This window comes from Neobacillus rhizosphaerae, from assembly GCF_937468385.1.
GTDB lineage: Bacteria > Bacillota > Bacilli > Bacillales > Cytobacillaceae > Neobacillus > Neobacillus rhizosphaerae.
Genome location: NZ_CALBWS010000009.1, coordinates 1 through 115,343 on the forward strand (window position 1 = coordinate 1; position 115,343 = coordinate 115,343).

Annotated in this window: 100 protein-coding genes, 4 tRNA genes, 1 rRNA gene, 3 pseudogenes and 3 riboswitches (1 of these 111 running past the window's edge); of the genes and pseudogenes, 73 read left to right on the forward strand and 35 right to left on the reverse strand. The window is 39.2% G+C overall.

What is annotated here, in order from left to right:
* The 8 genes from M5A78_RS09015 to dnaA all read right to left on the reverse strand — a co-directional run.
* Positions 1-69 (reverse strand): 16S ribosomal RNA (locus M5A78_RS09015); the annotation flags it as partial.
* A gap of 289 nt (positions 70-358) precedes the next feature.
* Entirely contained in the window at positions 359-2,887 is a 2,529-nt protein-coding gene (gene gyrA, locus M5A78_RS09020; protein ID WP_248734950.1) for a DNA gyrase subunit A, read from the reverse strand.
* 126 nt (positions 2,888-3,013) lie between these two features.
* Entirely contained in the window at positions 3,014-4,936 is a 1,923-nt protein-coding gene (gyrB, locus tag M5A78_RS09025; protein ID WP_248735051.1) for a DNA topoisomerase (ATP-hydrolyzing) subunit B, read from the reverse strand.
* 187 nt (positions 4,937-5,123) lie between these two features.
* A complete protein-coding gene (gene remB, locus M5A78_RS09030) occupies positions 5,124-5,351 on the reverse strand; it encodes an extracellular matrix regulator RemB (protein ID WP_248734951.1) in 228 nt (75 codons plus the stop codon).
* Positions 5,352-5,451: 100 nt separating this feature from the next.
* Positions 5,452-6,567, reverse strand: coding sequence for a DNA replication/repair protein RecF (gene recF / locus M5A78_RS09035; protein WP_248734952.1), 1,116 nt, complete (start codon positions 6,565-6,567; stop codon positions 5,452-5,454).
* An 18-nt stretch (positions 6,568-6,585) separates the two neighbouring features.
* Complete coding sequence (gene yaaA / locus M5A78_RS09040) at positions 6,586-6,801, reverse strand: S4 domain-containing protein YaaA (protein ID WP_248734953.1); 216 nt, start codon at positions 6,799-6,801, stop codon at positions 6,586-6,588.
* A 211-nt stretch (positions 6,802-7,012) separates the two neighbouring features.
* Positions 7,013-8,149, reverse strand: coding sequence for a DNA polymerase III subunit beta (dnaN, locus tag M5A78_RS09045; protein ID WP_248734954.1), 1,137 nt, complete (start codon positions 8,147-8,149; stop codon positions 7,013-7,015).
* Between the two features lie 182 nt (positions 8,150-8,331).
* Positions 8,332-9,678: a chromosomal replication initiator protein DnaA gene (dnaA, locus tag M5A78_RS09050; protein ID WP_248734955.1), complete on the reverse strand. Its 1,347-nt coding sequence runs from the start codon at positions 9,676-9,678 to the stop codon at positions 8,332-8,334.
* 880 nt (positions 9,679-10,558) lie between these two features.
* Between dnaA and rpmH the strand changes: the two genes are divergently transcribed.
* The 11 genes from rpmH to M5A78_RS09105 all read left to right on the forward strand — a co-directional run bounded on the left by rpmH (position 10,559) and on the right by M5A78_RS09105 (position 21,224).
* Positions 10,559-10,693: a 50S ribosomal protein L34 gene (gene rpmH, locus M5A78_RS09055; RefSeq protein ID WP_024031040.1), complete on the forward strand. Its 135-nt coding sequence runs from the start codon at positions 10,559-10,561 to the stop codon at positions 10,691-10,693.
* Between the two features lie 188 nt (positions 10,694-10,881).
* Entirely contained in the window at positions 10,882-11,223 is a 342-nt protein-coding gene (gene rnpA / locus M5A78_RS09060) for a ribonuclease P protein component (RefSeq protein WP_248734956.1), read from the forward strand.
* Positions 11,224-11,390: 167 nt separating this feature from the next.
* The gene (gene spoIIIJ / locus M5A78_RS09065) at positions 11,391-12,164 is read left to right on the forward strand and encodes a YidC family membrane integrase SpoIIIJ (RefSeq protein ID WP_248734957.1); all 774 of its coding nucleotides are present in this window, start codon (positions 11,391-11,393) and stop codon (positions 12,162-12,164) included.
* Entirely contained in the window at positions 12,161-12,784 is a 624-nt protein-coding gene (gene jag / locus M5A78_RS09070; RefSeq protein ID WP_248734958.1) for an RNA-binding cell elongation regulator Jag/EloR, read from the forward strand. The genes spoIIIJ and jag overlap by 4 nt, the downstream gene beginning before the upstream one ends.
* Before the next feature lie 271 nt (positions 12,785-13,055).
* Entirely contained in the window at positions 13,056-14,441 is a 1,386-nt protein-coding gene (gene mnmE / locus M5A78_RS09075; protein WP_248734959.1) for a tRNA uridine-5-carboxymethylaminomethyl(34) synthesis GTPase MnmE, read from the forward strand.
* 335 nt (positions 14,442-14,776) lie between these two features.
* The gene (mnmG, locus tag M5A78_RS09080; protein ID WP_248734960.1) at positions 14,777-16,669 is read left to right on the forward strand and encodes a tRNA uridine-5-carboxymethylaminomethyl(34) synthesis enzyme MnmG; all 1,893 of its coding nucleotides are present in this window, start codon (positions 14,777-14,779) and stop codon (positions 16,667-16,669) included.
* A gap of 81 nt (positions 16,670-16,750) precedes the next feature.
* On the forward strand, positions 16,751-17,467 hold the full coding sequence (rsmG, locus tag M5A78_RS09085) for a 16S rRNA (guanine(527)-N(7))-methyltransferase RsmG (protein WP_248734961.1): 717 nt from the start codon (positions 16,751-16,753) through the stop codon (positions 17,465-17,467).
* 143 nt (positions 17,468-17,610) lie between these two features.
* A complete protein-coding gene (noc, locus tag M5A78_RS09090; protein ID WP_248734962.1) occupies positions 17,611-18,474 on the forward strand; it encodes a nucleoid occlusion protein in 864 nt (287 codons plus the stop codon).
* Positions 18,475-18,745: 271 nt separating this feature from the next.
* Entirely contained in the window at positions 18,746-19,507 is a 762-nt protein-coding gene (locus M5A78_RS09095) for a ParA family protein (protein ID WP_248734963.1), read from the forward strand.
* Positions 19,500-20,348, forward strand: coding sequence for a ParB/RepB/Spo0J family partition protein (locus M5A78_RS09100; RefSeq protein ID WP_248734964.1), 849 nt, complete (start codon positions 19,500-19,502; stop codon positions 20,346-20,348). Before M5A78_RS09095 ends, M5A78_RS09100 begins: the two co-directional genes overlap by 8 nt.
* A gap of 159 nt (positions 20,349-20,507) precedes the next feature.
* Positions 20,508-21,224, forward strand: coding sequence for a DUF554 domain-containing protein (locus tag M5A78_RS09105; RefSeq protein ID WP_248734965.1), 717 nt, complete (start codon positions 20,508-20,510; stop codon positions 21,222-21,224).
* Between the two features lie 48 nt (positions 21,225-21,272).
* Here M5A78_RS09105 and yyaC read toward each other — a convergent pair whose 3' ends face one another.
* Complete coding sequence (gene yyaC, locus M5A78_RS09110) at positions 21,273-21,887, reverse strand: spore protease YyaC (RefSeq protein WP_248734966.1); 615 nt, start codon at positions 21,885-21,887, stop codon at positions 21,273-21,275.
* Between the two features lie 153 nt (positions 21,888-22,040).
* On the opposite strand from yyaC, the gene M5A78_RS09115 reads away from it, so the two are divergent.
* The 25 genes from M5A78_RS09115 to rlmH all read left to right on the forward strand — a co-directional run bounded on the left by M5A78_RS09115 (position 22,041) and on the right by rlmH (position 45,433).
* Positions 22,041-22,913 (forward strand): mechanosensitive ion channel family protein, encoded by an 873-nt coding sequence (locus M5A78_RS09115; protein WP_248734967.1) that lies wholly within the window; start codon positions 22,041-22,043, stop codon positions 22,911-22,913.
* Positions 22,914-22,931: 18 nt separating this feature from the next.
* Positions 22,932-23,129, forward strand: coding sequence for a DUF951 domain-containing protein (locus tag M5A78_RS09120; protein ID WP_248734968.1), 198 nt, complete (start codon positions 22,932-22,934; stop codon positions 23,127-23,129).
* 84 nt (positions 23,130-23,213) lie between these two features.
* The gene (locus M5A78_RS09125) at positions 23,214-25,217 is read left to right on the forward strand and encodes a molybdopterin-dependent oxidoreductase (protein ID WP_248734969.1); all 2,004 of its coding nucleotides are present in this window, start codon (positions 23,214-23,216) and stop codon (positions 25,215-25,217) included.
* A gap of 125 nt (positions 25,218-25,342) precedes the next feature.
* Positions 25,343-26,443 (forward strand): redox-regulated ATPase YchF, encoded by a 1,101-nt coding sequence (ychF, locus tag M5A78_RS09130; protein WP_248734970.1) that lies wholly within the window; start codon positions 25,343-25,345, stop codon positions 26,441-26,443.
* Between the two features lie 166 nt (positions 26,444-26,609).
* Positions 26,610-26,897: a 30S ribosomal protein S6 gene (gene rpsF / locus M5A78_RS09135; protein ID WP_248734971.1), complete on the forward strand. Its 288-nt coding sequence runs from the start codon at positions 26,610-26,612 to the stop codon at positions 26,895-26,897.
* 69 nt (positions 26,898-26,966) lie between these two features.
* Positions 26,967-27,491 (forward strand): single-stranded DNA-binding protein, encoded by a 525-nt coding sequence (gene ssb, locus M5A78_RS09140; RefSeq protein ID WP_248734972.1) that lies wholly within the window; start codon positions 26,967-26,969, stop codon positions 27,489-27,491.
* A 47-nt stretch (positions 27,492-27,538) separates the two neighbouring features.
* Positions 27,539-27,778 carry a 30S ribosomal protein S18 gene (rpsR, locus tag M5A78_RS09145; protein ID WP_024030263.1) on the forward strand — a complete coding sequence of 80 codons (240 nt, stop codon included), beginning with the start codon at positions 27,539-27,541 and terminating at the stop codon, positions 27,776-27,778.
* Between the two features lie 120 nt (positions 27,779-27,898).
* The gene (locus tag M5A78_RS09150; protein ID WP_248734973.1) at positions 27,899-28,831 is read left to right on the forward strand and encodes a YybS family protein; all 933 of its coding nucleotides are present in this window, start codon (positions 27,899-27,901) and stop codon (positions 28,829-28,831) included.
* 25 nt (positions 28,832-28,856) lie between these two features.
* On the forward strand, positions 28,857-30,830 hold the full coding sequence (locus M5A78_RS09155; RefSeq protein ID WP_248734974.1) for a DHH family phosphoesterase: 1,974 nt from the start codon (positions 28,857-28,859) through the stop codon (positions 30,828-30,830).
* A complete protein-coding gene (rplI, locus tag M5A78_RS09160) occupies positions 30,827-31,273 on the forward strand; it encodes a 50S ribosomal protein L9 (protein WP_248734975.1) in 447 nt (148 codons plus the stop codon). The genes M5A78_RS09155 and rplI overlap by 4 nt, the downstream gene beginning before the upstream one ends.
* Positions 31,274-31,444: 171 nt before the next feature.
* Positions 31,445-32,800: a replicative DNA helicase gene (gene dnaB, locus M5A78_RS09165; protein ID WP_248734976.1), complete on the forward strand. Its 1,356-nt coding sequence runs from the start codon at positions 31,445-31,447 to the stop codon at positions 32,798-32,800.
* Between the two features lie 545 nt (positions 32,801-33,345).
* Positions 33,346-34,638 carry an adenylosuccinate synthase gene (locus tag M5A78_RS09170; protein WP_248734977.1) on the forward strand — a complete coding sequence of 431 codons (1,293 nt, stop codon included), beginning with the start codon at positions 33,346-33,348 and terminating at the stop codon, positions 34,636-34,638.
* A gap of 414 nt (positions 34,639-35,052) precedes the next feature.
* Positions 35,053-35,128: transfer RNA gene (locus M5A78_RS09175), tRNA-Lys, on the forward strand.
* A gap of 13 nt (positions 35,129-35,141) precedes the next feature.
* Positions 35,142-35,213: transfer RNA gene (locus tag M5A78_RS09180), tRNA-Glu, on the forward strand.
* An 8-nt stretch (positions 35,214-35,221) separates the two neighbouring features.
* Positions 35,222-35,298 (forward strand) — tRNA-Asp (locus M5A78_RS09185).
* 7 nt (positions 35,299-35,305) lie between these two features.
* A tRNA-Phe gene (locus M5A78_RS09190) sits at positions 35,306-35,378 on the forward strand.
* Between the two features lie 412 nt (positions 35,379-35,790).
* Entirely contained in the window at positions 35,791-37,239 is a 1,449-nt protein-coding gene (locus M5A78_RS09195) for a M23 family metallopeptidase (RefSeq protein ID WP_248734978.1), read from the forward strand.
* Positions 37,240-37,515: 276 nt separating this feature from the next.
* Complete coding sequence (yycF, locus tag M5A78_RS09200; RefSeq protein ID WP_248734979.1) at positions 37,516-38,226, forward strand: response regulator YycF; 711 nt, start codon at positions 37,516-37,518, stop codon at positions 38,224-38,226.
* An 8-nt stretch (positions 38,227-38,234) separates the two neighbouring features.
* A complete protein-coding gene (gene walK / locus M5A78_RS09205) occupies positions 38,235-40,061 on the forward strand; it encodes a cell wall metabolism sensor histidine kinase WalK (protein WP_248734980.1) in 1,827 nt (608 codons plus the stop codon).
* Entirely contained in the window at positions 40,058-41,380 is a 1,323-nt protein-coding gene (locus tag M5A78_RS09210) for a YycH family regulatory protein (protein ID WP_248734981.1), read from the forward strand. The genes walK and M5A78_RS09210 overlap by 4 nt, the downstream gene beginning before the upstream one ends.
* Positions 41,367-42,164 (forward strand): two-component system regulatory protein YycI, encoded by a 798-nt coding sequence (locus M5A78_RS09215; protein WP_248734982.1) that lies wholly within the window; start codon positions 41,367-41,369, stop codon positions 42,162-42,164. Before M5A78_RS09210 ends, M5A78_RS09215 begins: the two co-directional genes overlap by 14 nt.
* Before the next feature lie 6 nt (positions 42,165-42,170).
* The gene (locus M5A78_RS09220; RefSeq protein WP_248734983.1) at positions 42,171-42,965 is read left to right on the forward strand and encodes an MBL fold metallo-hydrolase; all 795 of its coding nucleotides are present in this window, start codon (positions 42,171-42,173) and stop codon (positions 42,963-42,965) included.
* Positions 42,966-43,335: 370 nt separating this feature from the next.
* Entirely contained in the window at positions 43,336-44,562 is a 1,227-nt protein-coding gene (locus tag M5A78_RS09225; protein ID WP_248734984.1) for a S1C family serine protease, read from the forward strand.
* Between the two features lie 131 nt (positions 44,563-44,693).
* On the forward strand, positions 44,694-44,852 hold the full coding sequence (locus M5A78_RS09230) for a CxxH/CxxC protein (RefSeq protein WP_248734985.1): 159 nt from the start codon (positions 44,694-44,696) through the stop codon (positions 44,850-44,852).
* Between the two features lie 101 nt (positions 44,853-44,953).
* Entirely contained in the window at positions 44,954-45,433 is a 480-nt protein-coding gene (gene rlmH, locus M5A78_RS09235; RefSeq protein ID WP_248734986.1) for a 23S rRNA (pseudouridine(1915)-N(3))-methyltransferase RlmH, read from the forward strand.
* A 96-nt stretch (positions 45,434-45,529) separates the two neighbouring features.
* Here rlmH and M5A78_RS09240 read toward each other — a convergent pair.
* Positions 45,530-45,613, reverse strand: a pseudogene (locus M5A78_RS09240) (ABC transporter permease); the annotation flags it as partial.
* Between the two features lie 44 nt (positions 45,614-45,657).
* Entirely contained in the window at positions 45,658-46,080 is a 423-nt protein-coding gene (locus M5A78_RS09245; protein WP_248734987.1) for an organic hydroperoxide resistance protein, read from the reverse strand.
* Positions 46,081-46,261: 181 nt separating this feature from the next.
* Here M5A78_RS09245 and M5A78_RS09250 point away from each other — a divergent pair, with 181 nt between their 5' ends.
* Positions 46,262-46,699: a MarR family winged helix-turn-helix transcriptional regulator gene (locus M5A78_RS09250; protein ID WP_248734988.1), complete on the forward strand. Its 438-nt coding sequence runs from the start codon at positions 46,262-46,264 to the stop codon at positions 46,697-46,699.
* Positions 46,700-46,764: 65 nt separating this feature from the next.
* Here the strand turns inward: M5A78_RS09250 and M5A78_RS09255 are convergent, their stop codons facing one another.
* Entirely contained in the window at positions 46,765-47,427 is a 663-nt protein-coding gene (locus M5A78_RS09255; RefSeq protein WP_248734989.1) for a TetR/AcrR family transcriptional regulator, read from the reverse strand.
* A gap of 232 nt (positions 47,428-47,659) precedes the next feature.
* Between M5A78_RS09255 and M5A78_RS09260 the strand changes: the two genes are divergently transcribed.
* Both M5A78_RS09260 and M5A78_RS09265 read left to right on the forward strand, forming a co-directional pair.
* A complete protein-coding gene (locus M5A78_RS09260; RefSeq protein WP_248735052.1) occupies positions 47,660-48,298 on the forward strand; it encodes a nitroreductase family protein in 639 nt (212 codons plus the stop codon).
* Positions 48,299-48,329: 31 nt separating this feature from the next.
* Entirely contained in the window at positions 48,330-48,626 is a 297-nt protein-coding gene (locus M5A78_RS09265) for a putative quinol monooxygenase (protein WP_248734990.1), read from the forward strand.
* A gap of 265 nt (positions 48,627-48,891) precedes the next feature.
* Here M5A78_RS09265 and gnd read toward each other — a convergent pair whose 3' ends face one another.
* From gnd to M5A78_RS09295, 6 genes and pseudogenes are all read right to left on the reverse strand, one after another.
* On the reverse strand, positions 48,892-50,295 hold the full coding sequence (gene gnd / locus M5A78_RS09270; RefSeq protein ID WP_248734991.1) for a decarboxylating NADP(+)-dependent phosphogluconate dehydrogenase: 1,404 nt from the start codon (positions 50,293-50,295) through the stop codon (positions 48,892-48,894).
* Between the two features lie 78 nt (positions 50,296-50,373).
* Entirely contained in the window at positions 50,374-51,720 is a 1,347-nt protein-coding gene (locus M5A78_RS09275) for a GntP family permease (protein WP_248734992.1), read from the reverse strand.
* An 18-nt stretch (positions 51,721-51,738) separates the two neighbouring features.
* Entirely contained in the window at positions 51,739-53,283 is a 1,545-nt protein-coding gene (gene gntK / locus M5A78_RS09280) for a gluconokinase (RefSeq protein ID WP_248734993.1), read from the reverse strand.
* Complete coding sequence (locus M5A78_RS09285) at positions 53,276-54,007, reverse strand: GntR family transcriptional regulator (RefSeq protein WP_248734994.1); 732 nt, start codon at positions 54,005-54,007, stop codon at positions 53,276-53,278. Before M5A78_RS09285 ends, gntK begins: the two co-directional genes overlap by 8 nt.
* A gap of 396 nt (positions 54,008-54,403) precedes the next feature.
* Positions 54,404-54,511 (reverse strand): annotated as a pseudogene (locus M5A78_RS09290) (Lrp/AsnC family transcriptional regulator); the annotation flags it as partial.
* Between the two features lie 174 nt (positions 54,512-54,685).
* Positions 54,686-55,471, reverse strand: coding sequence for a TetR/AcrR family transcriptional regulator (locus M5A78_RS09295; protein WP_248734995.1), 786 nt, complete (start codon positions 55,469-55,471; stop codon positions 54,686-54,688).
* Between the two features lie 166 nt (positions 55,472-55,637).
* Here M5A78_RS09295 and M5A78_RS09300 point away from each other — a divergent pair, with 166 nt between their 5' ends.
* The 4 genes from M5A78_RS09300 to M5A78_RS09315 all read left to right on the forward strand — a co-directional run bounded on the left by M5A78_RS09300 (position 55,638) and on the right by M5A78_RS09315 (position 59,403).
* Positions 55,638-56,516 (forward strand): ATP-binding cassette domain-containing protein, encoded by an 879-nt coding sequence (locus M5A78_RS09300; protein ID WP_248734996.1) that lies wholly within the window; start codon positions 55,638-55,640, stop codon positions 56,514-56,516.
* Positions 56,516-57,304: an ABC transporter permease gene (locus M5A78_RS09305; RefSeq protein ID WP_248734997.1), complete on the forward strand. Its 789-nt coding sequence runs from the start codon at positions 56,516-56,518 to the stop codon at positions 57,302-57,304. The genes M5A78_RS09300 and M5A78_RS09305 overlap by 1 nt, the downstream gene beginning before the upstream one ends.
* 565 nt (positions 57,305-57,869) lie before the next feature.
* The gene (locus M5A78_RS24900; RefSeq protein WP_406603683.1) at positions 57,870-58,772 is read left to right on the forward strand and encodes a lytic transglycosylase domain-containing protein; all 903 of its coding nucleotides are present in this window, start codon (positions 57,870-57,872) and stop codon (positions 58,770-58,772) included.
* Positions 58,773-59,028: 256 nt separating this feature from the next.
* The gene (locus M5A78_RS09315; protein WP_248734998.1) at positions 59,029-59,403 is read left to right on the forward strand and encodes a hypothetical protein; all 375 of its coding nucleotides are present in this window, start codon (positions 59,029-59,031) and stop codon (positions 59,401-59,403) included.
* A gap of 337 nt (positions 59,404-59,740) precedes the next feature.
* Here the strand turns inward: M5A78_RS09315 and M5A78_RS09320 are convergent, their stop codons facing one another.
* From M5A78_RS09320 to M5A78_RS09340, 5 genes are all read right to left on the reverse strand, one after another.
* Positions 59,741-60,514 carry a TatD family hydrolase gene (locus tag M5A78_RS09320; RefSeq protein WP_248735053.1) on the reverse strand — a complete coding sequence of 258 codons (774 nt, stop codon included), beginning with the start codon at positions 60,512-60,514 and terminating at the stop codon, positions 59,741-59,743.
* A 194-nt stretch (positions 60,515-60,708) separates the two neighbouring features.
* Complete coding sequence (locus tag M5A78_RS09325; RefSeq protein WP_248734999.1) at positions 60,709-61,446, reverse strand: ABC transporter ATP-binding protein; 738 nt, start codon at positions 61,444-61,446, stop codon at positions 60,709-60,711.
* Positions 61,443-62,210, reverse strand: a complete 768-nt coding sequence (locus M5A78_RS09330) for an ABC transporter permease (protein ID WP_248735000.1) — start codon at positions 62,208-62,210, stop codon at positions 61,443-61,445. Before M5A78_RS09330 ends, M5A78_RS09325 begins: the two co-directional genes overlap by 4 nt.
* Positions 62,210-62,500: a thiamine-binding protein gene (locus M5A78_RS09335; RefSeq protein ID WP_248735001.1), complete on the reverse strand. Its 291-nt coding sequence runs from the start codon at positions 62,498-62,500 to the stop codon at positions 62,210-62,212. The genes M5A78_RS09330 and M5A78_RS09335 overlap by 1 nt, the downstream gene beginning before the upstream one ends.
* Before the next feature lie 11 nt (positions 62,501-62,511).
* The gene (locus M5A78_RS09340) at positions 62,512-63,507 is read right to left on the reverse strand and encodes an ABC transporter substrate-binding protein (protein WP_248735002.1); all 996 of its coding nucleotides are present in this window, start codon (positions 63,505-63,507) and stop codon (positions 62,512-62,514) included.
* A 340-nt stretch (positions 63,508-63,847) separates the two neighbouring features.
* A riboswitch (TPP riboswitch) is annotated at positions 63,848-63,957 on the reverse strand.
* Positions 63,958-64,513: 556 nt separating this feature from the next.
* Between M5A78_RS09340 and M5A78_RS09345 the strand changes: the two genes are divergently transcribed.
* Genes M5A78_RS09345 through cydC form a run of 4 tightly spaced genes read left to right on the forward strand, consistent with a single transcriptional unit; the run spans position 64,514 to position 70,380 of the window.
* The gene (locus M5A78_RS09345) at positions 64,514-65,920 is read left to right on the forward strand and encodes a cytochrome ubiquinol oxidase subunit I (RefSeq protein ID WP_248735003.1); all 1,407 of its coding nucleotides are present in this window, start codon (positions 64,514-64,516) and stop codon (positions 65,918-65,920) included.
* Between the two features lies 1 nt (position 65,921).
* Positions 65,922-66,935, forward strand: a complete 1,014-nt coding sequence (cydB, locus tag M5A78_RS09350) for a cytochrome d ubiquinol oxidase subunit II (protein ID WP_248735004.1) — start codon at positions 65,922-65,924, stop codon at positions 66,933-66,935.
* Positions 66,935-68,650 (forward strand): thiol reductant ABC exporter subunit CydD, encoded by a 1,716-nt coding sequence (cydD, locus tag M5A78_RS09355; protein WP_248735005.1) that lies wholly within the window; start codon positions 66,935-66,937, stop codon positions 68,648-68,650. Before cydB ends, cydD begins: the two co-directional genes overlap by 1 nt.
* A complete protein-coding gene (gene cydC / locus M5A78_RS09360; RefSeq protein ID WP_248735006.1) occupies positions 68,650-70,380 on the forward strand; it encodes a thiol reductant ABC exporter subunit CydC in 1,731 nt (576 codons plus the stop codon). Before cydD ends, cydC begins: the two co-directional genes overlap by 1 nt.
* Positions 70,381-70,623: 243 nt before the next feature.
* Here the strand turns inward: cydC and M5A78_RS09365 are convergent, their stop codons facing one another.
* Both M5A78_RS09365 and M5A78_RS09370 read right to left on the reverse strand, forming a co-directional pair.
* A complete protein-coding gene (locus tag M5A78_RS09365) occupies positions 70,624-71,511 on the reverse strand; it encodes a pentapeptide repeat-containing protein (protein WP_248735007.1) in 888 nt (295 codons plus the stop codon).
* 147 nt (positions 71,512-71,658) lie between these two features.
* Positions 71,659-72,087 (reverse strand): MarR family winged helix-turn-helix transcriptional regulator, encoded by a 429-nt coding sequence (locus tag M5A78_RS09370; RefSeq protein ID WP_248735008.1) that lies wholly within the window; start codon positions 72,085-72,087, stop codon positions 71,659-71,661.
* Between the two features lie 120 nt (positions 72,088-72,207).
* On the opposite strand from M5A78_RS09370, the gene M5A78_RS09375 reads away from it, so the two are divergent.
* From M5A78_RS09375 to M5A78_RS09435, 13 genes and pseudogenes are all read left to right on the forward strand, one after another.
* Positions 72,208-72,795 carry an NAD(P)H-dependent oxidoreductase gene (locus tag M5A78_RS09375; protein ID WP_248735009.1) on the forward strand — a complete coding sequence of 196 codons (588 nt, stop codon included), beginning with the start codon at positions 72,208-72,210 and terminating at the stop codon, positions 72,793-72,795.
* A gap of 263 nt (positions 72,796-73,058) precedes the next feature.
* The gene (locus M5A78_RS09380; protein WP_248735010.1) at positions 73,059-74,396 is read left to right on the forward strand and encodes an APC family permease; all 1,338 of its coding nucleotides are present in this window, start codon (positions 73,059-73,061) and stop codon (positions 74,394-74,396) included.
* A 260-nt stretch (positions 74,397-74,656) separates the two neighbouring features.
* Complete coding sequence (locus tag M5A78_RS09385; RefSeq protein WP_248735011.1) at positions 74,657-75,241, forward strand: TetR family transcriptional regulator; 585 nt, start codon at positions 74,657-74,659, stop codon at positions 75,239-75,241.
* 98 nt (positions 75,242-75,339) lie between these two features.
* A pseudogene (locus M5A78_RS09390) lies at positions 75,340-75,483 on the forward strand (SMR family transporter); the annotation flags it as partial.
* A 56-nt stretch (positions 75,484-75,539) separates the two neighbouring features.
* Complete coding sequence (locus tag M5A78_RS09395; protein ID WP_248735012.1) at positions 75,540-76,307, forward strand: MurR/RpiR family transcriptional regulator; 768 nt, start codon at positions 75,540-75,542, stop codon at positions 76,305-76,307.
* A gap of 317 nt (positions 76,308-76,624) precedes the next feature.
* On the forward strand, positions 76,625-78,031 hold the full coding sequence (locus M5A78_RS09400; RefSeq protein WP_248735013.1) for an APC family permease: 1,407 nt from the start codon (positions 76,625-76,627) through the stop codon (positions 78,029-78,031).
* Positions 78,015-79,145: an agmatine deiminase gene (aguA, locus tag M5A78_RS09405; protein ID WP_248735014.1), complete on the forward strand. Its 1,131-nt coding sequence runs from the start codon at positions 78,015-78,017 to the stop codon at positions 79,143-79,145. Before M5A78_RS09400 ends, aguA begins: the two co-directional genes overlap by 17 nt.
* Positions 79,146-79,255: 110 nt before the next feature.
* A complete protein-coding gene (gene arcC, locus M5A78_RS09410) occupies positions 79,256-80,218 on the forward strand; it encodes a carbamate kinase (RefSeq protein ID WP_248735015.1) in 963 nt (320 codons plus the stop codon).
* 218 nt (positions 80,219-80,436) lie between these two features.
* On the forward strand, positions 80,437-81,477 hold the full coding sequence (ptcA, locus tag M5A78_RS09415; protein ID WP_248735016.1) for a putrescine carbamoyltransferase: 1,041 nt from the start codon (positions 80,437-80,439) through the stop codon (positions 81,475-81,477).
* 114 nt (positions 81,478-81,591) lie between these two features.
* The gene (speE, locus tag M5A78_RS09420) at positions 81,592-82,452 is read left to right on the forward strand and encodes a polyamine aminopropyltransferase (RefSeq protein ID WP_248735017.1); all 861 of its coding nucleotides are present in this window, start codon (positions 81,592-81,594) and stop codon (positions 82,450-82,452) included.
* A complete protein-coding gene (locus M5A78_RS09425; protein WP_248735018.1) occupies positions 82,433-84,067 on the forward strand; it encodes a M20/M25/M40 family metallo-hydrolase in 1,635 nt (544 codons plus the stop codon). Before speE ends, M5A78_RS09425 begins: the two co-directional genes overlap by 20 nt.
* Before the next feature lie 358 nt (positions 84,068-84,425).
* A riboswitch (PreQ1 riboswitch) is annotated at positions 84,426-84,472 on the forward strand.
* 130 nt (positions 84,473-84,602) lie between these two features.
* On the forward strand, positions 84,603-85,103 hold the full coding sequence (gene queF / locus M5A78_RS09430) for a preQ(1) synthase (RefSeq protein WP_248735019.1): 501 nt from the start codon (positions 84,603-84,605) through the stop codon (positions 85,101-85,103).
* Between the two features lie 16 nt (positions 85,104-85,119).
* A complete protein-coding gene (locus tag M5A78_RS09435) occupies positions 85,120-85,752 on the forward strand; it encodes a queuosine precursor transporter (protein WP_248735020.1) in 633 nt (210 codons plus the stop codon).
* A gap of 308 nt (positions 85,753-86,060) precedes the next feature.
* Here the strand turns inward: M5A78_RS09435 and M5A78_RS09440 are convergent, their stop codons facing one another.
* Positions 86,061-87,029 (reverse strand): GDP-mannose 4,6-dehydratase, encoded by a 969-nt coding sequence (locus tag M5A78_RS09440; RefSeq protein WP_319942270.1) that lies wholly within the window; start codon positions 87,027-87,029, stop codon positions 86,061-86,063.
* A gap of 382 nt (positions 87,030-87,411) precedes the next feature.
* On the opposite strand from M5A78_RS09440, the gene M5A78_RS09445 reads away from it, so the two are divergent.
* The 4 genes from M5A78_RS09445 to M5A78_RS09460 all read left to right on the forward strand — a co-directional run bounded on the left by M5A78_RS09445 (position 87,412) and on the right by M5A78_RS09460 (position 90,724).
* Positions 87,412-88,500 carry a CotS family spore coat protein gene (locus tag M5A78_RS09445; protein WP_248735021.1) on the forward strand — a complete coding sequence of 363 codons (1,089 nt, stop codon included), beginning with the start codon at positions 87,412-87,414 and terminating at the stop codon, positions 88,498-88,500.
* Positions 88,501-88,506: 6 nt separating this feature from the next.
* Positions 88,507-89,898 (forward strand): glycosyltransferase family 4 protein, encoded by a 1,392-nt coding sequence (locus M5A78_RS09450; RefSeq protein WP_248735022.1) that lies wholly within the window; start codon positions 88,507-88,509, stop codon positions 89,896-89,898.
* 256 nt (positions 89,899-90,154) lie between these two features.
* Positions 90,155-90,370 carry a hypothetical protein gene (locus tag M5A78_RS09455; RefSeq protein ID WP_248735023.1) on the forward strand — a complete coding sequence of 72 codons (216 nt, stop codon included), beginning with the start codon at positions 90,155-90,157 and terminating at the stop codon, positions 90,368-90,370.
* Positions 90,371-90,394: 24 nt separating this feature from the next.
* Positions 90,395-90,724, forward strand: coding sequence for a spore coat protein (locus tag M5A78_RS09460; RefSeq protein ID WP_248735024.1), 330 nt, complete (start codon positions 90,395-90,397; stop codon positions 90,722-90,724).
* A gap of 120 nt (positions 90,725-90,844) precedes the next feature.
* On the opposite strand, the gene M5A78_RS09465 is transcribed toward M5A78_RS09460, so the two are convergent.
* Together M5A78_RS09465 and M5A78_RS09470 are read right to left on the reverse strand one after the other, a co-directional pair.
* Complete coding sequence (locus M5A78_RS09465) at positions 90,845-92,050, reverse strand: NAD(P)/FAD-dependent oxidoreductase (RefSeq protein ID WP_248735025.1); 1,206 nt, start codon at positions 92,048-92,050, stop codon at positions 90,845-90,847.
* A 256-nt stretch (positions 92,051-92,306) separates the two neighbouring features.
* Positions 92,307-92,828 (reverse strand): PadR family transcriptional regulator, encoded by a 522-nt coding sequence (locus M5A78_RS09470; RefSeq protein WP_248735026.1) that lies wholly within the window; start codon positions 92,826-92,828, stop codon positions 92,307-92,309.
* A gap of 311 nt (positions 92,829-93,139) precedes the next feature.
* Here M5A78_RS09470 and M5A78_RS09475 point away from each other — a divergent pair, with 311 nt between their 5' ends.
* Positions 93,140-93,985 carry a VOC family protein gene (locus tag M5A78_RS09475; RefSeq protein ID WP_248735027.1) on the forward strand — a complete coding sequence of 282 codons (846 nt, stop codon included), beginning with the start codon at positions 93,140-93,142 and terminating at the stop codon, positions 93,983-93,985.
* 154 nt (positions 93,986-94,139) lie between these two features.
* Here the strand turns inward: M5A78_RS09475 and M5A78_RS09480 are convergent, their stop codons facing one another.
* Both M5A78_RS09480 and rluF read right to left on the reverse strand, forming a co-directional pair.
* A complete protein-coding gene (locus M5A78_RS09480; protein WP_248735028.1) occupies positions 94,140-95,495 on the reverse strand; it encodes an APC family permease in 1,356 nt (451 codons plus the stop codon).
* Positions 95,496-95,986: 491 nt separating this feature from the next.
* A complete protein-coding gene (gene rluF / locus M5A78_RS09485) occupies positions 95,987-96,694 on the reverse strand; it encodes a 23S rRNA pseudouridine(2604) synthase RluF (protein WP_248735029.1) in 708 nt (235 codons plus the stop codon).
* A gap of 222 nt (positions 96,695-96,916) precedes the next feature.
* Here rluF and M5A78_RS09490 point away from each other — a divergent pair, with 222 nt between their 5' ends.
* From M5A78_RS09490 to M5A78_RS09515, 4 genes are all read left to right on the forward strand, one after another.
* On the forward strand, positions 96,917-98,056 hold the full coding sequence (locus M5A78_RS09490) for a 1-propanol dehydrogenase PduQ (protein WP_248735030.1): 1,140 nt from the start codon (positions 96,917-96,919) through the stop codon (positions 98,054-98,056).
* 441 nt (positions 98,057-98,497) lie between these two features.
* Positions 98,498-100,219, forward strand: a complete 1,722-nt coding sequence (locus M5A78_RS24790; protein WP_319942268.1) for a L,D-transpeptidase family protein — start codon at positions 98,498-98,500, stop codon at positions 100,217-100,219.
* Between the two features lie 496 nt (positions 100,220-100,715).
* Positions 100,716-101,870: a ParM/StbA family protein gene (locus M5A78_RS09510; RefSeq protein WP_248735031.1), complete on the forward strand. Its 1,155-nt coding sequence runs from the start codon at positions 100,716-100,718 to the stop codon at positions 101,868-101,870.
* Between the two features lie 14 nt (positions 101,871-101,884).
* Positions 101,885-102,484, forward strand: a complete 600-nt coding sequence (locus M5A78_RS09515; RefSeq protein WP_248735032.1) for a hypothetical protein — start codon at positions 101,885-101,887, stop codon at positions 102,482-102,484.
* A gap of 51 nt (positions 102,485-102,535) precedes the next feature.
* Here M5A78_RS09515 and M5A78_RS09520 read toward each other — a convergent pair whose 3' ends face one another.
* The 3 genes from M5A78_RS09520 to gdhA form a co-directional block, all read right to left on the reverse strand.
* Positions 102,536-106,507, reverse strand: a complete 3,972-nt coding sequence (locus tag M5A78_RS09520) for an Ig-like domain-containing protein (RefSeq protein ID WP_248735033.1) — start codon at positions 106,505-106,507, stop codon at positions 102,536-102,538.
* A 30-nt stretch (positions 106,508-106,537) separates the two neighbouring features.
* Positions 106,538-106,622, reverse strand: a riboswitch (cyclic di-GMP riboswitch).
* 272 nt (positions 106,623-106,894) lie between these two features.
* Complete coding sequence (locus tag M5A78_RS09525) at positions 106,895-107,020, reverse strand: DUF4023 domain-containing protein (RefSeq protein WP_248735034.1); 126 nt, start codon at positions 107,018-107,020, stop codon at positions 106,895-106,897.
* 109 nt (positions 107,021-107,129) lie between these two features.
* Entirely contained in the window at positions 107,130-108,512 is a 1,383-nt protein-coding gene (gene gdhA, locus M5A78_RS09530) for an NADP-specific glutamate dehydrogenase (RefSeq protein ID WP_248735035.1), read from the reverse strand.
* A 239-nt stretch (positions 108,513-108,751) separates the two neighbouring features.
* Between gdhA and M5A78_RS09535 the strand changes: the two genes are divergently transcribed.
* From M5A78_RS09535 to M5A78_RS09545, 3 genes are all read left to right on the forward strand, one after another.
* A complete protein-coding gene (locus M5A78_RS09535; RefSeq protein WP_248735036.1) occupies positions 108,752-109,657 on the forward strand; it encodes a LysR family transcriptional regulator in 906 nt (301 codons plus the stop codon).
* 135 nt (positions 109,658-109,792) lie between these two features.
* Complete coding sequence (locus M5A78_RS09540) at positions 109,793-111,421, forward strand: FMN-binding glutamate synthase family protein (RefSeq protein ID WP_248735037.1); 1,629 nt, start codon at positions 109,793-109,795, stop codon at positions 111,419-111,421.
* A gap of 62 nt (positions 111,422-111,483) precedes the next feature.
* The gene (locus M5A78_RS09545) at positions 111,484-112,425 is read left to right on the forward strand and encodes a phosphotransferase (RefSeq protein ID WP_248735038.1); all 942 of its coding nucleotides are present in this window, start codon (positions 111,484-111,486) and stop codon (positions 112,423-112,425) included.
* Positions 112,426-112,473: 48 nt separating this feature from the next.
* On the opposite strand, the gene pepT is transcribed toward M5A78_RS09545, so the two are convergent.
* Together pepT and M5A78_RS09555 are read right to left on the reverse strand one after the other, a co-directional pair.
* Entirely contained in the window at positions 112,474-113,706 is a 1,233-nt protein-coding gene (gene pepT, locus M5A78_RS09550) for a peptidase T (RefSeq protein WP_248735039.1), read from the reverse strand.
* Positions 113,707-113,993: 287 nt separating this feature from the next.
* The gene (locus M5A78_RS09555) at positions 113,994-114,962 is read right to left on the reverse strand and encodes a nuclease-related domain-containing protein (RefSeq protein WP_248735040.1); all 969 of its coding nucleotides are present in this window, start codon (positions 114,960-114,962) and stop codon (positions 113,994-113,996) included.
* Between the two features lie 212 nt (positions 114,963-115,174).
* Here M5A78_RS09555 and M5A78_RS09560 point away from each other — a divergent pair, with 212 nt between their 5' ends.
* Positions 115,175-115,343: the 5' portion of a TetR/AcrR family transcriptional regulator gene (locus M5A78_RS09560; RefSeq protein ID WP_248735041.1), read on the forward strand. The gene runs 455 nt beyond the window's last position; 169 of the gene's 624 nt are visible here — the first part of the coding sequence; the start codon lies at positions 115,175-115,177; the stop codon falls past the right edge of the window.

Below are 115,343 nucleotides of genomic sequence, written 5' to 3' on the forward strand. Positions count from 1 at the left end.
TCGCTCGACTTGCATGTATTAGGCACGCCGCCAGCGTTCGTCCTGAGCCAGGATCAAACTCTCCAAGAAAGTTGATTAGCTCATAAAAGTTACGTTGGCTTAGTTTCAATTGAAACTAATAGTTATTGTTTGTTTACACGTCTTTGTTTGTTTAGTTTTCAAAGGACAAAATTCTCTATCGCCCGTAAGCGACTTAATAAATATATCATCTACCCTATTGTAAGTCAACAAGTTTTTTTGTTTTTTACGTTAATTATTTTAGAAACGATTTGCTGACTTAGATGATTATAGCAGCCGACCGCATTTATAACAAGAAGTATTGAAAAAGGAGCACAGATTATGTGCTCCTTCCTACTCATTATTCTTCGCTCTTGGGTGTGCTACCATCTTGATTTTCATCAAGAATGGCTTCATCTTCATCAATGCGATTAATTTCTTGATCTTCTTCTTCTTCCTCTTTTTCAACTTTAGCGACTGTTGCTACAAATTGGTTTTCACTTTCCTTTATACTAATGAGTTTGACACCTTGAGTGTTTCGGCCCATTTTAGAAATACTAGCTACATCAATCCGAATGAGGACACCGCCAGTCGTAATAAGCATGAGATCTTCTTCACCTGTGACAGCTCTCATTGAAACCAGGTCTCCATTTTTCTCTGTTACATGGCAGGTCTTAATACCTTTACCACCACGTCCTTGGATCCGGTATTCTGAGGCAGGTGTACGTTTGCCGTATCCATTTTTGGTTACAATAAGTACATCATTGTTTTCTTCTAATACTTCCATCCCAACAACTTCATCATTACTATCAAGCGTTATCCCTTTTACGCCCGTTGCAGTTCGTCCCATTGATCTTACATCCGTTTCAGGGAAACGAATCAACATTCCATTTTTCGTCCCAATAATCATGTGCTTGCTGCCATCGGTTAGTCGGACGGAGATTAATTCATCCCCCTCGCGTAAACTCAAGGCGATTAGACCATTGTTCCTAATATTAGCAAACGATGTTAACGGTGATCGTTTAGAGATACCTTCTTTTGTGGTAAAGAATAAGGACCAATCATCGACAAATTCTTCGACTGGAATGATTGCGTTCACCCATTCTCCCTTTTCAATGCCGAGAAGGTTAATAATTGGAATCCCTTTTGCTGTCCGGCTAAATTCCGGTATTTCATAGCCTTTTGTGCGATATACCTTACCCTTATTAGTGAAAAATAGAATCGTGTCATGTGTCGAAGTTGTAATGAGTTGCTCGACAAAGTCATCTTCATTTGTCCCCATCCCCTGTATACCACGACCACCGCGTCTTTGGGCACGATAGGTGGAAACCGGAAGACGTTTTATATAACCGTTGTGGGTCAAAGAAATAACAATATTTTCGCGTGGAATTAAGTCTTCGTCCTCGATATTTTCAATTCCACCCGCCACAATTTCAGTGCGGCGCTTATCATTAAAGCGTTCTTTAATTTCAAGCAATTCTTCTCGAATGATTTCAAGAACCTTTTCCTCATCTGCTAAAATAGCTTTTAATTCTGCTATTAGATTCACAAGGTTTTGATATTCCTCTTCAATTTTTTCTCTTTCCAAGCCTGTTAAACGCTGCAAACGCATATCAAGAATTGCCTGTGCCTGCTTTTCAGAAAGATTGAATTGGCTCATTAACCCTGCGCGTGCAATATCCGTTGTTTGTGAACTACGGATAAGCGAAATAACTGCATCTAAATGATCAAGCGCAGTTCGTAAGCCTTCTAAAATATGGGCTCTTGCCTCTGCTTTACGTAACTCAAACTCCGTCCGCCTGCGAATAACCACTTTTTGATGATCTAAATAATGGACTAAACATTGCTTCAGGCTTAACACCTTTGGATGTCCATTTACTAAGGCTAATGTATTGATTCCAAAGCTGGTTTGAAGGGCTGTATGTTTATATAGATTATTTAAGAGGACATTTGCATTCGCATCTTTGCGGACTTCGATGACAATCCGCATCCCTTTGCGATCGGATTCATCTCTTAAATCTGTAATACCTTCAATTTTTTTATCACGAGCTAGTTCTGCAATTTTTTCAACCAATCTTGCTTTATTAACTTGATAGGGAAGCTCTTTAACAATGATAACTTCTTTGCCATTCGATTTTTGTTCAATTTCTACCTTAGCACGAACTGTTATTGACCCTCTGCCTGTTTCGTAAGCCTTACGAATACCGCTTCTGCCTAAGATTATCCCACCGGTTGGGAAGTCAGGTCCAGGGATAATTTCCATTAGCTCTTGTGTTGTCATTTCCGGGTCATGACTGATGGCTAACACTCCATCAATAACCTCTCCAAGCTGGTGTGGCGGGATATTGGTCGCCATACCCACGGCAATTCCAGTTGTTCCGTTAACTAATAGGTTAGGAAAACGGGCTGGTAGGACGACAGGCTCTCTTTCCTCGCCATCATAGTTTGGTTGATAATCAATCGTATCTTTATTAATATCTCTTAATAATTCCATCGAGATTTTTGACATTCTCGATTCTGTATATCGCATTGCAGCTGCTGCGTCTCCGTCAACAGACCCGAAGTTCCCGTGTCCATCTACGAGCATGTAACGATAGTTGAAGTCCTGTGCCATACGAACCATTGTTTCGTAAACAGCAGAATCACCGTGAGGGTGATATTTACCAATAACATCACCGACGATACGGGCAGATTTCTTATAAGGTTTGTCCGCATGGATTCCAAGATCATGCATAGCATATAAAATTCGACGATGAACAGGTTTTAATCCATCACGAACATCTGGAAGGGCACGCGAGACGATAACACTCATGGCATAGTCAAGAAAGGATGATTTCATCTCCTGACTGATATTGATCTCTTTTACTTGAGATTTTGGCGTTTCAGACATATTTGGAACCTCCTGTTTTGGGTGCCGAGAGGTAATGATGGCCACCCTGCAATCTAGGTAAACGAAAAAAGGAGGATAGTGGTTACCCCTCTACCCCTTTTTCCTATTTCTAGCTCTAACGCTTTTCTATATATCTAAATTTTTCACGTATTGTGCATTTGCTTCGATGAAGTTCCGGCGTGGTTCTACTTTTTCACCCATTAACATTTCAAATGTTTCATCTGCTTCAATCGCATCTTCAAGACTAACCTGAAGCATGCTTCTTTTAGCAGGATCCATCGTTGTTTCCCATAATTGTTCAGGATTCATCTCACCTAAACCTTTATAACGTTGGACATTAGGCTTCGGAGTACTTGGCAACTCTGCGAATATCTTATCCAGCTCTTTGTCACCATAAGCATATTCCACCCGTTTACCCTGTTGAACTTTATATAATGGTGGCTGTGCAATAAATATATATCCAGCTTCCAAAAGTTTTCTCATATAACGGTAAAAGAACGTTAAGATAAGTGTTCGAATATGAGCACCATCGACGTCTGCATCCGTCATAATGACGATTTTATGATAACGAGCCTTAGCAATATCGAAATCTTCGCCGATGCCTGTTCCAATTGCTGTGATCATTGCCCTAACTTCATTGTTAGAAAGAATTTTATCAAGACGAGCCTTTTCAACATTAAGGATTTTTCCCTTCAATGGTAAAATTGCTTGGAAATGCCGGTCGCGTCCTTGCTTCGCTGATCCGCCCGCAGAGTCACCCTCAACAATATATATTTCACTTTCAGAAGGATCTTTGGAAGAACAGTCAGCTAATTTTCCAGGTAAACTAGAAACCTCCAATGCACTTTTCCGGCGTGTTAGTTCCCTTGCTTTCTTGGCAGCTAATCTTGCTCTTGCCGCCATTAAGCCTTTATCGACAATTTTTCTTGCTACGGTTGGGTTTTCTAACAAGAACTTTTCAAACGTGCTGGCAAAAACAGTGTCTGTTATCGCTCTGACTTCAGAGTTTCCCAGTTTCGTTTTCGTTTGTCCCTCAAATTGCGGATCAGGGTGCTTGATTGAGACAATTGCTGTGATTCCCTCACGAACATCCTCACCAGATAGATTTGTATCGCTTTCTTTAATCAAACCATTTTTTCTAGCGTAATCATTAATTACCCTTGTCAGCGCCGTTTTAAAACCTGATTCATGTGTTCCGCCTTCATAGGTGTGGATATTGTTCGCAAATGAGTAAATGCTATCTGTATAACCCTCGTTATATTGGAGGGCTACTTCAACACTAATACCATCGCGTTCTCCTTCAAAGTAAATAGGCTCATCATGAATGACTTCCTTCGTGCGGTTTAAATGTTCAACGTATGACTTTATCCCGCCTTCATAGTGATATTCATTCCTTTTATTTTCAACACGCTTATCTTCAATGGTGATCTTTATTCCTCGATTAAGGAAGGCAAGTTCACGAAGACGAGTTGCGAGAATATCATATTCATAAACTAATGTTTCAGTAAAAATTTCACCATCTGGTTTAAAGTGGGTAATCGTCCCCGTCTGGTCGGTAGTTCCAATTGCCTCTAATTCTGAAACGACCACTCCACGTTCAAATTTGATTAAGTAAATTTGACCATCACGGTGAACATAAACCTCAAGCTCGGTGGAGAGGGCATTAACAACTGAAGCACCTACACCATGGAGACCGCCGGAAACCTTGTAACCGCCACCGCCAAATTTACCGCCCGCATGGAGAACAGTCATGATGACTTCTACTGCTGGTCTGCCCATTTTTTCTTGGATTCCAACTGGGATACCACGGCCGTTATCCTTAACCGTAATGCTATTGTCCTCTTCAATAATGACATTAATTTCGTTACAGAAGCCAGCGAGCGCTTCATCAATACTATTATCCACAATTTCCCAAACAAGATGATGGAGACCCTTACTGCTGGTTGATCCGATATACATACCAGGCCTTTTCCGAACAGCTTCCAGTCCTTCTAACACCTGAATTTGATCCGCACCGTATGCTTCTTGTTCGATTGCTTTTTGTTCCATAGTCATGCTTGTTCACCTGCACCTTCTGACAAAAATACATCTATATTTTCGTACTTAATCAAATAGAAAACTCACCGACTGGCTAGCCCCTAAAGGCGAAGACAGAGAGGTAGTTGCCCTTATGACTGAAAGGAAAGTATAACTTTCCTTTCAGTCAATAGTGATCTTATAATTCCTGTATATTTTTTTAGTTTGAGCGTTTTTTTAAGGTTCCAGAAGCAATCGGGGATAAATAAACTTTGTCATATGTAATAATGACCGACTTAAAAGGGTTTTTGGACAAATTGATTACTCTTTCTTTATGGAAATTTAAGAATTCTTCTACCAAGTCCGACTGGTTGGCACTCTCTTTATCCAATATGGAAATAATGTCCTTCGCCCTTATATTAAGATCTTCCCCGATATGAATATACATGCTCCACCTCAATTAACTTTCTACTATCTAGCTTCACCGCCTAGGGACGATAAGGCGCTTATGCTTTTCTTATTGTCTAGCTCCAGCGCCCAACGGGCACTTACGCTTTTCTTATAACGCCGGACTCAACAATATAGGTTGAGGCTTCTTTTAATGTTTGATGGTCAATTCCTTCGACACTTGTTGTCGTCACAAAGGTTTGGACCTTCCCTTGAATTGTATTAAGTAAATGGGATTGCCGAAAGTCGTCTAATTCCGATAAAACATCGTCCAGGAGTAAAATTGGATACTCACCAATTTCATTATTGATTAATTCAATTTCAGCAAGTTTTAGCGATAGGGCCGTTGTTCGCTGCTGGCCTTGGGAACCGAATGTTTGCACGTCTCTACCATTGACAAAAAATAACAAATCGTCACGATGGGGGCCAAACAGGGTTGTGCCACGTTCTATTTCCCTTCCTCTGACTTTTGCAAACTTTTCCTCAAAGCTTGCTATCATCTTCGACAATTCCTGATCTTCTAATACCTCAACAGAGGGCTTATAGGTAATTTCAAGCGATTCTAAACCCCTTGAAATTCCTTGATGAATCGGTTTCGCCCAATTCTGCAGTAACCGGAGAAATTCAAACCTTTTGGTTACAATCTTCACGGCCACTTGAATAAATTGCTCCGTTAGAATTTCCAACATAGTCTGATCCGATTGCTTTTTTATCTGCATCATTTTTAAATAATGATTGCGCTGCTGAAGTATTTTTTGATATTGACTCATATCATGTAAATAAATGGGGGATACTTGCCCGATTTCCATATCGATAAACCGTCTTCGCACCTGCGGGCTGCCTTTTACAATGTTAAGATCTTCAGGTGCAAACATAACCACGTTCATATTTCCGACATATTGACTTAACCGTTGCTGTTCAATATGGTTACATTTTGCCTTTTTTCCCTTTTTGGAGATAACTAATTGCAGTGGCAAAGAGCTGTGCTGTTTTTGAACTCTACCCTCTATTTTAGCATACTCTTGGTCCCAGCGAATAAGTTCTTTATCATTCGAAGTTCGGTGTGACTTCGCCATCGCTAACACATAAATGGATTCCATGACGTTTGTTTTCCCTTGGGCGTTTTCACCTAGGATGACATTTACTTTATTTTCAAATTCGACGAATAACTCTTCGTAATTCCGATAATTTCTTAACGCTAACTTTTCTATATACATGGGAAACGCATCCTTTAGCTACTCGGTAATCACAAACTCCCCAAAGCCAGCAATTTGGACTTTGTCACCTGTACGAAGTTTTCTTCCTCTTCTTTGGTCCTTCTCACCATTGATAAATATTTCATGTTCACTTAAAAACCATTTTGCCATACCGCCCGTTTGAATTACATCAGCCAATTTTAGAAATTGCCCCAATGTAATATATTCCGTATCTAGCTTTATTTTTTCAGGCACAGTCGTCACCCTCATTTCTAAAATGGTCTCAATACTTTATTTTACTAAAAAAACCAGCAGGATACAAAGGAAAGCCGAAAGAAAAATATTATCGCATATATCAAGAAAAACGCTAGCGCTGGATAATTCTCAGAGTCCATTGTTTTAAATTTTTTATATTAGTAAGAAAGCCGCCAATTAAAAACTGGCGGCATATGTGGGAGTTTAAAATTTAGTAGGTTCTCACCGGTAAAATCAACTGCAAAATTGTTTCATCATGAAGTGGGCGGATCACGAATGGACGCATTGCCCCCGTAAAACTAACCTTGATATCTGTACCTTCAAGTGCTTTTAGGGCATCCATCATGTATTTCGCACTAAAGGAAATCTTTAATTCTTCGCCATCAATGGACTGGCTTTGAATCTCTTCGATTACCTTTCCAACTTCAGGAGTATTCGAGGAAATTTCGATGGTTCGGTCCTCAATGGTTGAAAACTTAACAACATTGTTTCTTCCTTCACGAGCAAGCAGGGATGCACGATCGATAGCTTGCAAGAATTCCTTCGTATTGACAATAACCTCTGTTTTACTTTCAGATGGAATTAATCTGGATGTATCAGGATAATTACCTTCTAACAATCTTGAGAAAAATAATAAATGCTTCGCTTTAAATAAAATTTGATTTTCGGTAATGACAATATCAATTAGTTCATTGGAGTCATCAATGATTTTACTTAATTCATTCAAGCTTTTACCAGGAATGACAACATTATAGTTTGCATTATTTTCTGTTTCGATTTTGGACTTCCTTAGTGCGAGACGATGGCTATCTGTTGCAATACAGTTTAGTTCACCATTTTCAATCTTCCAGTTGACACCTGTCAAGATGGGCCGTGTTTCAGAGGTGGACACAGCAAAATGGGTTTGTCTAATCATTGCTTTTAATAGATCGGTTGCAATATGAAATTTATTATTTTCCTCAATTTGCGGAAGGTGAGGATATTCCTCTGCGTCAAGTCCGTTTAGATTAAATTCGGATTTACCAGAACGGATAACCGTTTGAAGTGACCCTAATACTTCAATTTCTACTGAATCGGTTGGAAGTTTTTTTACTATCTCACTAAAGAACTTTGCTTGGAGTACGATGGCACCAGATTGTTTGATTTCAACAATTTCATCTCCTCCTTCTTCTTTAGGAATAAAGGATTCAATCGAGATATCAGAATCACTTCCAGTTAAGGTAACTCCCTCTGCAGTTGCTGTAATTTTAATTCCCGTTAAGATTGGAATCGTTGTTCTTGACGTGACAGCCTTCATAACATCTTGAACACTCTGTACCAAGCGGTCGCGTTGGATTATAAATTTCATTTTTTATCCTCCGTTAAGCATATTTTTAAAAGCAGTTAATATAATATTATTTATTAAAAAAAATAGTAGAAGTACTAGTAGGGCCTGTTAGTATGTGGATAACTGCTATTTTTAATAGAAACACAGCCTATCCACATGTGGACAGACTGTGTGTAAATCATAAGCAGTTATTCACAATATGATTAAATTTTCAACAGTTCGTTTAGTTCCTTCATTTGCTTTTGCAGCTGCGAATCGGTTTGCAGCAGCTTTGAAATTTTTTCATGGGCATGAATCACCGTCGTATGATCCCGTCCACCAAACTCTTCTCCTATTTTAGGTAAAGAGTAATCTGTTAATTCACGTGATAAATACATTGCTATCTGCCTTGGAAAGGCGACAGATTTTGTCCGCTTTTTTGCCTTGAAATCCTCAAGTTTAATACTATAGTGTTCGCCCACAGTCCGTTGAATTTCAAGAATCGTAATCACCTTTGGCTTGGAGCTTGGAATAATATCCTTTAATGCCTCTGCAGCTAAATCGGCATTGATGTCTTTATTGATTAATGAAGAATAGGCGACAACACGGATGAGCGCTCCTTCAAGTTCACGAATATTTGAATCAATTTGGTTGGCAATATAAAGCATTACTTCATTAGGAATATCTAAGCCTTCTGCCCTTGCCTTTTTTCGCAGAATGGCAATTCTTGTTTCCAAATCTGGAGGCGTAATATCGGTAATTAATCCCCATTCAAACCGTGAGCGCAGGCGGTCTTCCAATGTTGGAATTTCTCTTGGCGGCCGGTCGCTAGAAATAATAATTTGTTTGCTTTCCTCATGTAAAGCATTAAATGTATGGAAAAATTCCTCTTGTGTTGATTCTTTTCCAGCTAAAAACTGAATATCATCAATTAGCAGGATATCCACGTTTCGATATTTATTGCGGAAATTCTCCGCTTTGTTGTCACGAATCGAGTTAATGAACTCATTGGTGAATTTTTCCGACGATAAATAAACCACTTTTGCAGCAGGATTATGGTCTAAGACATAATGACCAATCGCATGCATTAAGTGTGTCTTTCCTAATCCTACTCCACCGTAAATAAAGAGGGGATTGTATGCTTTTGCTGGCGCTTCTGCTACCGCAAGTGAGGCTGCATGGGCAAATCGGTTGCCAGAGCCAATAACAAACGTATCAAATGTATACTTTGGATTTAATATGTTTGGCGGAAAATCAGCATGATCATCATCTTTTTTTGCCTTTCTTGGGGGCGTTGGTAGGTCAAGATTTTCCTCTTTTTGATTTTGCGGAATGATAAATTTTACTGAAAGTTCTTCTCCGGTTATTTCGTAGAGAATTCCAGAGATTAACTGAGAATAACGCTCTTCCAGCCAATCACGTGCAAATTCATTTGGCGCCGTGATGACAAGCAGATCGCCTTGAAGGGAATGAGCTTTTGTCGACTTGAGCCAAGTATCAAAACTAGGCTTGCTTATCTTTTTTTCAATATTAGCCAACGCTGCATTCCAAAGATCCGCAATATTTTCCAACTAATGTCCCTCCTTCTTTCATAATTAGTTTTGTCGATAGGAGAAAGGATAACTTTCCTATCTGACATAAGCGCAACTACGCCTCATGAACCGCCAAACGGTTTGCCCGGCGAGTTTTCTTTATTTAAATGGCATTTTGTAGTATTTACTGTCTAACTCCAAAAGTTTTTAATCATTTACGGAGTATTCTCTTCGCAACCGGGTAACCATTGTAACTAAAGTTCCGTGAAAATGGCTGTCAAACAACAGAATCCAGCCTATTACTTTATTAATATACGAAACAGTGGTTGTGGAAAACATATATAAGGAAATAATGTGGAGTTTCGACAATATCCACCCCTTGTGGACAAGTTTTTACAGAGTAACAGGATAACATGTCCACATGTTATCCACAATTTGTGGATAACATTTATTCGGGATAAAGTTATTAAGAGTGAAAACACAAATATAATATCAAATAATAACAAGACGCGCAATGATTTTTCGAAGTTTATCCACAACTGTAACATTGTGTGCATGAAAATTGTCCACAAGCTTTTCTTTTGTGAAAAACCTGTCAATATCCTGTGTGGATAATGCAAAACATGTCGATTTTTTATCCACAGGATAAAAAAGTGGAAATTTCCTTTGTACGAAGTCACTAGAAGCTGGCGCTCGAATAGGACATTTTTCAAAGTCCAAAGAAAAAATAATTTCCGTCTGTAGATCCGATTTTTTATTTAGGTTTAGATTGTCTAAAAATGAGCTAATACATGTTCAAAAAAAATTGGAAATGTAAAACAATATTTTGTGAGTGGTTGACAATATTATGCTCTCATCTTTATAATAGTTAAGACTGTCATTTACATTCGATAGCTATTCCTCAGGGAGGTGTCATATAATGAAAAGAACATATCAACCAAATAGTCGTAAACATAGTAAGGTTCACGGTTTCCGCAGTCGTATGAGTTCAGCAAATGGACGTAAGGTTCTTGCTCGTCGTCGTCAAAAGGGAAGAAAAGTATTATCAGCTTAGACCACTGAAACGTCTCAGTGGTCTTTTTTCTAATCATAGGGGGTAACTAAGCAGTTAACCCTCTTTTTTAGGAAAGTGAAGTCCTTTTCGGCCATGAAATTTTTACAACTTAAGATAATGAATACAACTAACGGTTATAGTAGAAATGGAATCATTACATGGAGCCAACCAGGACTGAAGGTGTTTATATGAAGAAAGAGTTCCGAATAAAAAGAAATAAAGACTTTCAAGCAGCCTTTCAGAAGGGCTATTCGTTTGCCAATCGGCAATTTGTTGTTTATTCATTAAAAAAAGAGGGGCAGGACTTTTTTCGTATCGGACTGTCTGTCAGTAAGAAGATTGGAAATGCTGTAACAAGGAATAGAATCAAAAGGTATGTTAGACAAGCTATTTTTGAGTTGAACGATCAATTAGCTTCTGGGAATGATTATGTGATTATTGCGAGGAAGCCCACTGCTGAAATGGACTTTTTTGAGGTGAAAAAGAGTTTAACTCATGTCTTAAAGGTCGGAAAGGTCTTAAAAAAATAGCAGTAAGCGTAAATGTTTACGATTTAATCAAAATATAGCTGTGGAATGAAGACAATTCATTTAGAAAAATGATAAAATACCAATGAAATATTTGGAAAGAAAATCTTTACATAATGAGTGTGATTCATGAAATTTCCAATATATAGACTATAAGGAGGAAAAGTTGGTTGAAAAGACGAATATTACTTTTGTTCGGGATGCTTTCTGTATTCCTATTTTTAACAGGATGCAGTGAGATTAAGCAGCCGATTAATGCACAAAGTACGGGTTTTTGGAATGAATACATTGTTTATCCATTGTCCTGGTTAATTAAAGAGGTTGCTCATTTGCTTGGCGGAAGCTTTGGATTATCGATTATCGTTGTTACGGTTTTAATCCGATTAGTTCTTTTGCCGCTAATGATCAAGCAGACAAAAAGCTCCAAGGCAATGCAGGCTCTGCAGCCGGAAATGAAAGCACTTAAAGAAAAATACAGCTCAAAAGATCAAAAGACACAACAAAAGCTGCAGCAGGAAACGATGGCACTCTTTTCAAAGCATGGTGTCAATCCAATGGCTGGCTGTTTCCCATTAATCGTTCAAATGCCTATTTTAATTGGTTTTTATCATGCAATCTCACGGACAAGGGAAATCGCACAAGATAGCTTCTTATGGTTCGATTTAGGGACAAAAGATCCATTGTATATTTTGCCGATTATTGCAGGTATTACTACCTTTATCCAGCAAAAAATGATGATGGCCGGACAGGAACAAAATCCGCAAATGGCGATGATGGTATGGATGATGCCGATAATGATTTGTTTTTTTGCATTTAACTTCCCAGCAGCCCTTTCATTGTACTGGGTTGTGGGAAATATTTTCATGATTTTGCAAACCTATTTTATAAAAGGACCGGATCTTAGGGCGCAAGCTACCGGTAATGTGGGAGGAGCAAAGAAGTGAAACAGGTAACTGCTACAGGACAAACTGTCGAAGAAGCAGTAGAATCAGCTTTAGCTCAATTACAGACAACGAAAGACCGCACAGATGTAGATATAATTGATGAAGGAAAAAAAGGCATTTTTGGTATTTTTGGTTCACGTCCAGCTGTTGTAAAGGTAACAGTCATTCTTGATCCGCTTGAGGAAGCAAAGAAGTTTCTAACTCAAGTAAGTGAACAAATGGGGGCACCAGCGGATATAGAAATTAAACGCGATGGTAAACAGGTGTACTTTGTGATGACTGGGGAAAAGATTGCTCTTTTAATTGGCAAACGAGGTCAAACACTTAATTCGCTGCAGTATTTGACCCAATTAGTCATTAATCGCTTTTCGAATCAATATTTAACTGTTATCCTGGACGCTGAGGATTACCGAAATAGAAGAAGTGAAACGCTTATTCAATTAGCACATCGCCTGGCCCAAAAGGCTGTTAAGTCAGGAAAAGATGTCACCCTAGAACCGATGCCTTCCTATGAGCGTAAAGTAATTCATACCGCTTTATCCGAAGATAAGCGTATAAAGACATTTTCAGATGGATCAGAACCACATCGGTTTATTGTGATTGCACCAGTGAAAAGGTAAATTGAATAACAAAGACATCCTTCCTTTTGGGAGGGTGTTTTTGTTTACCCAGTTACCAAATTTGCTTTCAAAATATTTACCTGTTTATAACTTTGTTCGGTTTTCTTGTTTTATTGTTATTCACATGTGGATAAGTTAAAATAATACATGGATATTATTAAGTTGTGGATAATTTGCTTGGTTGAAACAGAAAAAGATGTGGTATTCTAGTATTTTGGTGAAACAGTCATTTTTAATATATAGATGGATTTTTTTATGTGAGGTGAATTAGATGGAGTTTGATACAATTGCGGCGATATCGACGCCAATGGGGGAGGGTGCCATTGCTATTGTTCGTTTAAGTGGAGAGGATGCTATTCCAATAGCAGACAAGCTCTTTAAAAGCATTGGCGGTAAAAAGCTCACGAAAATGGCGTCGCATACGATTCATTATGGGCATCTAATTGATACAAAAACCGGCCAAGTGGTCGAAGAGGTAATGGTTTCTATCATGAAGGGACCGAAAACCTTTACGAAAGAGGATGTAGTCGAAATTAATTGTCACGGTGGAATCGTGTCAGTGAATAGAGTACTGCAACATGTCTTAAAAAATGGTGCTAGATTGGCTGAACCCGGTGAATTTACGAAACGGGCTTTTTTAAATGGACGAATTGATTTATCTCAGGCAGAAGCGGTAATGGACTTAATTAGAGCAAAAACGGACAGGGCCATGAATATGGCACTTGGGCAAATGGAAGGAAGATTATCGAAGCTAATCCGCAGATTACGCCAAGAAATCTTGGAGATCCTTGCCCATGTCGAAGTAAATATCGATTATCCGGAATATGATGATGTCGAGGAAATGACCCATAAAATGCTCAATGAAAAAGCCCATTTCGTCCGAGATGAAATAAATAAGCTTTTGCAAACATCACAGCAGGGGAAAATACTACGAGAAGGTTTGTCTACCGTAATTGTTGGGCGCCCAAATGTCGGGAAATCGTCGTTATTAAATAGCCTTGTACAGGAAAATAAGGCTATTGTTACTGATATTCCAGGGACAACCCGTGATGTCATTGAAGAGTATGTGAATGTCCGCGGTGTGCCGCTTAGACTTTTGGATACGGCCGGAATCAGGGAAACAGAGGATATCGTCGAACGGATTGGCGTCGAGCGTTCTCGTCAGGTCTTAAAAGAAGCTGATTTAATTTTGCTTGTATTGAATTACTCAGACATGCTGACCGTCGAAGATGAAAATTTATTTGAGGTTGTTCGAGGAATGGATACAATCGTAATTGTTAATAAAACAGACCTGCCGCGGCAAATTGATATGGAGCGGGTAAAGCTATTGGCAAAGGATCATAAAATTGTCACAACTTCATTATTAGAAGATCAAGGTGTGGATGAACTGGAGGAAGCAATTGCTGCATTATTTTTTGCCGGTTCGCTTGAAGCGGGCGATATGACCTACGTATCCAACAGCCGCCATATTGCTTTGCTACATCAAAGCTTGCAGGTCATCGAGGAAGCAATTGAAGGGGTCGAAATAGGTACTCCAATTGATATTGTGCAAATTGATTTAACGAGAACATGGGAATTGCTTGGCGAAATCATTGGTGACAGCGTTCATGAAAGTCTCATTGACCAGCTATTTTCACAGTTTTGTTTGGGGAAATAAGAAAAGCGCAAGCGCCCTGTTCAGCGACGTAAGGGCTGGACTGAACCGACTGAGATAAAGGAAACACGGTGAACGGAAGTGAACCGATGTTGACTTATCGTAGGGAGGTGAAGGAAGCACTCTAGTCGCTAGGGCGCTTGCGCTGGACAATAAGAAAAGCGCAAGCGCCCTGTTCAGCGACGTAAGGGCTGGACAAATCTCAAATTCAAATTTTTATTCTTTCTTATCTTTTAAAAAAAACTCATGAGCGTTTGGTTTATAAACGCCATGACGGATAGTAAATATTTATATTGAGGAAGCAGCGTTTCTGTTTTTTACAGAAAAGGAGGATCAACATGCAACAATACGAAGCAGGGAGCTATGACGTCATTGTCATCGGTGCCGGCCATGCAGGCTGTGAGGCGGGCCTTGCGGCGGCACGGCTCGGCGCAAAAACATTAATGATCACGATAAATCTAGATATGGTTGCCTTTATGCCATGTAACCCCTCTGTCGGCGGACCGGCGAAAGGCATCGTTGTTCGTGAAATTGATGCCCTTGGCGGTGAGATGGCGAAAAATATTGATAAAACCTATATCCAAATGCGGATGCTGAACACTGGTAAAGGTCCGGCAGTCAGGGCATTACGGGCACAGGCCGATAAATTTGCTTATCAGCATGAAATGAAAAAAACATTGGAAGAAGAAGCTAATTTAACCCTAATCCAAGGCATGGCTGAGCAATTGATTGTCGAGGATGGGATTTGTCGGGGGGTTATAACCAAGACAGGTGCTGCTTACCGTTCAAAAACAGTCATTATCACCACCGGTACCTTTTTACGTGGAGAAATCATCCTTGGTGAATTGAAATATTCAAGCGGTCCTAACAATCAGCAGCCATCCATTAAGCTTTCAGAGCATTTAGAAGAACTTGGTTTTGAATTGGTGCGATTTAAAACAGGAACCCCACCACGGGTCAATGGGAATACGATTGATTACAGCAAAACGGAAATTCAGCCAGGCGATGAAGTTCCAAGAGCTTTTTCTTATGAAACGACTAAGTATATTACCGACCAGCTTCCGTGCTGGTTAACCTATACAAATGAACGGACACATCAGTTAATTGATTTGAATCTGCACCGATCACCTATGTATTCCGGCATGATCAAAGGAACAGGACCACGATATTGTCCATCCATTGAAGATAAAGTCGTGCGCTTTAATGACAAGCCGCGTCATCAGATTTTCCTCGAACCTGAAGGAAGAAATACAAAAGAAGTATATGTGCAGGGATTATCAACGAGCTTACCTGAGGATGTCCAGCAGCAATTAATCAAAACGGTCCCTGGGCTCGAAAATGCCCAAATGATGCGAGCTGGTTATGCAATCGAGTATGACGCAGTGGTTCCAACTCAACTATGGCCGACTCTTGAAACAAAGGTGGTAAAAAACCTATATACAGCAGGGCAAATTAATGGTACTTCCGGATATGAAGAGGCAGCAGGTCAGGGATTAATGGCCGGAATAAATGGTGGTTTAAATGCCTTAGGACGTGAGCAATTAGTGTTAAGCCGCTCTGATGCCTATATTGGCGTTTTAATAGATGATTTGATTACAAAAGGGACAAATGAGCCCTATCGATTATTAACTTCAAGAGCAGAATATCGACTTTTATTGCGTCATGATAATGCCGATCTCCGGTTAACAGAAGTAGGACATGAAATTGGCCTAATCCGTGATGACCGTTACGAGGCATTTTTAGCGAAAAAGTCAGCAATTGAAGCAGAAAGACAAAGATTATCTTCTGTGATTTTAAAACCTTCTCCAGATGTTCAAGAACTGATTCGCAGCATTGGCGGCAGTGAACTTAAGGATGGAATCCGTGCCTCCGATTTGTTAAAAAGGCCGGAGATGACCTATGAATTGCTTGAAACTCTTACGAAGTCTGAGACTCTTTTGGACGATGAAATAAAGGAACAAATAGAAATACAAATTAAATATCAGGGCTATATTGAAAAATCGCTGCAGCAGGTCGAGCGCTTAAAGAAGATGGAAGATAAGAAAATCCCTGAGAATATCGATTATGATGCCATTTCAGGAATAGCAACGGAAGCTAAGCAAAAGTTAAAACAAATCAAACCGTTATCGCTTGCCCAAGCATCGAGAATCTCTGGGGTAAACCCAGCGGACATTTCCATTCTACTTGTCTACTTGGAACATGGACGGGTGGCGAGAATTTCAAATGAATAATAAGAAAAGCGGAAGTACCCGTTTTGCGGTATTACTCTAGCCGCTGGGCGCTGTAGCTTGACAATAAGCGAGGATTAATGAATGAATATCGAACAATTTCAATCCAGTCTACAAGAAAAGGGAATTATCCTGACTGAAAAGCAGCTTGACCAGTTTGAACAGTATTATGTGACATTGGTTGAGTGGAATGAAAAAATGAATTTAACAGCCATAACTGAAAAAGCAGATGTATATTTAAAGCATTTTTATGATTCGATTACAGCAGCATTTTATTATGATTTTACCAAGCCCTTTCATCTATGTGATGTCGGGGCTGGTGCCGGGTTCCCGAGCATTCCTTTAAAAATTGTCTTTCCACAGCTTGAAGTGACGATTGTGGATTCACTTAATAAGCGGATTTCGTTTTTAAACCATCTTGCTGACGTATTAAAATTAGAAAATGTCCATTTTGTTCATGACCGGGCTGAAACCTTCGGGGTGAACCAACATTATCGGGAGAGCTTTGATGTCGTAACGGCACGAGCCGTGGCAAGAATGTCGGTGTTAACGGAACTTTGCCTACCGCTTTCAAAAGTGGGCGGACATTTTATTGCCATGAAAGCAGCTCATGCCAAGGATGAATTAGAGATGGGTCAAAAGGCAATTTCTACTCTTGGCGGCAAAGTGGAAGAAGTGTTCACCTTTACATTGCCGCTAGAAGGCAGTGAACGAACAATCTTACTTATAAAAAAGGAAAAACAAACGCCTAAGAAATACCCTAGGAAGCCAGGGACACCTGGAAAGGCACCAATCGAATAGGCTAAACATTAATGCACGTTATTGAGAATTAACTCATTTTGTAAAACTAACAATTTTAATATAAAAATGGTATCCTTAGCAGGAAGATTATCATTGCATAGAGAATATGTAATAGGGAGTTTCGTAAAGGTGGTGTTGGGGGATTGAAGAGTTCGTTTACACGCTTTTTTGGCCTCGGCGAAAAGGGAGAACAAGAGGTTGAGCTTGAGAAAGAGCTGGAGATAGAACGAAACGAGGAAATAAAAAAAATACCTATTAACCAAATTATTCCGAACCGTTTCCAGCCGCGGACGGTATTTGATGAAGACAAAATTGAAGAATTATCACGGACAATCCACATACATGGCATCATCCAACCGATTGTTGTCAGGGAATTTGCGGTCGATAAATATGAAATCATCGCGGGGGAGCGTCGTTGGCGTGCGATGAAAAAACTTGGCTGGGCCGAAGCTCCAGCCATTATTAAAAATTTATCCGATACCGAAACCGCATCTGTTGCCCTTATTGAGAATTTACAACGGGAAGAGCTATCTCCGATTGAAGAAGCTCACGCATATGGAAAACTGCTGGAACTGCACAATTTGACTCAGGAGGCTTTAGCGCAGCGACTAGGTAAAGGGCAGTCAACCGTCGCCAATAAGCTGAGGCTACTTAAATTACCGCAGCAGATTCAAGAGGCATTATTAAATAAAATTATTACCGAGCGCCATGCCCGGGCACTAATTCCGCTAAAAAATCCGGAAAAACAAGTGACGCTTTTAGCAGAAGTCATCGAAAGAAATTTGAATGTCAAGCAGACAGAAGAACGGGTCGTCAGGCTGCTTGAACAAAAAAATGAAAAACCAAAGCCGAAAAGAAAGGCGTTTAGTAAAGATATGAGAATCGCGGTAAATACCATTCGTCAATCGTTAACAATGGTCACGGACAGCGGGATTAATCTTGACGCTGAAGAACAAGAATTTGACGAATTTTACCAATTTACTATTCGGATTCCAAAGAAAAAATAAAATATATATACAAATATAGCCATGGGATCAAACAACTTTTTGTTTGGTCCCTATTTTTTTATCTCCTCCCATCCATCCCTTTGGAAAAAAGCGGCCAAATGAATCAAGGGAATATTTTTAGAAAAAAAACAACAACCATTTCATTTCATGATAAAATAAGGGAATGGAATTTTACTTTCCGCAATTTTTGGTGGATAATTGATATTATTAACGCCACTTTTGATAGAATTTGAGAATAATATTTTTAAAGAATTAAAGGGTAGGTGACAACGTGGGCAAAATCATTGCAATTGCGAATCAAAAAGGCGGAGTCGGCAAAACAACTACCTCTGTCAACCTAGGCGCTTGCTTAGCATATATAGGGAACCGGGTCTTGTTAGTAGATACAGATCCACAGGGCAATGCAACAAGCGGGATTGGCATTGAAAAAGCAGAAGTAGATCAGTGCATATATGATGTTTTAGTAGACGATGTGGAAGCCAAGAATGTAATTAAACCAACCTCTGTTGAGAATTTATATGCCATTCCGGCCACTATTCAGTTAGCAGGAGCTGAAATTGAATTGGTTCCCACTATTTCAAGAGAGGTTCGCCTAAAACGTGCTCTTGAAGAAGTCAAAGATCAATTTGATTATATTATTATTGACTGTCCGCCATCACTGGGGTTATTGACCATTAATGCATTGACGGCTTCTGATGCGGTGTTAATTCCTGTTCAATGTGAATATTATGCGCTTGAAGGCTTAAGTCAATTATTAAATACGGTTAGGCTGGTACAAAAGCATTTAAATCAGGACTTGAAAATTGAAGGCGTTTTATTAACCATGCTTGATGCGAGAACAAATCTTGGCATCCAAGTTATTGAGGAAGTAAAGAAATACTTCCAAGATAAAGTTTATAAAACCATTATTCCAAGAAATGTGCGTCTAAGTGAAGCTCCAAGCCATGGGGAACCAATCATTTCTTATGATTCCAAATCCCGCGGGGCTGAGGTGTATTTAGATTTAGCAAAGGAAGTGGTCGCCAATGGCTAAAGGTTTAGGAAAGGGCCTTAATGCATTTTTTACAGATGTAGGGAAGGAAGAAACTGTCCAAGAAATCAAGCTTAAGGATCTGCGACCTAACCCCTATCAGCCTCGAAAAACCTTTCAACAGGAAGCCATCGACGAACTAAAGGATTCAATTTTAGAACATGGAATCTTACAGCCTCTTGTTGTTAGAAAAAGTATAAAAGGCTATGAGATTGTTGTTGGAGAACGACGATTTCGTGCTGCCAAGGAGGCCAAGCTTGAAAAGGTACCGGCGGTAGTCCGTGAGCTTACCGAGCAGCAAATGATGGAATTAGCCGTCCTTGAAAACCTGCAAAGGGAAGATTTAAATCCGATTGAAGAGGGACTAGCTTATCAAACGTTAATGGAGAAGTTGAAGCTCACACAGGAAGAGGTAGCGAAGCGTCTAGGCAAAAGCCGGCCACATGTAGCCAACCACATCAGGCTGCTTTCCCTCTCTCCAAAAATCCAGGAATTGATTTCAACGGGAAAAATATCGATGGGCCATGGCCGTGCTTTATTGGGTCTTAGGCAAAAGGCAAAGCTGCCAGCTTTAGTAGAAAAGATTGTTAATGAAACGCTAAATGTCCGGCAGTTAGAGAAACTGATTCAGCAACTGAATGAAAATGTTTCACGTGAAACAAAAAAACCGGAAAAGAAAAAGGATGTATTTTTGCAGGAGCGGGAGCACTCCCTCCGTGAACGGTTTGGTACAACAGTGAATATTAAACAAAACAAAAACAAAGGGAAAATTGAAATTGAATTTTTCTCACAGGATGATCTAGAGCGAATACTAGAAATACTTGATCATGAGGATTCTTTATAAAGTGAAACTTAAATTAGTGGGAGTCTTACTGCCTGTTAATACGGGATAAACCATCGTGGGGATGGTTTATTTTTTTTAGATATTTCTTTTCAATAAAAATGAAACATGATAGTTTAATACTATTACTATTTCGAGAGGCGAAAAACAGGTGAAATCACGATGTTTTTATTAGGAACACTTGTAAATGGACTGTTAATTATTGTCGGCACATTGATTGGGAAAATGCTAAACCGCATCCCTGAAGGTATGAAAGTGACGGTCATGTATGCGATTGGCTTGTCCGTGATGGTATTGGGGCTGCAGATGGGCTTAAAAAGCGAAAATTTCTTGATTGTGATCATTAGCCTCGTAGTCGGAGCGGTTGCTGGGGAATTATTAAAATTAGAGGATAAGTTAAATGACTTGGGCCAATGGCTGGAGAATAAGGTTGGTTCAAATGGAAATGGAAGCATCTCGGAAGGGTTTGTGACCGCTACGTTAATCTTTGTAATCGGTGCAATGGCCATAATCGGTGCCCTTGACAGCGGCATCCGCGGCGATCATGACGTGTTGTACACAAAATCATTAATCGACGGCTTTACAGCGTTAATCTTAACCACTACTCTTGGAATCGGGGTCATTTTTTCCGCCATTCCTGTCGTTCTTTATGAGGGGTTAATCGCCTTATTCGCCACCCAAATTGATCAGTTTGTTCCTCAAGCTTTAATGGATCAGTTTATGGTTGAGATGACGGCAACTGGGGGGATTATGATTTTGGCAATAGGCTTAAATCTATCTGGAATAGCAAAAATTAAGGTAGCAAACCTCCTTCCAAGTATAGTTGTAACGGGAATTATTGTAACAATTATCTATTGGTATCCAATTATATTCCAATAAATGGAAACAAAAAGAGCAAGTGGCATTATCAACAACCCTTGCTCTTTTTTAGTTTGTCTTCTCTTCTTCTAACCATTTTAAGTCGTTCCAGCGTTGCTTTGGATAGAGCAGGCTTGCTTTGTAAATTCCGCCTGCTATCGTCTTCGCCATTTTCATGACAAGGTTTAAGCGGGTGTTTTGCAAAACGAAAAACTCCATAAATCCGCTAACATTGACGATGCCAGTGATATGTATATCTCCTACCGCAGGAAGCTCCTTATTTACTCCTGCTCCTGGCTTGACGGGGCCATTCCCCACTTGGATGATACCGATATTTTTAATTCGCCCTAAGCAGGCATCAATGCCAACAATATAGGGATTAACATGTTTTGTATTGATTTCTGCGACTTTTTCTGCAAGATTAACAGCATGTATCGGTTCATCTAAAGTCCCATACACATAAAATGATTTCATGTCTTTCTCTTCTAAAAGGGTCCCAACAAGTGGTCCTAATGAATCCCCTGTAGAGCGGTCTGTCCCAATACAAACAAACACAATTGGCCGACTTGTCACTTTGGGGATATTTGAAAGCAGTTCTACTGCAAGGTCTTCAGCTGCTTGCTCATCATCATGAATGATGCGAGTCCCCTCCCACCTGTCAAAAAAATGCGTTTTTAGATTCATCAAGTCCACTCCTCAAATCTATGTTTTACTAGTATACGGAAAATTAAGGAAATCTATACATAAAGTGTTTGGAAAATGAAAAATTCATAATGCTTCAATGAAGACGAAAAAATTGCTAAAATAGATTTGTTGTTAAAAGAGGAAGGTGTTAATATGATTCTCACATCAAGTGGAATTCAAAAAGAATTTGATAAACTTCAAAACGAAGATACATGGCTGAACCTTGGTGAAGGCGTGCTAAAAATTGTTGCCATTTTAGTTATTGCAAATATAATCGTCCGCATTGGTAAAGTGGCAATCCACAACATTTTCAAGATTAGAAATATGTCACCCCTTAATACTACAGAACGCCGGGAAGATACACTCTCAAAGCTGCTGGATAGTGTTCTTAGCTATGTAGTTTATTTTATTGCGCTTATGATGGTTCTTTCTGTCTTAGGGATCGATGTGAAGGCATTGATTGCCGGTGCTGGAGTTGTCGGATTAGCAGTAGGATTTGGTGCACAGAGCCTTGTCAAAGATATTATTTCCGGTTTCTTTATTATTTTTGAAGATCAATTTTCCGTCGGTGACCATATTCGCATAGGACTATTTGAAGGAAACGTCGAAACTATAGGGTTAAGAACGACAAAAATTAAAAGCTGGACAGGAGAAGTTCATATTTTACCGAATGGCAGCATCACCCAGGTAACCAATTTTTCGTTAAATAATAGTATTGCGATTGTTGACATTGCCATCTCCTATGGAGAGGATATTGAAAAGGCAGAAAAGGTGATTGAAGAAGCACTTAAAACAATGCCAAGTCACTATGAAGAGTTAACGAAAGCCCCTGAACTGTTAGGGATTCAAACGATGGGGCCAACCGAGATTGTTTTACGGGTTATTGCTGAAACATTACCAATGAAGCAGTCGGGGGTTTCCCGAGCGATTCGGAAGGATATCAAGCTGTTATTAGATGAGAATGGAATTAAAGCTCCAAATCCAAGACTTGTTATGTACCCAAGCGGATCTGAACAATCAAAATAGAAATGAGGGTGGTAAGCTATGGAGGAAAAAGAATTTGCCCTAAATGATGTCGTGGAAATGAAGAAACAGCATCCTTGTGGGACGAATCGTTGGAAAGTCATCCGCATGGGGATGGACGTTCGGATTAAATGCGAAGGCTGCGGACATAGCGTTCTGATTCCAAGGAAAGAGTTTTCCCGAAAGATGAAGAAAATTTTAGTGAAGCACGAGGGATAATCTTCTGCTTCTTTTTTTTTTGATACTATATTATTCTTATAAGAAAAGTAGATATAGAACTATTGTGTAAAGAGGGTGGAGATTTTGGCTGAAGTACGAAAGGCGGCTTGTCCGTTAAATTGCTGGGATAGCTGCGGCTTTAATGTAACAGTAGAAAATAACAAGGTTACGAAGGTTGAAGGGGATCCCACTCATCCAATCACCCAAGGGAAAATTTGCGGACGAGGCCGGATGCTTGAGACAAGGACTAACTCCTCAGAACGGCTTTTGTCCCCCTTAAAAAAGATAAACGGCAGCTTCGAACCAATATCTTGGGAGCAGGCACTTGCTGAAATTGCAGCTAAATTATCGGAAATTAAACAACAGTACGGTACCACGGCTGTATTACACAGTCATGATTATGCTAATAACGGGATATTGAAAAATCTAGACCAGCGCTTTTTTAATTGCTTCGGCGGTGTAACAGAGCTTTATGGCTCTCTGTGCTGGGGGGCGGGAATTGAAGCACAAAAATGGGATTTTGGTAATGCTTGCAGCCATGAACCTGATGACATCTACAACAGTAAGAACATCATTATTTGGGGACGAAATGTGGCCCGGACAAACATGCATTTTTATGAAAAGCTATTGGAAGCAAAAAAGCGTGGGGCAAAACTATTTGTCATTGATCCGATATTTAATGCAACGGCCAAAATTGCCGATCAATATATTTCGATTAAACCTGGCATGGACGGTCTTTTGGCTGCTGGGATCATTAAGGAAATGCTTCGGCTTGGTCTGGAGGATCGTGGGTTTATTGAACAATATACACATGGATTTAATGATTTAGGACAACTACTGGATAGTATTTCAAGTGAAAAAATTAGTGAAATGACCGAAGTACCCTGTGATGTAATAACAAAATTAGCCTCTGTTTACGCTGATAAACCAACTGCGACCTATATGGGCTTAGGCTTACAGCGTTATAAAAATGGCGGTAATACGATTCGGTTTATTGATGCCCTTGTAGCGATTAGCGGGAATATCGGCATTGCCGGAGGAGGCGCAAATTATGCCAATCTGCAGGTTGGTCAAAGTTTTGCCCTCGAGGAGTTAACGCTTCCGGGTCGCAGGAACAATCATCGACAATTCTCGATGATGAAACAAGCGGAAGAGATTCTAAATGCTACCAGCCCGGGAATACAGATGATTATCGTGACTTGCGGCAATCCGCTGACACAAGTTCCTGATTCAAAGATGGTTGAAAAGGCATTCTCGTCAGTTTCAACCCTGGTAGTTATCGAACAGTACATGACGGACACGGCACAACTTGCCGATTATATTTTGCCAACAACAACAGCTTTTGAGGAAGAGGATCTTTATTATTCCTCGATGTACCATCATTATGTCAATTTTGGTCCTAAACTGGTCTCTCCTCCCGGTGAGGCGAAACCGGATTTATGGATTTGGACACAGCTAGCGCAAAGGCTTGGTTTTGGTGCTGATTTTCATTTTTCAAGAGCTGAATGGCTTAAGATGACGCTTAAATCATTGGAAGAAAAGGGCTTGACGCTTGAAAAATTAAAAGAAAAACATACCTTGGAATTACCCGTTGACAAAATTCCCTGGCAGGATCGTCAGTTCCAAACATTATCGGGTAAATTTGAATTTACTTCATTCCTAGGTCAGCAAAAGGGTGATAACGGCTTGTTAACATTAGCAGTCCCTGATGAATCCAAATGGAAAAATCCTGAGCTGGCGGAAAAATATCCATATAGTCTGCTAACGATTCACCCGTTACGTTCTAATCACTCGCAGAATTATCATCTGTTAGCCAATGAACCACGCCTTAAAGTGGAGGTCGCGCAAAATATTGCTGATAAGCTCAACTTGCAAAAGGACGATTATGTCAGGGTATGGAATGATCGTGGTGAAGTAAAGGGCTATCTCTCCATTTTACCGGCTGCCCATCCAAATACAATTAATATTGATGAGGGAATATGGCGCCGGTTTGGCGGGTCGGTAAATAACCTGACGTCGAGCCGGGAATCTGATAATGGCCTAGGAAGTACGTTATATGATTGTCTTGTAAATCTTGAAAAGTTCTAATAACTGTCGCCTTAGGGCGGCAGTTGTCTTTTTTCTAACAAATGCCTATAATTGTGAAAGGCTTGTCTATTTATTTTGGAGATAATTTTAAAAATAGATATATTTTTATCGAGGAGTGAACGTAAATGGCTTTAACAGCTGGTATTGTAGGTTTGCCGAACGTTGGTAAATCTACGTTATTTAATGCAATAACCCAAGCAGGGGCTGAATCAGCAAATTATCCTTTCTGTACCATTGATCCGAATGTAGGGATAGTCGAGGTACCGGATTACCGCCTACAAAAATTAACCGAGCTCGTGCAGCCGAAGAAAACAGTTCCAACGGCATTTGAATTTACCGATATTGCCGGGATTGTTAAAGGGGCAAGTAAAGGTGAAGGGTTGGGAAACAAGTTCCTTTCTCATATCCGCCAAGTCGATGCCATTTGCCAAGTAGTCCGTTGCTTTGCAGATGAAAACATTACCCATGTATCCGGGAAAGTGGACCCAATCGATGATATTGAAACCATCAACCTAGAATTAATCCTTGCTGATATGGAATCGGTTGAAAAGCGAATTGGACGTGTTGAAAAATTAGCAAAGCAAAAGGATAAGGATGCTGCAGCTGAATTTGAAATTCTTGCGATGCTGCGTGATGCTTTTGAAGCAGAAAAACCTGCTCGTACAGTTGATTTTACCGAAGAGCAAATGAAATTGGTAAAAGGACTCCACCTTTTAACGATCAAACCTGTCCTATATGTGGCAAACGTTAGTGAAGAAGATGTTGCCAATCCATCAGATAATGAGTATGTTCAAAAAGTTCGTGAATTTGCCAAGGCAGATAATGCGGAAGTAATCGTGATTTGTGCAAAAATTGAAGAAGAAATTGCCGAGCTTGAAGGCGAAGAAAAGCAAATGTTCCTTGAGGAACTTGGTATTGAGGAGTCTGGACTTGATCAACTAATTCGGGCAGCCTACAACCTACTTGGCCTAGCGACCTACTTCACTGCTGGTGTGCAGGAAGTTCGTGCGTGGACATTCAGAAATGGAATGAAGGCTCCTCAATGTGCTGGTATCATTCACTCAGACTTTGAACGCGGCTTTATTCGCGCTGAAACGGTTTCTTTTGCTGATTTACTTGCGGCTGGTAGTCATAATGCGGCGAAAGAAGCAGGGAAAGTTCGTTTAGAAGGTAAAGAATATGAAGTAAAAGACGGAGATGTCATCCATTTCCGATTTAACGTGTAATTTGTTGGAGGCTGACATCTAGTGTCGGCCTCTTTCTCTTTGTTAAAAAGCATTACAGGGAAGACGTTGCTTTTCCGCGTATCCTATGATATAATTTCAACTTGTGAGTAATGAATAATTGCTCCTTGCCCATTCGGGCCGTTTAGACCAAAAGGAGGTGACTGTGATGAATAAGTACGAAATCATGTACATCATCCGCCCAAATATTGAAGATGAAGCGAAAAAGGCTCTTGTAGAGCGTTTTAACACAATTCTTCTTGATAATGGTGCGGAAACTGCTGAAACAAAAGATTGGGGTAAGCGCCGTCTTGCATACGAAATCAACGATTTCCGTGACGGATACTACCAAATCGCTAAAACAACATCTTCAGCTGATGCAGTACAAGAGTTTTCTCGTCTTGCAAAAATCAGCGAAGATATCATTCGCCATATCGTAATTAAAGAAGAAGAATAAGATAGATGTATTTTTGGTAATAAATGTTTCACGTGAAACATTTTGCCAAAAGAAGAGGAGTTGATTCTGATGATGAATCGTGTCGTGCTTGTCGGTCGTTTAACAAAAGACCCTGAACTGCGTTATACGCCAAATGGGGTTCCTGTTGCTACTTTTACGTTAGCAGTTAACCGCACATTTTCAAATCAGCAAGGTGAACGTGAAGCAGATTTTATTAACTGCGTTATTTGGCGTAAACCTGCTGAGAATGTTGCAAACTTCTTGAAAAAAGGCAGCTTAGCAGGTGTTGACGGTCGGATTCAAACCCGCAACTATGAAGGACAAGATGGTAAACGTGTATACGTTACAGAGGTTCAGGCAGAAAGTGTTCAATTTCTAGAACCAAAATCATCTGGTGGTGGCGGAAGAAGCAACGATTCTTACGGAACTCCTCCAGGGGAACCACAAGGTGGTGGGAACCCATATGGAGGCGGTAATCAGAATCAACGCCAAAATCAGAATCAAAACCAAAACAAAGGGTTTACCCGAATGGATGAAGATCCATTTGCCGGAAATGGTCAAATTGACATCTCTGATGACGATCTACCATTTTAAAAGAACCTTATTGAACGGATAATAACTTGATAAAGGAGGGAATTTTCATGGCAGGAGGACGTAAAGGCGGTCGCGCAAAGCGCCGTAAAGTATGTTATTTCACAGCAAATGGCATCTCTCGCATTGATTATAAAGATGTAGATTTACTTAAAAAATTCATCTCTGAGCGTGGAAAGATTTTACCACGTCGTGTAACTGGTACAAGCGCAAAATATCAACGTAAACTAACAGTTGCAATCAAACGTGCACGTCAAATGGCATTATTACCATTCGTGGCTGGAGAATAATAAAGCGATAAGGCAGTAGGGGCACCCGCCCTTGCTGCCTTTTTTCTTTTAAATAAGTTGAATCGAGGCCCATATCTAGCTAAAATAGGGAGATAGGTGTAGAAAAATAGAGGTGAAAATGTGAAGAATGTACGCAAACTAACAGAGGGCGCTATCCTATTGGCGGCATTTACTGTTCTGTTATTAATCACCATTTACATACCGATTATCGGTTCCTTTTTAAATATGCTCTTACCGCTGCCGTTCATGTTGTTTTCGGCAAAAAACAGCGTGAAAAATATTGCGGCTTTTTTCTTAGCTGCAATCATTCTTTCGTTCATAGCAGGTTCGTTTTTAGGGCTCGGATTCATGTTGCTTTACGGGGTAATCGGAGTTGTCATTGGGTTTATGCTGCAAAAAAATAAGAGTCGGACAACGATATTAATTTCAAGCTCACTTATCTTTATGGCGGGTCTGGTCATCTATTATGTCGTTTCTGTTGCCTTTTTGCAGGTGAATATCATTCAGGAGCTTAAGGTAGCGTTAAATGAGGGGGTCATAAATTCCCAGGATATGCTAAAATCGATGGGGAAAGAAGACCAAATTGAACTTTTGAACAAGAAGATAAAAATGATTGAAACGCTTGCACCGTACTTTTTGATTATGTTATCAATTATGGGTACTTTTATTATCCAATGGGTCAATTTTCCGATTCTAAAGCGATTTGGTGTAAAGGTTGAGCCATGGGGAAGTTTTCGGAATCTTTCACTGCCAAGAAGCCTTTTATGGTACTATTTAATTGCTATTGGAGTGGATATTTTGGTGCATCCAGAGCAAGGAACCTATTTATATACAGTTGTCATCAATGCAAGGTATATTTTGGAGATGTTTTTACTGTTTCAAGGCTTTGCCTTTATCTTTTACATTTTTCATCAAAGGTCTATTGCCAAGGGTTTTACCTTCCTTCTGGTAATTCTTGCTTTCATGATACCAATTATTCATTATATAATATTGTTATTAGGGATTATGGATTTAGGATTTGATTATCGAAAGCGTTTTGAAAAGAAAGAGTAAGACTTGTGACTAGGAGCTGAAAACTTTGCCTGCATTTTTAGAAAAGCGGTCAATACGTTATCCCTTTTACGGGTTAATAGGCGTTACAGTGGTACTGCTCATTGTCCTGTCCTTATATAATTGGATATTAAGTGTAGCCGGGTTGTTATTAATGTTTTTCCCCATCTACTATATGTTTGTCATCGACCAGCGCCAAAGGGAGGAAATGGAGGAGTATATTTCGACTCTTTCTTACCGGGTAAAAAGAGTTGGCGAAGAAGCACTCTTGGGGATGCCCATCGGGATTATGCTTATTAATGATGAGTATTATATTGAATGGACAAATCCGTTTCTATCCTCTTGTTTTGATGAGGACACGATTGTCGGAAGATCACTTTATGATTTAGCGGACACTTTGATTCCGTTAATTAAGCAGGAGGTAGAGACGGAAATCATTACCCTGCATGACCGAAAATTCCGCGTTATCCATAAACGCGAGGAGCGGCTTTTATACTTTTTTGATGTAACGGAACAACAAGAAATTGAGAAAATGTATCATGATGAACGGACGGTTATTGCTACTATCTTTTTAGACAATTATGATGACTTAACACAGGGAATGGACGACCAAATGCGTGGTAGCATCAATAATTTAGTAACGTCCATTCTGAATAAGTGGGCAACTGATAATGGCATTTTCTTGAAACGGGTTTCCTCGGAACGATTTATTGCTGTTTTTAGCGAAGGAATTCTCCATATGCTTGAAAGAGGGAAATTTACCATCCTCGATGAGATTAGAGAAATGACCACTAAGGAGAATGTCTCGTTTACCTTAAGTATTGGGGTTGGGACAGGCGTCTCCTCCTTACCTGAATTAGGTATCCTAGCACAATCAAGTCTCGATTTGGCCCTAGGTAGGGGCGGAGATCAAGTAGCGATTAAGCTGCCAAATGGAAAAGTGAAGTTCTTTGGTGGCAAAACAAATCCAATTGAAAAACGGACAAGAGTTAGAGCAAGGGTCATCTCCCATGCCTTGAGGGATTTAATTACCGCAAGTGATAAAGTTATTATAATGGGCCATAAAAACCCTGACATGGATTCGATTGGCTCAAGCATCGGTATTAATAAGGTAGCACAAATGAACCAAAAGGAAGCCTATATCGTTGTGAACATGCAGGAAATGGACAACGGTGTAAGGCGGCTTATGGAAGAAATTCGTCATCAGGAGCACTTATTTTCTCACTTTATCAGCCCAGAAGAAGCACTTGAGATTGTATCTGATAAGACACTGCTAGTTGTCGTTGACACCCATAAACCGTCTATGGTTATGGAAGAGCGACTGCTAAATAAAATTGATCATGTTGTGGTTATTGACCATCATCGTCGCGGTGAAGACTTTATTTCCAATCCATTGCTCGTTTATATGGAGCCATATGCCTCCTCTACCTCGGAGTTAGTAACAGAGTTTTTGGAATATCAGCCGAAACGAGGTAAAATTGAGATGATCGAAGCGACTGCACTTTTAGCAGGAATCATCGTCGATACAAAAAGCTTTTCATTACGAACCGGCTCAAGAACCTTTGATGCAGCCTCTTACCTCAGGGCACACGGTGCCGATACTGTTCTCGTTCAAAAGTTTTTGAAAGAGGACGTGGATACATATATAAGAAGATCCAAGCTGATTGAATCAGTCTCCTTTTATCGTGATGGAATTGCGATTGCCAAGGGAACTGAACATCAGCATAATGATCAGGTCATTATTGCTCAAGCAGCTGATACACTATTAACCATGGATGGTGTGCTTGCGTCCTTTGTTATTTCAAAACGGAGTGAAGAGGTTATTGGTATCAGTGCACGTTCCCTCGGGAATATCAATGTCCAGGTGATTATGGAAAGTCTAAAAGGCGGTGGTCACCTGACAAATGCAGCCACACAGCTGACGGGCCTGTCAATTGAAGAAACGGATGCCCAATTAAAGATAGCGATTGATGATTATTTTGAAGGAGTGAAAAAAGAATGAAAGTAATATTTCTTAAGGATGTAAAAGGAAAAGGCAAAAAAGGCGAAGTCAAGAATGTAGCAGATGGTTATGCCCATAACTTCTTAATCAAGCAAGGATTAGCGGTTGAAGCAAATAATGCTAGTATCAGTTCATTAGATGCACAAAAGAAGAAACAGGATCGAGCTGCTGCTGAAGAATTAGCTGAAGCGAAAAAGCTGAAAGAAACATTGGACCAAATTACTGTGGAATTATCTGCGAAGGCAGGCGAAGGTGGTAGATTGTTTGGTTCGATTACAACCAAGCAAATTGCTGAAGAACTGCATAAGAAGCATGGTATTAAAATTGATAAGCGGAAAATGGAATTAGCAGATGGGATTCGTTCACTTGGCCACACAAAGGTCCCGGTAAAGCTGCATCATGAAGTTACAGCAACATTAACCGTCTCAGTGAAAGAAATTTAAAAATCAAGAATAAAATTTGCCAGTGCGAAATTAAGGATAAACATGATAGAATGTTAAAAGTAAGCTATGGAATGTGATCGGTTTAAGGCTGGTCACTTTTTTCTTTTTGGGATATGATATTTTTATACGTTTAAAATAAAGCATCCTTCTAAATAGGAGGTTTTTGATATTATGAGTGATTTATACGCGGATCGTATGCCGCCACAAAATATTGAAGCCGAACAAGCGGTTTTAGGAGCAATATTTTTAGAACCCTCTGCTCTCACTTTGGCTTCTGAAATATTAATTCCTGAGGATTTTTATCGTGCCTCCCATCAAAAAATCTTCAATGTCATGTTGAAGTTAAACGATGACGGGAAAGCGGTCGACTTAATCACGGTAACAGAGGAATTGGCAGCGTCCAAGCTTATTGAAGATACTGGCGGGGTTAGTTATTTAAGCGAGCTGGCAGGATCGGTTCCTACAGCTGCAAATATTGAGTATTATGCTAGAATCGTAGAAGAAAAATCTTTACTGAGAAGGTTAATACGTACCGCAACAGAGATTGCTACTGACGGGTATTCGCGCGAGGATGAAGTCGAAGCCCTTTTAAGTGAAGCAGAAAAAAGTATCTTAGAGGTTGCGCAAAGGAAGAATGCCGGTGCCTTCCACAATATTAAAGATGTACTCGTTCGGACGTATGACAATATTGAATTAATGCATAACCGTGTCGGCGATATTACTGGGATTGCCACTGGCTTTGCTGAGCTTGACCGGATGACAGCCGGATTCCAGCGCAATGATTTAATCATCGTTGGCGCCCGTCCTTCCGTTGGTAAAACAGCCTTTGCCTTGAATATTGCCTCAAACGTTGCGACGAAAACGAGTGAAAATGTAGCGATATTCAGTCTGGAAATGGGTGCGGAGCAGCTAGTGATGCGTATGCTTTGTTCGGAAGGGAATATTGATGCACAAAGACTGCGTACTGGCTCGCTAACTGATGAGGACTGGGGCAAGCTGACGATGGCAATGGGGAGTCTCTCCAATTCAGGGATATTTATTGATGATACACCCGGTGTTCGCATCAGTGATATTCGATCAAAATGTCGGCGCTTAAAACAGGAGCACGGCTTAGGAATGATCTTAATTGATTATTTGCAGCTTATTTTAGGAAGCGGCCGATCCGGTGAAAACCGTCAACAAGAAGTATCAGAAATTTCCCGTTCTCTTAAGCAATTAGCCCGTGAACTGCAAGTGCCTGTCATTGCCCTTTCACAGCTTTCTCGTGGTGTCGAGCAGCGTCAAGATAAACGCCCTATGATGTCCGATATTCGTGAATCAGGAAGTATTGAGCAGGATGCTGATATCGTTGCCTTCTTGTATCGTGATGATTACTACGATAAGGAATCAGAGAATAAAAATATCATCGAGATTATCATTGCCAAGCAGCGTAATGGTCCGACGGGGACGGTCCAGTTGGCTTTTGTGAAGGAATATAATAAATTCGTAAACTTAGAGACACGTTATAATGATCCTCCGGGAGCGTAACGTAGATATTTTGGAGTTAGCCAGATTAAGAGGCTAGCTCTTTTTTAATGGAAAGGGATTATATTTGGTATTATTTGGATAAAAAGCCAAAACTTCAAAAAAATGAGCCAATGAAGTGCAAAAATGAGCCAATGAAGTGAAAAAATAAGCCAATGGCCCCCTAAAATGAGCCAAAACTCCAGAAAAATGAGCCAATAAAAACTAATCATAAAAAATCTTCAAATTAAGACGGCAAAAAGTAATGTTTTTCCGTAAAAAGGAAAGTTACACGGTCGAGAATTTTATTAAAATAAGAATTCCGGTAAAAAAATAGCAATATCCTCCTAAAATCATGTCTACACGGTCAAAAACTTTGTTTTGTATTTGAAATTTCCACTTCTACTAGATAATGCCTCTTCATAAATTTATAGATTACTATTTTTACGAACAAAAAATATATTTTTATATAAATCGTTCGTGTTTTGTTGATTTTTAAAGATGGAATTGATAAACTATCTAGGTGAGATTAAATTTAACTGGAAACAAAAATTTTGGAGGTGCCTTAAATGTCATCAGTAGTGGTTGTTGGTACGCAATGGGGAGACGAAGGAAAGGGAAAGATAACCGATTTTTTGTCTGAAAATGCAGAGGTAATTGCTCGTTATCAAGGTGGAAACAATGCAGGCCACACCATCAAATTTAACGGAGAAACCTACAAATTACACTTAATTCCGTCGGGGATTTTTTATAAAGAAAAGGCATGTGTTATCGGGAATGGAATGGTTGTCGATCCAAAGGCACTTGTCACTGAACTTGCTTATTTACATGAAAAAGGGATTACAACCGATAATCTGCGCATCAGCAACCGTGCCCATGTGATTCTTCCCTACCATTTAAAATTGGATGAGGTGGAAGAAGAAAGTAAGGGTGCTAATAAAATTGGCACAACGAAAAAGGGAATAGGTCCCGCCTATATGGATAAGGCAGCCCGCGTGGGAATTAGAATCGCCGATTTACTCGAACGTGACGTGTTTGAAGAAAAGCTTGAGCGGAACCTTGCTGAGAAAAACCGCTTATTTGAACGCATTTATGAGACCGCTGGCTTCACAAAAGAAGACATTTTAGAGGAGTATTTTGAGTATGGCCAGCAGATTAAGCACTATGTTTGTGATACATCTGTTGTACTGAATGATGCGTTAGATGAAGGAAAGCGCGTTCTCTTTGAAGGTGCTCAGGGTGTAATGTTAGATATCGACCAAGGCACCTATCCGTTTGTCACCTCGTCGAATCCAGTTGCTGGGGGAGTAACAATTGGTTCCGGTGTTGGTCCTTCGAAAATTACCCATGTCGTTGGAGTGTGTAAGGCGTACACTTCCCGCGTTGGTGATGGTCCCTTCCCAACGGAATTAAATGATGAAACAGGTAATCGAATTCGTGAAGTCGGACGTGAATACGGTACAACCACAGGACGTCCTCGCCGTGTTGGCTGGTTTGACAGCGTCGTCGTCCGCCATGCTCGCCGGGTCAGCGGTTTAACAGACCTATCTCTTAATTCGATTGATGTATTAACGGGGATTGAAACATTGCGAATATGTACAGCTTATCGCTATAAAGGTGAATTAATTACAGAATATCCAGCAAGCTTAAAGGTATTAGCGGAGTGTGAACCTGTCTATGAAGAACTACCAGGCTGGACAGAGGATATTACAGGAGTTAAATCACTAGATGAATTGCCTGTCAATGCGCGCCACTATGTTGAACGAGTAACGCAACTTACCGGGGTTCCTTTAACCACCTTCTCAGTTGGACCGGATCGTAATCAAACAAATGTCGTCCGTAGCCCTTGGAGACAAATATAATACATGATTTGAAGCCCTCAATTTGAGGGCTTTCAATTTTATTAAAAAAATTTTAAAAAAGTGTTGCTTAGTTTTGATATTCCATGATATTATAAAAAGCGTCGTCACAATACGACAAATTATTAGGTACGAGCCATTAGCTCAGTTGGTAGAGCACGATCGAGTAAGCTTCCATGAAACAGCATCAGGGCACACGCTGAGCTGCTGCTTGAATAAGCTTACTGAGGTGTGGGCATCCGGCGAAATCAAAGATTAGGGAATCATTTTAGTACGAGCCATTAGCTCAGTTGGTAGAGCACGATCGAATAAGCTTCCATGAAACAGCATCAGGGCACACGCCGAGCTGCTGCTTGAATAAGCTTTCTGAGGCGTGGGCATCCGGCGAAATCAAAGATTAGTGAATCATTTTAGTACGAGCCATTAGCTCAGTTGGTAGAGCATCTGACTTTTAATCAGAGGGTCGAAGGTTCGAGTCCTTCATGGCTCACCATTTATAATAATATGGCCCCTTGGTCAAGCGGTTAAGACACCGCCCTTTCACGGCGGTAACACGGGTTCGAATCCCGTAGGGGTCATTGGTTTTGGTCTGGTAGTTCAGTTGGTTAGAATGCCTGCCTGTCACGCAGGAGGTCGCGGGTTCGAGTCCCGTCCAGACCGCCACTATAGTGGCTCAGTAGCTCAGTCGGTAGAGCAAAGGACTGAAAATCCTTGTGTCGGCGGTTCGATTCCGTCCTGAGCCATTCCAAAAAGAAGTATGCAAACGCATGCTTCTTTTTTTTTTATCTTATTATCAGTTAATGTTGTTACGGAAATGAAATAAAAGAACCATTATTTTACAAATAATCGCGATATTATGTCCTATTTTGTAAAATATGAATCTACTACTCTAGACCTAGCAGAAACCTTGATTTAATAGGGATTATCCACTATTTTTTCAAAAAATAACATAATAAAAATATGAAATTTCTACTAGTATATTTCAAATAAAAGTAGGAAAATGTCAGTAATTATACATTTTTGTTACATTATAGAGACTATTAAACTTTTTAAATAAAATTATGATAAAGTAAAGGAGGTCTAAAATTCTGGGAAATTCTTTAATAGTCAAAAGCTCTAAATTAAGAGGGTTTTACCGTGGTTTAGGAGGAAACAATGTTATTTTCAAATAAAAGGTCAAAGTCAAAAAGATTTTTATTTTTAAAAACTGCCGTTATTACTACCATGGCTGCTTCTGTTATTGCCTTTAGTAACGGTCCAGTTGCACTTGCCACCTCATCAAAGTTAACGACCGTCTATCATGTCTATCTTAATGGTACATACATTGGAAATGTCACTGATAAAGAGGTCATCGATAAACTAGTTACTGAAAAAGTAGATACAGCTAAGAATACCTTCAAGGATGTCAATTTAAAAATTGGTCCGCAGGTTCAATACATACCTGAACAGGTTTTTCGATCTACAGCAAATAATCAAGAAACCGTTCAAAACATTAAGAACTCATTCCAACTCCAAGCCGAGGCATCTGCTATCGTCATCGACGGTACACCAGTGGTTTACTTGGATAATAAAGAAACAGCCGAACAAGTAATTAAGAATTTAAAGTTGCAATATGTGACTGAGCAACAATTAAATGAACTTGAGGCAAGAAAGGCTACAACTGATACAACATTACCACCATTAAAAGAAAATGAAACTCGTATATTAGACGTTCGATTATCGAAAAATGTTTCAATTGAAGAAGAAAATATTACCCCCGACAAAATTATGTCTGCAGCAGATGCCATTACCTTTTTACAAAAAGGTACGTTAGAAGAAAAGAAATATGTAATCCAAGAAGGCGATGTTCTCGAAACGATTGCTCATGATCACGGGCTGAAGATGGCTAATATCTTGGCATTAAACCCAGGTCTTACTGAGGAAACACTCTTAAAAATTGGTCAGGAATTAAATATTACGGTTCCGCAAGCCTTTGTTGAGGTCGCAGTTGACAAAGAAGTGAACCAAAAAGAAACCATTGCATTTGCAAATGAAGTGGTTGAAGAATCATCAATGCCAAAGGGCGAGACAAAAGAAAAACAAAAAGGTCAAAATGGATCTCGCTCCGTGACCTATTCAATGACTGAACAAAATGGTGTAACCGTTAAGAAGGATAAATCAAGTGAACAAATCCTACAGCAGCCTGTCAATCATATTGTTATCAAAGGAACAAAAGCGATCCCTTCCCGTGGTGAAGGAAGCTTCGCCTGGCCAACTGTAGGGGGTTATGTTTCTAGTCAAATGGGCTATCGCTGGAACAAAATGCACAAAGGAATTGATATTGCCAGACCAAGCAATAAGACCATAAAGGCCGCAGATAATGGCATTGTTGTCTCTGCTGGCTGGGATGGCGGCTATGGGAATAAAGTGGTCATTGATCATCAAAATGGCTTCCGCACTTTATATGGCCATATGTCATCGTTAAATGTAAAGGTTGGCCAAACCGTTTCAAAAGGCACAGCTATCGGAATTATGGGTTCTACAGGTGATGCCACAGGCGTCCACTTACACTTCGAAGTGTACAAAAATGGCAGCTTGGTAAACCCGCTATCATATTTAAGATAAAGTGGAACTTCCATCAGTGGAGGGCTCGCTGCCCGTTAATGTGGGATAATATTGAATGGAAAGTCTCTAGTTGTTGTTGCTACTAGAGGCTTTATTTTTTTACTTCGAGAACTGTTCAGCTCCAGGCGCCTTCCGCTTTTCTTATTTCCAATGCTGCCAATTGCTAGTTATAGGTGAATTTAACTGAAAACAGTGGTAAAGTAAAATAGACTAGGTATGAATTTAAACAACTGCTTTTGATTGTATAGATCAATTTTATTAAAAAGGAGAAATGGTATGGAGAAAAAGATTCTTGTCGTCGATGACGAAAAGCCGATTGCAGATATTTTACAGTTTAACTTAAAAAAAGAAGGATACGTTGTCTATTGTGCCTATGATGGGAACGAAGCACTCCAATTGGTTGAAGAAATCCAGCCTGACCTAATCCTCTTAGATATTATGCTTCCACTAAGGGACGGGATGGAAGTTTGCCGAGAAATCCGTAAAAAATACGAGATGCCGATTATTATGCTGACAGCAAAGGATTCTGAAATTGATAAAGTGCTTGGACTAGAACTTGGTGCAGATGATTATGTGACAAAGCCATTCAGTACAAGGGAATTAATTGCCCGAGTAAAAGCGAATTTGCGCCGGCACCAACAAATTCTGACCCAGCCGGAAAACGAGAACGAAACGAATGAAATTGAAATCGGCTCGCTTGTGATTCATCCAGATGCTTATGTCGTTTCAAAGCGCGGTGAGACCATAGAGCTTACGCATCGGGAGTTTGAACTGCTCTACTATTTAGCGAAGCATATTGGACAAGTCATGACCAGAGAGCACCTCTTGCAGACCGTATGGGGTTACGATTATTACGGAGATGTCAGGACAGTCGATGTAACCGTGAGACGGCTGCGTGAAAAAATTGAGGATAGCCCGAGCCATCCCACTTGGATTGTCACCAGGCGCGGGGTTGGATATTACTTGCGCAATCCCGAACAGGAGTAATCTTATAGATGAAAAAGGTTGGTTTCTTTCGCTCAATACATGTAAAGTTTGTCATCATCTATGTCCTGCTAATTTTAGTGGCGATGCAAATAATTGGTGTTTATTTCGTTCGGCAGCTTGAAGAAACCTTAAGGACAAATTTTCAAACATCGTTAAAAGAACGTGTGAATTTGCTTGCCTATAATGTTCGTGAGGAAATGGAAAAGGAAAGAACGCCTGAAGACCCAACGCTCGAAGAGGACATCAAGAAAATTCTACCAGACTTTGATTCAGGAGATATTTCTGAAGTTCAGGTCATTGAGGGCAGGTCCCTCAAAATTCTTGGAACCTCTCAGTCCAACAACCAAGGCGTAGTCGGACAAAGGACAACCCTGCTTAGGGTGAAGCAATCGATGGTGTTGGAAGAGGATCAAAGCGCGATATTAATCGAAAAGCAAACTGGCCACCGGATTTGGGTCCTTTCCACCCCAATCAAGTCGGGGAAAAAGGTTATTGGGGCTATTTACCTTGTCGCAAAAATAGAAAATGTTTTTGGACAAATGAAGACGATCAATGGTATTTTTGCTACTGGAACAGCGATAGCGTTATCAATTACTGCTGTTTTGGGCATTTTGTTAGCTCAGACGATCACAAGGCCAATCGCGGATATGAAAAAGCAAGCCTTAGCGATGGCAAAAGGGAATTATTCCCGGAAGGTTAAAGTATATGGCTATGATGAAATAGGCACACTTGCCATTGCCTTCAATAACTTAACGAAAAAGCTCCAAGAAGCCCAGGCCTTGACGGAGGGCGAAAGACGAAAACTGTCTTCTGTGTTGTCGTATATGACAGACGGAGTCATTGCTACTGACAGAAAGGGCCGGGTAATATTAATCAACGAACCTGCTGCAGAGATGCTGAATGTTTCACGTGAAACAGTCCTAACCCAGCCGATTGTGTCTTTATTGAGCTTAGAGGATACGAATTCCTTTGAGGATCTCCTTGAAGAAAAAGATTCGTTAATCTTAGACTATAGTACCAAAACAGAACGCTATATTCTCCGTGCCAATTTCTCCGTGATTCAAAAAGAAACAGGCTTTGTCAATGGTCTAATTGCTGTCCTTCATGATATTACGGATCAAGAAAAAGTGGATGCGGAAAGAAGAGAGTTTGTCGCCAATGTTTCACATGAATTACGAACTCCGTTAACAACGATGCGAAGTTATTTAGAAGCTCTTGCAGACGGTGCGTGGCAAGACGAGGAACTTGCTCCGAACTTTTTAGAAGTGACACGAACGGAAACGGAAAGAATGATTCGGCTTGTGAATGATCTTCTGCAATTGTCGAAAATGGATAGTACGGATTATCTGTTGAATAAAGAGTGGGTGAACTTTGTCAATTTCTATCATCGTATTATTGACCGCTTTGAAATGGCCAAGGAGCAGAATGTAACCTTCAGCCGCAAGCTTCCTGATTATGCGATATTTGTTGAAATTGATGAAGATAAAATGACGCAGGTATTATACAACATTATTTCCAATGCCCTGAAATACTCCCCAGAAGGCGGACAAGTCACGTTCTCGATAAAAGAAGAAGAAGATAAAATCATCGTCAGCGTATCTGATCAAGGTGTGGGGATTCCAAAAGAGAATATCGGCAAAATTTTTGACCGTTTTTATCGTGTCGATAAAGCGAGAACCCGGAAATTGGGCGGTACAGGCCTAGGGCTGGCGATTGCAAAGGAAATGGTCAATGTTCATGGCGGTGCGATTTGGGTAACAAGTAAAGAAGGAAAAGGAACGAAGATTTCCTTTTCATTGCCATACGAGCGTTCTGAAGAGGATGAATGGTCATGAGATACGAAAAAATCAAATCAGGAATCTTAACGATATTAGTCTTGGGAAGTATTCTGTTAACATGGAATCTTTGGACCTACCAGCCCAACTACGCCACGATGGAAAAAAATAATTATGTAGAAGAGGTCACTGTCAGAGAAAAACAAGAGGTCCAAAAAATTATTAGACCTGATCAAATCCTGTTTCATGTGAAGGGTCGGCATTACGGGACCAATAATACAACTGAGCTTGAAAAGGTAATCAAGGATTTAAGCCGCTGGGCCTTTTTTGATATAAAAAATTATTCGGACAAAGTGGAGAATATTGAGGAATTAACGCATGACAGTGGCAATGCCGAGATTATTTTCCCTGGAGAGGTCCCAATTGAGTTATATCGAAGCGTCTTAACGATTGAAGGAAAGAAGGTACCCTCTTTCAACTTCGATCGAATTATCATTAATGTTGATAGCTCGGAAAAGGAAAATGGAATTGTCTATTTCGTTTCCTCTGAAAATCAACAGGTTTTCATTAGTCATATCTCATCTACTAATTTAAGCGAGTTTAACCATGATTTTTATAAAAATGCAACGCAGTTACCAAGCTATTTTGCTTATAAAGCTTCTGAAAAGCGTACAATTTTCTTGCCAGAAGAAGAAACGGAAATGACCACTTATAAGTATTTGCCTTTGACCCTTAATTCTGAAGAATTTAAAGTGGCACTATTTAATGATCCAAGTTTTGTGCAGAAGAGCATTGTCAAACAAGGTGAAGAGTATACGAATGGTTCTAGTAAAATGAGCGTTAATTACCAAAGCAACATACTTAAATATATTAATCCAACAGCAGAAGACAATTATATGGACAGCTCTTATGATTTAGTCAAACGCAGCATTGATTTTGTTAATGAACATGGGGGTTGGACGGATTCTTACCGCTTTGTTTCTAAAAGTGAATATAATCGCTCGGTTACCTTTCGTTTATACAGCATGGATGGTTTTCCTGTCTTTAACAGAAATGGACTTTCTGAAATTAATGAGGAATGGGGCCGCGATGAAATTAATAAATATGAGCGTCCAAATATTTCTTTAGAGCTGCCATTACCAACTGAAATGCAAAAAGTAAAACGTCCTTCTGGACATGTAGCATTAGAATATTTACAAAAGAAAAAAGACTTTAAGCCAGAGCTTCTCGAGCAAATGACCTTGGGCTTTCGGATGGAAAGGGATTCTGATGCGAATAGGCTAATCCTCTTAGAACCTGCCTGGTTCTATCGCTATGATAAAACATGGGTGCAGATTACAATGGAAGACCTGGGAGGATTACAGCATGGATTGGAGTAAAATAAAAACGATTTTTATTATCACCTTCTTGATTTTAGATGTCTATCTCCTATTTCAATTCATGAAAATTCGCGATGCCAATAAATATGAGGTCATTACCGAGGCTACGTTTGATGAAAAACTGAAAGCGGATGAGATTCAGTATGTTGACCTGCCTAAGACTCCGATTAAAGATCAATATTTAAGTGCAAAGCCGAAGACATTTATTAAAGGGGATTTGGCGAAGCTTAAAGGTCAGACAGGGTATCTTAAAGAACCAGGGACGACCCTTCAAGTGACACTTGAGAAGCCATTTCAGTTAAGTTCAAAGTTTGAACCAGCGGAGCTTTCGACCTTTATTAAGGATAATGTCCTTTACGGAGATCATTATCAATTTTGGGAGAAGGATGACCAAAAAAAGACCATCACCTACTATCAGCAATATGAGAATTTCTCTTTGTATCAAAATATTAATGGGGAGATTACTTTCAATCTTAATGCTAATAATCAAATTATTTCCTATCATCAATCCTATCTTGAGGGGATTGAAAAACTAACGGAAAAAGAGGAAATCCTCTCTCCGTTAAAGGCAATTGAAACCCTGCATCAAAAGGGAGTGCTGAAGCCGAAAAGTAAAATCACTAAGATAGAGCTTGGATATTCGACACGCATCCAACTGGCTGCTTCTCAAGTATTAGCGCCAACTTGGCGCATTGTGGTCGATGATAAGGAAAGTTTATTTGTGAATGCGTTTGAGGGCCAGATTATTGATTTTAACAGCGACGAAAATAGTAAAGTGGAGTGAAAGAGTATGTCGTTAAGATATAGTATCCTTGCAAGCGGGAGTACGGGAAACGCCCTCTATGTAGAATCTGAAGAACATTCCTTCCTTGTTGATGCCGGGTTTAGCGGCAAGCAGATGGAGGCTCTTTTCGGGCAGATTGACCGCGATATTAGTAAGCTTTCCGGGATTTTTGTTACCCATGAGCACAGCGATCATATTAAGGGGATTGGGGTGCTCGCCCGTAAATATCATTTGCCAGTTTTTGCAAATGAAAAAACCTGGCGGGCGATGGAAAGTTCATTAGGAGTAATTCCAACCGAGCAAAAGTTTGTTTTTAATATGGAAACGGTAAAGAGTTTCGGAGCTGTGGATATCGAATCATTCGGGGTATCGCATGATGCAGCGGAACCAATGTTTTACGTTTTCCATCATTCAGGGAAAAAGCTCGTTCTGATTACCGATACAGGCTATGTAAGTGATCGAATGAAGGGTACGATCTCCAATGCTGATGTGTATGTTTTTGAATCAAACCATGACGTGCAAATGCTGCGGATGGGGAGATATCCTTGGAACATCAAACGTAGAATTCTAAGTGATGTCGGCCACGTTTCCAATGAGGATGCGGCGCTGGCTATGAGTGATGTGATTGGAGACCGAACGAAACGGGTCTATCTCGCCCATTTAAGTCTAGATAATAATATGAAGGATTTAGCAAAGATGGCGGTAACACAAACGCTCGAGGGTTGCGGTTTAATTGTAGGCGAACAATTTGGACTTTACGATACAGACCCGAAAATCCCAACGATTTTAACAGCAGTATAGAATTTTTTTAGAATGAAGCTACCTTTTGATGGTACTTCATTTTTTTTGTGGAAATAGGGAGGAGCGGCGCAAAAATAAATTATTTTATCCCATTTGAGAGGAAAGTAACAATTTTGAATAGGTGAAGATCAGCTTTGCTCACACCGCCTTCATTGTGTTGATGTAATACTCCTATTAAATTTGCTTCCAAGCATGGAGTGGGAGTTGAAACTCATGCTAATTATCAAAAAATGGCTAAATTATGAACAAACTCGTAAGATTTCAATAACAAAATGCAATTTTTTAGTAATTTGAGGATGAATGAGTATAATTGTAATTATAAGCCAAAATAGTAGTTAGCAACCTTTTCGAAAGAGAGGAATGGTGTAAAGTGGGTTATTATGATGATCATTCACCAAATCGCAATAGAGAAAGGAAAGGAAATAGGGGCGGATTCTTCCTCGCCAGCTTTGTTGGGGCAATAGTAGGTGCAGGTGCAGTTCTCATTGCCATTCCAACCTTGTCAAATCAGGGAGTTCTTCCTTATAAAATTGAATCTGATCAAACAGGAACGAATACCAATACGAATCCGAAAAATGTGGTTCATAAACAGGTTAGTTATGATGTAAAAACAGATACAACCAATGCCGTTGAAAAAACAGCTGATGCCGTTGTTGGAATCAATAACATCCAGTCATCAAGCTTTTGGTCTGACAGCACTAACTCTGATGAGGCAGCTGGAACAGGCTCAGGCGTCATTTATAAAAAGGTAGGAAACCGCGCTTTTGTCGTTACAAACGATCATGTTGTCGAAGGTGCCAAAAAGCTTGAAGTCAGTCTGACGGATGGAACAAAGATTTCTGCTAAACTCCTTGGCAGCGATATTTGGACGGATTTAGCGGTACTGGAGATTGATGCCAGCAAGGTAAAAAAGGTAGCTGAATTCGGTGATTCAGATAGTTTAAAGATGGGTGAACCGGTCATTGCTATCGGAAATCCACTCGGTGCAACCTTTTCCGGCTCGGTAACACAAGGGATTATTTCAGGATTAAAACGAACAATCCCGATAGATATCAATCAGGATGGTGTCATAGATTGGCAGTCAGAGGTATTGCAAACGGATGCTGCGATTAATCCAGGTAACAGTGGTGGCGCTTTAATTAATATGGCCGGGCAAGTCATTGGGATTAATTCGATGAAAATTGCCCAGCAGGCAGTTGAAGGGATTGGCTTATCGATTCCAATTAATTCAGCAAAGCCAATTATTAATGACCTCGAACAATTTGGCTCGGTCAAACGTCCATATATGGGTGTCGATTTAAAATCGGTATCTGAAATTCCAGCTTACTATCAGGAAGAGGCTTTGAAGCTACCTCGTGATGTGAATTATGGTGTGGCCCTTCGGCAAGTTGTTCCAAATTCGCCAGCATCTCAAGCAGGATTAAAAGAGTTGGATGTTATCGTCGAAATGGATGGGCAAAAAATTAATGACGTCATCGACCTTCGTAAGCATTTGTATCAGAAAAAGAAAATTGGCGATCACATGAAGATTAAGTTTTATCGTGAAGGAAAGATAAAAGAAACCAGCTTAACATTGTCAGGAGAAAAGTTACAATAAACAGTTAATAGAAACGAGAAAGTGAATGGCTCACTTTCTCGTTTTTTATTGTGGTATTATGGATGAGGTCAAAGTATGATTGACGATAATGAAGTTAAAAATAACAATATGGATCGGGAAGGTGAAGATAGATGATTTATTGCTGTGAAGAGCATGTGGAAATTGCGTTAGATACAGTTGTGGATGAATATGAAACATTTCCTGTCTTGACGAAAATAACTGGGGATAACTTATCAACAAGCTGTGAATATTGTCAAAATGAAGCTGTATATATGGTGGCGAACAAGTGATTCCATACAAGATGTGGATAAAAATTGTGGACATGTGGATAACCACTGTGGATAAGTTGTTTGTAAGCTGTTTGTAATCAAGTTGTAAAGGATTGTGGATTGTGCATATCTCAATAGTGACGGTTGGTAAATTAAAAGAGAAATATTTGAGACTTGGAATTGAGGAGTATTTAAAAAGATTGTCTGCTTATGCAAAAGTAGAAGTGTTTGAAGTCGCAGATGAAAAAGCACCGGAAGTGTTAAGCGAGCTAGAAATGGTCCAGGTGAAGCAAAAAGAAGGCGAGAGAATCTTAGCAAAAATTAGCCAAGATACATATGTGATTGCCTTAGCAATCCAAGGAAAATTGCAATCATCCGAGGGACTAGCGGATACATTGGATAAACTAGCGACTTACGGAAAAAGCAAGATAGCCTTTGTGATCGGCGGCTCGTTGGGTTTAAGTGAGGAAGTATTAAAGAGATCAAACGAGCAGCTGTCTTTTTCACGAATGACCTTCCCGCATCAGCTGATGAGACTGATTTTGGTCGAGCAAATTTACCGGGCCTTTCGGATTAATCGGGGGGAACCGTATCATAAATAACGGTAAACTTTTTAAAAATTCCTTTAAAAATAGCTCACTAGAAAATCCAGTGAGCTTATTTTTGTGGGCTAATACTCATTAGTTGAAGGACCGTTAGCCCATGATATAGCCCATGGTAAAAGTATGAACGGTCGAAATAGTATAACGAATTGTAACTGCCAAAAGTGCTCTTGCCGACGGGCAATACGCGCATAGATCTCAAGGACGTTTCTAGATGAGAAATTTTAGATTATACTCGTTATTAATTTAACATCCATATTCCCATTCGTCGCTTTAGAGTAAGGACAAACACCATGAGCTTTATGAACTAATTCCTCAGCCTCTGCTAAAGTTACCCCTTTGATTGACACGTTTAAGACCACAGCTAATTTAAACCCTCCATCCTGATCTTTTCCAAGTGAAACTTCCGCCGTAACTTTAGATTCAATTCGTTTTCTCGCCTGTCGTGCGACCAAATTTAGCGCACTATCAAAGCAGGCTGCATAGCCGGCAGCGAATAATTGCTCTGGATTCGTTGCATTTTCTTTTCCTTGACCGCCTAAAGATTTTGGCATTGAAAGTGCTAAATTTAATGTTCCGTCACTGCTTGTTACTGTCCCTGCTCTGCCACCCTCTGCTGTTGCACTTGCGGTATATAATAATTCCATATAAAATCACCTCGAAATATAATTTTATAAAATTTAATTGTGCACAATTTATTTTATAAAATTATATTAACGATAAAGTATTCAGAAGTCAATAATTAAATTGTGTAAAATTAAATGACGGTTTAAATAATTGTTTATTGTGTATTATAATGGTACTAATGAAAGATGAAAGGACAAGAAAATGGAAAATAATCAATTAAAACTCGAGAACCAAATATGTTTTAAGATTTATTCAGCCGAACGTGAAATCACTAAATTATACAGAAATTTATTAGAAGAGTTGGATGTAACGTATCCTCAATATTTAGTATTATTGGTACTTTGGGAGGAAAAATCGGTGACGGTTAAAGAGCTTGGCCAAAAGTTATTTTTAGATTCGGGAACGTTATCACCTATGCTAAAGCGAATGGAAGGGAATAATCTTATTGACCGCCGAAGATCATTAGAGGATGAAAGAACGGTCATCATTTCATTAACCAAAAAAGGTGAAGACCTAAAAAACAAAGCTCAATGTATTCCTTCAAAATTGTTAGAAAATCTGTCCTTAGACATGAAGGAATTAAAGAGTTTAAATCAAACACTATCAAGCATTTTAAACAGAATTCAACAGAAAATTTAAAACCGGGTTAAAACAAAAAAATACTAAAGACTCTTACCACCGCGTAAGAGTCTTTTTTATAGCCATTAGATGGCTGATAGTTTTTTGACGATACTTTCCACCATTGCATTAATATCTTCATTTTCCGGGTTTTGCAAGTACTCGAGCCTTAGGACCTGGGTTTTCTTCGCCACATAATAATCAAATAGAGCCTGTTTCAATGACAATTCCTCTTCCACTAAAAAGGATGTATTCACCAATTTTCCTAGTACAGTTTCATCCTGAATAATTAAGATTGAGGGGTTCAATTGATTAAAAACTTCTGCATTCATGCCATTTCGATAAAATGCATGAATGACAGATAGTTGTTCTTTTCTTGATTGCATCTTTTTTTCATAAAGATGCCTACAGCTTCTTTTTAAATCAGTCAAATAAATATCTGAAGCATAGACAGCTGAAAAAACAGCTTGTTCAAACACTTTTTGGAAACGAAGCGTGTAAGATAACTCTTCATTGGAAATGGTTTGACCAGCTTCATTTATATAATCAATACAGAGATTAGTCAGCTCCATAATGATGTCTTCCTTCGAAGAAAAGTAGTTATACAAGGAGGCTCGACTTAAGTTCATCGTTTTTGCGATATCTTTAATGGTAAGGGAAAGGAATCCTTGAGTTCGAACGACATGGATTAACTGTTTTACATAGGCTTTTCTCATTATCTGTCTTTCATAAGGTGCAATTTTTCTCAAACTACCACTCCCTTTATCAGGAAATTATATCATAATCCAATGGTGTACATTCAAATTCTGATATTCCAATTCTTTTCAGTTTACAACTAAAAGAAAGTGGAGTAAGGTTATACGTAGTTAACATTTTAGACCCTTTATAATATTTTTGTCTAAAATGTATAAAATATTTAAAGAACTTAAATATTTTAATCAATACCCAGAATGAAAAGAGGAGAATCTAACAATGACTTCTATGACTACAGCACAAATAACGAATGATTTTAATAAAATTGTGACAGAACGCCGTTCCATTAAAAATTATGATAAATCTGTAAAAATCAGCCGAGAAGAAATGACGGAAATTCTTACATTAGCAACACGTGCTCCATCTTCTGTTAATATGCAGCCATGGCGATTCCTTGTGATTGAAAGCACTGAGGCAAAAGCAACACTTGCCCCACTGGCACGTTTTAACCAAACTCAAGTTGAAACCTCATCAGCAGTTATTGCTGTATTTGGTGATTTGAATAATTTTGAGCAATTTGAAGAAATCTACGGCGCAGCTGTAGAGCAGGGATTTATGCCTTTAGAAGTAAAAGAAGGAATTCATGCTTCCTTTTCAGGCTATTTTGAAACGATTTCACGTGAAGCTATGGAAGATGTCGTTTTAGTGGATGGTGGTCTTGTATCCATGCAGTTCATGCTTGCTGCCCGCGCGTATGGATACGATACAAATCCAATTGGCGGATATGAAAAAGACAAAATTGCAGAAGCGTTTGGATTGGATAAAGACCGTTATGTTCCGGTTATGTTAATCTCTATTGGTAAAGCAGCAGATAACGGACATCCATCAGTTCGTCTGCCTATTGATCAAGTCGCGCAATGGAAGTAAAGAAGTTTAAATAAGAAGGGATTGACGTTCGATGATTATTATTCATGCAATATTCCATATAAATCCAGCGAAACAGGATTTGTTTCTAGAGGAAATTCAGCCGTTAATTGTTGCCTCAAGAGAAGAATACGGAAATATTTCATATTGCCTTCAAAAAGATACAGAAAATGAAAATGTATTTACGATGGTGGAAGTTTGGCAGGATATGCAAGCTGTTGCCAGTCATAACTCAAGCGAGCACTTTACCAAGTTCGTAGCAAATGCAAAGGACTTTTTGACTGCACCATTAGAGGTTAAAGCATTTGAGGGTCAGCCATTAAAATTATAGATTTCGGACTCTTAAATAGAATGAAATGGTGAACCCTACCACAAGTAACGGCGGAAATTAGAGAGTGTAGGTTCACTGGTAACGGCAAACGAAAGCCTTAACTTGAGTTAAGGCTTTTCAGGCTGTCGAAAAACCATCGACAGCCTATTATTATATCCACAAACTTTAACGATTCACCTTTTTTTAAGTCAAAAAAGCTCTGAAATTCGAGGTTTAGATTCCCGTATAATAAAAAATTGCCAAGAAAAAATACCCCTTTCTATTTTTACTGCCAAATTGTATGGAAGACTCCTGCTAAATCGCATCGTTCATAGGTGTGAGCGCCGAAGTAATCCCGTTGTGCCTGCAATAAGCTGGCAGCGGAAGTGCCTTTTCGATAACTGTCATAATAAGAAAGGGAAGCACTTAAACAGGGGAACGAGATGCCGGAAACGACGCCTTCACAGACAACTTTCCGCAATCCGATTTGGTATTCTTTCACCTTTTCAGCAAAATATGGGGCGATTAGCAAATTAGCCAAATCTGGCTGCTCTTGATACGTTTGACTGATAACGTTTAAAAATTCTGCACGAATGATACAGCCGCCGCGGAAAATGAGTGCGATATCCTTTAAAGGCAAGTCCAGTCCGTAAAGTTCAGAAGTCATTTTATACTGTGTAAATCCTTGAGCATACGCACAAACTTTACCCATATACAATGCCTGTCTAATGTACTCAATCCACAAATGCTTATCTAAGTTCTGCGGATCCATCTCTGGTCCTGACAGGATATTTTCAGCGTTAATCCTTTCTTCTTTTAAAGAAGATAGATAACGGGCAAATAATGATTCTGTAATAATCGATGTTGGGATTCCGTTATCAATAGCTTGAATACTTGTCCATTTACCAGTGCCTTTTTGTCCTGTTTTATCGAGAATCACATCAATCAATGGCAAGCCTGTTAGTTCATCTTTTTTTCTTAAAATTTCTGCCGTGATTTCGATTAAATAGCTTTTTAGCTCACCTTGATTCCACGTTTCAAAGATCTCAGCAATTTCTTCAACCGATAAATGTAATTTTTCTCTTAAGAATGTGTAGGCTTCAGCAATCAATTGCATATCAGCATACTCAATCCCGTTATGTACTATTTTGACAAAGTGACCTGCACCTTTTGGACCAATATACGTACAGCAAGGGTCACCCTCCACTTGGGCTGCAATTTTCGTAAGAATAGGAGCAGCTTTTTCATAGACGTCTTTATCGCCGCCTGGCATGATAGAAGGACCTGTTAAAGCACCGACTTCTCCGCCAGATATACCAATTCCTAAATAACCGATTCCATTAGACTTCAGGTCATCATATCTTCGTGCTGTATCCTCGTAATGAGAGTTCCCTCCGTCCATAATCACATCGCCTTTTTCAAGAAAAGGTATTAATGAGCCTATCACCGAATCGATTGCTTTGCCCGCAGTAACCATCACAAAAATTTTTCTTGGAGTTTCTAATGACTGGAAAAAATCTTGAATTTGGTAGTAAGGAGTAATTGCTTGTCCATCAAGTTTTTGGACGAGTTGATCGGTTAAATCCCTTGTATAATTATAAACAGCGACATGCTCACCTTTATTCGCCATGTTTAAAGCTATATTACTGCCCATTACCCCTAATCCAATAACACCAATTGTATTTAACATCTAGTTATTCTCCCTATTATAAGATTAATAGGCAGTAAAACCCCTGTGTTTTAAGTAGGGTTTTACTGCCTTGAAGGCTTATACAAATAAGCTTAGTAATAGAATAAATCCTAATCCTGCTACGGAAATAATCGTCTCAAGCAAGGTCCAAGTTGCAAATGTTTCTTTCATGCTTAAACCAAAATACTCTTTGAACATCCAGAAACCAGCATCGTTTACGTGGGAAGCAATCAAGCTACCCGCACCAGTTGCAAGTACCACTAAAGCTAAGTTAACGTCAGATTGTCCTAACATTGGAATAACTAAACCAGCAGTTGTTAAGGACGCAACAGTTGCTGAACCTAAAGAGATACGTAAGATTGCAGCAATAATCCAGGCAAGAAGGATGGGAGATAAGGCTGTTCCTTTGAATAATTCAGCAACGTAGTCACCTACACCGCCATTAATCAATACTTGTTTGAAGGCTCCGCCGCCCCCGATGATTAACAGCAACATCCCAATATTTGAAATTGCAGTTGTACAAGATTCCATAACATTTTTGATAGGAATCTTTCTAGCTAATCCCATAGTATAAACAGCAACTAATAACGAGATCAACATCGAAGTACCAGCATCCCCAATAAAGCGGATTGCTGCTAGGAAACCATTATCTTCAAATCCCATTGTTTTTTGCAGCAAAGTAATAATCGTAGCAATTGACATTAAAATTACAGGAAGTAAAGCGGTAAAAACACTGATTCCAAAACCAGGCGTTTCTTCAAGTTTAAATACTTTCTGTTCTCCTAATGAGGCAATATTACCCGTTTTTGTAAAAGATGCAGGTACTAGCTTTTTAGCAATCTTCGTAAATACAGGTCCCGCTAAAATAACCGTTGGAATCGCAATAATGAAACCGTAAAGTAATACTTCACCAATGTTTGCACCATATTCACCAGCAATAACGGTTGGTCCTGGATGTGGCGGCAGGAATCCGTGTGTGACGGATAAAGCTGCAGCCATCGGAATACCGAGATACAAAATAGAAATCTTTAATTGTCTTGAAATGGCAAATACGATTGGAATTAATAATACAAGTCCTACTTCAAAGAATAAAGCAACACCAATGATGAAAGAGGCAGCAACGACAGCCCATTGGATATTCTTTTCACCAAATTTGTTAACGAGTGTCATGGCAATTCGCTGTGCGCCCCCTGAATCGGCAATCAGCTTACCTAACATCGCCCCAAGTCCAAAGATTAGCGCTAAGTGGCCAAGTGTTCCGCCTAGTCCTGCTTCAATGGTTTTGACAATTTCTTCTAAAGGCATTCCAAGTGCTAAAGCAACACCAAAAGATACGATGATCAAAGAAATAAAGGTGTTTAATTTGAAGCCCATGATTAAAATTAGTAATGCTAAAATTCCAATTGCAACAATAACTAATGGCATTTTATTTCCCCCTAAAATTTATATTGTTGTGTTTAATAAACTTCTTTGATAGTTGGCAATCCGAGTATAATCGTCTGTTAATACTCGGGAAAGATGAATAAAAATCGGCAGTAACCGTCTGTATTCTTTAGCGGCCTCTTCTTTAGGTGTGTGTTTGTAGGTGCTGCCGACCATTTCAGAAATAACATCAAAGGAGTCGATTTTTCCTGTCGCATACAGCCCTAAAATGCAGGCACCGAGACATGAACTTTCGTAGCTTTCTGGTACGACTACTTCAGATTCGAAAATATCGGACATCATTTGCCGCCAAACTTCCGATCTTGCGAAGCCTCCTGTTGCTTGAATCCGGGTTACAGGTCCATCCATACATTCAGTTAAGGCTAGATATACGGTATATAAGTTATATATAACTCCTTCTAATGCTGCACGAATCATGTGTTCTTTCTTATGTGACAAGGTTAATCCAAAAAAGGAGCCGCGGACGTCAGGATTCCATAGTGGTGCACGTTCCCCTGCGAGGTAGGGATGGAACAACAATCCATCTGCACCAGGCCTTACGCGTTCAGCAATCTTGGTTAAAACCTCGTACGGATCAATTCCTAATCTTTTCGCCGTTTCAACTTCTGCTGAAGCAAATTCATCCCTGATCCAGCGTAGAACCATTCCGCCATTGTTTACCGGTCCGCCAATGACCCAATGCTTTTCGGTTAACGCATAGCAGAAGATTCTTCCTTTTTCATCGATTTGCGGTTGATCAATGATGGTGCGAATTGCACCGCTTGTCCCAATCGTGACCGCAATCTCACCTTTTCTAATCGCATTTACACCGAGATTGGAGAGGACCCCATCGCTTGCCCCAATGACAAAAGGTGTTTCTGGATCAATCCCCATCTGTTTCGCTAACACTGGATTACAGTTGTTGAATCGTTTAGTTGTCGGGACGAGTTCCGATAAATGATCCCGTGTAACACCGGCAATTTTTAATGCTTCTTCATCCCAATCCAGTGTTTTCAGATTCATCATCCCCATGCAGGATGCGAGGGAATGATCGACTACATATTGATCAAAGAATTTTTTAAAGATATATTCTTTAATTCCGATATACTTTTGAGCCTTGACAGCGATTTCAGGACAGTCATTTACGATCCATGCTATTTTCGTTAAGGGTGACATAGGATGAATTGGAGTTCCTGTTCGTTTGTAGATTTCATGCCCATTTAATTCATCTTTTATTTTATGGGCCCATGCTTCACTGCGGTTATCAGCCCACGTAATAACAGGCGAGAGCGGCTGGTCATTTTCGTCTATGGCAATGACGCTATGCATCGCACTGCTAAAGGAAATAAACGATAGCTTCTTTTTGGGATGCTTGTTCGTTATGTTCGAAATAGCTTGTAACACAGCCTGGAAAATTTCTTCAGGATCCTGCTCGGCAATTGAAATATTGGGTGTGTAAAGAGGGTAACCGATATTCTCTGTTTGAATGACTTCGCCTTTTTCAGTAAATAATACAGCTTTGGTACTTGTGGTACCGATGTCAGCACCTAACATGTAGCTAGTCATTTTCTTGAACGCCTCCTTTTGAAAGCATTTGTTGTGACCTCCAAAGGTCCTCTACTTTACCTTGTACGTCATCAAAATTTTGGTGCAATGACTTAATCATAAGGTTTCTATCTTTTGTTCTGATGGCTTCAATATAAAGCTCATGATTGTTGATAATCCGAGTGAAGTCATCATATTTGTCTTTGAAACGGCCGCGCATCGATAAAAGAATGAAGCTTTCCATAACCGGCTTTAAATTATTCCAAATCATGAGGATATAGGAATGATTAACGGCCCGAATAATCGTTTCATGGAATAAAACATCCTGGAAGGAAAACTCATCTGCATCACAGTACTTTATCGCAACTTTCATCATTTCAAGGATTTTACTCAGTTCTTTTACTAACTCACTCGTCTCCATTCGTGCAAGCCGTTCAAATACAAACGTTTCTATTAATAACCGGACATCATAGATTTCTTCAATTTCTTTTTCGGATAAACCTATGACAACAGCACCCATTCTTTCCAATCGGATGATGTTTTCGGATGCCAGTATTTTTAATGCTTCCCGGACGGGTGAACGACTTACAGAAAAATCTGCTGCTAATTTATTTTCAGATAAGATGGTACCGCTTTCAATCATGCCGGAAATAATCTGCATTCGAAGTTCGTATGCCACGCGATCTCCAGCTGAGGCTTTTGAAAGCCATTTTTCAGGATATAAAAAATCCCTTGATTCGGACATAAATCCACCTTCTTTTTTATTCAAGTATACTTGTATACAAGTATAATAACAGAAATGTTTTATTTTGCAAGCGCTTTTATTAATCTATTTATAGGGTTTTGTCGAAATTTGTTAGTTAAACACTAGAAAACGGCAGATTTTTCCTATTGGAGCTTGAATGCTGGTCTCATTCGGGCAAGGGAAGGAGAAAAAAGCTTAAGCCTGTCTGAATACGGGTCTCATTCGGACAAGGGAAAAAGAAAAAAGCAAGATCGAGTCTGAATTCGGGTCTTATTCGGACAAGGGAAGGAGAAAAAAGCAAGATCGAGTCTGAATTCGGGTCTTATTCGGACAAGGCAAGGAAAAAAAGCAAGATCCAGTCTGAAAGCAGGTCTCATTCGGACAGGGCAAGACAAAACTAACTCGTTTTGCAATTTCAGAATTGCTTACCTGTAATCCTTTTTGCAGAATATCTAGGATTTGAAAATCCATGTTATCAAGTATTTTACTAACGTTAGATTCCATTGATTTCCACACCCTTATCACAAATTTTCCATTGCATAGAAACCGCCACTTTAATAGGTGTGGTGAACCCTACCACAAATAGCTGCTAAAATTTGAGCCTCTCGTTTAGTATAAAGAGAGGCTCATTTAACTATTATAAGAAATCGTAAATAAAGGATAATCTTCGTTTGAATTTTACCTTTTCTTTTCCTTTGATAAAAGGTAGCGTTCGATTCCATCTATAATCCGTTCAAGTCCAAAATCGAAGTCATCACCTAAAGTGTTCTCTCCTTCGTTTTCCTCGGTATAAGCTCCTGACATTAAAACGGGGTAAAGGTCTGGATAACGTTCCCTTGTAACTAGCTTTTTAAGTGCCGCGCTGTAGTCAAGACCACTAATGGCGCCCGGACTTTTCCCTGCCTGAATTGCAGTGTTCATATCCTTCATGATTATTCCGCACCAACGTGCATAACCGCTTAAAAGAAGAACAATGGACATTTTCTCATAATCATTTAAAGGAAGATTCCTAGTGGTTCGAAGTGCGATATCCACCATTTTAAGTTGATTTGGTGTGAGGGGCACGCTGGTTATGGGGATATCGCCAAACCATGGATGGGTTTGAAAAACGCTGATGCAGATTTTAACATACTGGCGCATTTTTTCACGCCAATCTGCTTCCGATTCTTCCGTTGGGTAATCAATATCTGAAACTTTCTCCTGCATTAGTAAAAGTAAATCATCTTTGCTGGGAATATATCGATAGAGTGACATTGTTGTGAATCCTAGAGACGAAGCAATTCGGCTCATGGATAGCGCAGCAAGTCCTTCTTGATCGGCAATTTCGATAGCAGTTTCTACAATTTGATTAATACTAAGTTCTCGCTTCGGACCCCGCTGTGGTTGTTTATCTAGTCCCCAGCTTATAGCTATCCCAGAAGGCAAGTCCTCCAATTTGTAATCTCTCTTTTCTTTATCCTTCATACGTCATTTCACCTCTGGTTTATAACATTCAATATGGTTTTGAAAAACAGGAAAATATTCTTTATTTTAGGGTTGCGACTTAATTGTATATGTAATATACTGTGTATGCAATAAACTGTTTATGATATATACAGAACTTGTATACAATATAAAGGGAGGAATACAAATGAATGATCTGGCAATTGTAGTGAATGGCCTTCAAAAGAAATTCGGCAAACAAGTTGTATTGGATGGTATTGACTTAGATGTTCAGAAAGGGGAGATTTTTGCACTGCTTGGACCAAATGGTGCGGGGAAAACAACATTTATTAACATTCTATCGACCTTGGTTGCACCTGATGCAGGGGCTGCTCGTGTTAATGGCTTTGATATTATGAGCGATAAGGAAAAAGTAAAAAGTTCCATTAGCCTCACTGGACAGTTTGCAGCTGTTGATGAAATGTTAACAGCGGAGGAAAATTTGCGAATGATGGCAAGACTTTCTGGTCTTTCGCGATTAGAGGCACGCTCGCGGGCAAATGAACTAATTGAACAATTTGATTTAACGACAGTTGCGCAAAAAAGAGTAAAAACATATTCAGGAGGACTGCGCCGCCGTTTGGATCTTGCTGTCAGCTTAGTGGTTCCAAGGTCTATAATTTTTCTGGATGAACCAACAACAGGTCTAGATACACGCAGTAGACGTGCATTGTGGGATATTATTCTCCATTTGGCAACGGAAGGTGTCACGATTTTTTTGACAACACAATATTTAGAAGAGGCAGACAAACTAGCGGATACAATTGCTGTTATATCAAAGGGGCGGATTGTTGGAAAGGGAACTCCAGAGGAAATGAAATCTCGGATTGGCAAGGAAATGGTTGAATTACGTAATGACAATGACGAAATTATCCGTGAGATTCCAACAAGCGGCAGTATTCAGGAGGTCAAACAGATTCTTGAAGAAGTGGCTTCCGGGGCACCCGAAGGAACACGAATAAGTATCCGCCGGCCAAGTTTGGATGATGTGTTTTTATTACTAACTTCAGAAAAGGGGAGACCTTAATGTTAAATGTAAAAACTGAGATTAAAAAACCATCAGCCCTTATTACCTGTTCTGTATTTGTTGGAAGAAGTTTACTCCATGGCTTACGTAATGCAGAGGCATTGATCATGGCTATAGCACTCCCGATCATGCTTATGCTGATGTTTACGTATGTGTTTGGAGGTGCAATAGATCCAAGCGGGGAATATGTAAATTATGTTGTCCCAGGGATCATTTTGTTGTGTGCGGGATTCGGGTCGTCTTCTACAGCAGTTGATGTAGCTACAGATATGACCAATGGTATTATTGACCGGTTTAGAACAATGCCGATTCAAAGCATGAACGTAATCACAGGACATGTAGCGGCAAGTCTGGCCCGTAATTTCCTTGCTACAGGTGTTGTCATTATCATTGCTCTACTTGTTGGTTTTCGACCTGAGGGAAGCATTTTTTCATGGGTTACGGCAATTGGAGTGATAGCCTTATTTATACTGGCATTTACGTGGCTTTTTGCGGCAATTGGTCTTGTGTCAAAAACACCGGCTGCAGCGAGCAGTTATGGATTTGTGTTATTATTTCTGCCCTACCTTTCAAGTGCTTTCGTGCCTATCAGTACAATGCCAAAATGGCTGCAAGGAATAGCTGAAAACCAGCCAATTACACCAGTCATTGAAACGATTCGCTCCCTCCTTATGGGTGGTGCGGCAGGCAGTTATATATGGTGGGCAGTTGGGTGGTGTTTGTTGATCCTTGTAGTGTCGATAATATGGTCCACTTGGACGTTTAAAAGGAAGGCAGGTCGCCGTTAGCTAAAGATTTAAAAACCGCCGCTTAAATATATACGGTGAACCCTACCATAAATGAGGCGGGTGATTATTAATTACTATTATCAGATGACAGATTTGATTTAAAGATCAATTTCATGCTAGTCAAATAAAAGCTCTTGGTTGTAAAAGGAGTATCTGCGTTTTGTTGGGCACGCCTATTTATGATAGAAAAACAAAAAATAAGGTAGAGGGGAAACGCCATGTTTTCCCGTACAGTAGAGTTAACCTCATATTTAACACATGAGTAATCAACCGTACCTGAATAGGTGCGGTTTTATTATTTCTCCTCTATTTGTCAAAAAGAACGGTATAGTATAAGTGGTATAATTACATTAATCTGTAATAATAAATCCTAATTAATAATTCACCCTGAAAAAGGGTGGCTTTTTGATTTAACCCCCAAAAAAATATCGTTTGTTAATGAGTGAAACGAGGAACCCACTTGAAGAAATATCTCGTGCCAATATCCAAAAATTTTAAGCATGTTATGAAGGGCTGGATTTGGCCTTTTTTTCGCAAAGTTTTCATTCTAATAGGAATTTTGGCTGTGTTGATTTATGTAGCTGGAAAAGTCAACTGGGCACCAATGGAGAACTGGGTTATTGACAAATTAGCCCATTATGAACCGATTGGGAATCAGTATACTCTGCCCTTTCAGGAAAAGTTGCAGGTGGATATCCCTGATACAAAAGCCTATAAAAAGGAAAAACTTTTGATTTTTAAGACAAATATCAAAAACTCTTTTAAGTTGTTAGCTTCAAAGGTCGGATTTCAAAGTAGAGTTCCAATTTCTAACTTAACAAGCAACAGTAAAGAATTTTCTACCAGCAAATACAAGGACTTGCTAGTAAACGGCATTCCATTAGAGAATGAGCAGGCATCGGATACAAAGGCTGCCTTATCTGATTGGGAAATCATTAAGACCAACCTCTACGATGGTTTTAGTGCCCTTAAGGACATGTTGACTGTTAGAATCATGACTGAAAATGGTAAACCAATGATTGTAAAAGTTGTAAAGGACCAACCTGTCCTTGTTGAATATGATGAATCTGATAAAGTAATGAGATGGGGAAAGGAAATTCAAGCCGCCTCTTCAAAATACGGAATTGACCCTGCTGTAATAGCTGCTATTATCGAACAAGAATCAGGGGGTAATCCAGATGCAATAAGTTCGGTTGGAGCGATTGGTTTAATGCAGTTAATGCCGAGGACAGCCAAAGGGTTAGGAGTAAATCCCTATGACCCAGCTCAGAACATTGAAGGCGGCACAAAATATCTAGCAATTCAGCTTAACCGTTTTGGAAGCCTTGAATTGGCATTGGCTGCTTATAATGCCGGTCCAGGAAGGGTGTTAAACTCAAAGTATTTGTATCTCTCTGAGACCCAAAACTATATTCGAAATGTACCTGCTCTGGTAAATAAATATGAGCACAATTTTCAGCAGCAGTAAAACATACAAAATAGGTTGAACATCTATTTATATATTTATTCGGGTTGTATTTGAAATCCGCTGCCTTTTTGGCTGTAATTGAGGTCTTTTTGCAAATCTATAAAATGAAAATATTAGTGAATAAAGCATCGATAATTAACAATGTATAAAGTTTTATTTGGACAAGCGCCGTAACATTCGTTAGTACTACTGCATATTCTAGTTTTGAAAATGAATAAAATCATTTTTCAAATAATTGGATAGAAGGTGATGACTAATGGCAAAATTGCCTTTTTTAATACTTGCCACTAATGAATGTAATGGGGAATCTCTTGAATTAAATGGCACGATTAACATTTTAGTAGAGCAAAATAATACTCCCTCTGGAAATTTTCATGTCACAGTTCACTCGAATATTCACGGACAAGGAGTAGGCAGTCAAGGAAACGAGTATGTTTTTAATGAGACAAGTAATGATCATTTTTCTACAAATAACAGACAATTTGAGAATACATTTAATGTGCCAATTCGTGTAATATCAAAGGGAACCGCTCCCAATTTTTTAGTACATGCACTAATCCATTTGACTGTTAATGCCAACGGAGATGTCACGGCAACAATCAGTGTATTTAAAACAGAATGCAGAGGTTAAATTATGAAGCCATACTGGACATTTATTAAGAGTTTTTGACTTCATCTATAGCTATAATTTCTAAGGAGCCCTTTTTAAAAACCTCACTTTGATATGTTACGGTGAACCTTATCACAAGTAACGGTAACCCAATAAATAATAAGTATTAAAATAATCCTATTTCTCTTAATTACCAGAGATATAGGATTATTTTTTTAGAGATCACTCATGTTTGATCCACAATTATTTTTGGTATAGAGAAACAAAAGGAGAAGGGGTAAATCCTTCTCCAGTGTTTTGGTACTCTTTTAATTTTTGATAATGATCATTAAAAAGAGACAGCAGTATTCCTTCTTCATTAAATAGAAAAGAATGATTTAGTATTATAAAAAACGTGATGATAAACCTCATCCATTGAAAGCTTTTTTATTTCGGATATCGTTTTAATCGATTCTTTCATCATGGAGGGATGCGTCATCTTTCCGGTAAAAGGCCCTTCAAAAGGCCATGGACCATCTGTTTCGACCATGATTTGCTGAAGTGGATAGGTTTGAACGAGCTGTTGAATTTCCTCCTCATACAAAACATCGGGCGTGACTGAAATGTAGTACCCGTTTTCTGTCATTCGCAGGATCGTTTTGGAATCACCCTTGAACCAATGGAAATGGGCTTTTGGAACGGAGTATCTTTCCAAAAGGTCACAAACGATGGGGGCATCTTCATAAACAGCATGAAGGACGATAGGTTTTTCTAATTCCTTACTTAGTTTAATAAATGCTTCTAATAGTTCAATGTATTGGCTACGTTGAACAGTAGTTAGTTTTTGTTCTTTTCCTAAATAATAAGGAAGCCCCACTTCACCAACTGCGACCATGTCATTTTGATGGCTCTTTATCCAACTGAAAAGTTCATCCATTTGTTTCTCCGTTGGGGGCGTTTGTTCAGGATGAAAGCCGAAAGCTGGCTTAACCTTTGAGTATATTTTGGCAAGATCCTTATTTTTTTTACTTGATTCTAAATCAAAAGAAACGGATAATAGTGCTTCTAAAGATGAGTCCCTTTCAATGATATCCTTTATTTCTTGATCGTTATAATGATCTAAGTGAATATGTGCATCAATCATTTTTAGCAACTTCATCACTCTCCTGTTCTTGTGGAAAAGGGGCGGAGCGTCGCATAAATGCATCAGCCTATCCCGTCTAAAGTTAGATAAATAAATTTACCACTTTAAATTTGTGAAGTATAGCTCTGCTCACACCGCCTTTATTATGTTGGTGTATAAACTCATATTAGGCTGATTTCCATGCCTAGGTTGCGAGTTGAGACTCATGATCGTTTTTTAAGAGAATAGTAAATTTTCCTTTTCCATTCTAAGAACTCGTCTTCTAGAAATAGACTTTCCTCTCTTGGGCGTGAAAAAGGGACGTGAAATTCAGCTGCCACTTGAGAAGGTTTATTAGATAAAACAATAATCCGGTCTGATAGAAATAATGCTTCTTCAATATTATGAGTCACAAAAAGGATGGTTCTTCGATGTTCTTCCCAAATTGATAAAAGCCATTTTTGCATATCAAGTCGTGTTAATTCATCTAAGGCAGAAAAAGGTTCGTCCAAGCAAATGATGGATTGTGGACTTAATAATGCTCGAATAAAGGAAGCCCTTTGTTTCATACCACCTGATAATTCATGAGGATACGCATTTTCATACCCCGTTAATCCAGCGATAGCGATCATTTCTAATGCTGCTTCTTTCTCTTTTTTTCCTTGAAGCTCTTGCCCTAGCAATACATTTTCAAGAATGGTTCTCCATGGAAGGAGAGAAGGGGTTTGTGGCATATAGCTTATATAACCCCGTTTTCCGTTAATGACTTGATGATCTAAGTGAATGGTACCTTGATCCGGTGAGAGGATTCCTCCGATAAGACTAAAAATAGTACTTTTCCCACTACCTGATGGACCAAGAATGGAGACAAACTCATTCTCTTCAACTGTGAATGCGAGATTCTTGATCACTTCATTCTTGTCAAATTGCTTAGAAATATTTGAAACCGTAAGATGACTCACTTCCATTTCGCCCCTTTCAACTGCCACCGAACGAGCCAGCGTTCAATAAGAACGATGATAGAAAAATATAATAAACTTAATGTCACAATTGCAAATATGGCTACAAAAACTCTATCTGTACGGAAGGATGAGGAGGCAAGGGTCATATAAACACCAATACCTTCCTTCGCTCCAAGCCATTCGGATATAACTGCACCCATGACACTGTAGGTAGCGGATATTTTTAAACCAGAAAATAGTGAAGGAAGGGCATAGGGGAGCTCTAGTTTCCAAAATAATTGCTTATTCGATGCCCCTGCCATAATCATGTAATGCTTTAACTCATTGGAAGTTTGCTTAAATCCATCTAATGCGGCAACGGTAATGGGAAAAAAGCAAACGAGAGTGATGACGATCATTTTTGGTAATAATCCAAAGCCAAACCAAATCACTAAAAGAGGAGCTAGGACGATAATAGGAATGTTTTGTGAAATGATTAGCAACGGATAAATCGATTCCCGAATGAAAGGGAGCAAGTGCAATAGAATAGCCGTAAGTAGGCCGATTAGTAAACCTAATGCAAATCCAAGTAAGGATAGTTGGATGGTTGATAATAAATGGGGGTAAAAGTTAGACCAACCATCGAAACCCTCATAAAATATTTTTGTCGGAGTGGGTAAAAGCCAATCCGGAACTCCAGATTTAATCGCAACCGTTTCCCAGACAATGAATAAAAGGAGGAGAACCAATAACGGTCTCCACCCTTTCGCTATGATTTTCATCATTATCTATATTTCTCCGTAAGCTGATCCATGGAGATGCCTGATGGCTGGTACAATACTTTTATTTGGGAGATAACGTTACTGCTTCCCAGCTCAACCATGCGATCGTTCATTTTCGTGATCACCTGCAGTAATTGCTGTAAATCGCCTTCCATTGTTGTTTCAAGTGGATGTACCTCAAATTTTACCCCTGACTCTTGAATTACTCGGATTGCTTCATCTACATACGGAATAACACTTTCGCCATTTTTTGTTTTTGGTATGATTTGAATACTGATCAGTGAATTTGTCATTTCATCACCCCTTATTGTGGTAAAAATTGATTTGTAAATGCTTTTTTAGCATCAAGCTTTTTCTCAAGAAGTCCATTGTCAAACATCCATGAAGCATAATTTTCCCATACTTTTTGTTTTTGCTCGCCCCATCTTGGTGCATCATCTTGATATTTAGAGGATAGCCATTCTTGACTTTTTTTAACAAGCTTTGGATCCAAGTCAGGCACTGCTTTAATTAAAATGTCGGCAGCATCGGATGGATGTTTAATAGCAAATTCATACCCTTTGGAAACAGCTTTTACAAAAGCTTTAACTGTATCAGGGTTTTCTTTAATCATGTTTTCATTCGTTGAGAGAACCGGCGTGTAATAATCGAGTTTATCAGAGTAGTCTGTTAGGTATACCATATTGAGCTTTTCTCCACGCAGCTCTGCCTCTACACCGGTCCAGCCATAATAAATCCATGCGAAATCGATGTCTCGTTTTACCGCTGTAAAGAAATCAGTATCTCCCATATTTACAATCGAAACTTTGTTCACATCGGCATTTTCTTTTTTCATTAAGGAAGAAAGAACAGATTTTTCAACAGGTGAGCCCCAGCCACCGTATGTTTTACCTACAAAATCCTTTGGTGTAACAATGTTCTTCGCAGCTGGTGAGGCAAAACCTGAAGTATTATGTTGAATGATGGCTGCTATAGAAACGAGAGGAACGCCTTGTATACGTGCCTGTGTGATCGATTCTTGATAGCTTACGCCAAACTCTGATTTACCTGAAGCCACAAGCTGATCTGCTCCAGCATCACCTGGCATAATGATGTTCACATCTAATCCTTCGTCTTTAAAATAGCCTTTTTCTTTTGCTACATATAAACCGGTATGATTCGTGTTTGGTGTCCAATCTAGTACGACAGATACCTTTTTCAGAGAGTGTGTGTTTTTCTTATTCGTTTCTGATGCTGATTTCGGATTGCTACAACCTGCAATCATTAATAATGAACATAAAACGATTAACCACTTTTTCATTCCTACTCCTCCTATGTAGATAATTAGAAAAGCGCAAGCGCCCTGGTCAGCGGCGTATGACCTGGAGCTCTCCAACTGAGATAAAGGAAACACGAAGAGCTGAAGGCGATTCGATGTTGACTTATCATAGGGCGGAGAGCGAAGGGCACTAGCCGCTAGGGCGCTGGAGCTAGACAATAGAAAAGCGCAAGCGCCCTGGTCAGCGGCGTATGACCTCCTCGAAAAAGCTACCGCTTTTTCTTCGTGCGGTGCTTATGCTGCCGAAGCTTTCCTTGTGGAGCTAGACAATTAAAAAGCGCCCTAGGGGAGAACCCAGGGCGCATATAAGCAAACAATTTTATTTGTTCAAGAATATGTTCCCTCCGCTGGTATCAACCAGATCAGGTTTTAAGAGTTAACATCTTAAGGATGTAATCTCAACCGGCAACACCGGTTCCCCTACAATTCTAACTATTAAATTATATTCCAAACACATTATAACAGAATCCTTTATTTTGACTAGTGCAAAATATGGTAATTTGGTAGAAAGGGGGAAAAGTTTCAATTATTCTAGATTTGATAATCAGTATAATAAAGGGAGTCTATTGCCATGGGTCATTTTAGTACTAACGCGTTTCGGGTTTTATTTTCAGCATTTCTGAAAATATTAGCAGTGACTTTTACCATTGATATCTTTGTTGTTTCTTTAAAAGTCGCATAAAAACCAAGATGGAATTGCCATAAAACCTTTCATAATAGGGCCTTATCTGGCACATACTCTCTACGGTTCAAGAAAGTGTCATAAGTTCGTCAAAAAACCGACGAATTAATTCATAAATGTTTGATATTATACTTATGTGAATATTAATTTTAAAACGATAATAATTTTAATTTAATATTTATTTTAACAATCTGGCTTTTTTAGCCATCTTTTAATTAGAATTCGCATAACTACTCTCATCTTTGTGAAGTAATGAACATAATTTAAACAGAAAAATCATGAAAAATGCTTAGGGAGGAAATGAGTATGGATCAAGTCTTTTTAGCGAGACTTCAGTTTGGTGTGACCACAGTTTACCACTTTTTCTTTGTTCCACTTACAATCGGTCTGGTGTTTATGGTCGCTTTAATGGAGACTTTGTATGTTACGAAGAAAAATGAGACCTACAAGAAAATGGCAAAATTTTGGGGTCACCTGTTTTTGATTAACTTTGCCGTCGGGGTTGTAACAGGTATTATTCAAGAATTCCAATTTGGTATGAACTGGTCTGATTATTCGAGATTTGTAGGAGACGTTTTTGGTGCCCCGCTTGCAATTGAAGCACTGCTAGCTTTCTTTATGGAGTCAACCTTTATCGGATTGTGGATTTTCGGCTGGGATCGTCTCTCTAAAAAAATGCATTTAGCATGTATTTGGCTTGTATCGATCGGAACCATTCTTTCAGGATTTTGGATCTTAACTGCCAATGCCTTTATGCAGGTTCCTGTCGGCTATGCAATCAAAAATGGACGGGCAGAGATGAATGACTTTTTTGCACTTATCACAAATGGCCAACTGTGGGTTGAATTTCCTCATGTTTTGGCAGGCGCCTTATGTACAGGAGCTTTCTTCACAGCAGGAATTAGCGCCTATAATTTGTTAAAGAAACGAAATATTGAGTTCTATAAAAAATCAATGAATATTGCTTTAATCATTGGATTGATTGGTAGCATTGGTACGGCATTAACCGGCCACAGCCAAGCTCAATATCTAGTAAAAACACAACCAATGAAAATGGCGGCTGCAGAAGGTATCTGGCAAGATACAGCAGACCCGGCACCATGGTCAGCCCTTGCGATCATTGACTCAGCTAAAAAGGAAAACAAGTTTGAACTTAACATTCCTTACGCCCTTAGCTTTCTATCTTATTCCAAATTTGAGGGCAGCTTAAAAGGAATGGAGACACTTCAAAAAGAGTATGCAGCGAAATATGATGACAAAGTCGGTAAAGGGACAAATTACATTCCTCCGGTAAAAACAACTTATTGGAGCTTCCGGTTAATGATTGGTTTCGGTGTAGGAATGATCTTATTATCTATGATTGGATTATACCTATGGAAGAAAGGAAGACTTGAAAACAGCAAGTTGTTTTTGAAGTTTTTACTTCCGGCGATTTCCTTTCCGTTCCTGGCTAATACGTTTGGCTGGATCATGACGGAAGTAGGCCGCCAGCCTTGGAGTGTTTTTGGCTTGATGACCACTGCCAATGCGGTCTCACCAAATGTTTCCGGGGGCAGCGTTTTATTTTCAATCATCCTGTATGTGTTAATTTTTACAGTTCTAGCTATTGTCATGGTTTATTTAATGATTCGAGAAATCAAAAAGGGTCCTGCAGACCAGCTAGGAATTACCCCAAATAAAACAATTGATCCGTTTGATAAGGTAGGTGCTTAGGATGGAATTAAGTGAATTATGGTTTGTCTTAATCGCCGTTTTATTTATTGGTTTCTTCTTTCTTGAAGGTTTTGATTTTGGTGTCGGTATGTCTACAAGGTTTTTGGCTCGCACTCAGACTGAGCGATCGATCATGATCAATGCCATTGGGCCTGTTTGGGATGCGAATGAAGTTTGGCTCTTAACTGCCGGTGGTGCGATTTTTGCTGCTTTCCCAAATTGGTATGCAACTATGTTCAGCGGATACTATCTTCCATTATTAGTTGTATTACTTGCTTTAATTGCCCGCGGTGTTTCCTTTGAATTCCGCAGCAAGGTTCCCAGCAGTCGCTGGACAAATGTCTGGGATTGGGCGCTATTTTCTGGCAGCTTGTTGCCTCCGTTTTTACTAGGTGTTTTATTTACAAGTATGCTTAAAGGAATGCCAATCCATAAAGACATGAATATGACAGCTGGATTCACTGATTTCATTAATGTATACTCGCTATGGGGAGGTTTAACTGTTACATTGTTATGCCTTTTACATGGATTAAACTTCTTGACGTTGAAAACGGAAGGGGAGCTCCGAGAACGGTCAGCCGCCTTAGCGAAGAAAGTAGTCCTAGCGGTTCTGGGGGCTCTCGTCGTCTTTGTTGGATTATCTTGGTCCATGACTGATATTTTTGAAGTTCGCCTTATACCAGAACTGATCATTGTCGTTTTAATTGTCCTTGCCTATGTGATGTCCTATACCTTTATCTCCAAAAAACGGGAAGGCTTAGCCTTTACGATGTCTGGTCTTGGCTTAGGGTTGACGGTTTCAGCGATTTTCGTGGGGCTTTTCCCAAGGGTGATGATTAGTTCGATAAATAAAGCTTTTGATTTAACGGTTTATAATGCTTCAAGTGGAGCATACTCCTTGAAAATAATGACCATTGTGGCCCTAACAATTTTACCGTTTGTCTTAGGATATACGATCTGGAGTTATTATGTCTTTAGAAAACGAGTTACAGATAAGGAGCATTTAACGTACTAATGGATAAATCATTGTTCTCATACACGGGAATAAAGCAGGTTCTTGGAAGTTTGGCATTATTAACCATCCTTCAAGGTATCATGATTATCACTCAGGCCTATTTTTTGGCAGATTCAATCTCCTCCCTTTTTGGGGGAGATTTGTTTCGTCATGTCATGAAAGAATTGGCCTTTTTCTTTTTTGCTCTCATTATTCGCCAAGTGCTTACATTTTTGAAAAAAAAGATTTCCTATCGTTTTGCAGTCAACACGAGTGTTCATTTAAGGGAATTAGTTTTGGAAAAGATATTTCAACTTGGCCCGCGGTTTGTCTCAGCGGAAGGATCCGGCCAGACCGTAACCTTAATGATGGAAGGTACCATGAAATTTCGGCGCTATTTGGAGCTTTTTTTACTGAAATTAATGAATACCGCCGTTATTCCGGCTATGGTTTGCCTTTTCATCTTTTTTGAAAATATCCGTTCTGCTGTTATTTTAATCATTGCCCTTCCAATCTTGGTTGTTTTCATGATTCTTCTTGGGGTGGCCGCAAGAGAAAAAGCAAATCGTCAGTATGAATCTTATCAAATGCTATCCAACCATTTTGTTGACTCTTTAAGAGGATTAGAGACGCTTAAGTATTTAGGTCTCAGTCGAGAACATATTGAAAAAATACATTTCGTAAGTGAACGATACCGAAAAGCCGTGATGTCTACATTGCGAATTGCTTTTTTGTCCACATTTGCACTCGATTTCTTCACCATGCTTTCTATCGCAACGGTGGCTGTATTTCTGGGAATCGGCTTAATAAATGGGACTATGGATCTGAAACCAGCCTTAACCATCCTCATCTTGGCACCGGAATATTTTTTACCAATTCGGGAAGTTGGAGCTGATTACCATGCGACACTTGATGGAAAAGAAGCGGGTAAAAAGATGCAGGAAATTCTGCAAAAGGAAATGACTGAACTAGGACAAGACCCCATTCCACCATGGCAACCAACTAGTGTTTTCACTGTAAAGGATATGAGTTTACGGTTTGATGATCAAAACGATAATGGGTTAGACCATATTGATTTTTCCATATCAGGAACGAAAAAAGTGGGGATCATTGGGACAAGTGGTGCCGGCAAATCTACATTAATCGATCTATTAAGTGGATTTTTAGTTGCAACGGAAGGTGAATTTCTGATTGATGGTAAAGGATTCAAAAACCTCTTGCAGAAAAACTGGCAAAAGCAGGTGACCTATATCCCGCAGCACCCATATCTTTATTCCGATACCGTTTTTAACAATATTCGTTTTTATCACCCTCATGCAACGGAAGAGGAAGTTAAAGCCGCTGTATCTGCTGCAGGATTGATGGAGGTTATTCAAACATTGCCGGATGGGTTGAATACGATAGTAGGGGAAGGCGGACGAATGTTAAGCGGAGGACAGGAGCAGCGAATGGCTATTGCACGGGCATTTTTAGGAAACCGTTCGATTCTTTTGTTAGATGAACCCACCGCCCATTTGGATATTGAAACAGAATATGAATTAAAAGAAACCATGTTGCAATTGTTTGAAGGGAAATTAGTTTTCTTTGCTACCCATCGTCTACATTGGATGTTGGATATGGACCAAATATTGGTTTTAGATCACGGGAAGTTGGTTGAAACAGGGACACATGAACAATTAATAGAACAACAAGGATTTTATAGTCAGCTGGTCAAGTCGCAATGGGAGGGGTTCTGATGGATAAGGAAAAATGGATTATCCCCTATTTAAAGCAATACCGCGGTTTGTTTATCCTGGCCATTTTTCTCGGAGGACTCACCATTCTTTTTGGTGGTGGCTTAATGTTTACTTCCGGTTACTTAATTTCAAAAGCTTCAACACGGCCGGAATCGATTTTAATGGTTTATGTACCGATTGTTGGCGTTCGCACCTTTGGAATTGGCCGGTCAGTATTAAGCTATATCGAAAGGCTGACAGGCCATCAGTTCGTTTTAAAAATTCTTTCCAACATGCGTGTCCGCCTATATAAAGTGCTCGAGCCTCAAGCTGTGTTACTAAGGTCGCGTTTTTTAACGGGAGATATCCTTGGTGTTCTCGCTGATGATATTGAAAACTTACAGAACTTTTACTTAAAAACCTTGTTCCCATCAATTGTTTCACTCGTTATTTATACAGTAATCATTATTTGTGCCGGTCTTTTCTCCATTCCATTTGCTATTCTGTTAGCTGTCTTAATTGGATTACTAATCTTTGTAGGACCCATCCTTTCCTTTATTTATATGAGGGAGAATAATGAAAAGGTAAAGCAGGGAAGGAACCGCCTTTATCAGCAGTTTACGGATGCAGTGTTTGGCATGAATGATTGGCTCTTTAGCGGGAGATATAAAGATTTTATTCAGCGTTATGAAGACCAGCAGCACCAATTGCAACAGCTTGAAACAAAAATCCATTCATATGTCAATTGGCGGGATCTGCTTAATCAAATTGTGCTTGGCGCAATTGTGGTGGTATCAATCTATTGGGCCAATGGGATGACACTAAACGGGGAAATCCCGGCAACCTTTATTGCAGCAGTTGGTCTTGTCTCGTTGTCGTTATTGGAATCCTTTTTACCGATTGCCACTGCGGTTAGTGAAGTATCAACCTATCAAGATTCGATCAAGCGCCTTGAAAGCTTGGAATCTAAAGATTTACCAAAGTGGAGCGAAGAAGAGAATAATGATGCACCCAATTTTCCAGAAATATCGATTGAATTAAATCATGTTTGCTTCCACTATTCGTCGGGACCTCTATTGATAAACGATTTTAGCTTAAAGGTGGCCCAAGGAGAGAAAATTGCGATTCTTGGACCAAGTGGTGCCGGCAAATCAACCTTATTGAAATTAATCCAAGGGTCCCTTGAACCAACCGGCGGTGAAGTCCTTTTAAATGGAAGAAAGCCCCATGATGTGCTTGCTTCGATACCCAAAATGCTGTCGGTATTGAATCAAAAAGCCTATTTATTCCATACATCTGTTTTGAATAACATCCGTCTTGGAAATCCGCAGGCAACAGATGAAGAGGTATATGAGGTCGGAGAGAAGGTTCAGTTGCATCAAATGATTAACGGACTACCAAACGGTTATGACACAAACATGCACGAAACAGGACAGCGCTTTTCTGGAGGAGAACGGCAAAGGATTGCCCTTGCCCGAATTCTCTTGCAGCAGACACCCGTGGTAATAATGGATGAACCGACTGTCGGCCTTGACCCCATTACAGAAAATAAATTGTTAAGCACAATTTTTGATACGCTAGAAGGGAAAACGATTATTTGGGTAACCCACCATCTGGCAGGGATGGAGAAGATGGATCGAATCCTGTTCATCGACCAAGGAAAAATAACAATGACTGGCAGCCACCAACATTTATTAAAAAACGAAGAAAGATACCGACGTCTCTACGCATTGGACCATCCGGGGGCATAGGGAGAGGCTCTTTATGAAGCAAGTAGAACAAAGAATTCAATAATGATTCGTAGGAAATAAATCAGAAAAAGGAATGGAAGTAGCCATTCCTTTTTAACGTTGTTTTTTAATAGTATTAAAGGTAAATTTATTTTAATATTATCTATACTATTTCCCCGTTACAACCGTTTTGGAGAACCGTATCATATGTAACGGTAAACTTTTTTAAATATATGAGATAAGTTAGAATTAATGTAAGTTTTTTTATTTGTTTTTATGCTCAAAAGCAGACCAGTGTGTTGGGTGAGATAGCCAGTGTGGTAACTTTGTGTGTGCATCGCCCTTCGCCGAGTTAATCTGAACTTGAGTGAGAAAGATACTCCCGGTGAGATCAGCACCTCTAAGGTCGGCGTCTCGAAAATCAACTCCAATTAGGTCAGCCCCTCTCAAGTCAGCGTTTCGGAGGTCAGCAGCAATAAGGTATGCTCCTCTTAAGTTGGCTCCTCTGAGATCAGCACCTCTAAGGTTTGCACCCATAAGATCAGCCCTTTGATGGTCGCTTTTTTTACTTTTTTTTGAATTCTTATACTGGAGAAGTGACTCGGTCCGCACAAGTTCACTGGTCCTTAACAGCAGACTGTTTACATTTGCCCGGTGTAATGGAACATTTAGTTCCATGAGTGAATCGGGACTAAGTTGAGTAAGTCGTTCCTTCTCGTCGAGCATGATGCTAAGCTCTCTATGAATCGGACGAGCCGCTTTCAACGTCAAAGCTTCGGTCAAATACCAGAGCATCTCATGAAGTTGATGCATAATAGGGAACACATCGAACATTTTTTTCGCCGTTTCTTGACCTCCACGCCAGTCGGCTCCTTCGAAAGTGACTTGGGAAACCTTTTGCCCTGCGCCGAAGCAATCGAAAACAGTACACCCTTTAAAGCCCTGTTTTCTGAGGCTTTTGTGAATGCTGCAACGGAAGTCCGCTTGCAGATTGGGGCAAGGCTTGCCAGTGTCTTTATCAATGGCAAAATCTGCCGAAGCTGCGAAGGGTAGCGCAACACAACACAAGCCGAAGCAGTTTTCACAATCAGCATGCAGACTGTTGCCACTAATGTCGCGTTTTGGGTTTGGATAGTTACGATTCTCAACCAATATGGGCACTTCCTTTGCTTCAGTATTACATATGTCTAGTTTAATAGGTTTTTTTTGAATTTCACAGTAGGCAAAAATGATTAATGTAAACTTAATAGAATGGCCCTTTCTTATTGAAAGGGTTCTTTTCCTGTTATTTCATAGCTATTAATAAAATAGTTTTGTCTGAAGAATATCTAAGGCGTGGTCAATATCCGCTAAATCCTCTTTCGAAGCATTTTGTATTCGCTGCAGGAAACGAGATTCTACACAGGCAAAGGATTCGTTCATCATGGTCTCTCCATCTTTAGTGAGACGAATGTACTGTTTCCGTCGATCTTCAGTATCACTTATCTTTTCAATTAGCTTTTTTTCACTTAGTTTTTTCAACTCACGACTCGTATTTGGCATAGACATATGCTGGCAATCACTAATTTCACTGAGAGTAACAGGCTGACTAACCGTTATATACTCAAGCATATTATATTGAACAGGCGTGACGGAGTCTGATTTGGCATTTTTTGTTAATTCGTGTGTTACACGATGAACTGAAGTTGTAAAGGACACACATTTTAAAAATAGAGCTTCTTTGTCCATATCTTTCACCTCTTACTGAGAAGATAACAAAATTGTTATCATATTACAATTATCATTTGACAACTAAAATTACTAGGTGTTATGATTTTGTTATCAAATGATAAGTAAAAGAGGTAGGTTATGAAAATCCTAATTATTTACACGCATCCTAATCACAATAGTTTAAGTTACGCATTTTTACAAAAGGTCATTAAAGGAAGTAATGAAAATCCTAACATAAAGGAATTACATGTGGTAGATTTGTATGAAGAGGGCTTTAATCCACTTCTAGTGTTTAATGAACAGAAACGAAGACGTGATATGTATCGTGATCCTCACCTTGAAAAATATAGAGAGCAGATTACTTGGGCTGACAAGATTGTCTTTGTCTATCCCATTTGGTGGGGAAGACCTCCAGCGATGCTGATGGGATACATTGATCAATTATTTGCAGCAAATTTTGCTTACAAGGATAAGAAGGGACTTCTACCAGAGGGACAATTGAAAGGAAAATCAGTTGTATGTGTGTCGACCATGAAGGGACCTACAAATTATCCACTTCTCTGGTTAAATAATGCGCATAAAATATTGATGAAAAAAGCCTTATTTCATTTTGTAGGCATCAAAAAAGTGAAATTCTTTGAGTTTGGGAATATGGAAAGTCCCAAGGGAAAACAAACAAAAAAGCTAGAAAAGATATATCGATATTTTAAAAAAGTAGATTGTTAAGAAAAATTAATGTTCAATTTAAGTCCAAATGGCTTGGCTACAGGACTCTGGAGGAAAAACTAAAAAAAGTTCACAAAACATCCAGAAATTAAAGGTGGACGAATTGCTATAATATCAAATGAATGTTGTTAGATAAAATGAAACTTTTGAATGACCTCGACCTAGAAGGAGTGTTTCTAAGGACAAATAGAAAAGTAGAAAGCGGATATAAAGAAGCGATAATTCATAAAAATCAGAATTTTTATTATGAAAAGAGTGCTATTATGAATGAAACGAATCAGCTTCAGCGAAGGTTAAAATTAAGGCATGTTGTAGCAATTGGAATTGCGTATATGTCGCCATTTGCAGTGTTTGATACTTTTGGAATTGCCTCAAAGGTATCTTCAGGGCATGTACCTGCTGCCTATATAGTTGTTTTTATTGCTATTCTTTTTACCGCTATGAGCTATGGAAAGCTAGTAAAAAAATATCCTACTGCAGGATCAGTTTACACGTATACAAAAAATATTTTGAATCCATATTTAGGAATTATTGTTGGATGGCTCACTTTCATTGCGTATCTAGCTTTGCCAATGGTTAATGCCTTACTAGCCAAAATATACCTTTCATCTGTATTACCTGAAGTTCCTGGTTGGATATGGATTGTGGGGCTTATAGTTGTGATTAGTATATTAAATATCTTTGGTGTTGAGCTTGCAGCATCATTGAATATGATAGTTGTGTCATTTCAGTTTATTGTTGTGGTACTCTTCATTTACCTTAATGTTCGTTCAATTTTGAAAGGACATGAACATTTTATTAATCTAAATGAGCTATTTCCTTCTGGTATGGAATTTTTTAGTATTTTTCCAGGAGCTGCACTACTCGCGTTATCCTTTATCGGATTTGATGCAATAACTACACTTTCTGAAGAAACGATTGAGCCGAAAAAAACAATTCCTAAGGCTATTATTATAGTTTGCTCAATAGGAGGGATCTTTTTCTTCACGGTTACATACTTCATGCAATCTCTTTTTCCTGATGTATCTGTGTTTCATAATATCGAAGGTGCCTCCCCACAGATTGCGTACACAATTGGAGGTAATTTATTCTTATCTATATTCACTGCGGGAGCCTTATTCTCGGTATTTGCTTCTGGTTTGGCAGCACAAGTAAGTGCCTCCAGAATGTTATATGCTATGGGAAGAGATAATGTACTGCCCAATCGGTTCTTTGGATATCTGCATCCTAAATTTAATTCGCCAGTACCCAATATTCTATTTATTGGGCTACTAGCTCTTTCAGCACTTTTCTTAGATTTAACTTTGGCAACGTCACTTATTGATGTCGGTGCCTTTACTGCCTTTTCCTTTGTGAACATATGTGTAATTACAAATTACTTTCGATCAAAAAAGCCTCGTTCATTTGGATTTACCTTTGGTAATTTGATAGGCCCTCTAATTGGTCTATGCTTTATTATATATCTATGGAGCAACCTTAATTTCGAGTCGATTTTATTTGGGTTTATTTGGGGCTTGCTTGGTGTGTTGTATTTGATAATATCCACAGGCTTTTTTAAAAAAGAACCACCAAAAATCGATTTTGAAGAGCTTGAATTGTAAAGTGACCTAAGTGGTAAAAATGAAAATTAATAAATTCATTTGAAAAGAGAAAGTATTCTTTAGTTGATTAGAATACTTCCTCTTTGTGTATTCTATCTATTCATCTTTACCAAGGACCTTATAATGAATCGGATAACATAAACATACATTTATAGCATTGATTAATTGCGAAAATTAGAAAAAGAGCATTCTTTGACATTTCTTTCAAGCTGCAATAAAATGAATGATAGTCATTCATTTCAGAAAGAGGTGATTATCGTATGGAGAGCAAGCATGACGGGAAATATAATAAAATTTTGAATGCCGCTATTGAAGTTATTTCTGAAAAAGGGCTTGATAAGACCTCGATTTCAGATATCGTAAAAAGGGCTGGAGTTGCACAAGGAACTTTTTATTTATACTTCTCCTCAAAAAAGGCTTTAATACCAGCTATTGCAGATAATCTTCTCACTATTACTCTAGAAGGAATTAAGGAAAAGATTCAGGGGAAAGAAAACTTTTGGAACGTTTTAGAAATTGTGATTGATGAAACCTTTAATATTACAGATGAATACAAAGACGTTATTGTCCTCTGTTATTCCGGCCTTGCTATCGATTACTCATTGGAAAAATGGGAAGCGATCTACCAAACTTATTATTATTGGCTCGAGGAAATAATAACGAATGCCATTAACAGGAAAGAGATAATTAGTGATATTAATGTGAAATGGACGGCTAGAATCATCATAAGTCTTGTTGAAAATGCAGCTGAACGTTATTTCATCAGCTATGAGCAAGATGATGCACAAGAAGTATATAAGACTGAACTATTTAACTTCTTAAAAAGATCGTTATTTAAAACATAAACAAGCTATTGGATAGTATCCAATACTTTTTGTTTACCTTCATAATGACTGACATTCATTCAATTTAAAAGGTATGTAAAATGATAAATAACAAAAAAGCGATCTGGACGGGCATTGGTTCAGCGGGAAGTGTATTAATTGGCATGCTTTTTTTCAAAAAATCAAAAGATAGTAAAAGAATTCTATTTATTAGTGGAATAGTCATCAGTATAATAGGCCTTAAATTTGTTTCAGGATACTAAATAACTCTAACTTCGCTAAGTGAAAACTTTAACGATTGGTTTTGGAAGGTGAAAGAATGGATTTTTTTGAGATAACTTCAAAACATATTAATACGCTGAACAATAGCGAAAAGGAACTTTATAACTATATCATTCGAAATATGGAAGAAGTAAAGCGAAGCACGATACGTGAACTCGCTGCAAAATGTTATGTATCCCCGGCGACGATAATTCGTTTCCTAAGAAAAATTGGCTTTTCCGGCTACAGTGATTTTAATGCCATTATTAAATATACGAATTTAAATATTGAAGAAAATACAAATCCGTTTGTTGTTTCACAGGAAAAATATCGAATTGAGTATTTAAAAAACATATATGAATCTGTTCGTGTGCTTGATGAGGAGAAAGTGGATAAAATTATTGAGCTCTTAAAGGAAAAACCAAGAATCGTCGTTATGGCTCGTGGATTAAACAAAAGTGTCGGCCATTATTTTGAATATATTTTTTCAGGTCTTGGTTTTGAAGTAGTCTTCCCAGAGGATCACTTTTTTCGCAAAATGTTGTTAAATGGAATTCGGAACTCCGACCTTGTTTTCTTTTTAACGTATGGGGGAGAAGATGCAGAATTGATCAGGGATATAGAACAGTTAAACATTAAATCGAAAGCGACTGTTGTATCCATCACATCAGCAAATAATAATCCTGTACAAAACATGAGCCATATTAATCTGTATGTGTTTGCAGATTATATCCAGTTTAACGAAATAGATATGACATCAAGAATCTCGATGATTAGTATTATTGAATTAATTGCCTATAAATATATGGAAAAAATAATAGAATAAGGATTATTCTAAACGTTTACTTCAAAAAGAGGCCTCCAAACTATGAAAAACATAGTTTGGAGGCCTCTTTTTGTTGTGTTGTAAAACATGTTTCATCGTTTGAAACATGTTTTACAAGCACATGAATTATCTGCCTTTTTACAGGGAAATGTTTCATGTTTTGGAACATTTTTTAATAATATCGCCCCGGAATCTAAACGCTTAAAAGCTATTTCCATAGTAAATGTTCAGCATTAGTATAGGGGTGTAAACATTACTGCAGAAATGTTCGCAAAAATCATATTTGTAAAAAATGAAGTTCATATGGAGTGTTTACGATGGAAAGTAAAAAAAAGCTTCGTTTATTTGACTCAGTACTTATGGCTGTAACAGTTGTTCTTGTGGCAGAATCTGTCGCCCCAGCTGCAGCTGTTGGACCATCACAATTTTTCTGGTGGATACTGCTATTGCTTGGCTTCTTCTTGCCATATGGTTTGGTTTCAGCAGAGCTTGGAACGACCTATGACGATGAAGGCGGGATCTATGATTGGGTGAAACGTGCTTTTGGCCCAAGAAATGGCGGTAGGGTCGCTTGGTATTATTGGATCAACTATCCACTATGGATGGGATCCCTTGCAGTACTCATCCCAACTACGATAACACAAATTTCTGGTTTTAAATTCGGGTCAGTTAGTTCCATTGTAATCCCAATAGTTTTTATTTGGCTGGTAACGGGAGTCAGCTTATTCCGAATTAGTGACAGCAAATGGATTCTAAATTTAGCAGCTATTTTTAAAGTGTTTATTATGGTCAGTCTTGGTGCAATTGGTATTTATTTTGCAGTAACAAAAGGTTTAGCAAACACTTTCACCATTAAAACGATGATGCCTTCGCTTGACATTACGAGTCTTTCGTTCCTGTCAGTTATTATCTTTAATTTCCTTGGTTTTGAGGTAGTAGCATCGATGTCAGGTGAAATGAATAATCCACAAAAAGACATACCGAAAGCGCTTATAATGGGCGGAATATTGATTGCTGTGTTTTACTTGCTAGCCGCATTTGGAATTGGTGTAGCCGTTCCATTTGACCAGCTAACGACTGATAGCGGCTTGATCGATAGTTTCTCGATATTAGTGGGCCCTGCTGGAGCATGGTTTGTAACAATTATCGGATTGATGTTCATCTTCACGTTGGCAGCAAATCTGATTTCTTGGGCATACGGAGTAAATTATGTAGCACTCTATGCCAGTGAAAACAACAGTTTACCTAAGATTTTTAAATGGAAAAGTGATAAGACAGACATGCCGATTGGTGCTCCATTACTAAATGGAATGCTAGCCTCCATTCTAGTATTGCTTATTCCAGTTATGAATTATTTCGGTTTAGAGGATATTTTCTGGAGCTTCTTTGCATTAAACTTAGTCACTTTGCTTGCATCTTATATCTTTATGTTCCCAGCTTTCCTAAAACTGCGGAAAATTGATCCTGATCGGGAACGTCCATTCAAGGTAAAGGCGACAGGTTTTTTATTGAAGATTATTACCTATGTACCACTTGTTTTATTAGTTTCTTCCGTCATTTTCACGATAGTACCACTTGATTTTAGTGAAGAAGAAGTGATGTTCAAACTGCCATTACTTATAGGTACGATTATCGCGGTTGTTGCTGGAGAATTACTCATTCATAGAAGTCTGAAGCAAAAAAGAAATGATAAAGGAGATATTCACGATGAAAACATTGCATAGTAATCCTAAAAATGACGGATATCGGATGCCAGGTGAATTTGAGCACCATGATGGATGCTGGATGATTTGGCCGGAACGGACTGATAATTGGCGCTTCGGCGGAAAGCCAGCCCAACATGCATTTGTGGAAGTTGCAAAAGCAATTTCTGACTTTGAACCAGTGACTATGGTTGCCAGCCGGGTACAGTATGATACCGCCCGCAACATGTTGCCTGGAAATATTCGTGTTGTCGAAATGTCTACCGACGATGCTTGGATGCGCGACGTTGGTCCAACATTTGTCGTAAATGATGAAACTTGTGATGTGCGTGGCGTAGACTGGGCATTTAATTCTTGGGGCGGCCTTGTCGATGGACTTTATTTCCCTTGGGATGCTGATGATAGTGTTGCACAAAAGGTTTGCGATCTTGAGGGCAAAGACAGATATCGATTAAAAAACTTTGTACTTGAAGGCGGATCCGTTCATGTTGATGGTGAAGGTACATTGATTGTAACGGAAGAATGCCTGCTCAGTGAGGGGCGTAATCCGAATTTATCCAAACAAGATATCGAGAACATTTTAAAAGATTATTTAAATGTTGAAAAAGTTATTTGGCTAAAGCGCGGGATTTATCTAGATGAAACAAACGGTCACGTTGATAATATTTTAAACTATGTACGGCCAGGTGAAGTGGTTTTAGCTTGGACAGATGATAAAACGGATCCACAATATAAAATTTCCAAAGAATGTTATGACATTTTAACAAGTGAAACAGATGCGAAGGGGCGTAAAATTAAAATTCATAAATTGTTTGTCCCATCACCAGTATTGATTACAAAAGAAGAAAGCGAAGGTGTAGATAGTGTAGACGGAACGCTGCCTCGTGTCGAGGGTGACCGATTAGCTGCTTCTTACGCAAACTACTACACTGCAAACGGAGGCGTAATTATCCCTCTATTTAACGATCCAAATGATGAAAAAGCATTAGAATTGTTCAGAGAATTATATCCAGATCGTAAAGTAGTAGGGGTTTATGCAAGAGAAATCCTGCTTGGCGGCGGAAATATCCATTGTATTACCCAGCAGCAGCCTTCTGGTGTCCCGGCAGGAAAAACGTTAGAGCTGATAGGCTAAAAATTTTGTCGGGTTTCAAGTTCATTTTCATTGCTTGTAAAAACTATTAAATAGAAATCAAAAACTTCCTGACAACAACTATTAAGAATGACAGAAAGAGGTAATCGAATATGTCAAGAATTGTCATTGCTCTCGGAGGAAATGCACTTGGAAATACACCTGCTGAGCAAATACGATGTATTGATGAAGCTGCTCATGCTCTAGTAAGTCTGATTAAAGACGGTCATGAGATTATTATTAGTCATGGAAATGGCCCGCAAGTAGGTATAATTCAGCTGGCATTTGAAAAAGCTTCAAAGATTGAGGGGAAAATTCCACAAATGGATCTTCCAGAATGTTCGGCAATGAGCCAAGGGTATATCGGCTTCCATCTGCAAAATGGAATCAAGAAAGAATTAAGAAAACAAGGTATGCCTTGGCAAGTTGGAACAATTGTAACACAGGTTGTCGTGGATGGAAATGACCCTGCATTTTCAAACCCAACAAAGCCGATAGGCGGTTATTATGATGAAGCAACTGCGAACATCTTAATGGAGAACCACCCTGGTGAAGTTTATGCAGAGGATGCTGGCAGAGGATGGCGCAAAATGGTAGCTTCACCAAAACCGGTTGATATTGTTGAACGTGATTCCATTGTAAGTCTTGTGGATCAAGAGTTTGTTGTCATTGCATGCGGCGGTGGCGGAATACCGGTGGTTGTCGATGATAATGGCGATTATCAAAGTGTAGCAGCTGTTATCGATAAAGATTTTGCTTCTGCTAAATTAGCGGAGCTTGTCAATGCAGATTATTTGTTTATCCTAACTGCAGTTGATAGAGTAGCGGTCAACTGGGGCAAGCCGAATCAGGCTGAGTTAACAGAAATTACAACTAAACAAGCTCTTGATTATTGCAGTGAGGGTCATTTTGCACCTGGAAGTATGCTTCCTAAAGTACAGGCTGCTATTCAATTTGCCCAAAGTGGTAAAGGTAAAAAAGCAGTTATTGCTTCTTTAGAAAAAGCCTCATTAGCAATTAAGGGTGAAACAGGAACCTTGATTACTGACGAATTGCCAACTATATCTGTTAGATAGCCTTTTGTGCGCTGCTCTTAAAGGGGGTGTTGGTAATAGTTAAGGGCTTACTTCTGCAAAGCTGACAATAACTAAATGATTAAAAAACAAAATAATTAACATTTTTATTAACAGGATCAATTAATCAAAAATAAAAATTGAAATCCTGTCAAATAGCCAATCCACCCATTTAATGACAAAGCTATAACTAATTCTCAATACTTAAGGAGGAAATGACAATGACTGTAAGAAACTTTATTGACACAAATGATTTTACTAAGAAAGAACTAATGGATATAGTTAACATATCTCTTTCTATTAAAAAATGTATTAAAGCTGGCAATTATCCACAACTTCTTAAAAACAAAACATTAGGAATGATTTTTCAACAATCTTCAACAAGAACACGTGTATCATTTGAAACAGCTATGGAACAGCTTGGTGGACATGCACAATATTTAGCTCCAGGTCAAATTCAACTTGGTGGACATGAAACAATTGAAGATACAAGCCGTGTTCTTTCAAGATTAGTAGATATTTTGATGGCTCGTGTAGACAGACATAAATCAGTGGTAGATTTAGCTAATAATTCAACAATCCCTGTTATCAATGCCATGTCTGATTACAACCATCCAACTCAAGAAATTGGCGATATTATTACCATGATCGAGCACCTTCCAGCAGGTAAAAAAATGGAGGATTGCAAAGTAGTATTTGTCGGAGATGCTACTCAAGTTTGTGCATCACTTGGATTTATTACTACTAAAATGGGGATGAACTTTGTCCAATTTGGACCAAAAGGTTATCAGTTGAAAGAAAACCATATTAAGATTTTAGAAGAAAACTGCAAAGTTTCAGGCGGTAGCTTCTTCATCACAGATAATGCTGATGAAGCTTTAAAGGATGCAGATTTTATCTACACTGATGTATGGTATGGTCTATACGATGCTGAATTATCTGAAGAAGAAAGATTGGCGATCTTCTATCCAAAATACCAGGTTACGATGGATCTAGCCAAAAAGGCTAAACCTAGTGTTAAATTTATGCACTGCTTACCTGCATCTCGTGGTGAAGAAGTAACTAATGAAGTGATTGATTCCGAATTTTCTCTTGTATTTGATGAAGCAGAAAACAGACTTACAGCCATGCGTGGACTGCTCGTCTATTTCTTAGGCTTAAATAAGCCAGATGCTATTAAAGTTGCAGAAGTTAAAGCTGAATTAGATAAGGTATTAGGTGAAGTTTTCGAATCAGCTAAAGAATTAGTCGGAACTTATTAAACCTCTAAAAAACCTAGATGTTGAATAAATAAGAAAAAGCTGTCCCATAGGGTCTTTACTTTAAGATCTAAAATGGGTCAGCTTTTGAGCTTTTACAAAAAAGGAGTGGTTTAGGTGGAATTATGGTATTCACAACTGCAAACCGATAACATTAAATTTTCAATTAAAGTAAAAGAGCATTTATACACGGGAAAAAGCCCTTACCAGCAAATCGATATTTTTGATAGCGAAGAAATGGGGATATTTCTGATTATTGATGGCATTGTTATGCTAACATCGAAGGACGAATTCATCTATCATGATATGATTGTCCACGTTCCATTGGCAACAAACCCTGCGATTAAAAAAGCACTTGTTATCGGAGGTGGTGATGGCGGAACAGTTCGTGAATTAACACGCTATTCATCAATTGAAAAAATAGATATGGTCGAAATTGATGAGATGGTAGTGGCGGCAGCAAAGAAATTCCTACCTTTAACTGCAGGCAGGTTAGACGACCCAAGGGTTTCTCTATATTTTGAAGATGGTGCCGAATTTTTACGGAATACGAAAGAGAAATATGACTTGATTATTGTTGATTCTACTGACCCGATAGGCCCGGGGGAAGGGTTGTTCACAAATGAATTTTACCAGAACTGTTACAATGCCTTAACAGACGATGGGATTCTAGTGAATCAATGTGAAAGTCCTTTTTATGAAAAAAATGCGAAGGAAATGCGCCGTGCGATATCAAAAATCAACAGGCTGTTTCCAATTTCCGAAGTTTATCAATATCATATGCCTACTTATCCTTCCGGTCATTGGCTGTTTGGATTTGCATCAAAGAAATTCCATCCGCTTCATGACTTCCGACCAGAAAAATGGACGGAATTGGGCATTGAGACAAAATATTATAATACAGATGTTCATCGCGGTGCGTTCATGTTACCAACCTATGTAAGGGAGCAGATTAGTCGTGTCGAGAAGTCTGAATAATTCACCCGAATCAATCTATCAAACATTGTTGAAATTTTGCCAAGTGAAAAGTGTGACCGATTCAGAAGGGGAAAAAGAAGCACCACGATTCTTATATGAAGAGCTAAAGAAACTACCGTATTACCAAGAAAATCCTAGTGATTTATTTATTCAGCCAATCCAAGAGGATCGGCTCGGACGCTCCAATCTTTGTGCATGGGTCAAGGCAAAGAATAAAACGAAGAAAACCATCATCTTAATGGGTCATTTTGATGTCGTGGATACTGATGTGTGCGGGAATTTAAGTGAAGAAGCATTCGATCCGGAAGTATACACAAAGTTGATCGCGGATGAAGTTATTTCGGAGGAGGCAAGACAGGACCTGGAATCTGGAGACTGGATTTTCGGACGGGGAACTGCCGATATGAAATCAGGCTTAATTATCCAGGCGGCCGTACTTGCCGAGTTTTCAAAGAATACCGCAGCCCTGGATGCAAATCTTCTTTATCTGGCTGTGGCGGATGAAGAAAATAATGCCTGCGGAATTCATGAAGCCATCCGTTATTTGGGTGAATTAAAGAAAGACGGCTATGAATTCATTTGCTGTATTGACAGCGAGCCCAGCATCACTCAAGAAAATAAAGATCATGGCTGGATCCATCTCGGTACTGTCGGTATGTATACTCCTTTTACCTTCATTCTTGGTAAGGAGACACATGTCGGGGAATATTTTGAAGGAATTCCAGCGTCGTTAATTGCCTTTAAGCTCGGAGGAATACTTGAGGGAAATGGCCAATTTGCAGATACATTTATGGGTGTGACCTATCCGCCGCTTACGTGCTTGAAGGTCTATGACCTGAAGCCGACATATTCTGTAACCGTTATTGAACGGATTGCCATGTATTACAATTGCTTATTTATTTCCAAGACTCCTGATGAAGTTTTGGAGTTGATGAAGGATGCTGCTAAGAAGGCATTGGATGTAGCATTGGATGACTATAGTAAAAATTGGTCAGAGCAGCATACCCATACCGAAAAGAAAGAGTTTATACCTCAGGTTATTGAATATGTAGAATTGGTAAAAATGGCAGAGCAGTCAACAGGACTCTCGACAGAGGAAATTACGGAGGAGTTTCTTCGTAGTCTGCCGCAGGAACTAGAGCTGCAGGACAGGGGCATGAAGCTAGTTAATCATTTTATTGATGTAACTGGTTTAAAGGGGCCTACAGTAATTGTTGGATTTTTGCCGCCATTCTGTCCATCGGGCTTCAACGAAAGAAAGACAGTCGAAGAGCTTAAGATAATTGAATGTGCAAATCGATTGGTAAAATTAGCTAAAGAACAGTATGACATGTCAGTTTCTATTGGAGAAATTTACGAGGGTATCTCCGACTTAAGTGAATTTGCCTTTAAAGGAACGAAGAAGGATATCGATACCTTGTCTAATAATTTTGCCGGCTGGGGAACTGATTTCGTTTATCCGTTTGAACAGTCTAAGTTTCTCAATATTCCAATTGTCAATATTGGTCCTATCGGGAAGGATGCTCATAAAAAGACCGAGCGTCTTTATTTGCCATATGCACTTGAAGTTTTACCACAACTTTTAAAGGATATGATTCATAGTCTTGTGAAATAGTTTTTTTTCAGCATATTATGATCCTATTAGAATGAAGGAAGAACTCCTTTTATATGATCAAGCCAGTTTCCCGGTATGACTGGGAGATATTGTCCAATAGAGTTCTTCTATAAGACAGTTCCCTGGTATGCCTGGGAGATATTGTCCTATAGAGTTGTTCTATAAGCCAGTTTTCCGGTATGACAGGGAGATATTGTCCTATAGAGCTGTTCTATAAGACAGTTTCCCCATGGGAAATTGACCTGAAAACTCCATTCATGTTTTGGAAAAATAAAATATGCATGTAAATTATATTTATTTCCATTTGACGTTTTGCTAGGTATTCTATATCATATGAGGATGAGATACCCGTACTTGAACGGGAGAGGTTCATAGCTGATACCCTCTATAAAAAACTATGGATACATGACAATATGCCATGTCCATACCGGACGTGGCTTTTTTATGTTTTAATCCTTATAGTTGCAATATAGAATGGTGGAGCAGATCTCTCTTTTAAAAAGTGTTGGGATACATTTTAGAAGGGGGTTTTTTTATGTCTGGAAGAAGCCATGAAGAGGGATTAAAGGATTTAACGTTATTGGGGAATCAACATACACAATATTCTTTCGATTATTCACCTGAGGTATTGGAGGCCGTAGATAATCTTCACTCGAATCGTGATTATTTCGTGAAGTTTAATTGTCCGGAGTTCACTAGTTTATGCCCACTGACGCATCAGCCTGATTTTGCAACGATGTACATCTCGTACGTCCCTAATCAAAAAATTGTCGAGAGCAAATCACTGAAGCTATATCTTTTCAGTTTCAGAAACCATGGAGATTTCCATGAGGATTGTGTCAATATTATCATGAACGATTTAATTAAATTACTCGATCCAAGGTATGTTGAGGTTTGGGGGAAATTTACACCACGTGGAGGAATTTCGATTGATCCATGGTGCAATTATGGGAAACCTGGTACGAAGTATGAAGAGATGGCCCATTTTCGTTTGATGAATCATGACCTCTATCCTGAAAAAGTGGATAATCGATAAAGGAAGGAATAAAGCAATGATATTATATTTAAATGGCATATTTGTTGGACTTTTAATATTAGCAAACATTGTGGCAGTTAAGCTTTTTAGCATTGGAAATGGGATTATACTTCCTGCTGCCGTGGTAATTTATATATTTACTTTTCCCATTATAGATGTAATCGTTGAGGTTTATGGGAAAAAAGAAGCACAGAGAACTGTAAAAGCCGGATTGATTATGCAAATTCTTGCCCTTCTTTTCATCACCATTACGATACACTTGCCTGCAGCACCTATATTTAATGATCAGGAGTCGTTCCAGACCATTTTAAACGGGAGTTTTCGGGTTATTATTGCTAGTTTAATTTCATACGCGATAAGTCAAAATTTGGATGTTTTTGTGTTCAATAAATTAAAAACCATCCATGGGCAAAAAAAGCTATGGCTACGTAATAATGCTTCCACCATGCTGAGCCAATTGATAGACACCACCATTTTCATTACGATTGCTTTCTATGGTACGATGCCAATGGCTGTTCTGGTCAGCTTAATTCTAACTCAATATGTCTTTAAATTTTTTGCATCAATGGCGACTACTCCGATTGTCTATTTACTCGTCAACTTAATAAAAAGACAGGAAACAGTTGTTTCAGAACAAAAAGAGGCTTAAATAAAGTTCATTTGGAAGACGAAACTCCCTAGATTTTAGAAGATTGTTTTTATCAATTTGATGAGGAAAATTTAGCCGGTATCAGGATAAAAGAGAGCAAAAAATCCCTTGAGAATGAACAATATTCTTAAGGGATTTTTTTTATGAATAAGTGAATAAAGAAAATCTATTTGTTGAACAAGAGAATTTGTCGTGAAAAATCATAGGTGTCAAAGTTGCCGCTCCTATAGGTTGCTACAATTGTAAAAATGACAAGTGGCCTTTTAAGCAACAGGTTGTCCCAATCAAAATAAACGAATATAGGATGTTTACGGAAGTTTTTTGTACGCTTTAAACCACTTGGTAAACTTGTTGATTCCCTCTTCAATCGTCGTCGTTGGTGTATAGTTAATATCGTTTGCTAATTCTTCGATATCTGCAAAGGTTTCCAAAACCTCGCCAGGCTGTAATGGTAGTAATTTCAACACCGCTTTTTTATCTAGATGCTTTTCTAGCAATTGGATAAAATTATTTAATTCAACAGGTTGATGATTACCTATGTTATAGATTTTATGAAACGAAACTGCTTCAGAAGGTGGCCCTTTTTTTATTAAACGAAATACGGATTCTATTACATCATCAATATAAGTAAAGTCCCTTTTCATCTTTCCATAGTTATATACCTCAATTGGCTGGTGGTTAATAATGGCATTTGAAAATTTAATCGCGGCCATATCAGGTCTGCCCCAAGGGCCATAAACAGTAAAAAATCTCAATCCGGTTGTGGGTAGTTTATATATATGACTATACGTATAAGCCATTAATTCATTGGCTTTTTTAGTAGCGGCATATAAACTAATCGGCTGATCAACACGGTCAGTAACAGAAGATGGGGCTTTTTTATTATTTCCATAGACTGAACTCGATGAGGCGTAAATGAGGTGTTTGATTGGCTGTTTTTTACAGCATTCTAAAATATTAGCAAAGCCAACAAGATTGGATTGAATATACGATTGGGGATTCTTAAAACTGTATCTTACACCTGGTTGAGCTGCTAAATTAACGACAATGTCGATATCATTTTGTTCAAAGAGACTTTCCAATAACTCAAGGTTTTCTAGAGATCCTCTTACGAAACTAAAATTCTGATGCCTCTTTAAAATACCTAACCTATCTAATTTTAAGCTCGTGTCATAATAATCATTAATATTATCAATGCCTAGCACTTGGATGCCTTCCTCTAATAAACGCTGAGAAAGATGAAATCCAATGAAGCCCGCACAACCGGTTACAAATATACGACCAGCAATGTTATTAATCTTCTATCCCTCCTTACCTTTCCATCGTTGAAATATGATATGTAATAAGAAACAAGAAAGTTCGGACAAACAGTTATAAACGGGCGGTTCTGCAATTCTTAAAAGAAAGTAAAGGGCGCTAAGGAGAGCTTCTACCAAAAAAATAAGCGCTTCTTAAAAATCATAAGGAGAAATTATCCAATACAAGCATGATGCCTGGCTTTATGATTCAGAATCCGCAATTGACCCCTCACCATACTTGGACAAATTCATATTATTTAATGAGGTCTAAAAAATGTGAAATATGTATTTTTAAAAGCATTTCACTCTAATTTAGAAATGTTGAGTTTATGGAGTGCTCAAAATTTGTAGGAGGGATATATTGGATAATTTTGCGATTGTACCATGGGATGTGAATGAACTTACTCATGAATTTTTTATTCCGGATTATATTAATACGCTAGCTGTTGAGGTTTTAAAACATTACAGTTTTCAAGTTAGAAGCATGCAGGTGGTAACAACGAAGCCAGATAAAGGTGGGGCCATATGGAAACTTGAAACGGATTCAGGACCAAAAAGTTTAAAGCTGTTACATCGTAGACCAACCAGAAGTATGTTTAGCCTCAGGGCTCAAAAATACTTAGTCGAAGTTCAGAGAGCAAGAGTACCAGCTATCGTCAAAACGAAGAGTGGAGAGGAGTACATTGAAGCAGGCGGAAAATTATGGTTTGTTGCCGAATGGATTGAACCATTGGCACCGGTAACAAAGGATTTGGCAGGAGCAAAACAGCTATGTTACGCGCTTGGGGAATTTCACGAGTTAAGCAAAGGGTATATACCACCCCGTCAAGCTGAAGTTGCTTCAAGATTGACCAAATGGCCAAAAAGCTACGGGAAAATGGTCAGGAAAATGGATTGGTTCCGAAACATTGCTATAGCTTATAAGGAGATGCCTGCAAGTCAATCTATATTGAGTGTGGTCGATAGATTTCAAGATCAGGCTAGAAAAAGCCTAGTCGATCTTAATCAATCAAGTTATTTATCGTTGGTAGAAAAAGGGAATACGAGTTGGGGGCTGGTACATCAGGACTATGGTTGGTCAAACGGCCAAATGGGACCAAACGGTATGTGGATTATTGACCTAGATGGTGTCGCCTACGACCTTCCAATTCGTGATTTAAGGAAACTAATTTCGGGTACGATGGCCGATTTATATCATTGGGATGTGACATGGGTACGAGAAATGATAAGAGCTTACCATGAGGCAAGTCCACTAACTCCTGAACTCTATGAGCTATTAATGATCGATTTCTCCCTTCCTAATGAATTTTATAAAAATATTAAAGAAGTCGTATATGAGCCGGAACTATTTTTAAATGAAGTGACAACACAATTAATTCAAACGATCGTCGACACCGATCAATCAAAATGGCCTACGTTAAACGAAATTCAAAATGACTGGAGGAAGTAAAAAAATATGAAAATATTAATGGTATGTACAGAAAAACTACCTGTCCCTCCAGTATTAGGTGGAGCTATCCAAACTTATATTTCTGGTACTCTCCCCCACTTAAGTAAATTTCATGATATTACTGTTTTGGGGATTAGTGATCCATCTCTTCCTGATAAAGAAGTAAAAGAGGGCATCAAATATGTTCGAGTAACAGGGAAGGTATTAGAACTATATCGAGAAGAGGTTGTCCGATTTGTTGAAGCCAATCAATTTGATCTTATCCACATTTTTAATCGTCCACGACTTGTTATGCCAATCAGAAGTGTAGCACCACAATCAAAAATTACCTTAAGCATGCACAATGATATGTTCAATATAGAAAAAATTAATCCTGTCGAAGCTAATGCAGCGCTAGAAGAAGTCTCCAATATTGTAACAGTCAGTGATTATGTTGGAAATGTCATTCGAACTCTTTATCCGGAAACATCATCAAAAATCCGCACCATCTACTCTGGTGTAGATACCGAGCGTTTTTTGCCTGGAGACCATCCAAAAATGCGCCACATACGAAATGCCAATCGAAAACAACACGGGCTAGAGAATAAAACGGTCATATTATTTGCCGGAAGGCTTTCGGTAAACAAAGGAGTAGATAGGCTAATTCGAGCATTACCCCAGCTATCAGCTAAATTCAAAGATTTAGCTTTAGTAGTTGTCGGAAGTAAATGGTTTAGTCAAAATGACGTAACGGATTATGTGGCATATACTAGGGCATTAGCAAAAAGACAGCCAATACCAGTTGTGGCAACAGGTTTTGTATCGCCAGCTGAAATTCAGAACTGGTTTGCAACGGCAGATTTATTTGTCTGTACTTCCCTTTGGCAAGAACCTCTAGCACGTGTTCATTATGAAGCGATGGCAGCGGGACTTCCCATCGTTACAACGGCAAGGGGAGGAAATGCGGAAGTTATTAGACAAAGAGAGAACGGACTTGTGGTTGATAACCCGGAAGATCCAAGCTGTTTTGCAGAAAAAATTACAGAAATATTATCGGATAAGTCACTGATGAAAAGAATGGGGGTAAAAGGAAGAGAATTTGCCGTCACGAAATATGAGTGGAAAAGAGTAGCGGATGAGATTTTGGAAGTTTGGAAGCAAGCCATTGAAATCCCCCACACTAATATACCTGAAAAAGAGAAAAATGAAATAGAAACTAAAGTGGAAATGGACAAAAGAGGACCTAGGCTAGAAAATCAGGGCTCAAAAGAAGTAGTTGCAACGAATAAACAGCGTGATAAGGAAAAACAACTTAAAAAGGTAGAAACCTATAAAAAGGTAGAAACCTATAAAAAGGTAGAAATCTATAAAAAGGTAGAAACCCATAAAAAGGAAGAAGACCATAAAAAGGAAACATAGAGTGATTAGGGCTAACACCATGATAAGAATAGAAATCGGTATTATGGTCATAAATAAACTTACTACCTACGACCAAAATGGTGTAGTCTATAGAAATTTGATTAGAAAACCTTACAGAATCCCTTGAGAATGAATGTATTCTCAAGGGATTCTGTCTACAGGCTTAATTAAGAGTATCTCGAACAAATTTCGTAAGAATTCGTGAGTAAATTCACTCAATATGGAAAAAGTAAGGATGATAAAAAGGAGGGATACGATGATGCAGCCAATAACTGCGAAAGAGCTTGAGTACATTACGGATTCAATGTCAAATGAGGATTTATTAATTAAACAGACCGTTGTTGCCTTGTCCCATACGCAAAACCCTGCTATCCAACAATTGTTTCAACAATTCACACCACAGCATAAACAGCATTATCAACAATTGTTAACGACCTTACAACAGCATGCTCCACTTGCACCAAAGCAATAGTAAAGAGAGAAGGAGGATATTTTTATGAATCAACAGACACCTGTGCTTCAAGATCAAGACATCGTTTATACTTTTTTAGCGGATTTAAAACGAACTGCAAGGGAATATACCACGGCGGTTACTGAATCGAATTGTCCGGCGGTCCGGCAGATGTTTGAGCAACTTCTGCAAAGTACATTAAAGCTTCAGGATCAGACATATCAATTAATGGCACAACATGGTTGGTATAATACCTCATCACCCGCTGTCAATCAGGAGATTACCAAGCAAATGCAAACCTATCAGCAAACACAAATGCAAACAAATCAATTGATCCAGCAAAATCTCAATTTTGGTCAGCCTACGTCTGGATAAAAGAAAGAAAAATGGGGTGCCTGACTCTCAGTGCGTTAATGTGCTACTGCAAGCTGTGAGTCAAAGGAAGCGTTAACGGACAAGTCAATGTCCTTGACGCTTCTTTTATTTGGTTAATTTTTAACTCCGAGTTTGATGATACAGGTCCATAGCGGGATGGGATCCGTTTACTAGTACATCTCTCATTATTTTTGCCAATGCGTTACTATAAACAAGGCCATTATCCCCGTAGGCAAATAAGAAATAGCAATTAGGAAACTCTTCATATTCCCCGATTATCGGCAGGCCATCATGAGTACCTCCATAAAATGCTCCTAAGTAAAACTCGGGATAAACGACTATGTTTGGGAATAAATGATTAAATTCCTCAATTAGCTGCTCTTTTTTATGAATGATTTTAGCATCACGATCTTCAGGATAGGTGGTATTTACATCTAATCCGCCGATGATAATCCGATGGTCTTGAGTCGTTCGCATATAAATATAAGGCCGAGCTGTTTCCCAAATGAGTGTCTGCTTATACCAATTTGTAAAGTCATCTACCGGGTTTGTTACGACGGCATACGTGCTCGATATGACACTATTTTTCTCTCGCTTAAATTCTAACCCTTCATAACCTGCAGCAATAATGACATAACGTGCTTGAATGGAATAGCCATTTTCAGTATAAAAAGTTGCGACTTTCTTTTGTAATTTTTTCCCGCTAATTTTTGTATTCTCGAAAATTTGAATCCCTTTTTTTTGAGCATGTAACAGTAGTCCATGAGTATATTTAAATGGATTAATTTCCCCGTCATTATAAATATAAAGTGCGGATTCCTTTTCAAAAGAATAACGTTTCCTTATTTGTTCTTTTGTAAGCCAATCAACTTTAAAATCATGTTTTTGAAGAAAATAAAACTCTTTTTTAAGTTTTTCATTGCCTTCATGATCACTGGCATAATAAAGACTATCTCTCCGCTTGAACTCCGTATCAATATCACTCGTTAGCGAAGCTTTTTCAATATCATTAATGGCTTCTTCGCATAATTTCGTATGTAGAATAGCTGCGTCCTCACCAAAGCTGTTTACTAATTCAAACAGCATTTTATCTCCTAAATATTGAATGAGAGCGGTGTTAACACAAGTACTGCCTGTTCCAATTTTTCGTTTATCAATAACAACCACTTTGAGGTCCGTATCGCTTAGAAAGTTTGCACAGTGGGCCCCTGAACATCCACCCCCAATGATAAGGACATCACAGTTTATGTTTTCTTCTAAAACAGGGTATGCAGGGGGATTAGGCAACGTTGTTTGCCAATAAAATTTCCCACTATGTAAGTTCATCTTTTCAACTCCTTACATTCGTTCTCGTCGTATTGTAGTGTTTCTAAAAAATGTGGTAAGAATTCATTTGCGAAATTCCTTTTTGGTTTAAAGCGTCAAATTTTAAATGATTTTTTTAAAAAAATAATGCCATTCAATCATTATGGAAAAAGTAAGGTTGAAATAGAAGGGGATATGGTTGAAGCCACTAACAGCAAAACAAGGGAACCCAATCAATAACAGGGTTCCCTTGTCTTTTTCATTATTAGAGGTAGAATTACTCGGATTCTTGAATAAGAATATTAATGGTTTTTGCAAGAAATCTAACTTCTGCTTCTAGCATTGTAATTTTATGTTCTACTGCAAGGTTGACCCCGCTCCTTATTCCATGGGCTGGGGTTTGTTTAAATATCTCGATTAAATTTTTATTTTTATTTAACCGATCTTGTAATGCAGGTATTGTTTTTTCCAACGGGAGAAAGTCAATAAACATTAACCCAATATCTCCTTGGTAATTAACACTTTCTGCTGAAGATAAATTATTTAATAGTAATTTGTAAAAATATTGCTTGCCATTTTCATTTATGGAATATACTTTTCGGGTCGGTCTATTTCCTTCTTGCTCGAACTGAATATCAATATATCCGTTTTGGTTGAGTTTATCTAAGGTTGCATACGCAGTAGGCTTTTTCATGTCTGTAACAGTACTTAAGTTTCTCTCAATAAAATCATTAATTTGATATCCATGCTGACTTTGGCTCATGAGCAAACCAAGCAAAATAAGTGAGCGCTGTTCCATTGAGATCCCCCTTTCATATATTATCTCTATTCTTATGTTTTCTCATATAATTCATCTGTAGTCAATCGAGGGGTTACCATCTTGCATGAGTGGAAATGAGTTTTGATGGTTACACCAGCTATATTTACAAACGATGAAGGAATATAAAAAAAGGAAAATTTGCATATTATTATTTACATTTCATTTATCTCGAATTATAATATTTTTAATTCGAGATAATAATTTACACTGAATTTATTTTGTCGTGACATTGAATAATAAATTAGTAGGGAACGAAAAATTCAAGGAATTTAATGAAGGGAATGAGGACTATGGAGTGGTTTCATCAAAAACCAAATATATTTGTCGGTGAAGTCAATATTAACGTTAAAAACCTGGACTATGCCGTAACCTTCTATCAAAATATAATCGGTTTTCAGGTATTAGAGAAGAACGGTAATAAAGCAGTGTTAACGGCAAACGGAAAAACACCGTTACTAACACTTGAGCAGCCAATGGATGTGATTCCAAAAGCAGGACGTACATCAGGCTTGTATCACTTTGCCATTTTACTGCCCAACCGTGCAGATTTATCTGTCTTTTTACGACATTTGCTCCAAACGGGATATCCACTCGGAGCAGCGGACCATTATGTGAGTGAGGCCCTGTATATAACCGATCCAGACGGAAATGGGATTGAAGTATATCGAGACCGTCCTTCGAATGAGTGGAAGTGGAATAATGGCTTAGTAGAAATGGCTACGGAAGAGCTCGATGGGGAAGGGATTCTGGCGGAGAGCGATGCAGAATGGGCGGGCTTGCCGGCTGGCACAGTTATGGGTCATATTCACCTGCATGTTTCCAATTTGCCAAAGGCAGAAGAGTTTTATACACAGGGGCTTGGGTTTAAGATTGTCAGCTACTATCCTCAAGCAGCGTTTCTCTCCACCGGGGGTTATCATCATCACATTGCCATTAATACTTGGCAGGGAGTGGGGGCACTTACAGCACCAAGAAATAGTGTCGGATTAAATTGGTACACGCTAGTTTTCCCTGATAAAGGAGAAAGAGATAAAGTGCTCAAACAACTGCGGCAAATAGGTGCGCCAATTGTAGAAGAAGCGGATTATTATTTAACAAGCGATCCTGCAGGAAATCAAATCCGCTTAGTCCTTTAATCAAGATGTTGAGAGTGTTTTTTGATAAATATGGTAATGACTGCAACGTAGCGGTGACAGATGGGAAAAGCACGTAGGAAAAAAAACCGTTGAAAAGGCACTTGCCAATCAATGGTTTTTTCCTAGACTTTCGTTATTCCGTACTTCTGAATTTTTACGAGAGGGATGAAGTACTTTCCGCCTCATCAATTTTTAAATCAGCAATTTTGATTTTAAAGAATTTTGTTTGGAAAAGCATATAGATAAACCCGATTACAATCCATCCAATACCACCTAAGAGGGCATCAGCATGTAAGTTGTACCACAAAATGCCCGTTAATCCGGCCCCGATAATCGGCATAATTAAGTAAGCGAAAATATCTTTAGCTGTTTTATACCTTTTTTGTCGAAATACAAAATGGGCAATGACGGATAGGTTGACGAAGGTAAAGGCAATCAGTGCTCCAAAGTTGATTACGGAAGAAATTAACTCGAGACTAGGCGAGATGGCAAGCAGGGAAACAACGCCAACCAGGATGACATTAAAAGCAGGTGTTCGGAATTTCGGATGAACATAGCCGAACAGCTTCCTTGGCAGGACGCCATTCCGGCCCATCACGTACAATAGCCGGGAGACACTTGCGTGGGATGCAAGTCCGGAAGCAACGGTTGCAGCAAAGGCACCAGCGAGAAAAATCAGTTGAAAGAGTGTACCGCCCACAAACAGGCCGATTTCAGGGAGGGTGTCGTCGGTTACTTTAAAATTGGAGACATCTGGGAATAACGCTTGGGCGAAATAACCGGCGATAAAAAAGATAGCCCCGCCGATAAATACGGTCAACATGATTGCTTTTGGCATCGTTTTGATATCATTAGCCTCTTCTGCGTACATGGTTACGGCATCAAAGCCAATAAAGGAGAAACAAACAACAGTTGCCCCTGTCAAAATAGCCCCAAGATGGATATCGGAATGAAACAGTGGCGCAGTCGTTAAAATGGTCCCCTGTCCCATCCCTTGGGAAAGCTTAACAAAGGCAAGAACAATAAAGGCTCCAATTAAGACAAGTTCAAAAATAACAAGAAGGGAATTCAAACTGGAGGTTTTACCCATACTCCACACATTAATGGCGGTGACGACCGCGACATAACTAACAACCCAAATCCAGGCTGGCACCTCAGGAAAAATAGATACCATATAAATTCGGATAATCAAGGCATTAACCATTGGAAGAAGGATATAGTCAAGTAGCGCCGCCCAGCCAACAATGAATCCAAGATGCGGGTTTATCGTCTCCCTTGTATACGTATAGGCCGAACCTGCGCTAGGAAAAACCTGTACCATTTTTCCGTAACTAATCGCTGTAAACAACATAACAGCCAAGGCTGTAAGATAGGCAAGTGGGACCACTCCATTTGTTTCACTAGACACAATCCCAAATGTATCAAATACAATGGTGGGTGTCATATAACCAAGTCCAAGTCCAACGATTGCCCATAGTCCCAATGATCGCTTAAGGGTAACATTCTCCAAATTTATCAGCGCTCCTTTTTATTCGTATTTTTGTTAATAAATAGGAACAAAATGAAAGGGGTTTCATTTTGTTTGACAGGTCTGCTGGACCTAACTGCTATTCAATTGTTCATCAGACCTCCCTTAAATAAAAAAATAACCAATTATTCAAAATAGTTGCAATTTTCGTGCCAATATTTTTTCCTGTAGCATCCTGCTTGGATTAATTTCTAGGTCGTTTATTTTCTTCGTTTTAAAGAACGTTTTATCAAAAAGAAGTCTTCCAAATTATGAAAATTTGCATAATCTACTCTAAATTGCATAGAGTGAAACTTCCATCAGCAAGGGTCTTATGGCCCTTTAATGTGTAGTTGGAGGACTTCTCATTAAAGAACTTCGTCAAGATGAAAGACAGCCAAGTGAAATAACTGTGTAGTTAATAGCCTCTTTTCAATACAAAATAGAGGCTGGACCGAAACCACTGTTAATGTTTCGATCCATCCTCTAATTTTTTACCATTCTTTTGGCTCATAGTTTAGCTCTTCAAATAATTGATTACGTTCCCTCTTTGATAGGTCTCTCCATTGGCCAATCGGGAGGTTGCCTAAATGGATATTCATGATTCGCGTCCGTTGCAGCCTGGCAACCTCATAGCCAAGTGCTGAACACATCCGGCGGATTTGCCGGTTTAATCCCTGTGTTAAAACAATTTGAAAAACATATTTAGAAAGCTGTGTTACTTTACAAGGAAGCGTTTTTGTATTTAGAATTTCTACACCAGCGGCCATTCTTTTTAAAAACTCAGCAGTGATGGGCTTATCGACGGTGACAATATATTCTTTTTCATGCTTATTTTCCGCACGCAGAATTTCGTTGACAATATCGCCATCGTTCGTAAGCAATATCAAGCCATCGGAATCCTTATCCAAGCGGCCGATATGGAAAATCCGTAAGGGATGGTTGACGAAATCAACAATATTCCCCTTTACATGCCGTTCTGTTGTACTAGTAATTCCTACGGGCTTATTTAAAGCAATATAGACGTAGTTTTTTGAGACATTGATGGAGTTGCCGTCAATACGGACATGATCCCCAGGCTCGACTTGGCTGCCGATTTCGGCGACCTTGCCATTGATCGTGACTCTACCTTCACTAATTAATTTATCGGCCCCTCTTCTTGAGGCCTTACCAGACTCACTAATAAATTTATTAATACGCATGTTATACCACACCTTAAGCGGATAATTGTATGTCTAAGAATACCTAACTGTCCGTATATTTTCAAGTTCTATGGTGTCAGGCACCATTTTTCCTATTATCACCTGAGGTAGCTTATCCATGAAAAAGTCATTTGTAAGAGGGGTGTCGTAATAGTATAGTTAGAGTAAGTAGGTTTATCTTAAATAGATTGGTTTTTTACTAACTTCAAGGAGATTTTTTAAATGAAGGAAATTTCTTTTCGAACGAATATTTTTATCGGGGAAAACTCATTAGATAGGCTGATGAAAATAACAAGTGAAAAAGTGTTTATTGTTACGGATCCGTTTATTGAACAGTCAGGGATGATGAAGGAAGTTACCAACCGCCTTGAAAATAAGGATAATGACTATTTTATTTTTAGTGACATTGTCCCAGACCCGCCGATTGAAACAGTGGCAGCTGGGGTAAAAGCTATTCAAGAGTTTGGACCAGGGATTATGATTGCTATTGGGGGCGGTTCAGCTATTGATGCGGCAAAGGCGATGAAAGATTTCTCGATAAAATTATCCCCACACCAGCAAGCGATAAAATTTATAGCCATCCCAACGACAAGCGGCACAGGAACAGAAGTGACTTCATTTTCCGTCATAACTGATGAAGTAAATCAAGTAAAACACCCACTTGTCGCGGATAGTTTATTACCAGACGAAGCCATCTTAGATACCACCTTGGTAAAATCAGTGCCGGCTTCGGTTACAGCGGACACAGGGATGGATGTTTTAACCCATGCTATCGAAGCCTATGTTTCTACCAATGCCAATGACTTTTCCGATGCGTTTGCCGAAAAAGCCGTTCAGCTGATTTTTGACTATTTACCGCGGTGCTATAAAGATGGAAATGATTTAGAGGCACGGGAAAAAGTCCATCACGCCTCTTGTTTAGCAGGAATGGCCTTTAATATGGTCGGCTTAGGAGTCAACCATAGTATCGCCCACGTCTGTGGCGCGCAATTTCACATTCCGCACGGGAGAATGAATGCGCTTTTATTAACGACGGTGATTGAATATAATGCGGAAATACAAGGTTTTTCCGCTGGCGGACAAAGTTTCGCTGCTAAAAAATATGCTCAGTTGGCAAAAATTGTTGGTTTTCCTGCCACAAATAGTAGAATTGGGGTCAATAGCCTAATCAAGCATATCAATCAATTAAAAAAAGAGCTGCATCTGCCCGTAAACTTACGAGCTTGCGGGATTACTAAGGAGAAATTACTAGCTTCGATTGGAAAAATAAGTGAAGCTGCACTAATTGATGGCTGTACGCCAACAAATCCAAGAAAACCAACAACCAAGGATATCGAATCAATCGTAGAAAAAATACTTTAAGGAAAAAACTTCTCCTGAGCATCCATTTAATTCAATTGGATGCTTTTTTCATCGTTTTATTTTTAAGAATGTGAAAAACGATTGTTGTTCTCGTCTCAAGAATCCACCGAATTGCGAACAATACCTGTCGTTTGCAAAAAACTTGAATTCTGACGTTATTGCTGTATATATTGGATATAATGACAAATCTATACATAAAAACTAGGGAAATGGGCAGAATGGTGTCCCCTGTCATAGTGCTCCGCTATAGAGGGTTTGGTTTTGTCATAAAGATATTGGAATTACAACTGTCCCCTATTATCTAAAAAAATAGAAATGTCGAAAACATAAAGACTATTAAACTATTTTTTTAAAAAAATACAAAAATCCCACCAAATTCTGACAAAATATTTTGATTTCACATGTTATTTTAGTAGTAACTACATAATTGGGGAGATAGATATGAAAAAAATATCGATTATTTTTGTTCTCTTATTTAGTATCTTTTTCTTTAACATTCCAACCGATGCAGCTGGCAATTCACAGCTGCTGATCATCAACAAAAAGATCAACACAATGGCCTATTACAATGGCGGTAAGTTAGTCAAAACCTTTAAGGTAGCAACAGGGAGATCAAGGGATCTAACCCCTGAGGGTAAATTTAGAATTGTCACCAAGATTGTCAACCGCCCGTATTACAAGGATAATATCCCTGGTGGTGACCCACGAAACCCGTTAGGAAATCGGTGGATGGGGTTAGAAGCAAGGGGTACATATGGTACAACATACGGCATCCATGGTAATAATAATGAAAGTTCCATTGGCAAGTATGTAAGTTCGGGTTGCGTACGGATGCATAACGAGGAAGTTCGATGGCTGTATAATCAAATTCAATTATACACAACAGTCATTATTACCTACTCTGATAGCAGCTTCGATGCAATTGCGAAAGCCAATGGCGTTTCTGCTAGCTCAAATGGCTGGGTCCAAGCAAATGGAAATTGGTATTTTTATGAAAATGGAGCAGCTAAAACAGGCTGGCTTTCCCAAGGTGGAAAATGGTATTACTTTGATGCTTCAGGCGTGATGAAGACAGGTTGGGTATTAACTAATGGAAATTGGTATTTTCTTGAAAAAAGCGGTGCGATGAAAACAGGCTGGTTAGCAAGCAGAGGGAAGTGGTACTATCTAGATAATTCAGGTGTCATGAAAACAGGCTGGCAGCTAGATCGAAGTAGGAGGTATTATCTTGATGAATCGGGCGCGATGAAAACAGGCTGGCTTAAATCCGGTAATGAATGGTACTATCTCGATGCTGGCGGTGCGATGAGAACCGGCTGGACTTCCCTCAAAGGAAAATGGTATTACCTAGAATCTAACGGCACAATGAAAACAGGTTGGTTGGATCTAGCTGGGAAAAAGTATTTCCTCAGTGATAGCGGTACAATGGCAACCGGCTGGGTGGAATTGGCTGGTAAATGGTATTATCTCTATGTAAATGGAGAAATGGCCGCGAAAACAACGATTAATGGTTATATTTTAGGTGAAGATGGTGTATGGATTCAGGTTGAATATGTTGCTTTAGGAGACTCCTTGGCAGCTGGCATGACTCCATATGGAGAAGATCGGGAGGGTGATTTAGGCTATCCTGATTATATTGCCCAGAACTTCAAAAAATCTTATCAATTACTTGATTTTGATAACTTTGGTGTTTCGGGTTATACAACGGTGGATTTAATTGCCCAATTAAACAAGGCAGAAGTTCAAAAGGAAATCAAAGAAGCGACTCACATTACTCTTGATATCGGTGCTAATGATTTGCTTCCAGTCATTCAAACAAATCCAACTCAAGCACCGGCAGCAATTGCAACGGTAGCGACAAATTTAAACACAATCTTGAGCACGATTGATCAACTAAATCCTAAGGTGAAGGTTTATGTAATGGGCTACTACAACCCATTCCCATATATGCCACAAGAACAACAAGCGCAATTATTACCGTTGTTAACAGCATTTAATGGTCAAATTCAATCCCAAGCTGTCCAGCATGGCGATACATTTGTTCCAACAGATACAGTGATTGCAAGTAAGTTTCTAGAATACCTGCCAAATCCTCAAAAAATTCACCTAAGCTTGACAGGATATCAAGCGGTTGCAGGTGAATTTTGGAAGGTAATGAAGTAGGAAGTGTCAGACTCGACTCCAATTTTGTGTGATAGTTTAATAGTTTGCAAAGGCACCTTTTAGAGGGTGCCTTTTGTATTGGCCTTTATTATGATTACGGGGCCTCAATTTGGATGATAGTTGAAATAAACGATGCTTCAGGTATTTTCTTTATCTAGAATTCTTTGCTGAAATATTTGTAACATTTCATTCACGTATACTGTAACGTAAACTTGTTTACGTTACAGTATACTTCTAGTTTACAAATTCGTTTACATGTATACAAGTCTGTTTACATCCCTTGAATACGCCATGTATACAAATTTGTCAGCAATGTTTACAAAAATGTTTACATGATTTTCTATGTTTACAAAATGTTTACTTTTTTACACTTGTATTTCGTTTTGGTCGGTACCATTGAAGAATCTATTAATCTCCTATAGCCTTAATAGAAAGTACTAGAGATAGAGAACTACTTATAAGCATAAATCTAATAAATGGAAAGGAATGATTTTTTATGACTAAATCTAGAATTGCAGCGGTGGATGTTGGCAATGATTCCATTAAGGCTATTTTCGGAGAATTAGAGTATGAAATGAATATTCCTAACATTGTAGCAAGAGACACGGAAGACCGGCCTGTGATCGGTATCGAAGAGCTTGATACTAAAGAGCCGTTAGATGGGATTCATATCAAAGTTCACTCCCCTGCCCTGAAAGAAAATAATCTGATTTATCGTGTCGGGAATCTAGCGGCTAAAAGTAATAATGCTGTCGAATTAGACCCAGGTAGCAGTAAATCGGAGGAAGATCAAACATTAATTATGCTTTTAGCAGCACTGGCCTTGGATGCGGTGAAAGGAGACTTTCCTCGAACAAAGAATGTCATTGATGCTAATTATACCTTAGGAACAGGACTGCCTCTTCGTGAAGTGAAGGAAGGCAAGGATGCTGGATACCGCTCCAAATTAATTGGGTCTGTTCACCAGGTTGAATTTCTCGTCACACCAAAATATCAGGGATTAAAGGTAAATATCAAATTTAATGAAGTAAAGGTCTACCCTGAAGGTTTTGCCGCCTTTATTAACCTTGTCATGGACAATCATTTAAAAATTATTAATAAGGATTTAATTGATAAGCGGATTTTAATTCAGGATATTGGCGGTTTATCCACCGATATTGCTGTCATTAAAAATCGCAATGTCGATGATGATAAGGCACAAGGGTTTAACCTCGGGGTCTCAGAATCTTTAGAAGCGATTCGTGAAGAAATTAGAACAAAGCACGGCGTCGAACTGGACAGCCGTCGTGATGTGGTTGAAATTATTACGAGAAAAAATGACCGCAATCATATAATGGTGAAAGGAAGCAGGACAAGCGTTCACGATATTACTGATCGTATCCTGCTTGATTTAGCGAAAAAACAATATCGATTATTACGAAATGTGTGGCAGAAAAACTCGCAAACGGAAATCTGCTATTTTGTTGGCGGTGGGGCCCACGTCTTAAAAGACTATCTAAAAACATTAAATAATAATTTGGACGGCTATAATATCGAATTCTTTGAGGACGATAAGGAAAGTATTTGGATGATGGCTAATGCTTATTATAAACTCATCACAGATTTTGTCAGAAGAACGGAGAAACAAAAAGCTGCTCCGGCCAAGAGTTAAAATAAGGTGATGCTATGAAAAAGCCTGCTGCTAATGAAATTAAACGAGGCCAAGCACTATCCTTTCGCGTCCCTTCCGATACACCTGACCATATTTTAAAACAGCTGCAAAAATTAAAAGAAACAGAGAGAAGGAATTTTTCAAGTAAAATGGCGGAGTTTGTGTTACAAGGGGTTAATCATTCTTTTTCCAGGGAAAAGGAACTGCTCACAATCCCGCTGCCAAAGAATTTAACGAAAGCACAACGAGATTGGTTGAAGCATGAGCACTCTGAGGCATTATTAGGAAGTATTCTCTATCAGCTGATTTCTGACCCCGTGCGTTCAACTTCCTTACTTGCCGCTTTAAATAGTAACGCACTGGATATTGAAGAGGCTTTATATCTTCAGGAGGAAGTATTTCCCGAGGAACTTGCCGTTTCCACCGATGGACCAAGCAGCAGCCAGAAGGAAATATCTGCTGCGCTCAAATTACATGATAGGACGGATGATCTCGATGAGTTTGATTGGGATAGTGCGAAACAGGAAGAAGTGCTTGTAAAGGTAGAAAATAATGAAGAGGAACTAGATGTAGACGACCTGCTTGGCGGGTTTTTAGCGAATATGAATAAGTAGCTTTTAAAAAAAGAACCCCGTCTGTCAATTAAAAGGCGGGGTTCTTTGTGATTACTTTCTAATGTAGAAGGCAGGAGATTCCTTTGTAACCTTTTTACCATCAAGTAAAATCGTGATGATAGCTTTATATTGGCCTTCGTCTAATGTCCTTGTTCCAAGGTTAAAGATATACTGGCCATTTGAGCGGAACAGGTTTCCTTCGGAGGCTGCAGATGTCGATATACCATCGAAAGGAACTCCGCTTATCTGATCAGTAATCTTAACTAATTGAATGGTTGCGATGGCATCATTCACCTGTTTTATACCGTCGTAAATTTCGAACTTTACAGGAATTGTACTATTCTTTTTAAATGTGCTTGTTCCGTTGGCTTCTATCGGTTGTTGAACCCCGCTGAAGTCGTAAACATGGTAGGAATATTTGAAAGTACTTGTATTGCCTGCTTGATCGGTTGCTGTTACTGTTACGGTATGAACCCCAGCTTTAGCGGTATCAAGCTTTTGCGCAAACTGTAAGTTAGGGTTTGAATCCAGCTTATCAGTTACTATAGGAATGACCTCGACTTCCTGTCCAACTAAGAAGCGCTGGCCGTCCTTTAAACCATGCAGGCCGACGATGACTGGGGCGGTGTTATCAACTGTGTACGTAATAGTCGAAACAGTTGTGTTACCGGCAGCGTCTTTAGCGGTGACGGTTAATTTATGAACGCCTTCACCGGTTTGCAGCTCATCGGCTTTGACATCAATTAGATGTTCATCGGTTACACCATAGTAGGTCTTAGGTCCAGTTAGGGCCTCGGTTAATGCTTTTGTTGTATAGTGCTTACCATTGGTTAAATAGAACTTTACTGCTGGTTTCGTATCATCCACTGTATAAGTGATAGATACAGAAGAACGATTACCAGCCTTATCAGTGGCCGTCACTCTTAAAGTATAGGTTCCATCTTCACCCATTATTAATGGATCGGCACTAACCGTAAGATCGTTATTGTTATCGGAGGCACTGTAGTACTGACCTATTTCATAGAGAAATTGAGAGGTATAAATACTACTCTCGGTTAATTTCAATGAAATGGTTGGCGCTGTGTTGTCAACCGTATACGAAATTGTTTTGGTTGTCGTATTACCGGCCTTATCAGTAGCAGTGACGGTATAGGCGTAAGTTCCTTCATCGAATTTCAAGTCACTTGCATTGTCAGTAACTGGGTTAACTTCTGTAACAGTATAAGGTTTTGCCGTTAACCCTTTCAGATAAACTGCATTATAGAAGCCGCCATCTTTGAGCTTCGTTTCATCAATATTTATGACTGGAGGTGTGTTATCTAAATGGTATTCGACAGATTTAGATGTACTATTCCCAGCTTTATCGACAGCTGTGACTGTAGCTGTATAAGTGCCGTCGGATGTCGCTAATGGGGTATGCTGCACATCAAATAGGTTCGTATCATTTGCTGTCCAGTATTGTCCAAGTTTCTCTAACGCAGCAAGGTTATAATATTTACCTGTTTCTAAAGTAAGCGAAACTTCTGGTGCGGTATCATCAATCGTATAGCTTGCTTTGGCGCTGTTACTGTTTCCAGCTTTATCAGCCGCACTGACCGATAACTCGTGTTTCATTTCTGTAAAACCAAGACCGTTAAAGTCCACTGTGTTTTCATCAAGGTTTTCGTCATCAATGGTAAAGTAAGGAGCAAATGTCTTAAATTTCTCAGAAGTATAGAAACCATTGTCGTCAAACTTAAATGTGATGACAGGCTTGGTATTATCGACAGTGTACTCAATCGTTTTTTCGGCTTCATTGCCGGCCTTGTCAACTGCAGAAATTTTTGCCGTATGTTTACCCTCTGTGTAGATTAAATCACTGGCCTTAACGCTTTTAGGATCGAGATTAGTATCTTGTACAGTGTAATACTGACCTAATTGTTTCAGGGTATCAGCATTATAGTACCCGCCATTCGTTAATACGGTGGTGATTGTTGGCTTCGTATTGTCAACTGTATACGTTACAGAAGCAGTTCCGACGTTACCGGCCGCATCCGTGGCGACAATCGTTACGGTATGCTCCGATTCATCTTTTTTGTTATAGCCGATGATATTAAAATCGTATGGATTTTTCTCGTCTATGGAATAAATTGGCTTATCATCTGGTAAATCCGCTGATTTATAATATCCGCCCGCCTTTGGTTTTTCAATTGAAACCACTGGTGCAATATTATCGACTGTGTACTTAATTGTTGCTGTCGTCCTATTTCCGGCAGCATCCATTGCCGTAACGGTTAGCTCATGGGTCCCCTCAGATTTATCATAGGCAGATTGAACAACACTTACTACTTGGTTGTTATCGGAAGTAGTGTAATAGTTTTCTGGTAGATTTTTAGAATGATAGAAACCATTTTGTGTTAAATTAAACGATATTGTTGGGGCTGTATTATCGACAGTGTAAGTAATGGTTTCAGTTTTTGAATTTCCTGCTTTATCTGTAGCCATAATGGTTAGTGTGTGACTTCCCTCTGTTAAGTCAAATGGACTTACATCGACCTTATCCTTGTTTAAATCTTCCACGGTGTAAAAATTGGTAAGTTCCTGTAAATAGCTAGATTTATAGAAGCCGCCATTTGCGATTTTATCAGAATCAATAGTAATAACAGGATCTGTAGTATCAACATAGTACTCAACATCTTTTTCGGTCGCATTACCAGCTTTATCAACGGCCCTTACCGAAGCATAATAGTGGCCATCAGTTGTTCCGAAGCCGGTAGGGATTACTGTTGATATATTAGTATCTGTTGCTGTATAAAGCTGTCCGATTTTGCTTAAAGAACTTGCATTATAATATTTGCCATTCTCCAAGTTTATGGTAACCTTTGGAGCGGTATCATCGATGATATAATTTGCAGTGGCGGTGCTATGATTATTTGCTTTATCAGATGCACTAACTGTTACTGATTGTGTCCCTTCAGTTAAGACTGGTGTGGAAGCGTTAATCGTGGAATTGTCTAAGTTGTCATCCTTTACTTCATAGTAAGGGTTAAATGTACGGAAAGTATCTGATGTATAAAAACCGCCATCATTAAATTTAAAGGAAATCGTTGGTGCATCATTATCAATAACATAGTTAATCAATTTTTCAGAAAAATTCCCCGCTTTATCCAGAGCAGTAATTTTAACCGTATGAGATCCAACAGTCAGGTCAAGATCAGGAGTGGTGGAAATTTGTAAGTTCGGTTCTTGAATCGAATAATAACTCTTCACAATATCTTTTAAAGAGTCAGTGTTATAGACCCCGCCATCAACCAATACAGAATGAATCTCTGGTTTTGTATTGTCAATATAATATGTGACGGATGCTTGTCCTACATTATCATATTTATCAATGGCTTTAACTGTAACGGTATGTTCGCCTTCAGTTTTAGTATCCCATCCAATTATCTCTGTTCTATAAGTACTTTGATCTTCAACGGTAAATTCCGGGCTGGACGATAACTGGCTGGATTGATAGAATTTCCCTTCGGTTGGCTTGGTAATGCTGACAACAGGCTTAACTTTTTCCCCTAACACCTCTACAGTTAATTTATCAACTGTATCATTTACAAGCGAATTTCCTGTGCCTGGTTTATTATCATTAATTTTTATTTGAATTGGGACGTTGTAAGTTCCGGGTGCTACATTTGCATTAACAAAAATTTGAGCACCATCTACAACAGTAGAAAGTGTTTCCCCTGAATATGGAATATCCTTTGTACCCTTTGGAGGAACAGGGTTTTCTGGATAGCCGATATAGTATTTGGTGTCAACATGTATTGTCCCGGAGGTATTTTTTTGATTTCCGCCTGTATAGGCTAACTTAATTTTAAAATCCACCTTCTCTCCTGGGTAAACCTTAATAACCTTATCAGGAGCTGCTTCAAATTCTGGAGATGAATCAACTAATTCAATGCCGGCAGCAATCGCAGATATGGCAGGGACCAATCCTGATAGTAACAGCGCTAACAACATGACAAGTGTTTTCTGTAATTTTCTTAACATTCCTTCTTCCTCCTAGAAATAATAAATAATACCAAAGAAGGCCGGTTACACTACTAGCTCCATATAACCAAAGTGTCCAATGATAAGGTTATATTTCAACGCTTCCCTTTATTAAAAAAATATCCACTCCTTCTATCACCCCCTAATATCTTGGAAAAATCCAATAGAGAAATTTAACAAAATAGTGCAAAAGTCATAAAATAGCTTGTACATTTCCATGTTATCTCGACATGAATTATTAAGAAAGAGATTTCGTTCGACAAAAAATACAAATGTAACGATATATAGAACAATGATAAAAAACTAGATTAGCAGCTTACTAGTAACCAAGTTTAAATAAAAAAAAACAAGCCATGGCTTGTGTCATGGCTTGTTTCTCTACAATGATTAATGCCTATGATTCGGTAATTTCCCGCTTGGATTACCTTTGCCGTGGCGTTCTTTGTTTTTCTCGGCCTTTTCCTGATCTTCCTGCAGCTTTTCGACAAATGCATGGGTGTCTTTGTTATCCATATCGCTAAACCTCCTTGATAATTGAACCAATGTTAATGTAACCAGTCGACAAGGAAAACATGCAGACCGTGGTCGAAGGAAATAAAAAAATCTCCCTAGAAGGAGATTTTTAAATCACACCCTGCGCTAGCATCGCGTCAGCAACTTTAGTGAACCCGGCGATGTTGGCGCCGACAACCAAGTTACCTGCGAAGCCGTATTCTTCGGCAGCCTTCACACTGTTTTGATAAATGTTAATCATGATTTGGTGCAGTTTGGCATCAACTTCCTCAAACGTCCATGAAAGGCGTGCACTGTTTTGCGCCATTTCTAAGGCCGATACTGCTACACCACCGGCATTAGCGGCTTTACCCGGGCCAAACAGCACCTCGCTGTTGAGGAATACATCGACGGCTGCTAATGTGGAAGGCATGTTTGCGCCTTCTCCGATCGCTTTAACGCCGTTTGCAACAAGAATTTTTGCCGCAGTTTCATCAATTTCATTTTGGGTTGCACAAGGTAAGGCGATGTCACACGGAATTGACCAAATCCCAGAGCATCCATCGAAATATTGAGCATGTGGGTGGTATTTCACATACTCGCTGATTCTTTTTCGCTCGACTTCTTTAATTTGTTTAATGGTCTCTAAATTAATGCCATTATCATCATAGATATAACCATTGGAATCACTGCAGGCAACAACCTTGGCACCGAACTGCACTGCTTTTTCCATGGCATAAATGGACACATTACCGGAGCCGGAAACAACGACCGTACTGCCGCAAAAGCTCAGTCCTTTGTCTTTTAACATTTCGCGGACAAAATAAACCGTGCCATAGCCTGTCGCTTCCGTACGTGCTAAGCTGCCACCATATCCCAATCCTTTGCCGGTAAACACCCCTGCTTCAAAGCCGCCGCGAAGTTTTTTATACATCCCAAACATATAGCCGATTTCTCTTGCCCCGACCCCGATATCCCCTGCTGGAACATCGACATCTGGTCCAATATGGCGATAAAGCTCGCTCATGAAGCTTTGGCAGAAGCTCATGATTTCGCCATCCGACCTTTCCTTCGGATCAAAGTCAGAACCCCCTTTTCCGCCGCCAATTGGCTGTCCAGTTAAAGAGTTTTTGAAAATTTGTTCAAAACCTAAAAATTTAATAATGCTGGCATTCACGGATGGGTGGAAACGTAAACCACCTTTATAAGGACCGATTGCACTGTTGAACTGGACACGGAATCCGCGATTTACTTGAACCCTGCCACAATCATCCACCCAGGGAACCCGAAATGTAATGACTCTTTCTGGTTCGACAATCCTTTCAAGAATCCCTTGTTCAATATATTTTGGGTGTTTCGCAAAAACGGGCACAAGGGAATCAAAGATTTCTTTCACCGCCTGATGAAATTCAGTTTCGAAAGCGTTGCGATTTTTCACAGTTTCGAAAACTTTATTCACATAATCCCTTGCTGCTGTAGTTCCAGATAGTTTTACTTCCTCAATTGTTTGCATGGAATTCACCCCTTTAAAAAAAATATATATTAATTGAATATTCTTCCTATAATTATCGTTTTATTCTATTATTAATAAATAATCTAAACAATATGAAAAATAGATAAGATTAATGCCATTATTAGATGAATAAAGAAAATGAGCTAACGGTCGGCCCTTTAGGCGGTTCATCGATTGAAATTTCCGCATTTGTGATGGAAACATCCATTCACATAAGCTGAGAAAAGGAGTGGTAGGTGTTGGAGTTAAGACAGATTCAATATTTTATTGAGGTCGCAAAAAGAGAGCATGTGACTGAGGCTGCTCACATCTTGCATGTTGCTCAGTCGGCAGTGAGCAGGCAGATTTTTAATTTGGAAGCTGAATTAGGAGTAAGTTTGTTTATTCGTGAAGGGCGGAATGTGAAGCTGACACCAATTGGATCTATGTTTTTAGAGCAAATGGAACAAGCGATGAAGCTAATTGACAATGCAAAACGAGAAGTGGAGGAATATTTAGATCCCGAGAAAGGAACGATTCGAATTGGCTTCCCAAGCAGTCTGGCAGCCTACACCTTGCCAACGGCCATTTCCGCCTTTCGTGAGCGCTATCCCCATGTAAAATTCCAGCTGAACCAGGGTTCCTACCTGTCGTTAATCGATGGTGTCGTGAAAGGGGAATTTAACTTAGCGCTTCTTGGTCCGGTGCCTAAGAAGGAAAAAAAGATTAAAGGAAAAACGTTATTTACAGAAAATATCGTTGCCTTGCTGCCTTCCGGTCACCCTCTTGCCGAAAAACGCATTTTAAAATTAAGTGAATTACGGGAGGATTCATTTATCCTATTCCCTAAGGGGTATATTTTACGTGAAATCATTGTCAATGCTTGCGAGCAGATAGGCTTTCATCCACAAGTGTCCTTTGAGGGTGAGGATATTGATGCGATTAAAGGCTTGGTCTCCGCCGGCCTTGGTGTGACCCTTATTCCTGAAATCACGTTAATTGACAGCTACCCCCGTTCAACGGTAAAAATCCCTATTACTGAGCCCGATGTCACCCGGACCGTCGGGGTTATTATTCCAAGTGAACGTGAACTGCTGCCAACAGAAAGGCTTTTTTATGAGTTTCTAAGTGAGTTTTTTAGTATTTTAGACAGGTTTCGGAATTAAGGATCATGCACCAAAAGTTGGAGCGGATTTACTCCTTGTGCTAAAATTAGGATTAAATACATTTACACATTATATATATTATTAATAAGCTTCCTAGTTTAGCAGGATGGTGCCTGACACCCAATAAGGGGGGATATGAATTTGTTATTGACGGTTTTGATTATTTTATTGATTGTTTTTATCGGGGGCCCGATTTGTTTGTTTCTTTGGCTCCATTCTTTGGCGAAAAAACCACAGCATTCGATTATCCGAGCACATCCGTATTTGGGCTGGATGCGCTACCTGTTAGAAAAAATGGGTCCTGAGCTCAGGCAATATTGGTTTGATAGCGATAATGGCAGCGGTCCCTTTTCGCGTGCGGACTTTTTGGGAATTGTCTTTTCTGCCAAATATCGCAGCGACCTGTTAAGTTTTGGCTCCAAACGTGACTTTGAAAAACCAGGCTATTATATTGCTAATGGTTTATTTCCGCTTTTAAATGAAGAATTAAAGGTCGACAATCAAGAAAAAATTCATGCGATGAAATACAAAATTGACCATGAGGGATTGTTTACTCGACGTGAACACCTTGAAAAGGATGAGGTTACACGCTGGCTCTATCCTGAAGAAGATGCCATCGTCGTTGGCCCTGAACGTGATATCCCTTGGAGACTTTGCGGACCCTTCGGTGCATCAGCAACATCTTATGGGGCGGTTGGCGAGCACTATATTCTTTCCACAGGCCATGGCAGCAGTATGGCTGGCGGTTCCTGGATTAATACCGGGGAAGGCGGAATCGCGCCGGAACATTTAGAAAGCGGTGCCGATATTGTCGCCCAAATTGGACCTGGCTTATTTGGCTACCGTGATCCGGATGGGAATTTTTCGCTTGCAGAATTTAAATTGAAGGCAGAAGCAGCAAATATAAAAGCATTTGAACTCAAATTTGGCCAAGGGGCAAAAATCCGCGGTGGCCATCTCGAAGGAACGAAGGTCACGCCAAAAGTGGCAAGCATACGTAAAGTACCCGTAGGCCAAACGATCAATTCGCCGAACCGCTTTCCATTTTTGCATAACTCTTATGAAACCTTGCAGTTTATCAAAATCCTACAAGCTGAGGGTGGAAAACCTGTAGGTATTAAAATTGTCGTCGGCTATCATGCGAATCTCGATGAGTTTTTTGAGGCCATGAATCAACTGCAAATCTATCCGGATTTTATCACCGTTGATGGCGGTGAAGGCGGCACGGGTGCAACCTTTAAATCAATGGCGGACAGCATGGGACTCCCGCTTTTTCCAGCCTTAATTGCTGTTGTTGATAAAGCCTGTCTGTTTGGTGTTCGCGACAAAATAAAGATTTTTGCTTCAGGAAAACTAATATCTGCCGATAAAATTGCGATTGCCCTTGGGATTGGAGCCGATGCGGTCAACTCTGCCCGCGGCTTTATGATTGCCAATGGCTGTATAATGGCGATGCAATGTCATACGGGTAAATGTCCGGCAGGTGTAACGACAACCGATCCTAAATACCAAGAAGCGCTTGTGCCCGAGGAAAAGAAATGGCGTGTGATGAATTATATTATCAATGTCCGCCAAGGTCTTTTTGCCCTGGCAGCTGCTTGTGGCATCGATACACCGCGGAAATTCACGCGTGACCATATTGTTTTTAAAGCTGCCGATGGACGGGTGAAAAGATTGTCGGAATTGTATCCCCTACCGAGCTCCATGGGAGTTTTGCCGAAAAGACAGCTAAAGGACGAAGTGGAGAATTTAGATGTAGGGTAATTTGTGATGAATGTTAATGGGAAACTGTGGAATCGAATTTTATCTGAATAGGTGGGTCGTCTATGGCGCTGCCACAAAATATTGTCCTTGCCAGCGGTATGTTAAATGACGGGTTAATCTTAAAAAGAGAAACCCTCTATAAAGGGATAAATGGAAGATGGGTAGAAAGATTCTATTTATCCCCTTCGGAAAGCTATATTTTTAAACCATTAACGAATGATGGTCAATTAGGAAAAGAAGTATGGGTCCATGAGCATATTCTCTCCTTATTCCCAGCTATTTTTCCTAAAATAATCTCCTACATGATTAGTGAAGATCCGGAATTGAATTGGATGATTCTTGAGGACCTTGGCCAGCTTTCACATGATTTTAATGAGAAAAGTGTTTTTGGTGTAATCAAGTGGACAGCTTGGTGGCATTCCCTTCCAGTTGAAAAATTTAGGGATGTTCCATTAGCAGGGTTGAAACCACGGGTCGAGGAAATTGCCGCCGATATTTGCTTGAAGAAGGATGAATTTCTTCGGTTACTGCCAGTTTTACAAATCGAAGAGCGGCACATTCAACATATTTACTCACTGCTTGATAGATTTGTATTTTCAAAGAAATTGGTTTTGTCGCATGGAGATTTGCATTTGGGGAATTATGCAATTGTGAATAATAAGCTGATGATTTTGGACTGGGAACATTCCCATTTAAATACACCATACTGGGATTTATATCATATTATTGACATGTCCCATCCCCTTTTTCCAAAGGAAATAACGAGCAAGTTTCGGGAGAGCGTTTTGAGATACTATCTTGACCACGTTAATCTGGAAATCGATGAAGCTGTGTTTATGAAGGAATATCATTTGTTCTCAGCTGTTTTCTCGATTTGGATGATCTTACTTATTCAAAAAGACTTACAGGCTAACGATGGCAAATGGCCTGTGGATCAACTGAATGCTCAGCTGAAAGAGACTGTTGCTAGTCTTAAGCAATGTGCCGCAGCTCTATATATTTGAAAAAGCTAACCCGTGATTCGATTAGGGTTAGCTTTCTTTTTTGAAAAATTAAGCCTTTTGTTCTGTAAGTTTAATGATTTCAATAACGGTATTTGTTGCTTTGATCATATTATCGACAGAAATAAATTCGTACTTGCCGTGGAAGTTTTCGCCGCCGGTAAAAATATTGGGAGTTGGCAGCCCCATATAAGAAAGCTGTGAGCCATCAGTGCCGCCGCGGATTGGCTTAATAATTGGCTTGATGTCCAAGCTCACCATCGCCTCGTGAGCGATATCGACAATTTCCATTACCGGTTTGATTTTTTCACCCATGTTGTAATATTGGTCGTTCAATTCGAGCAGGATGCTATCACTGCCGTATTTCCCCTTGAATTCGTTGACAATGTTTTCAATTGTCGTTTTTCTCGCATGGAAGTTTTCTCTGTCATGGTCTCTGATAATATAGTTTAGTTTTGTTTGTTCTACATCGCCGTTGAAGGATAGCAGATGGAAGAAGCCTTCGTACCCTTCGGTATGTTCAGGTGCCTCGCCAGCTGGCAGTTTGCTATGTAATTCCATCGCAATTTTCATTGAGTTGACCATTTTGTCCTTGGCTGAGCCAGGATGAATATTGGTACCTTTAATTGTAATTTTCGCTGCCGCTGCGTTGAAGCTTTCGTATTCTAACTCCCCGAGCGGACCACCGTCCACGGTATAAGCATAGTTGGCATTGAAGGCCGCAACGTCGAACTTATGTGGACCTCTGCCAATTTCCTCATCCGGGGTGAACGCAACGCGGACCTTACCGTGCTTGATTTCTGGATGGTTAATCAAGTAAGCCATCGCGGTCATGATTTCGGTGACGCCAGCTTTGTTATCGGCTCCAAGTAGGGTCGTGCCGTCGGTTGTGATTAAGGTGTGGCCTTTGTATTCTGGAAGGCTTGGGAAGTCCTTTGGTGACATGACAACCTTTAGGGATTTATTTAAAACAATTTCTTCGCCATCGTAGTTTTCAACGATTTGCGGATTGACATTTGTACCGGTAAAATCCGTCGCTGTATCTACATGGGCGAGGAAGCCGATGGTGGGTACTTGTTTTTCGGTATTGGACGGCAAGGTTGCCATCACATAGCCATTCTCGTCGATCGCTACCTCTTCCATACCAATCGTTTCTAATTCCTCGACCAGCATACGGAGCAGTGTCCACTGCCCTTCTGTTGATGGACAGGTTTCGCTGCTTTCATCAGACTGCGTGTCCACTTTTACATAGGAAGTAAATCTTTCAATGAGTTCATTTTTCACTTTTTATTACACTCCCCTTTTTGGTTTTTGTTCATAAATATCATAACATTATGAGAAGTTGGTTACACGTTTTTCGGGAAATCGTTATCATGGAAAGTGGTTACTGTCGTATGAGCCTTAGTTACTGTCGGATAGAACAGAATTACTGTCGGATAGAACCGCATAACTGTCGGATAGCAAGGTAACTGTCGTAAAGAACTGTGTTACTGTCGGATAAGGCAGTATAACTGTCGTATAGAGCCGCATAACTGTCGGATAGAGCTGAATTACTGTCGGATAGAACGGAATTACTGTCGGATAACAAATTTCGCATTTTTTTGCCAAGGAGTAGTGTTATTGAAGTCCATTAAATAGGTCCGGTTTCTAAATGTTCCTTGGCATTGCCAATTCATACTTTGTAAAATACGTTTTGCGACTTGAATATCATCAATATGCAGAAACTCCCTGCACTCACTATTCGTAATCGTCCGTTTAAAAACCAAAAACCACTCCAACAAAGTTTTTTGATGGGCCAAGCGGTCTGTTGCTTGGCAAAAAGGACAAACCCAAGTCCTAACAATCTTAATCATCCCTAACCTACCGCACCCATCACACCTTACCCCTGTTTGAAAGTCCCCAAAAGGTAAATCATATGTCTCACAAATTGGTTTTGGAATAAAACGCTGATGACTATTAAGGAGCTCAGCAGATAGCCAATTGAACGTTTCATTATCTAATTTTTTTGCTTTTTGTGGGATGCTTTTAATAAAAGAGGGAATCAAGTATGGATATAAAAGCTTGGTTTTTGCAGGGGGAACCGCAACAATTTGCTTCGGATAGGCCAGCACAATGGCCCCATAAATAGGGAGATGGATGTTCCGACTTCTAAGCCAATCAGTCAATAATTCGCAATTTCGTTCCAATTGGACAACAGGACTTTCAAAGCCATCTTTGTGCCCGTCGTCCCTGGTACGAAGTAACTGAGGAGGATTGTCCTTAAACTCAAGGACACCTCCAATATTTTTTACCTCTAAAACAACACCATACCAAGGTGTCATCACATAAGTGTCCATTTGAAACTTTACATCTGATGAGGGAGATAAATCGTGAAAAATGTGGTTATCGAATGGAAATGACTGCTTCCGGAAAATCTCTGCGACCCTTTCCTCGCCTCCGATTCCAGCCTCTACTGAAGCTTGCATAGCGGCTAAGACAGGCAAGCTTGGATGGCCTGCAGACAGTCGATTTTGAGAAACGATTAAACCTTCTAATTTCAATGATGCATCCCTGTTTTTAACATTAATGGTCCTTCACCTCCGTAAAAATAGTACCTTCATCATGCATCGTAGCACATTCCGAAAAGTCGTACTATAAATTTCATATTTTTGTAAAAAATATAGATTGACCACCATTGACCGGGGGAGTCAACGGGAGTATAATGATTCTATTGACTGGTGTGGTCAACGACTTTAAAAGGAGGACTGCCACAGTGTTTTCGAAATTTCTCAACCTAGATCAGGAAAAACAAGACCGAATCATCAATGCCGCCATTAAGGAATTTGCCCAGAAAGGATATGATAATGCCTCGACCAATGAAATCGTGAAAGAGGCTGGTATTTCAAAGGGGTTGTTGTTCCATTATTTCGGCAATAAAAAGC

Bases quoted from the DNA above. Each gene is read 5' to 3' on its own strand.
- gyrA (WP_248734950.1), bottom strand. From the start codon at position 2,887: ATGTCTGAAACGCCAAAATCTCAAGTAAAAGAGATCAATATCAGTCAG.
- gyrB (WP_248735051.1), bottom strand. From the start codon at position 4,936: ATGGAACAAAAAGCAATCGAACAAGAAGCATACGGTGCGGATCAAATT.
- remB (WP_248734951.1), bottom strand. From the start codon at position 5,351: ATGTATATTCATATCGGGGAAGATCTTAATATAAGGGCGAAGGACATT.
- recF (WP_248734952.1), bottom strand. From the start codon at position 6,567: ATGTATATAGAAAAGTTAGCGTTAAGAAATTATCGGAATTACGAAGAG.
- dnaN (WP_248734954.1), bottom strand. From the start codon at position 8,149: ATGAAATTTATAATCCAACGCGACCGCTTGGTACAGAGTGTTCAAGAT.
- rpmH (WP_024031040.1), top strand. From the start codon at position 10,559: ATGAAAAGAACATATCAACCAAATAGTCGTAAACATAGTAAGGTTCAC.
- rnpA (WP_248734956.1), top strand. From the start codon at position 10,882: ATGAAGAAAGAGTTCCGAATAAAAAGAAATAAAGACTTTCAAGCAGCC.
- mnmE (WP_248734959.1), top strand. From the start codon at position 13,056: ATGGAGTTTGATACAATTGCGGCGATATCGACGCCAATGGGGGAGGGT.
- mnmG (WP_248734960.1), top strand. From the start codon at position 14,777: ATGCAACAATACGAAGCAGGGAGCTATGACGTCATTGTCATCGGTGCC.
- rsmG (WP_248734961.1), top strand. From the start codon at position 16,751: ATGAATATCGAACAATTTCAATCCAGTCTACAAGAAAAGGGAATTATC.
- M5A78_RS09100 (WP_248734964.1), top strand. From the start codon at position 19,500: ATGGCTAAAGGTTTAGGAAAGGGCCTTAATGCATTTTTTACAGATGTA.
- M5A78_RS09105 (WP_248734965.1), top strand. From the start codon at position 20,508: ATGTTTTTATTAGGAACACTTGTAAATGGACTGTTAATTATTGTCGGC.
- yyaC (WP_248734966.1), bottom strand. From the start codon at position 21,887: ATGAATCTAAAAACGCATTTTTTTGACAGGTGGGAGGGGACTCGCATC.
- M5A78_RS09115 (WP_248734967.1), top strand. From the start codon at position 22,041: ATGATTCTCACATCAAGTGGAATTCAAAAAGAATTTGATAAACTTCAA.
- M5A78_RS09120 (WP_248734968.1), top strand. From the start codon at position 22,932: ATGGAGGAAAAAGAATTTGCCCTAAATGATGTCGTGGAAATGAAGAAA.
- ychF (WP_248734970.1), top strand. From the start codon at position 25,343: ATGGCTTTAACAGCTGGTATTGTAGGTTTGCCGAACGTTGGTAAATCT.
- rpsF (WP_248734971.1), top strand. From the start codon at position 26,610: ATGAATAAGTACGAAATCATGTACATCATCCGCCCAAATATTGAAGAT.
- ssb (WP_248734972.1), top strand. From the start codon at position 26,967: ATGATGAATCGTGTCGTGCTTGTCGGTCGTTTAACAAAAGACCCTGAA.
- rpsR (WP_024030263.1), top strand. From the start codon at position 27,539: ATGGCAGGAGGACGTAAAGGCGGTCGCGCAAAGCGCCGTAAAGTATGT.
- rplI (WP_248734975.1), top strand. From the start codon at position 30,827: ATGAAAGTAATATTTCTTAAGGATGTAAAAGGAAAAGGCAAAAAAGGC.
- dnaB (WP_248734976.1), top strand. From the start codon at position 31,445: ATGAGTGATTTATACGCGGATCGTATGCCGCCACAAAATATTGAAGCC.
- M5A78_RS09170 (WP_248734977.1), top strand. From the start codon at position 33,346: ATGTCATCAGTAGTGGTTGTTGGTACGCAATGGGGAGACGAAGGAAAG.
- M5A78_RS09195 (WP_248734978.1), top strand. From the start codon at position 35,791: ATGTTATTTTCAAATAAAAGGTCAAAGTCAAAAAGATTTTTATTTTTA.
- yycF (WP_248734979.1), top strand. From the start codon at position 37,516: ATGGAGAAAAAGATTCTTGTCGTCGATGACGAAAAGCCGATTGCAGAT.
- walK (WP_248734980.1), top strand. From the start codon at position 38,235: ATGAAAAAGGTTGGTTTCTTTCGCTCAATACATGTAAAGTTTGTCATC.
- M5A78_RS09210 (WP_248734981.1), top strand. From the start codon at position 40,058: ATGAGATACGAAAAAATCAAATCAGGAATCTTAACGATATTAGTCTTG.
- M5A78_RS09215 (WP_248734982.1), top strand. From the start codon at position 41,367: ATGGATTGGAGTAAAATAAAAACGATTTTTATTATCACCTTCTTGATT.
- M5A78_RS09220 (WP_248734983.1), top strand. From the start codon at position 42,171: ATGTCGTTAAGATATAGTATCCTTGCAAGCGGGAGTACGGGAAACGCC.
- M5A78_RS09230 (WP_248734985.1), top strand. From the start codon at position 44,694: ATGATTTATTGCTGTGAAGAGCATGTGGAAATTGCGTTAGATACAGTT.
- M5A78_RS09245 (WP_248734987.1), bottom strand. From the start codon at position 46,080: ATGGAATTATTATATACCGCAAGTGCAACAGCAGAGGGTGGCAGAGCA.
- M5A78_RS09250 (WP_248734988.1), top strand. From the start codon at position 46,262: ATGGAAAATAATCAATTAAAACTCGAGAACCAAATATGTTTTAAGATT.
- M5A78_RS09260 (WP_248735052.1), top strand. From the start codon at position 47,660: ATGACTACAGCACAAATAACGAATGATTTTAATAAAATTGTGACAGAA.
- M5A78_RS09265 (WP_248734990.1), top strand. From the start codon at position 48,330: ATGATTATTATTCATGCAATATTCCATATAAATCCAGCGAAACAGGAT.
- gnd (WP_248734991.1), bottom strand. From the start codon at position 50,295: ATGTTAAATACAATTGGTGTTATTGGATTAGGGGTAATGGGCAGTAAT.
- M5A78_RS09275 (WP_248734992.1), bottom strand. From the start codon at position 51,720: ATGCCATTAGTTATTGTTGCAATTGGAATTTTAGCATTACTAATTTTA.
- gntK (WP_248734993.1), bottom strand. From the start codon at position 53,283: ATGACTAGCTACATGTTAGGTGCTGACATCGGTACCACAAGTACCAAA.
- M5A78_RS09285 (WP_248734994.1), bottom strand. From the start codon at position 54,007: ATGTCCGAATCAAGGGATTTTTTATATCCTGAAAAATGGCTTTCAAAA.
- M5A78_RS09295 (WP_248734995.1), bottom strand. From the start codon at position 55,471: ATGAAGGATAAAGAAAAGAGAGATTACAAATTGGAGGACTTGCCTTCT.
- M5A78_RS09300 (WP_248734996.1), top strand. From the start codon at position 55,638: ATGAATGATCTGGCAATTGTAGTGAATGGCCTTCAAAAGAAATTCGGC.
- M5A78_RS09305 (WP_248734997.1), top strand. From the start codon at position 56,516: ATGTTAAATGTAAAAACTGAGATTAAAAAACCATCAGCCCTTATTACC.
- M5A78_RS09315 (WP_248734998.1), top strand. From the start codon at position 59,029: ATGGCAAAATTGCCTTTTTTAATACTTGCCACTAATGAATGTAATGGG.
- M5A78_RS09330 (WP_248735000.1), bottom strand. From the start codon at position 62,210: ATGATGAAAATCATAGCGAAAGGGTGGAGACCGTTATTGGTTCTCCTC.
- M5A78_RS09335 (WP_248735001.1), bottom strand. From the start codon at position 62,500: ATGACAAATTCACTGATCAGTATTCAAATCATACCAAAAACAAAAAAT.
- M5A78_RS09340 (WP_248735002.1), bottom strand. From the start codon at position 63,507: ATGAAAAAGTGGTTAATCGTTTTATGTTCATTATTAATGATTGCAGGT.
- M5A78_RS09345 (WP_248735003.1), top strand. From the start codon at position 64,514: ATGGATCAAGTCTTTTTAGCGAGACTTCAGTTTGGTGTGACCACAGTT.
- cydB (WP_248735004.1), top strand. From the start codon at position 65,922: ATGGAATTAAGTGAATTATGGTTTGTCTTAATCGCCGTTTTATTTATT.
- cydD (WP_248735005.1), top strand. From the start codon at position 66,935: ATGGATAAATCATTGTTCTCATACACGGGAATAAAGCAGGTTCTTGGA.
- cydC (WP_248735006.1), top strand. From the start codon at position 68,650: ATGGATAAGGAAAAATGGATTATCCCCTATTTAAAGCAATACCGCGGT.
- M5A78_RS09370 (WP_248735008.1), bottom strand. From the start codon at position 72,087: ATGGACAAAGAAGCTCTATTTTTAAAATGTGTGTCCTTTACAACTTCA.
- M5A78_RS09375 (WP_248735009.1), top strand. From the start codon at position 72,208: ATGAAAATCCTAATTATTTACACGCATCCTAATCACAATAGTTTAAGT.
- M5A78_RS09380 (WP_248735010.1), top strand. From the start codon at position 73,059: ATGAATGAAACGAATCAGCTTCAGCGAAGGTTAAAATTAAGGCATGTT.
- M5A78_RS09385 (WP_248735011.1), top strand. From the start codon at position 74,657: ATGGAGAGCAAGCATGACGGGAAATATAATAAAATTTTGAATGCCGCT.
- M5A78_RS09395 (WP_248735012.1), top strand. From the start codon at position 75,540: ATGGATTTTTTTGAGATAACTTCAAAACATATTAATACGCTGAACAAT.
- M5A78_RS09400 (WP_248735013.1), top strand. From the start codon at position 76,625: ATGGAAAGTAAAAAAAAGCTTCGTTTATTTGACTCAGTACTTATGGCT.
- aguA (WP_248735014.1), top strand. From the start codon at position 78,015: ATGAAAACATTGCATAGTAATCCTAAAAATGACGGATATCGGATGCCA.
- arcC (WP_248735015.1), top strand. From the start codon at position 79,256: ATGTCAAGAATTGTCATTGCTCTCGGAGGAAATGCACTTGGAAATACA.
- ptcA (WP_248735016.1), top strand. From the start codon at position 80,437: ATGACTGTAAGAAACTTTATTGACACAAATGATTTTACTAAGAAAGAA.
- queF (WP_248735019.1), top strand. From the start codon at position 84,603: ATGTCTGGAAGAAGCCATGAAGAGGGATTAAAGGATTTAACGTTATTG.
- M5A78_RS09435 (WP_248735020.1), top strand. From the start codon at position 85,120: ATGATATTATATTTAAATGGCATATTTGTTGGACTTTTAATATTAGCA.
- M5A78_RS09450 (WP_248735022.1), top strand. From the start codon at position 88,507: ATGAAAATATTAATGGTATGTACAGAAAAACTACCTGTCCCTCCAGTA.
- M5A78_RS09455 (WP_248735023.1), top strand. From the start codon at position 90,155: ATGATGCAGCCAATAACTGCGAAAGAGCTTGAGTACATTACGGATTCA.
- M5A78_RS09460 (WP_248735024.1), top strand. From the start codon at position 90,395: ATGAATCAACAGACACCTGTGCTTCAAGATCAAGACATCGTTTATACT.
- M5A78_RS09465 (WP_248735025.1), bottom strand. From the start codon at position 92,050: ATGAACTTACATAGTGGGAAATTTTATTGGCAAACAACGTTGCCTAAT.
- M5A78_RS09470 (WP_248735026.1), bottom strand. From the start codon at position 92,828: ATGGAACAGCGCTCACTTATTTTGCTTGGTTTGCTCATGAGCCAAAGT.
- M5A78_RS09475 (WP_248735027.1), top strand. From the start codon at position 93,140: ATGGAGTGGTTTCATCAAAAACCAAATATATTTGTCGGTGAAGTCAAT.
- rluF (WP_248735029.1), bottom strand. From the start codon at position 96,694: ATGCGTATTAATAAATTTATTAGTGAGTCTGGTAAGGCCTCAAGAAGA.
- M5A78_RS09490 (WP_248735030.1), top strand. From the start codon at position 96,917: ATGAAGGAAATTTCTTTTCGAACGAATATTTTTATCGGGGAAAACTCA.
- M5A78_RS24790 (WP_319942268.1), top strand. From the start codon at position 98,498: ATGAAAAAAATATCGATTATTTTTGTTCTCTTATTTAGTATCTTTTTC.
- M5A78_RS09510 (WP_248735031.1), top strand. From the start codon at position 100,716: ATGACTAAATCTAGAATTGCAGCGGTGGATGTTGGCAATGATTCCATT.
- M5A78_RS09515 (WP_248735032.1), top strand. From the start codon at position 101,885: ATGAAAAAGCCTGCTGCTAATGAAATTAAACGAGGCCAAGCACTATCC.
- M5A78_RS09520 (WP_248735033.1), bottom strand. From the start codon at position 106,507: ATGTTAAGAAAATTACAGAAAACACTTGTCATGTTGTTAGCGCTGTTA.
- M5A78_RS09525 (WP_248735034.1), bottom strand. From the start codon at position 107,020: ATGGATAACAAAGACACCCATGCATTTGTCGAAAAGCTGCAGGAAGAT.
- gdhA (WP_248735035.1), bottom strand. From the start codon at position 108,512: ATGCAAACAATTGAGGAAGTAAAACTATCTGGAACTACAGCAGCAAGG.
- M5A78_RS09540 (WP_248735037.1), top strand. From the start codon at position 109,793: ATGAATTTGTTATTGACGGTTTTGATTATTTTATTGATTGTTTTTATC.
- M5A78_RS09545 (WP_248735038.1), top strand. From the start codon at position 111,484: ATGGCGCTGCCACAAAATATTGTCCTTGCCAGCGGTATGTTAAATGAC.